The sequence below is a fragment of the Pseudodesulfovibrio sp. S3 genome, assembly GCF_004025585.1.
Classification (GTDB): domain Bacteria; phylum Desulfobacterota; class Desulfovibrionia; order Desulfovibrionales; family Desulfovibrionaceae; genus Pseudodesulfovibrio.
In genome coordinates this window covers 170542-283834 of the sequence record NZ_QTZO01000001.1, presented here as the reverse complement: position 1 = coordinate 283834, position 113293 = coordinate 170542, and the positions used below count along the sequence as shown (strand labels likewise).

Annotated in this window: 113 protein-coding genes and 3 tRNA genes (2 of these 116 running past the window's edge); 60 read left to right on the top strand and 56 right to left on the bottom strand. The window is 56.9% G+C overall.

All coding sequences use genetic code 11. The features are described 5' to 3' along the window. The 3 genes in view from rfbG to DWB63_RS01445 are tightly spaced (each overlapping or abutting the next) and all read left to right on the top strand, a layout consistent with a single transcriptional unit that may run on beyond the window. Nucleotides 1–742 carry the 3' portion of a CDP-glucose 4,6-dehydratase gene (rfbG, locus tag DWB63_RS01455; protein ID WP_128327019.1) on the top strand. 317 nt of this gene lie to the left of the window's left edge, so 742 of the gene's 1059 nt are visible here — the last part of the coding sequence; its start codon lies beyond the left edge, outside the window; it ends in the stop codon at nt 740–742. Then, the gene (rfbC, locus tag DWB63_RS01450) at nt 739–1290 is read left to right on the top strand and encodes a dTDP-4-dehydrorhamnose 3,5-epimerase (RefSeq protein WP_128327018.1); all 552 of its coding nucleotides are present in this window, start codon (nt 739–741) and stop codon (nt 1288–1290) included. The genes rfbG and rfbC overlap by 4 nt, the downstream gene beginning before the upstream one ends. Beyond that, nucleotides 1287–2510 (top strand): class I SAM-dependent methyltransferase, encoded by a 1224-nt coding sequence (locus tag DWB63_RS01445; protein WP_128327017.1) that lies wholly within the window; start codon nt 1287–1289, stop codon nt 2508–2510. The genes rfbC and DWB63_RS01445 overlap by 4 nt, the downstream gene beginning before the upstream one ends. 457 nt (nt 2511–2967) lie before the next feature. Here the strand turns inward: DWB63_RS01445 and DWB63_RS01440 are convergent. Next, nucleotides 2968–3059: transfer RNA gene (locus DWB63_RS01440), tRNA-Ser, on the bottom strand. Nucleotides 3060–3243: 184 nt separating this feature from the next. Here DWB63_RS01440 and DWB63_RS01435 point away from each other — a divergent pair. Further along, complete coding sequence (locus tag DWB63_RS01435) at nt 3244–3672, top strand: Fur family transcriptional regulator (protein ID WP_128327016.1); 429 nt, start codon at nt 3244–3246, stop codon at nt 3670–3672. A 20-nt stretch (nt 3673–3692) separates the two neighbouring features. On the opposite strand, the gene DWB63_RS01430 is transcribed toward DWB63_RS01435, so the two are convergent. The 4 genes from DWB63_RS01430 to cysC form a co-directional block, all read right to left on the bottom strand. Next, entirely contained in the window at nt 3693–4682 is a 990-nt protein-coding gene (locus DWB63_RS01430; protein ID WP_241648529.1) for a hypothetical protein, read from the bottom strand. A 175-nt stretch (nt 4683–4857) separates the two neighbouring features. Continuing rightward, on the bottom strand, nt 4858–5118 hold the full coding sequence (locus DWB63_RS01425; RefSeq protein WP_164879736.1) for a hypothetical protein: 261 nt from the start codon (nt 5116–5118) through the stop codon (nt 4858–4860). A gap of 133 nt (nt 5119–5251) precedes the next feature. Beyond that, nucleotides 5252–5485, bottom strand: a complete 234-nt coding sequence (locus tag DWB63_RS01420; protein WP_128327013.1) for a hypothetical protein — start codon at nt 5483–5485, stop codon at nt 5252–5254. Between the two features lie 182 nt (nt 5486–5667). Continuing rightward, a complete protein-coding gene (gene cysC, locus DWB63_RS01415; RefSeq protein WP_347231956.1) occupies nt 5668–7362 on the bottom strand; it encodes an adenylyl-sulfate kinase in 1695 nt (564 codons plus the stop codon). A 329-nt stretch (nt 7363–7691) separates the two neighbouring features. Between cysC and phnF the strand changes: the two genes are divergently transcribed. Beyond that, the gene (phnF, locus tag DWB63_RS01410; RefSeq protein WP_128327012.1) at nt 7692–8459 is read left to right on the top strand and encodes a phosphonate metabolism transcriptional regulator PhnF; all 768 of its coding nucleotides are present in this window, start codon (nt 7692–7694) and stop codon (nt 8457–8459) included. A gap of 5 nt (nt 8460–8464) precedes the next feature. Here phnF and phnE read toward each other — a convergent pair whose 3' ends face one another. The 3 genes from phnE to DWB63_RS01395 are packed head-to-tail and all read right to left on the bottom strand — an operon-like array spanning nt 8465 to nt 10966. Beyond that, nucleotides 8465–9298, bottom strand: a complete 834-nt coding sequence (phnE, locus tag DWB63_RS01405; protein ID WP_128327011.1) for a phosphonate ABC transporter, permease protein PhnE — start codon at nt 9296–9298, stop codon at nt 8465–8467. Next, nucleotides 9291–10085, bottom strand: coding sequence for a phosphonate ABC transporter ATP-binding protein (locus DWB63_RS01400; RefSeq protein WP_128327010.1), 795 nt, complete (start codon nt 10083–10085; stop codon nt 9291–9293). Before DWB63_RS01400 ends, phnE begins: the two co-directional genes overlap by 8 nt. Then, on the bottom strand, nt 10085–10966 hold the full coding sequence (locus DWB63_RS01395) for a phosphate/phosphite/phosphonate ABC transporter substrate-binding protein (protein WP_128327009.1): 882 nt from the start codon (nt 10964–10966) through the stop codon (nt 10085–10087). The genes DWB63_RS01400 and DWB63_RS01395 overlap by 1 nt, the downstream gene beginning before the upstream one ends. 302 nt (nt 10967–11268) lie before the next feature. Here DWB63_RS01395 and DWB63_RS01390 point away from each other — a divergent pair, with 302 nt between their 5' ends. Then, nucleotides 11269–12417: an alpha-D-ribose 1-methylphosphonate 5-triphosphate diphosphatase gene (locus DWB63_RS01390; RefSeq protein WP_128327008.1), complete on the top strand. Its 1149-nt coding sequence runs from the start codon at nt 11269–11271 to the stop codon at nt 12415–12417. Between the two features lie 133 nt (nt 12418–12550). Here the strand turns inward: DWB63_RS01390 and DWB63_RS01385 are convergent, their stop codons facing one another. The 10 genes from DWB63_RS01385 to DWB63_RS01340 form a co-directional block, all read right to left on the bottom strand. Then, a complete protein-coding gene (locus DWB63_RS01385; RefSeq protein ID WP_128327007.1) occupies nt 12551–12886 on the bottom strand; it encodes a zinc ribbon domain-containing protein YjdM in 336 nt (111 codons plus the stop codon). A gap of 316 nt (nt 12887–13202) precedes the next feature. After that, a tRNA-Ser gene (locus DWB63_RS01380) sits at nt 13203–13296 on the bottom strand. Between the two features lie 86 nt (nt 13297–13382). Continuing rightward, complete coding sequence (der, locus tag DWB63_RS01375; RefSeq protein ID WP_128327006.1) at nt 13383–14969, bottom strand: ribosome biogenesis GTPase Der; 1587 nt, start codon at nt 14967–14969, stop codon at nt 13383–13385. A 131-nt stretch (nt 14970–15100) separates the two neighbouring features. Further along, nucleotides 15101–17422 (bottom strand): methyl-accepting chemotaxis protein, encoded by a 2322-nt coding sequence (locus DWB63_RS01370; protein ID WP_128327005.1) that lies wholly within the window; start codon nt 17420–17422, stop codon nt 15101–15103. Between the two features lie 167 nt (nt 17423–17589). Then, nucleotides 17590–18630, bottom strand: a complete 1041-nt coding sequence (mtnA, locus tag DWB63_RS01365; RefSeq protein WP_128327004.1) for an S-methyl-5-thioribose-1-phosphate isomerase — start codon at nt 18628–18630, stop codon at nt 17590–17592. Nucleotides 18631–18889: 259 nt separating this feature from the next. After that, complete coding sequence (gatB, locus tag DWB63_RS01360) at nt 18890–20323, bottom strand: Asp-tRNA(Asn)/Glu-tRNA(Gln) amidotransferase subunit GatB (RefSeq protein ID WP_128327003.1); 1434 nt, start codon at nt 20321–20323, stop codon at nt 18890–18892. Nucleotides 20324–20332: 9 nt separating this feature from the next. Further along, nucleotides 20333–20977, bottom strand: coding sequence for a DUF4254 domain-containing protein (locus tag DWB63_RS01355; RefSeq protein ID WP_128327002.1), 645 nt, complete (start codon nt 20975–20977; stop codon nt 20333–20335). After that, complete coding sequence (locus tag DWB63_RS01350) at nt 20970–22337, bottom strand: MltA domain-containing protein (protein WP_128327001.1); 1368 nt, start codon at nt 22335–22337, stop codon at nt 20970–20972. Before DWB63_RS01350 ends, DWB63_RS01355 begins: the two co-directional genes overlap by 8 nt. Nucleotides 22338–22363: 26 nt before the next feature. Then, nucleotides 22364–24127, bottom strand: coding sequence for a hypothetical protein (locus tag DWB63_RS01345; RefSeq protein ID WP_128327000.1), 1764 nt, complete (start codon nt 24125–24127; stop codon nt 22364–22366). Between the two features lie 2 nt (nt 24128–24129). Further along, nucleotides 24130–24981, bottom strand: a complete 852-nt coding sequence (locus DWB63_RS01340; protein ID WP_128326999.1) for an NAD(+)/NADH kinase — start codon at nt 24979–24981, stop codon at nt 24130–24132. Between the two features lie 162 nt (nt 24982–25143). Here DWB63_RS01340 and DWB63_RS01335 point away from each other — a divergent pair, with 162 nt between their 5' ends. Together DWB63_RS01335 and flgM are read left to right on the top strand one after the other, a co-directional pair. Then, entirely contained in the window at nt 25144–25554 is a 411-nt protein-coding gene (locus DWB63_RS01335) for a DVU0524 family FlgM-associated protein (RefSeq protein ID WP_206613114.1), read from the top strand. Nucleotides 25555–25581: 27 nt separating this feature from the next. Continuing rightward, entirely contained in the window at nt 25582–25890 is a 309-nt protein-coding gene (gene flgM, locus DWB63_RS01330) for a flagellar biosynthesis anti-sigma factor FlgM (RefSeq protein WP_128326998.1), read from the top strand. Nucleotides 25891–25916: 26 nt separating this feature from the next. Here flgM and fliW read toward each other — a convergent pair whose 3' ends face one another. From fliW to DWB63_RS01275, 11 genes are all read right to left on the bottom strand, one after another. Next, nucleotides 25917–26336: a flagellar assembly protein FliW gene (gene fliW / locus DWB63_RS01325; protein WP_241648528.1), complete on the bottom strand. Its 420-nt coding sequence runs from the start codon at nt 26334–26336 to the stop codon at nt 25917–25919. Beyond that, a complete protein-coding gene (gene csrA, locus DWB63_RS01320; protein WP_128326996.1) occupies nt 26336–26578 on the bottom strand; it encodes a carbon storage regulator CsrA in 243 nt (80 codons plus the stop codon). Before csrA ends, fliW begins: the two co-directional genes overlap by 1 nt. Nucleotides 26579–26669: 91 nt before the next feature. Further along, nucleotides 26670–28337 (bottom strand): flagellar hook-associated protein FlgL, encoded by a 1668-nt coding sequence (gene flgL / locus DWB63_RS01315; RefSeq protein ID WP_128326995.1) that lies wholly within the window; start codon nt 28335–28337, stop codon nt 26670–26672. Nucleotides 28338–28350: 13 nt separating this feature from the next. After that, nucleotides 28351–30486, bottom strand: a complete 2136-nt coding sequence (gene flgK, locus DWB63_RS01310; protein WP_128326994.1) for a flagellar hook-associated protein FlgK — start codon at nt 30484–30486, stop codon at nt 28351–28353. After that, a complete protein-coding gene (locus DWB63_RS01305) occupies nt 30486–30965 on the bottom strand; it encodes a flagellar protein FlgN (RefSeq protein ID WP_128326993.1) in 480 nt (159 codons plus the stop codon). Before DWB63_RS01305 ends, flgK begins: the two co-directional genes overlap by 1 nt. Nucleotides 30966–31041: 76 nt before the next feature. Next, the gene (locus tag DWB63_RS01300) at nt 31042–31803 is read right to left on the bottom strand and encodes a rod-binding protein (RefSeq protein WP_128326992.1); all 762 of its coding nucleotides are present in this window, start codon (nt 31801–31803) and stop codon (nt 31042–31044) included. Nucleotide 31804: 1 nt separating this feature from the next. Next, the gene (locus DWB63_RS01295) at nt 31805–32884 is read right to left on the bottom strand and encodes a flagellar basal body P-ring protein FlgI (protein ID WP_241648539.1); all 1080 of its coding nucleotides are present in this window, start codon (nt 32882–32884) and stop codon (nt 31805–31807) included. A gap of 125 nt (nt 32885–33009) precedes the next feature. Then, on the bottom strand, nt 33010–33705 hold the full coding sequence (locus DWB63_RS01290; protein ID WP_128326990.1) for a flagellar basal body L-ring protein FlgH: 696 nt from the start codon (nt 33703–33705) through the stop codon (nt 33010–33012). Nucleotides 33706–33720: 15 nt separating this feature from the next. Beyond that, nucleotides 33721–34734: a flagellar basal body P-ring formation chaperone FlgA gene (gene flgA, locus DWB63_RS01285; RefSeq protein ID WP_128326989.1), complete on the bottom strand. Its 1014-nt coding sequence runs from the start codon at nt 34732–34734 to the stop codon at nt 33721–33723. Between the two features lie 36 nt (nt 34735–34770). After that, nucleotides 34771–35553 carry a flagellar basal-body rod protein FlgG gene (gene flgG / locus DWB63_RS01280; protein ID WP_128326988.1) on the bottom strand — a complete coding sequence of 261 codons (783 nt, stop codon included), beginning with the start codon at nt 35551–35553 and terminating at the stop codon, nt 34771–34773. A 17-nt stretch (nt 35554–35570) separates the two neighbouring features. Then, nucleotides 35571–36347, bottom strand: coding sequence for a flagellar hook-basal body protein (locus DWB63_RS01275; protein ID WP_128326987.1), 777 nt, complete (start codon nt 36345–36347; stop codon nt 35571–35573). Nucleotides 36348–36482: 135 nt separating this feature from the next. On the opposite strand from DWB63_RS01275, the gene DWB63_RS01270 reads away from it, so the two are divergent. The 12 genes from DWB63_RS01270 (at nt 36483) to DWB63_RS01215 (ending at nt 47551) form a co-directional block, all read left to right on the top strand. Next, nucleotides 36483–36558: transfer RNA gene (locus tag DWB63_RS01270), tRNA-Gly, on the top strand. Nucleotides 36559–36675: 117 nt separating this feature from the next. Continuing rightward, the gene (rimP, locus tag DWB63_RS01265; RefSeq protein ID WP_128326986.1) at nt 36676–37134 is read left to right on the top strand and encodes a ribosome maturation factor RimP; all 459 of its coding nucleotides are present in this window, start codon (nt 36676–36678) and stop codon (nt 37132–37134) included. A 59-nt stretch (nt 37135–37193) separates the two neighbouring features. Continuing rightward, nucleotides 37194–38576: a transcription termination factor NusA gene (gene nusA, locus DWB63_RS01260; RefSeq protein WP_206613113.1), complete on the top strand. Its 1383-nt coding sequence runs from the start codon at nt 37194–37196 to the stop codon at nt 38574–38576. A gap of 20 nt (nt 38577–38596) precedes the next feature. Then, complete coding sequence (locus DWB63_RS01255; RefSeq protein WP_128326985.1) at nt 38597–38839, top strand: DUF448 domain-containing protein; 243 nt, start codon at nt 38597–38599, stop codon at nt 38837–38839. Then, the gene (gene infB, locus DWB63_RS01250) at nt 38840–41701 is read left to right on the top strand and encodes a translation initiation factor IF-2 (RefSeq protein WP_128326984.1); all 2862 of its coding nucleotides are present in this window, start codon (nt 38840–38842) and stop codon (nt 41699–41701) included. 75 nt (nt 41702–41776) lie between these two features. After that, nucleotides 41777–42070 carry a DUF503 domain-containing protein gene (locus DWB63_RS01245; RefSeq protein ID WP_128326983.1) on the top strand — a complete coding sequence of 98 codons (294 nt, stop codon included), beginning with the start codon at nt 41777–41779 and terminating at the stop codon, nt 42068–42070. A gap of 11 nt (nt 42071–42081) precedes the next feature. Then, nucleotides 42082–42423, top strand: a complete 342-nt coding sequence (rbfA, locus tag DWB63_RS01240) for a 30S ribosome-binding factor RbfA (protein WP_128326982.1) — start codon at nt 42082–42084, stop codon at nt 42421–42423. Next, nucleotides 42398–43366: a bifunctional oligoribonuclease/PAP phosphatase NrnA gene (locus tag DWB63_RS01235; protein WP_128326981.1), complete on the top strand. Its 969-nt coding sequence runs from the start codon at nt 42398–42400 to the stop codon at nt 43364–43366. The genes rbfA and DWB63_RS01235 overlap by 26 nt, the downstream gene beginning before the upstream one ends. Further along, nucleotides 43367–44308, top strand: a complete 942-nt coding sequence (gene truB, locus DWB63_RS01230) for a tRNA pseudouridine(55) synthase TruB (protein ID WP_128326980.1) — start codon at nt 43367–43369, stop codon at nt 44306–44308. Between the two features lie 62 nt (nt 44309–44370). Continuing rightward, nucleotides 44371–44640 (top strand): 30S ribosomal protein S15, encoded by a 270-nt coding sequence (rpsO, locus tag DWB63_RS01225; RefSeq protein ID WP_128326979.1) that lies wholly within the window; start codon nt 44371–44373, stop codon nt 44638–44640. A 253-nt stretch (nt 44641–44893) separates the two neighbouring features. Further along, entirely contained in the window at nt 44894–47125 is a 2232-nt protein-coding gene (gene pnp / locus DWB63_RS01220; RefSeq protein WP_128326978.1) for a polyribonucleotide nucleotidyltransferase, read from the top strand. A gap of 222 nt (nt 47126–47347) precedes the next feature. Beyond that, nucleotides 47348–47551: a UXX-star (seleno)protein family 1 gene (locus DWB63_RS01215; protein ID WP_128326977.1), complete on the top strand. Its 204-nt coding sequence runs from the start codon at nt 47348–47350 to the stop codon at nt 47549–47551. A gap of 42 nt (nt 47552–47593) precedes the next feature. Here the strand turns inward: DWB63_RS01215 and DWB63_RS01210 are convergent, their stop codons facing one another. The 10 genes from DWB63_RS01210 to DWB63_RS01165 form a co-directional block, all read right to left on the bottom strand. Next, a complete protein-coding gene (locus DWB63_RS01210) occupies nt 47594–48250 on the bottom strand; it encodes a hypothetical protein (protein WP_128326976.1) in 657 nt (218 codons plus the stop codon). A 10-nt stretch (nt 48251–48260) separates the two neighbouring features. Beyond that, nucleotides 48261–49070 (bottom strand): AmmeMemoRadiSam system protein B, encoded by an 810-nt coding sequence (gene amrB / locus DWB63_RS01205; protein ID WP_128326975.1) that lies wholly within the window; start codon nt 49068–49070, stop codon nt 48261–48263. A 136-nt stretch (nt 49071–49206) separates the two neighbouring features. Continuing rightward, nucleotides 49207–52449 carry a tetratricopeptide repeat protein gene (locus tag DWB63_RS01200; protein WP_128326974.1) on the bottom strand — a complete coding sequence of 1081 codons (3243 nt, stop codon included), beginning with the start codon at nt 52447–52449 and terminating at the stop codon, nt 49207–49209. A gap of 103 nt (nt 52450–52552) precedes the next feature. After that, a complete protein-coding gene (locus DWB63_RS01195; protein ID WP_128326973.1) occupies nt 52553–53569 on the bottom strand; it encodes a sigma-54 dependent transcriptional regulator in 1017 nt (338 codons plus the stop codon). Nucleotides 53570–53791: 222 nt separating this feature from the next. After that, nucleotides 53792–55186 (bottom strand): FAD-dependent oxidoreductase, encoded by a 1395-nt coding sequence (locus DWB63_RS01190; protein WP_128326972.1) that lies wholly within the window; start codon nt 55184–55186, stop codon nt 53792–53794. Between the two features lie 122 nt (nt 55187–55308). After that, entirely contained in the window at nt 55309–55635 is a 327-nt protein-coding gene (locus DWB63_RS01185) for a flagellar basal body protein (RefSeq protein ID WP_128326971.1), read from the bottom strand. A gap of 79 nt (nt 55636–55714) precedes the next feature. Next, entirely contained in the window at nt 55715–56086 is a 372-nt protein-coding gene (locus DWB63_RS01180; RefSeq protein ID WP_128326970.1) for a hypothetical protein, read from the bottom strand. 30 nt (nt 56087–56116) lie between these two features. Then, the gene (gene folE2, locus DWB63_RS01175; protein ID WP_128326969.1) at nt 56117–56890 is read right to left on the bottom strand and encodes a GTP cyclohydrolase FolE2; all 774 of its coding nucleotides are present in this window, start codon (nt 56888–56890) and stop codon (nt 56117–56119) included. Between the two features lie 156 nt (nt 56891–57046). Then, a complete protein-coding gene (gene nikR, locus DWB63_RS01170; protein WP_128326968.1) occupies nt 57047–57466 on the bottom strand; it encodes a nickel-responsive transcriptional regulator NikR in 420 nt (139 codons plus the stop codon). A 15-nt stretch (nt 57467–57481) separates the two neighbouring features. Beyond that, nucleotides 57482–58177: a methyltransferase domain-containing protein gene (locus tag DWB63_RS01165; RefSeq protein ID WP_128326967.1), complete on the bottom strand. Its 696-nt coding sequence runs from the start codon at nt 58175–58177 to the stop codon at nt 57482–57484. 315 nt (nt 58178–58492) lie between these two features. Here DWB63_RS01165 and gcvH point away from each other — a divergent pair, with 315 nt between their 5' ends. The 5 genes from gcvH (at nt 58493) to DWB63_RS01140 (ending at nt 63549) form a co-directional block, all read left to right on the top strand. After that, nucleotides 58493–58873 carry a glycine cleavage system protein GcvH gene (gene gcvH, locus DWB63_RS01160; RefSeq protein WP_206613112.1) on the top strand — a complete coding sequence of 127 codons (381 nt, stop codon included), beginning with the start codon at nt 58493–58495 and terminating at the stop codon, nt 58871–58873. Nucleotides 58874–58978: 105 nt separating this feature from the next. Then, the gene (gene gcvPA / locus DWB63_RS01155; protein WP_128326966.1) at nt 58979–60313 is read left to right on the top strand and encodes an aminomethyl-transferring glycine dehydrogenase subunit GcvPA; all 1335 of its coding nucleotides are present in this window, start codon (nt 58979–58981) and stop codon (nt 60311–60313) included. Beyond that, nucleotides 60310–61752 carry an aminomethyl-transferring glycine dehydrogenase subunit GcvPB gene (gcvPB, locus tag DWB63_RS01150; RefSeq protein WP_128326965.1) on the top strand — a complete coding sequence of 481 codons (1443 nt, stop codon included), beginning with the start codon at nt 60310–60312 and terminating at the stop codon, nt 61750–61752. The genes gcvPA and gcvPB overlap by 4 nt, the downstream gene beginning before the upstream one ends. After that, complete coding sequence (locus DWB63_RS01145; RefSeq protein ID WP_128326964.1) at nt 61742–63103, top strand: FAD-dependent oxidoreductase; 1362 nt, start codon at nt 61742–61744, stop codon at nt 63101–63103. Before gcvPB ends, DWB63_RS01145 begins: the two co-directional genes overlap by 11 nt. Next, nucleotides 63103–63549 carry a YhcH/YjgK/YiaL family protein gene (locus tag DWB63_RS01140; protein ID WP_128326963.1) on the top strand — a complete coding sequence of 149 codons (447 nt, stop codon included), beginning with the start codon at nt 63103–63105 and terminating at the stop codon, nt 63547–63549. Before DWB63_RS01145 ends, DWB63_RS01140 begins: the two co-directional genes overlap by 1 nt. A gap of 12 nt (nt 63550–63561) precedes the next feature. Here DWB63_RS01140 and DWB63_RS01135 read toward each other — a convergent pair whose 3' ends face one another. Continuing rightward, nucleotides 63562–63834, bottom strand: a complete 273-nt coding sequence (locus tag DWB63_RS01135; protein WP_206613111.1) for a YciI family protein — start codon at nt 63832–63834, stop codon at nt 63562–63564. 76 nt (nt 63835–63910) lie between these two features. Beyond that, the gene (locus tag DWB63_RS01130; RefSeq protein ID WP_128326962.1) at nt 63911–64327 is read right to left on the bottom strand and encodes a MarR family transcriptional regulator; all 417 of its coding nucleotides are present in this window, start codon (nt 64325–64327) and stop codon (nt 63911–63913) included. A 238-nt stretch (nt 64328–64565) separates the two neighbouring features. On the opposite strand from DWB63_RS01130, the gene DWB63_RS17510 reads away from it, so the two are divergent. Next, on the top strand, nt 64566–64688 hold the full coding sequence (locus DWB63_RS17510) for a hypothetical protein (RefSeq protein ID WP_277749734.1): 123 nt from the start codon (nt 64566–64568) through the stop codon (nt 64686–64688). Nucleotides 64689–64739: 51 nt separating this feature from the next. Here DWB63_RS17510 and DWB63_RS01125 read toward each other — a convergent pair whose 3' ends face one another. The 3 genes from DWB63_RS01125 to DWB63_RS01115 form a co-directional block, all read right to left on the bottom strand. Beyond that, nucleotides 64740–65288, bottom strand: a complete 549-nt coding sequence (locus DWB63_RS01125; protein WP_128326961.1) for a hypothetical protein — start codon at nt 65286–65288, stop codon at nt 64740–64742. Between the two features lie 290 nt (nt 65289–65578). Then, a complete protein-coding gene (locus tag DWB63_RS01120) occupies nt 65579–66100 on the bottom strand; it encodes a hypothetical protein (RefSeq protein ID WP_128326960.1) in 522 nt (173 codons plus the stop codon). A 111-nt stretch (nt 66101–66211) separates the two neighbouring features. Next, the gene (locus DWB63_RS01115; RefSeq protein ID WP_128326959.1) at nt 66212–67978 is read right to left on the bottom strand and encodes a chloride channel protein; all 1767 of its coding nucleotides are present in this window, start codon (nt 67976–67978) and stop codon (nt 66212–66214) included. A 190-nt stretch (nt 67979–68168) separates the two neighbouring features. Between DWB63_RS01115 and DWB63_RS01110 the strand changes: the two genes are divergently transcribed. Then, the gene (locus DWB63_RS01110) at nt 68169–68696 is read left to right on the top strand and encodes a hypothetical protein (RefSeq protein WP_128326958.1); all 528 of its coding nucleotides are present in this window, start codon (nt 68169–68171) and stop codon (nt 68694–68696) included. Next, complete coding sequence (locus DWB63_RS01105; protein WP_128326957.1) at nt 68693–70009, top strand: L-serine ammonia-lyase, iron-sulfur-dependent, subunit alpha; 1317 nt, start codon at nt 68693–68695, stop codon at nt 70007–70009. Before DWB63_RS01110 ends, DWB63_RS01105 begins: the two co-directional genes overlap by 4 nt. 293 nt (nt 70010–70302) lie before the next feature. Here DWB63_RS01105 and DWB63_RS01100 read toward each other — a convergent pair whose 3' ends face one another. The 5 genes from DWB63_RS01100 to fusA all read right to left on the bottom strand — a co-directional run bounded on the left by DWB63_RS01100 (nt 70303) and on the right by fusA (nt 75942). Beyond that, a complete protein-coding gene (locus DWB63_RS01100) occupies nt 70303–70770 on the bottom strand; it encodes a hypothetical protein (RefSeq protein ID WP_128326956.1) in 468 nt (155 codons plus the stop codon). Between the two features lie 62 nt (nt 70771–70832). Next, the gene (locus tag DWB63_RS01095; protein WP_128326955.1) at nt 70833–71303 is read right to left on the bottom strand and encodes a hypothetical protein; all 471 of its coding nucleotides are present in this window, start codon (nt 71301–71303) and stop codon (nt 70833–70835) included. Between the two features lie 78 nt (nt 71304–71381). Beyond that, the gene (locus DWB63_RS01090; protein ID WP_277749733.1) at nt 71382–73040 is read right to left on the bottom strand and encodes a ribonuclease J; all 1659 of its coding nucleotides are present in this window, start codon (nt 73038–73040) and stop codon (nt 71382–71384) included. Nucleotides 73041–73046: 6 nt separating this feature from the next. Further along, nucleotides 73047–73769, bottom strand: a complete 723-nt coding sequence (locus DWB63_RS01085) for a lysophospholipid acyltransferase family protein (RefSeq protein WP_128326954.1) — start codon at nt 73767–73769, stop codon at nt 73047–73049. Nucleotides 73770–73884: 115 nt separating this feature from the next. Beyond that, nucleotides 73885–75942: an elongation factor G gene (gene fusA, locus DWB63_RS01080; RefSeq protein ID WP_128326953.1), complete on the bottom strand. Its 2058-nt coding sequence runs from the start codon at nt 75940–75942 to the stop codon at nt 73885–73887. 264 nt (nt 75943–76206) lie between these two features. Here fusA and DWB63_RS01075 point away from each other — a divergent pair, with 264 nt between their 5' ends. From DWB63_RS01075 to tsaB, 13 genes are all read left to right on the top strand, one after another. Further along, nucleotides 76207–77169: a hypothetical protein gene (locus DWB63_RS01075; protein ID WP_128326952.1), complete on the top strand. Its 963-nt coding sequence runs from the start codon at nt 76207–76209 to the stop codon at nt 77167–77169. After that, nucleotides 77162–78274: a spore photoproduct lyase family protein gene (locus DWB63_RS01070; RefSeq protein ID WP_128326951.1), complete on the top strand. Its 1113-nt coding sequence runs from the start codon at nt 77162–77164 to the stop codon at nt 78272–78274. The genes DWB63_RS01075 and DWB63_RS01070 overlap by 8 nt, the downstream gene beginning before the upstream one ends. Nucleotides 78275–78384: 110 nt before the next feature. Further along, on the top strand, nt 78385–78747 hold the full coding sequence (locus DWB63_RS01065; protein ID WP_128326950.1) for a hypothetical protein: 363 nt from the start codon (nt 78385–78387) through the stop codon (nt 78745–78747). Nucleotides 78748–78752: 5 nt separating this feature from the next. Continuing rightward, nucleotides 78753–79079 (top strand): hypothetical protein, encoded by a 327-nt coding sequence (locus DWB63_RS01060; RefSeq protein WP_128326949.1) that lies wholly within the window; start codon nt 78753–78755, stop codon nt 79077–79079. Between the two features lie 214 nt (nt 79080–79293). Beyond that, nucleotides 79294–80085 carry a 30S ribosomal protein S2 gene (rpsB, locus tag DWB63_RS01055; RefSeq protein ID WP_128326948.1) on the top strand — a complete coding sequence of 264 codons (792 nt, stop codon included), beginning with the start codon at nt 79294–79296 and terminating at the stop codon, nt 80083–80085. Continuing rightward, a complete protein-coding gene (gene tsf, locus DWB63_RS01050) occupies nt 80085–80894 on the top strand; it encodes a translation elongation factor Ts (RefSeq protein WP_128326947.1) in 810 nt (269 codons plus the stop codon). Before rpsB ends, tsf begins: the two co-directional genes overlap by 1 nt. Before the next feature lie 116 nt (nt 80895–81010). Continuing rightward, a complete protein-coding gene (pyrH, locus tag DWB63_RS01045) occupies nt 81011–81730 on the top strand; it encodes a UMP kinase (RefSeq protein WP_128326946.1) in 720 nt (239 codons plus the stop codon). Between the two features lies 1 nt (nt 81731). Then, nucleotides 81732–82286, top strand: coding sequence for a ribosome recycling factor (frr, locus tag DWB63_RS01040; protein ID WP_128326945.1), 555 nt, complete (start codon nt 81732–81734; stop codon nt 82284–82286). 12 nt (nt 82287–82298) lie between these two features. Continuing rightward, nucleotides 82299–83015, top strand: coding sequence for a polyprenyl diphosphate synthase (gene uppS / locus DWB63_RS01035; RefSeq protein ID WP_128326944.1), 717 nt, complete (start codon nt 82299–82301; stop codon nt 83013–83015). A gap of 118 nt (nt 83016–83133) precedes the next feature. Then, on the top strand, nt 83134–83943 hold the full coding sequence (locus DWB63_RS01030) for a phosphatidate cytidylyltransferase (protein WP_128326943.1): 810 nt from the start codon (nt 83134–83136) through the stop codon (nt 83941–83943). A 19-nt stretch (nt 83944–83962) separates the two neighbouring features. Next, a complete protein-coding gene (gene dxr / locus DWB63_RS01025; RefSeq protein WP_128326942.1) occupies nt 83963–85165 on the top strand; it encodes a 1-deoxy-D-xylulose-5-phosphate reductoisomerase in 1203 nt (400 codons plus the stop codon). Nucleotides 85166–85233: 68 nt separating this feature from the next. Beyond that, entirely contained in the window at nt 85234–86292 is a 1059-nt protein-coding gene (gene rseP, locus DWB63_RS01020; RefSeq protein WP_128326941.1) for an RIP metalloprotease RseP, read from the top strand. Between the two features lie 19 nt (nt 86293–86311). After that, on the top strand, nt 86312–87100 hold the full coding sequence (gene tsaB, locus DWB63_RS01015; protein WP_128326940.1) for a tRNA (adenosine(37)-N6)-threonylcarbamoyltransferase complex dimerization subunit type 1 TsaB: 789 nt from the start codon (nt 86312–86314) through the stop codon (nt 87098–87100). A gap of 368 nt (nt 87101–87468) precedes the next feature. On the opposite strand, the gene dnaA is transcribed toward tsaB, so the two are convergent. The 3 genes from dnaA to DWB63_RS01000 form a co-directional block, all read right to left on the bottom strand. After that, complete coding sequence (gene dnaA / locus DWB63_RS01010; protein WP_128326939.1) at nt 87469–88830, bottom strand: chromosomal replication initiator protein DnaA; 1362 nt, start codon at nt 88828–88830, stop codon at nt 87469–87471. Nucleotides 88831–89440: 610 nt separating this feature from the next. Further along, nucleotides 89441–90175, bottom strand: coding sequence for an FAD-dependent thymidylate synthase (gene thyX, locus DWB63_RS01005; RefSeq protein ID WP_128326938.1), 735 nt, complete (start codon nt 90173–90175; stop codon nt 89441–89443). A gap of 106 nt (nt 90176–90281) precedes the next feature. After that, on the bottom strand, nt 90282–90809 hold the full coding sequence (locus tag DWB63_RS01000) for a hypothetical protein (protein ID WP_128326937.1): 528 nt from the start codon (nt 90807–90809) through the stop codon (nt 90282–90284). Between the two features lie 83 nt (nt 90810–90892). On the opposite strand from DWB63_RS01000, the gene DWB63_RS00995 reads away from it, so the two are divergent. The 16 genes from DWB63_RS00995 to DWB63_RS00920 all read left to right on the top strand — a co-directional run bounded on the left by DWB63_RS00995 (nt 90893) and on the right by DWB63_RS00920 (nt 107950). Then, the gene (locus DWB63_RS00995) at nt 90893–91867 is read left to right on the top strand and encodes a zinc dependent phospholipase C family protein (RefSeq protein ID WP_128326936.1); all 975 of its coding nucleotides are present in this window, start codon (nt 90893–90895) and stop codon (nt 91865–91867) included. A gap of 80 nt (nt 91868–91947) precedes the next feature. After that, the gene (locus DWB63_RS00990) at nt 91948–92727 is read left to right on the top strand and encodes a hypothetical protein (RefSeq protein ID WP_128326935.1); all 780 of its coding nucleotides are present in this window, start codon (nt 91948–91950) and stop codon (nt 92725–92727) included. A gap of 106 nt (nt 92728–92833) precedes the next feature. Further along, entirely contained in the window at nt 92834–94510 is a 1677-nt protein-coding gene (locus DWB63_RS00985) for a DUF3880 domain-containing protein (protein WP_128326934.1), read from the top strand. Nucleotides 94511–94808: 298 nt separating this feature from the next. Then, complete coding sequence (locus DWB63_RS00980) at nt 94809–95696, top strand: flagellin (protein WP_128326933.1); 888 nt, start codon at nt 94809–94811, stop codon at nt 95694–95696. A 165-nt stretch (nt 95697–95861) separates the two neighbouring features. After that, nucleotides 95862–97553, top strand: coding sequence for a flagellar filament capping protein FliD (gene fliD, locus DWB63_RS00975; RefSeq protein ID WP_128326932.1), 1692 nt, complete (start codon nt 95862–95864; stop codon nt 97551–97553). A 10-nt stretch (nt 97554–97563) separates the two neighbouring features. After that, complete coding sequence (gene fliS, locus DWB63_RS00970; RefSeq protein WP_128326931.1) at nt 97564–98172, top strand: flagellar export chaperone FliS; 609 nt, start codon at nt 97564–97566, stop codon at nt 98170–98172. Nucleotides 98173–98256: 84 nt separating this feature from the next. Beyond that, nucleotides 98257–99330, top strand: a complete 1074-nt coding sequence (locus tag DWB63_RS00965; RefSeq protein ID WP_128326930.1) for a glycosyltransferase family 4 protein — start codon at nt 98257–98259, stop codon at nt 99328–99330. After that, the gene (locus DWB63_RS00960; protein ID WP_128326929.1) at nt 99327–100535 is read left to right on the top strand and encodes a glycosyl transferase family 2; all 1209 of its coding nucleotides are present in this window, start codon (nt 99327–99329) and stop codon (nt 100533–100535) included. Before DWB63_RS00965 ends, DWB63_RS00960 begins: the two co-directional genes overlap by 4 nt. A 91-nt stretch (nt 100536–100626) precedes the next feature. Then, on the top strand, nt 100627–101727 hold the full coding sequence (locus tag DWB63_RS00955; RefSeq protein ID WP_164879735.1) for a YIP1 family protein: 1101 nt from the start codon (nt 100627–100629) through the stop codon (nt 101725–101727). A 9-nt stretch (nt 101728–101736) separates the two neighbouring features. Then, nucleotides 101737–102075, top strand: a complete 339-nt coding sequence (locus tag DWB63_RS00950; protein ID WP_128326927.1) for a hypothetical protein — start codon at nt 101737–101739, stop codon at nt 102073–102075. Between the two features lie 104 nt (nt 102076–102179). Then, nucleotides 102180–103271, top strand: coding sequence for an OmpA family protein (locus tag DWB63_RS00945; RefSeq protein ID WP_128326926.1), 1092 nt, complete (start codon nt 102180–102182; stop codon nt 103269–103271). A 152-nt stretch (nt 103272–103423) separates the two neighbouring features. Next, on the top strand, nt 103424–104617 hold the full coding sequence (gene ahbC / locus DWB63_RS00940; protein WP_128326925.1) for a 12,18-didecarboxysiroheme deacetylase: 1194 nt from the start codon (nt 103424–103426) through the stop codon (nt 104615–104617). Nucleotides 104618–104810: 193 nt separating this feature from the next. Further along, nucleotides 104811–105791, top strand: coding sequence for a porphobilinogen synthase (gene hemB, locus DWB63_RS00935; protein ID WP_128326924.1), 981 nt, complete (start codon nt 104811–104813; stop codon nt 105789–105791). Between the two features lies 1 nt (nt 105792). Beyond that, nucleotides 105793–106944: a heme b synthase gene (gene ahbD, locus DWB63_RS00930; protein ID WP_128326923.1), complete on the top strand. Its 1152-nt coding sequence runs from the start codon at nt 105793–105795 to the stop codon at nt 106942–106944. 213 nt (nt 106945–107157) lie between these two features. Further along, a complete protein-coding gene (locus DWB63_RS00925) occupies nt 107158–107607 on the top strand; it encodes an AsnC family transcriptional regulator (RefSeq protein ID WP_128326922.1) in 450 nt (149 codons plus the stop codon). Between the two features lie 16 nt (nt 107608–107623). After that, nucleotides 107624–107950, top strand: coding sequence for a hypothetical protein (locus DWB63_RS00920; RefSeq protein ID WP_128326921.1), 327 nt, complete (start codon nt 107624–107626; stop codon nt 107948–107950). 49 nt (nt 107951–107999) lie between these two features. On the opposite strand, the gene DWB63_RS00915 is transcribed toward DWB63_RS00920, so the two are convergent. After that, nucleotides 108000–108803, bottom strand: a complete 804-nt coding sequence (locus DWB63_RS00915) for a transporter substrate-binding domain-containing protein (RefSeq protein ID WP_164879734.1) — start codon at nt 108801–108803, stop codon at nt 108000–108002. Between the two features lie 139 nt (nt 108804–108942). On the opposite strand from DWB63_RS00915, the gene rpe reads away from it, so the two are divergent. The 3 genes from rpe to DWB63_RS00900 all read left to right on the top strand — a co-directional run bounded on the left by rpe (nt 108943) and on the right by DWB63_RS00900 (nt 112081). Beyond that, nucleotides 108943–109593 (top strand): ribulose-phosphate 3-epimerase, encoded by a 651-nt coding sequence (gene rpe, locus DWB63_RS00910; RefSeq protein ID WP_128326919.1) that lies wholly within the window; start codon nt 108943–108945, stop codon nt 109591–109593. 65 nt (nt 109594–109658) lie between these two features. After that, on the top strand, nt 109659–111587 hold the full coding sequence (locus DWB63_RS00905; RefSeq protein WP_128326918.1) for an ATP-binding cassette domain-containing protein: 1929 nt from the start codon (nt 109659–109661) through the stop codon (nt 111585–111587). Between the two features lie 2 nt (nt 111588–111589). Continuing rightward, a complete protein-coding gene (locus tag DWB63_RS00900) occupies nt 111590–112081 on the top strand; it encodes a GNAT family N-acetyltransferase (RefSeq protein WP_128326917.1) in 492 nt (163 codons plus the stop codon). A gap of 76 nt (nt 112082–112157) precedes the next feature. On the opposite strand, the gene DWB63_RS00895 is transcribed toward DWB63_RS00900, so the two are convergent. The 3 genes in view from DWB63_RS00895 to DWB63_RS00885 are tightly spaced (at most 31 nt apart) and all read right to left on the bottom strand, a layout consistent with a single transcriptional unit that may run on beyond the window. Further along, the gene (locus DWB63_RS00895) at nt 112158–112586 is read right to left on the bottom strand and encodes a response regulator (RefSeq protein WP_128326916.1); all 429 of its coding nucleotides are present in this window, start codon (nt 112584–112586) and stop codon (nt 112158–112160) included. 31 nt (nt 112587–112617) lie between these two features. Further along, on the bottom strand, nt 112618–113268 hold the full coding sequence (locus DWB63_RS00890) for a HAMP domain-containing histidine kinase (RefSeq protein WP_128326915.1): 651 nt from the start codon (nt 113266–113268) through the stop codon (nt 112618–112620). 16 nt (nt 113269–113284) lie between these two features. Further along, nucleotides 113285–113293, bottom strand: the 3' portion of a protein-coding gene (locus tag DWB63_RS00885; protein WP_128326914.1) for a response regulator. The gene runs 342 nt beyond the window's last position; only the last 9 of its 351 coding nucleotides appear in the window; its start codon lies beyond the right edge, outside the window — the gene reads right to left on this strand; its stop codon occupies nt 113285–113287.

Genomic DNA, 113293 nt, shown 5'->3' with positions numbered 1-113293 from the left:
CGTTCTCGGCACTGTCAACGTACTTGAGGCGGTCCGCTCCACCCCCACCGTGCGCGGGGTGATCAACGTGACCAGCGACAAGTGCTACGAAAACCGGGAGCAGGGACACGCCTTCCGGGAGACCGATCCCATGGGTGGCAACGACCCATACTCGGCCAGCAAGGGGTGCGCCGAGCTGGCGGCCCACTCCTGGAATGCATCCTTTTTCGAGGCCAAGGACGTCATCCTGGCCTCAGTCCGGGCGGGCAACGTCATCGGCGGTGGGGACTTCGGCGAGGACCGGCTCCTGCCGGACATGGTCCGGGCTTTCTCCCTCGGGGAACCGGTATCCATCCGCTCCCCCAAGGCAATCCGTCCCTGGCAGCACGTCCTCGAGCCACTTTCCGGATACCTGACCCTGGCCCGGGCGATCCTGAACGGCGACCGGAAGGCCACGGGCGGATGGAATTTCGGTCCGTCAGGGTCCGACACCCTGACTGTAGGCGAAATCGCCGACCGCTTCGCCGGGCTGTGGCCCGGGACGGCTCGGATTCAGGCGGACGCGGACGACCACCCGCACGAGGCCCAGGTTCTGCACCTGGACTGTGCCAAGGTCCGCGAGCGTTTTGACTGGCTTCCCAGGACCGACGTAACCACCGCGCTGAAATGGACCTCTGAATGGTATGCGGCCTGGAGCACCGACCCCACAGTCCTCATGGACCTGACGCGGGCCCAGATCCGCCAATACGAAGGGATACGATGACCATCACCCCTTTACCCATGGACGGCCTGTATCTGGTCACCACCCAACCCATCGAGGATGAACGCGGCTCCTTCGCCCGCGTCTTCTGCTCACAGGAATTTAAGACCATCGGCTTGACCAAGCCGCTCGCACAGATCAACCTCTCCCAAACTGTTGCCCCCGGAAGCATCCGGGGCATGCATTTCCAACACCCACCCCACGCCGAAACCAAGATCGTCCGCTGTTTGCGGGGGAGCGTCTTCGATATTGCCGTAGATCTGCGCCAAGGGTCGCCGACCTTTCTGCAATGGCACGGGCAGAAGCTGACCTCAGAGAATCGGCAAGCCCTATTCATCCCCGAAGGGTTTGCCCACGGGTTCCAGGTCCTCGAGCCGGACTCGGAGTTGCTCTATCTGCATACCGCTCCCTACAGCCCGGACGCCGAGGGCGGGGTCCGCTTCGACGACCCGGCCCTGAGCATCGAGTGGCCGCTGCCCCCTTCCGACCTCTCTGAGCGGGACAGGAACCACCCCCTCATAGACCCCACATTCAAAGGGATACGAATATGAACTGTCGCCACTGCAACACCCCGCTCGAACACCTTTTCATCGACCTCGGCGAGCATCCGCCTTCCAACTCATTCGTGACCGCAAACCGGCTTAGCGAACCCGAGCCCAAGTATCCCCTGAAGGTCTACACCTGCTCCAACTGCTTCTTGGTCCAGGTGGACGAGTACAAGCAATCCACGGAAATATTCAACGAGGAATACGTCTACTATTCCTCTTACAGTTCCTCCTGGCTTGAACACGCCCAGCGCTACGCGGACATGGCAGCGCACCGCTTCAACCTGGACGAAAACTCACTTGTGACAGAGATCGCCTCCAACGATGGCTACCTGCTTCAATTCATGCGTGAAAAAAAAATTCCCTGCTATGGGGTGGAGCCGTCCACGGCCACGGCGGACGTCGCGGCCACAAAAGGTATTGAGTCCGTGCGCGACTTTTTCGGCAGCAAGCTGGCCGAACAGCTCAGACATGAACGCGGTCCGGTGGACCTACTCATCGGCAACAACGTCCTGGCGCACGTGCCGGACATCAACGATTTCGTTCAGGGCATTGGGATAATCCTCAGAGAAGGCGGCACGGCTACCCTTGAATTTCCGCACCTTATGCGACTCGTGGCCGAACGCCAGTTCGACACTATCTACCACGAACACTTCTCTTACCTCTCACTGAACACGGTCGGGCGCATCCTCTCCAGAGCCGGGCTACGCATCTTCGACGTGGAAGAGTTGCCCACTCACGGAGGGTCCCTTCGCGTCTTCATCTGCCACGAAGACGACGCGCGGGAGACCGGCGGGACGGTAACGGAAATCCTCGGGCGTGAATCCGCCGCAGGCATGAATACCCTTCCCTACTACGACACCTTCCAGGCGGGGGCTGACGCCATCCGGGACGATCTTCTCGAGTTCCTGAGAGAGAAAAAGCGCGAGGGCAAGTCCGTCGCCGCCTACGGGGCCGCAGCCAAGGGCAACACCCTGCTTAATTATTGCGGCGTAACTACCGACTTAATCGATTTCTGCGTGGACGCCTCGCCGCATAAACAGGGGCTGTTCATGCCCCAGAGCCATATCCCGATCTTAGCCCCAGAAACACTCAAAGACCGCAGACCGGACTACGTCCTAATCCTACCATGGAATATAAAAAATGAAATTTTACGCCAGCACGGGTATATAGCTGACTGGGGCGGCTCCTTCTTTACAGCAATCCCAGAATTACACACGATCTAATACAAACCTTACTTCGGCTCACAGCGATAGCTGGTCGAGGAAATTAATCTCACTTTGATTTACCAAAGGAATCAACGTCATCTTGTTGATAAAGATACATGTTCTTCATCACGTAAGTCATAGCAATTTCATCAGCTTGATCGTCACACCAGTTCTTGAGAGGAAAAGCGCGTCTAATCGTGTAAAATAATTTATGGAACTTAATCTGTATGGCCATCAGCGGTTGCCGAATGGCGGAAACTTGCCAGATTTTCCTTTCAAAGTGTGCACCTCCAAGCTGGCCCTAAGAGGGGGAACTTTACACCTATCCGCCCCAAAAAACAGGGCAGCATATATAAACATACAATTCCACAACAAAGCCAATGTCATTACCCTATGCGAGGACTAACGTGGAGACCGCCTAACAATAGACTCACAAAAAGGGCTTGCCTCTTACGAGACAAGCCCTTGATATTACTGGCGGAGAGGGAGGGATTCGAACCCCCGGACGAGTTGCCCCGTCTCTGGTTTTCAAGACCAGCGCATTAAACCGAGCTCTGCCACCTCTCCGTTGGGTGCGACAAAGAAAAAATGCCGACTTTCGGGAAAACGGTTGTAGGAACCACGGCAGGGAAAGTCAAGACACAAAACAATTTCGGTCAATTCTGCGTCGGGGCAAGGGTGTTTGACACCGATTCTCATTTCCAGTATGAGATGAACTGATTGAAATTAAAACAAAACGATGGGATATCCTATGAAAGCCCCTCAAATTGTCTTTGCCGAATATCTGGCCGATGAGAACCTCAAAATGACTCCGCAGAGACGGATCATTCTAGACACTCTGCTGCGCCAAAACGAACATCTTTCTTCCGAAGAACTCTATGCCCGAGTAAAGAAGCGAGACGCGTCCATCGGCCAGGCAACGGTCTACCGGACCCTTAAACTGCTCAACGACTCCGGGCTGATCGAAGCACTTGATTTCGCGGATGGCGTGACACGCTACGAGCTGAGCTACGGCAAGGATCACCACGACCACCTTATCTGTGAACGATGCGGCAAAAACATCGAAATCATGGACCCGGTCATCGAACGTCGTCAGGAAGAGCTTGCCCGCGAACACGGCTTCAGGCTGCTGAAACACAAGATGTACCTTTACGGCGTCTGCGCAGACTGCCGCAAATAGCCCTGTCCCAACAGACCGGGCTACTCTTCTATCTGTGATAGGAATTCAGCCAAAGGCTTGATTTCGCCGTGTACGGTGTTCCACGCATATCGAGAGCCAATCTTTTCGCCTTCTGAATTGAACTGGATACCCAGACCAACGGAACCGCCTTTGCCGGAGAAGCGACTTCGAATTGTCCCCAATGCTGTGAAAAAATTATATTTTCTTGTTTTTGGATTCCATATGCTGACACGCAAGACCAACTGATTCCCCTGTTGTAACGGAGGAAGTGTACCCTTGGGATTGATGACGAACATGCGCATCCCCCCCGCAGAGATGTTTTCCACCTCCAAACGAGTTTTGTCCCCATAGCGTGCCGGATTGTTCACAGTCTGCAAATCCGGCCTGATCATCCAAAACGTGTTGGCCTTGCGTCCACTCCACGCCTTGACCCTGACCGCCCCCTCGCGAGCCACCCGCTGTCGGGAGTGACGCCGCCTGATGATGAACTTGTATCGAATCGGCGTCATCATCGACAACTCCTTGAGTACAATACCCTTTTTTCTCACATGGCTGACCATGGTGACAAAGGCGTTCATTCGTTTTCCGGCATAGGCGAACGGCTTGGTGAAACAGATCACCTGCGCATTCTTGAGCTTCAGGATGGTGGGACAGGCGTTGAGCAGTTGCATTTTCATCCTGCCGCCAGTCACGCTCGTCACTCTGGCATCACAAATCTTACGCCCTACCCTCCCGTTTGCGTAATGGCACACCTCAAGGACGACACCTCGTGAGACCAGATAATTTTCCACGATTTTCTGGCTTCGGGAAGTCAAAAAACGAGCTATCATACGAGCTGCGTTGAACCAGATAAGGGTACGATAATGCCAGAGAACGCCCACCACAAGCACGGGAATCGCCACAGACAAAGCCTGGGTGATAAGCCCCATGACATCAAGGTGCCCGGTACCTCCGAAAGTGCGCTGAACCTCGCGCAAATAATTTGATCGGACCAGGTAATCGAACATCATCCCACCGGTTGCAGTTCAAGATATTGACATAAGGAATATGTATGTCCAACCGATTGCAATTTCAATACCTTCCGCCAATCAAGAGCGGAGTTGCAATGCCACCGCCCAGCAACAGGAGAGCCGCACTTATTGTATGGCTGGGGCTAACAACACAGCATATCTAGATATTTCGAAATCAGAGCATAGAAATCCCCGGTCTCGTCGAATTGGACGCCATGGGATAAGCCGCCGCCGGATTTCGTAACGATCCGAACGTGGCAGTCCAGCTCAAGCTCCCCAGTCCGTAGAGGTTCAGAAGAAGTTTGGCGTCTTCCTCGGCATTGATATGCTCGTCCCCCTTGAGACTGGACTGATTGCAACCGCCCGCACTTATGTCATTGATCAAACAATAATAATGGGCATTGTCGTTGTACATTCGTGCCGGATCATTGCACATGAACCGTTTTGCGGAGCGAAATTCAAAAAAACTCCACCTCACCCGGATGCTTGAGGTACATGACCGGAGCCGGTTCGTAATGGAGTTGAAGCCCTCTGAGTAGAAACCGTACACCGTCCCTTCCCTGACCAATTTAACGATGACCGTGGAACCGGGGACATAACGCGCCCTGTGCCCTATGACCAAAGGGGATTTCCAGAATCAGGTACTTGTATTCGGACAGCCCGACAATGCGTCCACTGAGTTTCTTCCGCTCAAAGACCTTGCTGACGTGCACGTTGGCACCGAAATAGATACGATGATCCGCCCAATGGTCCATGGTAACCCTGAACTCACTGGCGCTGCCCGATCCCGGCCTTTTTGACATAGCCCCTCCACCCTCTGCTTCATGAGCCGGATGCCCGAAGACAACCCCGAGTCTTCGACCAAGTAACCCTTAACAAAATCGGGCACATTTCACCATAGGGAAAACCCGCTTTTGAATGGGAACACATATCACTCAATCTGTTGCAGCACCCCGGCCATGTCCCGCTATGATCACTGTGGGCTTCAGATATATTTATTGTCTGACAAGAACCGCATGACCTCTTCAGCGGCTTCGCTTGGGGTAAGCTCCGACGTGTCAATGCGCAGTTCCGGCTTTTCGGGTTCGACATACGGATCATCCACACCGGTCAGGCCTTTGATTATCCCCGCTCTGGCCTTGGCATAAATGCCCTTTCGGTCACGCTGCTCGCAGACATTGAGCGGAGTGCTCACATGAATCTCTATGAACCCGCCGTACTGCTCCACATTCTCCCGGACCAGACGACGCGATTCCGCATACGGGGCGATCGGCGCACATACGGCCACACCCCCATTCTTGACGATCTCACTGGCCACGAAGCCGATGCGGGTGACGTTCAGGTTTCTGTGCTCCCGGCTGAAATCAAGCTCGCTGGAAAGGTTCGTACGCACGATATCTCCATCGAGCAGGGTCACAGGCCGTTCATTGAGTTCCAACAGCTTCACATACAGGATCTTCGCCAGGGTCGATTTGCCCGCGCCGGAGAGACCAGTAAAGAAGAGCGTGAACCCCTGTTTGGAACGCGGCTTGAATTTTCTGCCCAGTTCCTTGAGCACCCCCGGATAGGACATCCAGTCCGGGACAGTCTCCCCTTGCATGAGCAGCCGGACAATGGTGTCGTGATCGTTGGCGCACAGTCCGCCGGTTTCCGAAGAAACATAGCGTCCGCTCTCCGCATCAAGGGCCATGCAACGCTCCTTGACAGGAGTGATGCCCGTGGCTTCCTGCTGCGCGGCGAGCCAATTGATATGGGACTGATAATCTTCGGAAAGTACGTTGAGCCTTGGCTCGGCCTTGCCGGAGTCCCACACAAGCATGTGGGTACAGCCGTAATTCTTGTTCACGATGGCCCGCAGCAAGGCACCCTTGGGGCCCATCTTCCGCTCGAACCACGGCATGAGATTCAGCTTGGCCATGTTCCTCGGAAAGGTATCGGCAAACTGTTGGAGACAGCGGACAATGCTGAAATGGTCCACGCTGGAATAGGTGGAGGGTGATATCAGCGGCGACAGAAGGAGACTGGCTCCCACTTCCAGGGCGATCTCCTCAAGCATGGCCCTATCCGCCTTATGCAGGGGCCGCCCGGCCTGGACGCCGATGATGTTACGCCATCCCTTATCCGCGCAGAAGCGGTGCATTTCGGCAGGCGTCAGCCTGATATCCGTGAAGTCGTACCGCTGGGGAAAGGCAAGCCCTTCCACCCTGCCGCCGACATACCAGACTTTTTTCAGCCCGCAATTGCATGCGCTCACCCGACCGGGCGGGACGGTGTCCCCCCATATGGCTACGGCTTCCTTTTCCAGGTCGGGCTTCCAGATGTCGCTGACGTTAAGAACGGCCAGCATGAAGCCCTCGGCATCCCGCACTGCAAGGCACTCGCCCTCGGTCAGGCTCTGGGCGAACTCTTCATTCACGCCGAGACAGATGGGCAACGGCCACAAGGAGCCGTCCCCAAGCCGCATGTCCGAGAGCACGCTTTCGTAATCCTTGCGGCCCATGTAGCCTTCAAGGGGGTAATACGCCCTGTTGAGAAGCATCTCCAGATCGCTGAGCTGCGGAGGAGAAAGAGATACGGATTTGAATTCGGCGGCACGGGCCTTGAGTTGCTCGGCCCTCCGAAAATGAACAAGCAGGCTTTCCGCATTATAGGCCGGGAGTGAATCGGAATATTGCATCATATTGATATTAATATTTTTTTGTTAAAGGACACCACTGTCTCAGATTCCCATGCAACCAGACCGCACACGAAAACTGGGGGGAGCATATATCACTCACCATTCATTGTTAATGAAAGAATTTCAGCGAAATGACAGCAACAAGGCAACATGCTGTTTTATGGAATATTATTCAACTGATGATTTGCCGTGGCTCAGCCGACAACGCCTCAAGAAATGCATCCGAAAAACCGGAGCATTGCTGGCAGCCTTGATGCCCTGCCCCGCCTCAGGATGCAATCGTCACAGCACCGACACAGACAAATCCCTGCAACAATGCCAATGAACCAAGTATGAATGAGTCAGTATCCTATGCCGACAACTACGACAGGCGTTTCCTGTTGAACAGAAATCACCGTTCACCCCTATGGCAGCAGATTGCTTTGGCCCTGGAAAAAGAAATACGTCAGGGACAGTTCGCACCCGGGGACCAACTGCCATCCGAGGGCACTTTGGCGAAATGGTACAGAGTGAACCGCCACACCGTCCGGCGCGCCCTGTCCGAACTCCAGAGCAGAATGTTGATAAAATCGGAGCGGGGGCGCGGCTCCTTTGTCAACGAAAGCGTTGTCGAATATCACGTATCACGGCGCACCCGATTCAGCGAAATACTGAACCGTCAGAACTGTGCCCCTGACGGGATACTCATGCGCCACAAAGTGATGGAACCTGCCAAATCCGTTTCCGAAGCACTCCAGATACCCGTAACCTCTCCGGTGGCCATGCTCGACATAATGCGCAAGGCCGATGGCCGCCCCCTGTCGTTGACCACGCATTACTTTCCCCTGCCACGATTTGCAGGGATACATGACACGTTCAAGAAAACCCGGTCGATAACGGCTTGTTTCGTCGCCCACGGGGTCGAGGACTACTTTCGGGACGAGACGCGAATCGTCACCCGTCCGCCGACCACGGAGGAAGCCAGACAACTCGGCCTCCCCCGGAACCGCCCGATTCTGGAAACGAGATCCATCAATGTGGACGAACTCGGGCTTCCCGTCGACTTCGGCATCACGCGCTATGTCGGCGACAAGATCCAGTTGGTCATCAAGACATTTTGAGCAGACTAAATAATCATCTTCCGCAGCCGGGAGGAGAACTGCTCCACCACCAGCACCAGCCCGAATATCAGCAGGATTATGGTGGACGCCTCCGAATACATGAACATGTCCATGGACACCTTGAGTTCTATCCCGATGCCGCCCGCGCCGACGAGTCCGAGCACTACGGACGAACGTGTGGCCTTTTCCAGGCTGAACAGGGCGGTATTCACGAATGAAGGCAGGGCGGCCGGAATGACGGCGCAGAAAACCGTCCCGATCCTGCTGGCCCCAAGGGCTTCCAGGGCCTCCTGCGGCCCCTTGTCCACCTCTTCCATCTCCTCGGCAAAGAAGCGGCCGCAAAATCCGATGGTGTCGATCATGATGGCCAGCGTCCCTGCAAACGGCCCCAGCCCCACCATGATGACGAAGAACAACGCCCATATGAGATCGGGCACGGTCCGAAACAACGCGATGACGTTCCGCGACACATAATACAACACCTTGTTCGGGGTCTGGCTCTTGCTTGCCAGGATGCCGAGCACCAGGCTGAAGAGCACGCCGAACACCGTCCCCACCAGCGCCATCTGCAATGTCTCCAACAAGGACAGGGCAACGGCGTCGATCCGCCGCAGGGACGGTGGAAACATCTCGCTGACAAGGTCGACGATGTAAGGAAAACCATCCACGAATCCGGTCAGAGAAAAGTCCGTGTTCCGCATGGATACGACGAAAAAGGCAACGGCAACGGCGTAGAAGACAAAGGCCAATGCGCTTGGCCGGGGGAACCGGATCGGCAGCAACACAGGATCAGCGGCCTGACCGTCAAAGACAAACTCATTTCCCACTCGCTCAGCCATATATCCTCCGCAAGGCATCGGCACTTAAATCACTTGACCGAGAGTCCAGTTCCACCTTGCCCGCCCTCAGGCCCACCACCCGGTCGGAATACTCCAGGGCATGCCGCACGGAATGGGACGTGTACACCAAGGTCAGCCCCCTGCTGCGGATCAAATCCACAAAGAGCCTCATGACCTCTTCCCCGGCGTTGGGGTCGAGGCTGGCCACGGGTTCGTCCGCAAACATGATCCTCGGCCGCTGCATGAGGGCCCGTGCTATGGCCACCCGCTGCGACTGGCCGCCGGAGAGTCGGTCCACGCGCTGTTCCGCGACATGGGACAACCCCACAAGCTGAAGACAGCGCATGGCCTCCTGGCGTTCCCCTGCGGTCGCCAGCATGTGCCACCAGACCCGGGGGCCGCGTTTCCTGCTTTGCGCCCCATGCAGGACATTGGTCAACGCCGACAGACGCGGGACAAGGTTGTGCTTTTGGAAGACGAAACCGACCTCGCTTCTCAGTTTGCGCAAATGAGAGCGGTTCAAGGCCATGACTTCGGCGCCACCCATTTGGACCGAACCTTCCGTAGGCTCGATGAGTCGGAGCAGACAACGCAACAAGGTGGACTTGCCCGCCCCGTTGGACCCGACAAGGGCCACTGCCTCTCCTTTTTTCACAGTCAGGTCCACGCCGTTCAGGACAGCGTTGCGCCCGAACGACTTGGAAAGGCCGCGTACATCAATCTCGCAAGACTCGATGGAGCGGCCCGCCGAGGCATGTTCCCCGGCGGGCATATTGAATTTGAACATCAGTCGCCCACGAATTCCGAATACTGCGGATACCCGATGGTGGCATACATGGCGCGGACATAGTTGTAGTCCGAGTCCTTGACCTCGGGCAAAAAGACCATGCCCTTGTACTTCTGGTTGTCTTCACCCGTCAGGATGGCAGCGATCATTTCATCGCCATGGTCACGGAATGCGGCACGCACCTTTTCGATTACGTCCTTGTCCACGTGAGGGCCCACAAGCAGCACGTCATTGGGAAGATCAGGGCCGCGGGCGATGACCTTGAAGGCGCCGGGAGACAACTGCTTGTCCTTGGCGCGCATCTTCATGAACTTGTCGTTGGTCGTTCCCAGAGCCTTGACGTCACCGCGCTTGAGGGACTCGAAACCGACCTTGTAGTCCACATGCACGGTCTTGATGTCCTTGAGCGGATTCAAACCGTTGTCCTGCAATATCTGCATGGGAGCAAGGTGCTTCGAAGTGGAGCCGACATCGCCCATGGCCACTTTTTCACCAATGAGATCCTTCACCGAATTGATGCCGCCCGCAGAGAGAACAATGATGGAACCGAAATAGTCGGGCCTGGAAAAACCGACCACAGGGGTGGCCTGCACCCGCTTCTTGAACACCACGTACTCGGCTGGTCCGGTGAGCACGAAATCCACGCGCTTGGACTTGAGGGCCTCGACGGCCGCCGTGCGGTTGTTGACCGGCGAAAACTCGAATTCATACCCCGTCAGGCTGCCCAGCTTGTCCCGGAAGATACCGAACTCGCGCTGAAGTTCTTCCATGCCTTCCAGGTCGGTTACAGCCAAACGGACCTTCTGGGCGGCCATGGCCCCCGTGCCCATGACCATCGTCATGAGCATCACCATAATCACCATTGCAAACGTGCGTTTCATTTCATCTCTCCAGTATTACCGGTTTTGTTAACAGAAAGCCGTCACTCATTCCGACCGCAGAGTATTGAATTTCGGTTACGCGCGAATGACGTTTGAACGAACATAAGACGAACTTGCCCTAGACAACTCCTGCACATGTCTACTGCTTTACTTTTTAGGCTCGCGTAAACGAACATGCCGCACAAAGGTAATGTTTTTGATAATGAAATCGGATTCATACACACTTCCTGAAACGACACGGCCTTGTCACAGGACAACCATGCATTCTTCATGAACTCCTTCCCGACACAAGAGAGAATCAAATGACTATGAATATTCGAAATGGGCATGTGCTGCTGCCAAGCGGCGAGATACGGGGTGTGGATCTGAGACTGGCCGAGGGGCTCATTCAGGAGATCGGCACGACAGGCACGGGCGGCAAGACCATCGACGCCAAGGGCAAGCTGGTCTTGCCGGGCATCGTCGACCTGCATGGGGACGGGTTCGAGCGCCACATCATGCCGCGAGCCGGGGTCTCCTTCAAGCGCTCGCTGGGCCTGCTCGACACAGACAGGACCATGACGGCGAACGGGATCACCACGGCCTTCCATGGCCTGACCTGCTCATGGGAACCCGGACTGCGAAGCCGTGACGCCGCTCAGGCGTTCATGAAAGACTTCGCCTCACTCCGGGACAGGTTGGGATGCGACACCCGCCTGCACCTGCGGTTCGAAACCTACAACCTCCCGGCAATGGAGGAGGTTCATACATGGATGCGCCAGGGGCTGGTGGACATGCTCGCCTTCAACGACCACATCGATGCCATGTTCACCAACCTGGACCGGTACTCCAAGATGTCGGGCTATCTCGATCGGACCGGCTTGAACCGTGAAGAATTCATTGAACTGATCACCGAGATAAAGGGGCGTGCCGGGGCTGTGCCGAAGGCCATCTCCAGGTTGGCGGGCACCGCCCGCGAACAGGGCATCCCCATGGCATCCCACGACGACCCCGACCAGGAAACACGGGCCTGGTACAACTCGATGGGCTGCGCCATCTCCGAATTCCCACTCGACGAGAACACTGCCCGCGCAGCACGAGACATGGGCAACGCCGTCATCCTGGGCGCACCCAATGCCCTGCGGGGCAAAAGCCACATAAACAGGCTCATGGCCCGCGACGCCATTCAAATGGGCCTGTGCGACGCCCTGACCTCGGATTACTATTACCCTTCACTGCTTCAGGCTGCCTTCACCCTGGCGGCAGAAAACGTCTGCACTTTCCCTGAAGCATGGAACCTGGTCTCCGCCGGACCGGCCAAGGCCGTCGGCCTGCAAGATCGGGCCGCCATAGAACCGGGCAAACGGGCCGACCTGATCATCGTGGACCACAGCGACCCGGACCTGCCCTTCACGGTCCTGACCCTCAGACAAGGCGCCCCCGTCTTCAGCTCCAACGGCCTAGCAGGCTAACAGGGACGCATGCACAGAATCCAGTCTTTCTGCGCACTGCCAAGCCGATGTACCTTCGATCAATCCGACAAAGAAAAGGCCCTTGCACTTCACTGCAGGGGCCTTTTCATCAATGACGGAACCGCCAGGATTCTCAACCTTTCTTGACTACCGATGTCTTGAGCATCATTGAACCGAATCCGGGGATTTTGCAGGAAATGTCATGAACGCCGTCCTCTGGTTCTACCAACCTGATGTTCTTGACCTTTGTCCCCTTCTTGATATCAGAGGAAGCCCCTTTGACCTGTAAATTCTGAATGACTATGACCGTGTCCCCATCAACCAGGACATTGCCGTTGGCGTCTTTATACACTCTTCCTGCAGCGTCTTCAGCTTGAAACTCAAAACTGCAATCCGGGCAAACAAGGATACTGCCATCAAAATACACATACTCACAATTGCACTTCGGACAATTTGGTAAATTTTCCATGATCTCTCAACTATTTATTTTTGTTGTACTTTACTAAAAAAGTGTAATTCCATTCACAGACGCGCTCATCAAATCACATAACAGGCCGGTAATCCACCTATTATTGGGATGTCCATTTTTTCAAGAAGTTGAACCGACAAAACACTCATGGCCGCTAATTAGACAGACCACTCAATGACAACCTTGACGATGTACTAGAGTCAATTTCAGTTGGGCATGATGACAAAAATGAACGCAAGGATGCGAAACAGGGATGTACACTAATCAAGATAGCAACAGAAAAGGCTTACGATGTACATCGTAAGCCCTTGAAATCTGGCGGAGAAGGAGAGATTTGAACTCTCGTATGGGGTTTACGCCCATAACACGCTTAGCAGGCGTGCGCCTTCAGCCAACTCGGCCACTTCTCCTGGGCTCGTCACGAAAAGGGATACTCTTCGCATCGAGGAAAAACCGTCTACACTTTTAGGACACCGATTGTCAATAAAGATAGCCCTTATTTGCCTTTTTTCCCGGAGCCGCCCTTGCCACCCCTGTCACTCCTGGTGCCCTTGTCGCTCCTTACGCCCTTGCTCTTGCCTTTACCGGCTTTCGCGTCCTTTTCGTCCTTCTCCTCTCGATGCCGACGGCTCTTGAGGGCCTTGTACTTGTCCTCATGACGACGAGTCTTGGCGCCGCCGATGCGTTCACGACCGGGACCGCGCTTGCCCATAGCCGAGATGCCCCGGTTCTTTTCCCACTCTTTCTTGTCGTGGCTGGAACGAAAGACGATATTCACGGGCGCGGACTTGATGCCGAGCAGTTTGCGAAACTGATTCTCCAGATAGCGGACGTAGGAGTCCTTGACAATGGTGTGGTCGTTGCAGAAAAACACGAACGTCGGAATGGGTTCGTCCGCCTGGGTGACGTAATAAAATTTGGGCCGTCTGCGCTTGACCACCGGGGGCTGAACCTTCTCGACCACCTTGGCCAGGGCACGGTTCAACTCGCCGGTACCAACCCTGATCTCGCACTCGCGGCGCAGGGTTTCGGCCATGGGCAAAAGCTTGCCGATGCCCACGCCCTTGTGCGCGCTGGTCATGACGATGGGCACATGCGGGATGATTCTCAGTTCTTCCCTGAATGCTTCCAAGGCCTGGTTGGTCTCGTTGCGGGGGACAAGATCCGCCTTGTTCACCACCACGATGAACGGGGTCTTCTCCTTGGCCAGAAATTCGATAAGCCGCTTGTCCTGTCGGCCCACGCCCAGGGTGATGTCGATAATCAGGACGGTCACATCGGAACGCTTGGAATTCCTGAGCGCACGGATAACGCTGATTTTCTCAAGATGCTCCTGAATATTGGCCCGCTTGCGCACGCCTGCCGTGTCCACGAAGGTATACCGCTTGCCCTGCTTCTCGAAAGTGACGTCAATGGAATCACGGGTGGTCCCGGCCACATCGGACACAATGAGCCGATCCTTGCCGATAAGCGCGTTGATAATGGAGGACTTGCCCGCATTGGGCCGTCCCAGCATGGTTATCCGCAGCCCCTTTTCAATGCCGTCGTCTTCTTCCTCAGGGAAGTCCAGATCAATAACCAATCTGCGCACCTGAGCGCGCACGTCATTCAGGTTGTAACCGTGGGACGCTGACACAGGCAGGAACTCTATGCCCAGGGAATGGAACTCCGCCGTCATCTGGGGCGCGAACTCGCTGCCGTCCACCTTGTTCACCAGCATGAAGACGGTCTTGCCGGACCGGCGCACGTACTCGGCAGCCTGTTCGTCCAGCGGGGTCAACCCCTCTTTGCCGTCCACAACGAAGAGGATAATGTTGGCCTCTTCTATGGCCTCTTGGGCCTGGTCGAATATCTCGTCTTCAAAATCCTTGGAAAGTTCGGGCGTGGCTTCGGATTCCAGGACCATGCCGCCGGTATCGACGAGGTCAAACCGAACGTCGCCCATGACGCACTCGCCGTAGATACGATCGCGCGTCACCCCCGGAAGGTCGTGAGTGATGGACCGCGACTTTCTTAACAATCGGTTGAATAGAGTGGACTTACCCACATTGGGGCGTCCCACAAGGGCAACGACAGGCAGCATGTTTGGCTCCGATAATGTAAGTGACACGGGATAATGATAATCCCGCACTTCCGTGAAGAGGGAAGCGCGGGATTAGCTTATCTTTATTTAATTGTCGAGTCCAATGTTCTCCACAATCCTTTTCGGCGTGATTATTCTGCCACCATTTCCTCTATGACAGAATTGAGACGACTGGCCATTTCAGCAATTTCCCTGATGGCCTGCGTGGCCTCAACCATGACCTGCGAAGTCTCCTGTGAGATGGCGTTCACTTCGTCCGTGGCACGATTGATCTCTTCACTGGTGGCCGACTGCTGCTCGGAAGCAGCGGCAATGGCCCGCACCTGATCAAAGGCATTCTCCACGTTTCCAACAATTTCCCGAAGCGCATTGCCGGAATCCTGGGCAAGACCGGTACTGCGGGAAACGGAAGTGACAGCGACTTCAGTGGCCCGGATATTATCCTTGGTCATGGACTGAATCCTGCCGATGGCTTCGCCCACTTCACTGGTTGCGGCCATGGTCTTTTCAGCCAGCTTTCGGACTTCGTCTGCGACCACGGCAAACCCGCGTCCGGCTTCACCGGCGCGGGCCGCTTCAATGGCGGCATTCAGAGCCAGCAGGTTGGTCTGATCTGCGATGTCGGTGATGACCTCGAGAACCTTGCCGATGTCGGCAGCCCGATGCCCAAGGTCTTCCATGGAGGTCTTGAGGTTGTCGGCCTGGACCTGAACATCACTGACGGCCTCAACCACCTGCCCGACAATATCCTCGCCAATCTGAGCATTCTGCCTGGCCGTGTCCGCATCCTCGGCAGCCTGGCTGGCGTTGCGTGCAACCTCCAGCACCGTGGCGTTCATCTCCTCCATGGCTGCGGCGGTCTCAGTGGCGCGGTCACGCTGCTGTTCCGCCCCATGGGATGCCTGTTCAATCTGCGCGGACAATTCCTCTGCGGCAGAAGAAAGGCTCTGAGAAATATCCTCCGCCATGCTGGCAGTCTGGGAGATACGCCTGTTCTGCTCCTCGATCTTTTGCTGCTGGGACCGAATCTCGGTCATATCGAACCAGATGGACAGGGAGCCGAGCAGCTTGCCGTCCATGTCGTAAAATGGCGTGACCGTCCGGCTAATGACAAGTTCAGCTCCACTGGGGGTCACATAGGTAATCTCGTCGCTCAGGGACTGCTTTTCGCTGATAGCCCTGTGCGTGAAGGTTTCCCTGTTGGGATCACGATAGAAGAACTCTCCGGCGGACATGCCCACACACTCTTGCATCGTCTTTGTTTGCCCCGTCAAATCAAGCATATACTGATTAACCCAGAGCATGTTGGAATCCGGACCGGTCAACCCGCAAGGCAGGGTTACCCCCTTGAGAACACCGTCCGAAAAACCGAGCTTGGCTTTCAACTCGCTGACCATGACCTTGATCTGTTCAGCCAGGCCCTGGAATTCAAACTGGTATTTTCCCTCAAGACCGGCATTGAGGTTCCCCTCGGCCACTTCCGAGGCAAAGTTCAAGATATTTCTGACCGGCGTTGTCACGGTTCTGCGGATGATGAAAATCATGACCCCGATGAGCAGAAGACACACCAGGGCCCCGCCGATTGCCAGTTCATTTCTCTGTAAAGTTGCAGCGGCAGCCATGTCTTCCTCATAGGCGCTCATGACCATGATCCACCCCGTACTGGGCAGGGAGTCGAAAACCATATACTTCTCGCGCCCTTCCCATTCATACAGGGTATTCCCTTTCTTTTCATTCAGGACCGTCTGGACAAAATCGTGGGCACTCAAATCCTTGAGGTAAAGATCCTTGTTGACTGCATGGGCAATGACCCTCCCCTTGCGATCGAGCATGAATCCGTAACCAGCCCCGGCCACACGGAACGGATCGATGAATCTGGACGTAAAAGCCTCCCATTTCGGGAAGAGGCCGACACCGCCGATGATTTCACCGGTGTGATCACGAACCACGCTGGCCGCAGCGAATATGAGAATACCGCCACCACTCTTTGATATGAGGATATCATCCGAGAGAAAATTGTCTGCCTTGCCGGACAGGACGGCCTTGACATAGGCTCGGTCGCTGCGGTCGGCCCCGGCCATGTTCGCACCTTTGGCATTGTACCCCGCGACCACCTTGCCATTCTTGTCAAAGGCAAAGGCAGCCCAGTAGTCGTCGGAGGTCGCGAGCAAATCCTTGAACAACCAATCCGCAGGCAGGGCGTCCCGCCCGTCGAGCGCATCGACAATGGCCTGCTGGGAGGCAAGCATGCGGGTCATGCCGCCGGTTTGAGTGATATAGCTTTCCAAGGCGGCCATGGATTGTTCCACCATGTTTTCCATGGAAATCTGGGCTTCCTCGAACACTGTATTGCGAGTGTTGTTGCTGACCCACGCGACGCCAGCTGCGATGGTCACGGCCAGGATCAATGATATTAACAGGGTGATGGCAGTATTGACGCTTTTCATCTTCATAATGAACAACCTATTCTCCTCATTGAATATTTATATGACCACAACTAAGCATTCATATGTTCACAGGTCTTCTTCTGTCAACTTTAAGCAACAGGACCAACAAATACGTTACAAACAAAGGCGGCACCGTAACACGGTGCCGCCTTCATCAACTCAATCTGTTTGGCCTATTTTTCGAACAATTTTTTAATGGCTTCGGTATAGGGCGGATACAAAACACCCTTCTCTGTAATGATACCCGTGATCAATTCATTGGGAGTCGGGTCAAAGGCGAGATTATACACCTCCACTCCCTCCGGCGGGATACGGTGATCCCCGATGTGGGTCACCTCCCTGGGGTCACGGTCCTCAATGGGGACATCGTCGCCCGTGGGGGTCTCGATATCGATCGTATAGACCGGGGCGGCCACGTAGAAAGGAATATTGAAACGGTCGGCCAGCACAGCCACCCCGAATGTCCCGATCTTGTTCACGGCATCGCCGTTGGCAGTGACTCTATCGGCTCCGACCACAACCTTGTCCACCAGCCCGCGCTTCATGAGCAGGGCACAGGCGTTGTCGCAAGCCACCTTGACCGGGATGCCATCCTTGTGCAGCTCATACGCGGTCAACCGCGCACCCTGCAAAAACGGGCGTGTCTCATTGGCAATGACCGATACCTTCTTGCCCTGATCAATGGCGCCGCGGACCACGCCCAGCGCCGTGCCGTATCCGGCCGTAGCCAGGGCTCCGGCATTGCAGTGGGTCATGATGGTGTCGCCGTCGTCCATCAATTCTCCGCCGAACTTGCCGATGAGTTCGCACATCTCGATATCGCCCTTATGGATTTCCCTGGCCCGCTCAAGCCAGATGCCGAGCAGCTTTTCCAAGGAAACATCGCCGGCCTCCTTCCAGATGGAGCGCATCTCGCGCACGGCCCAGCGCAGGTTGACCGCTGTTGGCCTGGCGTCGTGAATCTGGTCGAGCTTGGCGTCCAGGTTGACCTTCCAGTCGCCGTCCATGCCCTGGACCTCGCGTCCGGCCAGATAACAGCCATAGGCCGCGGTCACGCCGATGGCGGGCGCACCGCGCACCACCATGACCACCAGGGCGAAACAGATGTCGTCCGTGGTCCTGCACTCGAACCAGTCCTCACGGTTGGGCAGATAACGCTGGTCCAACAGGATCAGGGCGTCCTTTTCAGGCGAATACTGAATATGATCGGTCATTTTTTTTGCCTCCGGCGGCCAGAGGGGAAACTTTTGGAAAAGTTTCCCCTCCGGACTCCCCTTCAAAACTTTTTGTCGCGGCACTGGATGGATAAGGGTCACCCCCAAATCCGTATGCGCCGATTGGGCCAATACCAAAAATCCTTCAATAACGAAAAAGACGCCACGCGCACCATGCCGCCAACCGTCAGGACGTTCCCCAAATCATCCCCGACGCCGTGTCGCAAGAAACCGAAGGACTCTCCTCTCCCGGTTCACATTACGATAGCTTTTCCTGGATCAGCTTAGTGACCACGCCGGGATTGGCCTGCCCTTTGGAGAGGCGCATGACCTGCCCCATGAAGAAGCTCATGAGCTTGGTCTTGCCGCCTTTAAAGGCCTCAACCTCGGAGGGATTCTCCTTGATGACCTGGTCCACCATGGCTTCCAACTCGCCGGAATCGGACACCTGCGCCAATCCCTTGGCCGCGACAAACGCGGCCGGGTCGTCACCGGACACACACAGGTCGCGGAAGATATCCTTGCCGATCTTGACGGAAATGGTGCCGTCGTCCACAAGCCCGAGCAGCAGGGCCAACCTCTCCGGCGAAAGTTTGACATCGCAGGCCTGCGCCGCCGTATCGTTGCAAAACGGCAGCAACTCGCCCACCATCCAGTTGGTCACCTTCTTGGCCTCACCGCCATAGGCCCTGACAGCGGCCTCGTAATAATCGGCCACGGCCAGTTCGCCGGTTATCAAAGCAGCGTCGTAGTCCGCCAACGCATATTCGGCCATGAACCGCTCTCGCTTGGCGCTGGGCAGTTCGGGCAGTTCGGATTTCCACTTCGATACCCAGGCCTCCTCCAGTACCAGGGGCACCAGGTCCGGGTCCGGAAAATACCGGTAATCATGGGCCTCTTCCTTGCCGCGCATGGAATGGGTGGTGCCCTTTTCCACGTTGTAGAGCCGTGTTTCCTGCACCACCTGCTCGCCGTCTTCGACCAGGTCGATCTGGCGTTCCACTTCGTATTCGATGGCCTTCTGGATGTGCTTGAAAGAGTTGAGATTCTTGAGTTCCGCCCGGGTTCCGAACTCCTCCTGCCCATAGGGCCGGACAGAAACGTTGGCGTCACAGCGAAAACTGCCTTCTTCCATGTTGCCGTCGCAGATATCGAGGTACAGCAACACGCTGCGCAACTCCTTGAGATAGGCAACGGCCTCTTCGGCGGAACGCATGTCCGGTTCGGACACGATCTCGATCAACGGTACGCCGGTCCGGTTCAGGTCCACGTAGCTGACGTTGTCAGCGGAGGAGTGGATGCTCTTGCCCGCGTCCTCTTCCATATGGATACGGGTCAGGCCCACGCGCTTGCCCTGTCCGTCCACTTCGATATCCACATAGCCGTGCTCACAGATGGGCAGTTCGAACTGGGATATCTGATACCCCTTGGGCAGATCGGGATAAAAGTAATTCTTGCGCGCAAAAACGGACTTGAGGTTGATTTCACAGTTGGTGGCCAACCCCATTTTGGTGGCGTACTCGGCCACCTTCTCGTTGAGCACGGGCAAAACCCCAGGCATGCCGGAGCAGACCGCACACACGTTCTCATTGGGTTCATTGCCGAACTTGGTGGAACAGGAACAGAAAATCTTGGTCTGCGTCTTGAGCTGGGCGTGAACTTCCAGACCAATGACGGTTTCATACCGGGACATGGGCTTCCCCTATTTCTTGTTTGCGTAAAGTTCCGGGTTCAATCGCGGATCATTGTACATCTTGAACTGGAAATAAACCTTGGGTTTCTTGCTCCCGGCGAAATACTCGTCCAGGAGTTCGAGAATGGCCTGCGCCAGATCATCGTGCTGACGCTGCAGGACGGAAACCTTGTCGTTGCACTCGTTGACATGATCCTGGTCCACGTCCCTACGGGAGCACTGCTCCTTCATGTGGTAAATCTTGAGCGCCTGGATGGACAACCGGTCAAGGGCCGCCCCGATGGTCTCGGTATTGTATTTTTCCGGCGCATCGGGGGGCAGCAACGATTCCATCAAATTGATGAGACACTCGTCCACACGCTCAATGAGATCGTTGCGCTTCTGGTTCAGCTTGTCGATGGCGTACTTGCAATCTGCAATCACTTTGGCGTCCACATCCTTGCGGCGGGCGCGGTCCTCGACGTGCCAGAGTTGAAAATTGGCCCAATGCTGGCGGCCGATCAACTCGCGAAGACCGGACACGCCGCTCAAATCTCCAGCGGGATCGACATCGTACACCGGCTCACCAAAATGCCAATCTGTGACGGAACGGATTTGATGCGCGATGGCGTCCTTGATGGCACCCTTAACAGTATCTATTTTTATCTCAGCCATTTATCAGAGCTTCTTTGCTTATGAGGAGGTAAACGGTAGCCTCGGTCATGATGTTGTTGGCAATGGGTTCCACCGCGTTCCCTTCTCCAATGTAATAATCAACCCGGGAGCCTCGAATGGCTGTGCCGGTGTCCTGCGCCAGACCGATACCCATGACTTTGCGTTTGCCGACCGGGCGTCCGTTTCGCGCCTCGGGGATTTCAGCCTCGAAGGCGAGGAGACTGCCGAGCGGCAGGAGCTTCCGGTCTGTAGCCAGTGAAACCATCGGCGTCAACGGCTTTCCGATGGTTCCCTCGGGCGGGGAGTTCTCCAACCGAAAGAAAACATAACTGCGGTTTTCCGCCATGAGCTGAAACATCTGTTCGGAATGTTTCGCAAAATATTGTCGCACATGTTCCTTGGAAAGCTGACCCTTGGGCAACAATCCCTTGGAATGAAGGATACGCCCCAAGCTCCTGAAGCCATGGCCGTTCTTGGCTCCATAGAGCACGTTCCGAGTAGTGCCGTCAGGAAGCCGCAGCCGCCCGCACCCTTCCACCTGCATGTAGAAGACATCTATGGGGTCCTTGGCCCATGCGATCTCCAGCCCCCTGCCGTCCAGCACCTTGCGCACGTCCACGTCGCCACGCCGGTAATACGGCAGCACCCTGCCCTTTTCCACCCGATAGAACTGCTCGCTGCCGCGCACCCGGCCGAAGCGCAGGTCGTCGGGAACACCGTAAATGGGATACTCGTATCCGGGTTGGCGGACCAGGCTTGCTTCGATTTCAGGCGTATAATAGCCTGTCATCAATGGTTTTTTCCGCATACCATACCAGACGAACCGTTCGGGAAGCAGATCGGGCTCCTTATCCAGATACGGCAGGAGATCAAGAAATTCCTCCAAAGACCGGACCACCTGACCCCAGGTGAGGGCCATGCCGGGGCGGGCCAGTGCAGGCTGATCCTGCGGCATGTTCAGGGCATACTCCAAACTGCGTTGCACAGGGTCTTCCAGGGCCGTCCAGGAGGTCAGCCCCTGGCTGGCAATGTCCACCCGGGCCATGCTCTGTGCTCCTTCCAGATTGGACAGGGGAAAGAACATGTCGCACATGGGAATGGAAAGGGGTTCGCGAACCGGCCGCAGGGTCAGCCGCGTCAGCACCCGAGAGCGATACAGGCTGGCGGAATCGGCAGAAACCTCGACCGGGGCGTCTTCCGGGGTGCCCACTTCGGCCAAAGGCGGAGCCGTTTCCACCTCAGCCCTGTAGACCGACCCATCCTTGACGCAGGAAAACAGCACGGCCAGACAGGCTCCTGCGACCAAAAGCCGGGCTGCACGCCAGGCGTCTTTATGCATATCAGTTTTTATTTCACGCATGAAAACCAATGTTGTTTCCGGTTCATCTATCCGCAAGAATCAATAGCCACATCACAAAATTTACCCACACCGTACTCCCGCCTGCGGAAGAATTTCTCAGGATTGGGACCGATGATCTGCAACTCAGGATGCAGCTTCTGCACGTCCAGGGCGATGTGCATTTCCTTGGTGCATCCCGTCGAGTAGGTAGCGTCCTTCCCGGTCCAGACCGGGGGCACCCTCTTGCCCATCAACTCGAAGCTCTTTTCAATATCGAAATACGTCTGGAAACGCCAGACATTGATATACCCGCTGCGCTGAACCTTCTCCCACATGAACATCAGATCGTCGGCGTCCATTCCCTCTTCGAAATGCTCTCCGGGATTGATTATATAGGCATCGTCCAGTTGTTTGCGCAGGTGTTCCACAAAGGTGGTGATCACCCCTATGGCAGCCTGGGTCTGGCCGGGCACGGACCCGATTATACCCGAATAAAACATGACCGTCTTGCCCTGTGAACGGGCCTGACGCATCTCGTTGATGATCTCCTCGGCCTTGGAGGTAATGTACTGCTCCGAAAAGGTACGCACCCGGTCCGGTTTGGGTCGAAAATGCAGATGGAACTCGCCACCATGATCCCGATAGAAATTGACGATATCCCTGGTGAATTCGTGGGAATTGAGGATGAGCCGGTCATGCATGGCCTCGCCTTTGGCCAGAATCAAGTCGCACTCCTTCCATGCCCGTGCAAAAGAGACCGAAGTTCGATAGGGATTGAATTTCTCACGGGTTCCGTCGGAAATGACCACAAACGGATGATGTGCCATGATGGACAGCAGCTCGTTCTTGGACAACTTGTCCTCGCTGACAAAATATGCTCCATTGAATGCCTTGGCCAGCACAGGGTCATTGTCGCGGTCCCAGAATGTGGGGTGATCGAAGAAGAACCCCTCCTTGAGGGCCATGACCACGCGGTGGCCCAGCCGGAGCAGCATCTTCACCACCTGCAAATCAAACATGATGCCGCCCGCCCGGTTGGGCAGGTAGAGAATGCGCCGCGGCTTCTCCCCGTTCTTGCCCAGCCGCTCGAACAACTCGGTAAACAACTCTGACCCTTCCCTGACCTCGTCAGCCAATCCAGAAGCACGGACTCCTTCCACCGAAAAGGTCTCCGGAGTCCAGGAATCGGTGAGGCAGGAAATGCGCATGAGCCGCTCGATCTCAAGCATGTCGATCTTGAAACGCAGATCGTCGATCCGGTCGGATGTATCAGCGTGTATGGATCTGCCATGGACCATCTCATCAAAATACTCGCTTTCGACGATTTCCGAAGCAATCCGGTTCATGCCCTTGCGCACATCCCTGTAAGGATCGTCTATGCCGCTCTGGGTCATGAAGATGGTGATGAACCGCTTCATCAACCTCGAAGGCATGACGATGGGTGAAGCCAGGGTCATGCGGAACTTGTGACGGGCAAGCAGAATGAACCGCTTGGCCTGTTGCCGATCAGAGCAGAAATTCCGGGACAGGCGGATGAACCGTTTCCATTGCTGAAGGTATTTCTTGAGCAGCCGATCGGGTAATCCGTCCTCCAAAAGCATCTGAAACATCCAGTCCGAGCATGGGCCGTAAAATTCACCGTCTTCCAAAGCCATCATGAAACGCATCTGCTCGCCGGAAGCGTTTTTATGAGGATCGATGCTGTATTCCAGATGATTTTCCGTCATGAAATGAAGCAACAGCGCATCCAGGGCAGCATCCTGCCCGTATTTGATATCAAGCACCGAATCGAACTTCTTCGCCAAACCCATGATCACCTCTCGCTCAGGAAACCGTGTTTCTTCAATTTCTCAAAATAGGCCCTCGGCCCAAGATCCACCACCAACAGATCAATTTCGGCCTTTTCAAGTACGACTTCATCCCCAAAAAGCAAGCTGACGATCGACTGGCCGTCCTCGGTCAGATTGACCTCGCCCCCCTTTTCCTCCACCCTTATCCGAACAACGCCCTCGGCCGGAAAAACCATGGGCTTGAAACTGTTCAGAAAAGGACAGACCGGCGTCACGCAATACGCCTGCAACTCTGCGTGCATGAGCGGCCCGCCGGCGGACACGCCATAGGCCGATGATCCCGTAGGGGTGGACACGATCAACCCATCCGCCCGCAGGGACGATATCTCCATCCCATCAAAGGAAACACCCAGGCGGATAAGCCTCGCCAACTCCCCCCGGCTGACCACGAGGTCATTGATGATCACCCCCGTGTGCACGACCTTCCCTTCACGCTCAAGGGCATAGGTCAGAACCAGCCGTCGGGCGACCTTGAAGCCATCCTTGAGAATGACCTCCAGCCACTGACGCCAATGGTCGCGATTGAGTTGGGTCAGGAACCCCACCCGCCCGAGGTTGACGCCCATGAGCGGCAATCCGAAAGGGAGCAAACGGCGGGCCACGCCGATAAAGGTTCCATCTCCACCCAGCACGATGACCAAATCGAAATCACCGGCCGTCTCTTCCGCCTCCGTGCAATCGTTCGGACGGTGCTCGCAGGTCTGGACTTCAACCCCCCTTCCAACAAGAAATTGCGTCATTGCGACCCGGATAACCTGGGCGTTCCGGTCTTCCGTTTTCACAACGATCAGTATTTTTTTTACAGGGCGGTTCATGCTTCAAATTTGTAGTTAAAATTTGAAAAACATTCAACCTTTATCCCTTTTTCACGGCTTTAGAAAAATCAGAAAAAGAACTTTTCTAGATTTTTTTTGGTATTCACCCTAAAGTTAATTTTCAGAGCGACGATTGTAACAATCAAGGAAGGGAGAAATACCGTGAATGCACCATCGGCCAATGTTCGCACCATGCTGCGCACTTACGGTAAGCAGCTTACAAGCGCCAAGCGTCTTGCACGCTTCAGACAGGCGCTGGGCGACATTGAACCAATGGACGATATCGCCAAGCAGGCAAAGCGTCGCGAATTGGTGCAGCGAATATCACACGAGGTCATTGAAAACCTGATAGTCAACTCCTCCCACTCGCCCGTGGTCAAGGCTGTCCTTGCCCAATTGGAGCAGGAATTCGGACACAGGTACGTCTTTGAGTACCCACTTGACGGAGGCGACGTTCAGATCATCAAGGAAACACAACAGGGACCGCTTGACGTTGAAGGAACCGAACGGAACAAGGTCATGCGGCGGTTGTGGGAAATAACATTGTCAAAGGTGGATGGCACCATGCTTTGATAACCCTGCACAAAGGGGAGGCACAACATGGTTATTAGAAACATTGTAGGGGATCAAAATCCTTACGCAAACAAGAAGATCGACAGGCCGGAATCCAAGGAAGCCCTGAAGACGCAGGAAAGCGTCAAGAGCTCCGGGGAATCCGCAGACCGGGTTGTACTCTCATCGGAAGCCCGCCTAAGAGGGGCTGCCCTGCAATCGGCCAAGGAAGCGCCCGATGTCCGCCGCGAAAAGGTGGATGAACTCAAGCGCAAGGTGAAGGACGGGACCTATGAGCCCGACCTGAAAAGGGCCGCCGCGAACTTGGTTCGTGACGACCTCGATCTTCTCGTTTAGCCTGAAAAAAGGTATTGATCGACTGATTAGGAACCAATCGGATAGAAGTGCGTGGGATACCCCGCTTCCGTCTGTGGAATCTGAAGACCTATCTTCGTCTCGGTGTTGATGACAATCGGCCCCTGGAGATTGAGAGTAGTGTCTTCAGGCTTGTCCTGTGGTATGGTCACGGTCACCAGGATAGCCAACTGGCGAATATTTTCCACCTTCAGGGCCTTGCGGTCCACATTCTCGATCTTCACATCATAATCGTCGATGAAGCTGTAGGGGTCTGCCACAAGAAGCCCAAGCCCCGGATCCGTCAGGCACTGCAACAGCAGAAACGGCGAGTCGCCTTCCTTGACGCTGAGCAGGGTGAACTCGCGCTTGTCCTCAAGACCCACAAGACCTCTGGGGAAATAGATGATACCGTCCGAGCTGATTTCTCGCTCGCCCAGCCTCGTCATTATTTTTTGCGTTCTTTCTTTTGCCATAGCGCTGCCGCCGCGAGCAGGTCCTGCTGGCTTATTTCCAGCGCCTGCCTGTTCTGTTCCTTGATCTTCAAATAGACCTCTTCCCGATAGACGGTCATGTCTTCGGGTACATCCAGGCCGATCTTTATCTGCTTCCCCTGAACACTCAGGATTTTCAGTTTGATGGTATCGCCCAGGTAGAGGCTTTCTCCCGGTCTCCGGGTCAAAATCAACATGTCATTACCAAGTCTTTCCTTCGGCTTGTCCGCTTCAGGCGGAATGTACAATGCCGATTACATGACGTTCACACGCAAGTAAAGCGGATGATTAAATAAACTTGCCCAAGTTGAGTTGCATGATCATGGATGTGGAACGCAACACCGACTCATAGACGATCTGCTGTTGAGCCAGTTCGGTCATCAACTCAGATACGTCGGCGTCCTCGATGGAGCTGAGCATGGTCTTTTCGTTGAGCTTGAGGCCTTCCAGGATGTTCTCTCCGATACTCAGCCGGTTCTCACGGCCGCCGATTTCGGCAACGGAGTTCATGATGTGCTCCTGAGCCCTCACCAGATTGGCCAGGGACTGCTGTACACCGGTCTGGTTGTTGGTCTCGGCGAATGCGATCAAATTGCCCATGACCTCGAACAGGTTCTTGGACAACTCGTCGTCACCCTGGATGGTCAGAGACATATTGGGCGCGCCGCCTGAGTGAAACACCCGACTGGCATTCATGCTGCCCAATGTCAGAATGGAACCATTGGATGACAAAATGACATCCGGGTCCATATATATGCCGCCGAAGATATCCTTGCCCACATCATTGAGCTGAACCTGCTCACTGGAAGAAACATCAAGATTGATGGCGGCAGTCCGAGGTCTGATGATATACTGCTGTCCCGGCCGGAGCACGTTGGAGCCGTTGGACGCCAGGGTCAGGATGCCGCCGTTGGCAACGCTGAACACGGCGGCGTTGCTTGTGGTGTCGGCCTGGGCCACGTTGCCCGTCACCCAGTTTATGCCGCCGTCCATGCTGTAGGAATATTCGATATCCTCATTCATGGCCACGTTTGACGAATTATCGATACGAATGGTCACGTTGGAATCCAGAAACGATCCTGATGCCGTGGCCGATATCTGTTTGGTTCCGGGCCCAAGGGAGTCCACATGCGGCGGTGCATCATCGTCGTCGCCGATATACTGGGCCGACGGCCTGATCCACATCCACGTACCGTCAGCCTTGGACTTGTCCGTGGGATCATTGACCTTGACGGTCGCGTCCCCATGGAAGGTGACGCTGGTGCCGCTCTGGGGAAGATTCAATGTCCCCTGCCCTGCGGCAAAGGTCATGCTTCCGTCTGTCTGCCAGGTACGGCCTCCGTCGATGGAATACCGCACGCCCAGATTGGCGTCGGACAGGTTCATGTTACCACCCACCGGAGTTGCGCCGGTCGAATCGAGATACTGCACAAGCACCGTGGACTTCGAGGAACCGTTGACCGTAAATTCCGCAGTGGAACCAAAATCCTCGTCATTGGTGGTCAGCCACATGATTTCCTTGAATGCCGGTGAATCCACCTTGTGACCGGCAAATATGGAATTGCCCTCGAAGTCCGAATTTGCCAGCCCTATCAATTGTTCGAACAGGGAACGCAACTCGTAACTGATCTGCTCACGGTTGTTTTCATCCACCGTGCCGGTAGCCGCCTGCGTGGCCAACTCCTTGGCACGGGTCAGGATGGTGGACACCTGCATCAGCGACTCGTCCGCGCTGCCGAGCCAGCCCTTGGCCGTGGATATGTTCTCCGAATATTGGTCCAGAGACCGCAGGGTGTCGCGATGGTCCAAAATCCGAGTCATGCCGGTCGGATCGTCACTGGGCTTGTTGATGGCCTTCTGGGTCTGAGCCTTGACGTTCAAATCCATGAGACTGGTCAATGACGAGTTCAAATTGTTTACGTACCTGCTGAAAAGCATCTGCTGTGTAACGCGCATATCCCTTCTCCCGTTACGGCTTGAGCGACAGGATCGTCTGTAACATCTGATCCGCCGTAGTGATGAGCTTGGCCGCCGCCGTGTAAGATGCCTGATACTTAATGAGATCGCTCATTTCTTCATCCAGATTCACACCGGAAACCTGCTGCTGCCGCTCGTTCAGATCCTTGGACAGGGTGCCGAAGAAATTCTTATTGAAATTTGCCCGATTGGTGTCCGTGCCCACATTGCCGACGATGCCGTTGTAGTAATCCAGAATGGTCTGCGACGTGGTTCCTTCAGCGGCCGTTCTGGTGGTGACATTGACCTCGCGAAGTTCATACATGGACAGTGCGGTGGTATTGTCGCCCGTATTCATTTCGCCCGCCCCGTTCACATGCCCCGTGGCCAGGTAATCGAGGTCGCTTGTTATTTTCTCGTTGACGGCCATGGTTCCGGCACTATCACCTTTGAGGAAGGTATTGATTCCGAGCGCCGCGTACAGTCCCGCCGAATCGGTCCCGAAGGCGAACGTATACCCGGGCTCGGCCTCCAACCTGAGCTGGTTGTTCACGATACTGGCATTGATGGTCCCGGCATAGGTGGAGTTGAAGGCATCCCGGACATCTTCCAGGGTGTGAATGGCAGGATTGAACGTGCCGCCTGTGCCGTCGAAATCAAGGGCGGCACTCGACGTCAGCAGGCCTGTCGACTTGTTGTACACATAAACGAATGAACTGCCCGATTGGATTCTGTCACCAAAGGCCAGGCCGGTGGAATCGCTTCCGAGCGCCTTGTTGACGTAGTCCACCTTGTAGGTTCCCTCGACAGAGGTAAACGCCTGCAACCCCGCGCCCTGGCTGTGTCTGCGGTTGGTTTCCCAAACCACGGACTCGGCCAGTTCGTCGAGCTTGGACCGGTACTTGCCGACATACGTGTCGCGGAAGGTCAGCAGGGCCGCGATGCTCCCGCCGGTCAACCGCTGGGTGTTGACCTCGCCATTGAAATGCTGCTGCGGAGTGATTTCCTCTGCGTGGGAGGTGTTCTGAACCCAGTACAAGCCCTGGTGCGGACTGATTATGAACCGGTCACCGTCAACGAACGTCCCTGAAGGCGTCCCCTGCGAGTCAGTGGTTGAACCGAACCATATCTGCAACCCTTCGACATTGACACGGCTGTCATACTCACGGGCGGAAAAGTGCTTTTCACTGCCATCCTCATTGGTGAGCCAGCTCACCCCGCCGTCCAGAGAAACCTTGAACTGAGCGGCCCCGGCGCCCGAACCGACCTGTCCGGACGGATCACCGGCATTGGAAGCCACGAATTCAATGGTGTATTCGTAATCGTCGTTCCCGTCGAAATACACATTGCCTTCGAAGGTTGAGGAAGGACGCAGGTCAACCGTGTTACGGGCGGAATTGAACTCCAGGGAAAAGAAGCTCTCCCCGTCCACGAGGTTTTGTCCGGACTCCGTCAAAATGGTAAAATTGCCGCCCCCGTTGTCGATGGTCTTGATATCCACCAGCAGTGCCAACGCACGAGTCTTCCGCGCCCGCTCATCGAACAGGGCATTGGTATTGTTCTGCCCTTCAACGTTATTGACCTGGATCTCCCGATTCAGATCGGCGATCTCCTGCATGAGGGTGTTGGCTTCAGAGACCTGGGCCGCAACTTCCTTGTTGATCCGCTCCTGCATGAGCGACAGGTCGGTATCCACCTGCTTCAGGGTGGAGATAAGCGTAGCGGCATCGTTGACTACCGTCTGACGGGCACCATAGTTGTCCGGCCGCTGCGCCACTTCGTTCCAGGAATTGAAATATGAGGAAAGGGCGTCGCTGACACCGCTGTTGCTGGACTCATTGAGCAGGTTCTCAACGCCCTTGAGCTGCTCCCACAGGTTGCCCCACATGTTGGTCAGGGAAGACTGCCCGAGATACATGGCCTCCACCATATCGTCGAAATGCCGGACGACTTCCTTGGCGACCACACCCGTGCCGAGTTGGCCGGGGGAATAGTTTATGGATGGTCCCTCTTCCAGGATCACGGAACGGCGGGAATACCCATCGGTGTTGACATTGGCAATGTTTTCACCGGTGACCTGCAACTGCACCTGCGAGGCGAACAGGGCCCACCGGCCCATATCCAACAACGAGTTGGCGCCGAAGGACATTACAACCTCCCGCTCAACAGACGAGCTGAGTTGGCACCCTTGGCAAACCGACCGGACCGGCCGTATGCCGTTGTGCTCTTGGGCTTGATCTGATCATGCATGAAGTTGAGCAACCCCTTGCTCTGGTCGAACAAGGCCATGGCCATCTGCTGATTCTTGGCTGCCTGGACACCGCACTTCTGTTCAGTGTCATCGAGCATTTTCAACAGCGCCTGAAGACTCTCCCCCTCGGCATCGCCTAAGCCGGGCAGCAGCTCCTTGACGCGTTTGGCCACAGGATCGACCTTGGCCACCAGATTGCGCAGAGAAATCCGTTCCGCTGCTATCTGACGCATAAGCTCTTGAATGGAGAGTTCTATCTGGGAAACCGATTGAGGCTTAAGATTGGTGAGGCGGGAAAATTCTTCCTCAAGCAGATAGGACATGAGCATCATCGCCTTGTTCTGCCTGACCAAATTTTCCTCTATCAGACGAATCATTCTGCCACCTCATTTAGTCTAATCGTTTATATTTTCTTAATAAATCTTAATTTTAGCAGCACCTCGCCCAGCGTGCTCAACCGATTTCTGCAAGTTTCCGGCCAATGATCCCATTCCCGCCGTTGCTGCTGCCGGTCTTGTAACCCTTGACCTGTTTTTCAACGGAAGCACCGCTCAACAACCCATCGCGAATTCTCTGAGCCTCAAGCCGACGAGTCAACTCATCAAGCCGTGACTGAACTTCCATATCGTTCAGACGTTGGGGTGCGGACATGCGGACCTCGGCCCCGGAGGATACGGATGCTTCCGTTGCCTTCTCAATCCGATTGCCGCCTGAGATGCTTACAGTTTCCGAGCCGCCCCAATCCTCCAGAGTCATTCCCTCTTCCTTGCCGGAAAGCGGAATGGCTTCACTCTTCGGGTTCAAGGCGATAGGCTTGGGGACAAGAGGCTTGATTTCGACTCCGCCGGACAGGGTCGTGTCACTGGTTTGCTTGAGTCTCTGGCTCAACTGGGCATAGATCATGTCGGCCAGACCAATGCCTCCGGCGTCAGCCATCTTCTCTGAAAATTCCTTGTCGAACATGGACATGTAGCTGTCTTCCTGCTTGGAATGCAGGTAGCCCTCCTTGGGCACGGAATCCTTCATCTGCTGCCACAGCTTGCCGATGAACACGGCCTCAAAGCTCTTGCAGGCTTCCTTGAGCTGCTCCTGCTCGTCCTTGCCGCCGCCGGAAAGATTCCGCTTGAGCCCGTCCATTTGGGTCTTGAATCTGGCGAGATCCTGAGTATCGGCTACACTGGCCGCCATTTTGGGATCAATATTACTGCTGATCATGCTAGATAACCTCCAGTTCGGCATGCAGGGAACCTGCCACCTTCAACGCTCTGATGATGGAAATGAGGTCGCGGGGGGTTGCCCCGATGGAGTTGAGGCCGTCGACCAGCTCCTGGAGGGTCGCACCTTCCATGAGCATCAACTGGTTGTTCTGCTCCTGGACCTGGATGTCCGTCTGGGGAGTGACCACGGTCTCGCCGTCGGAGAACGGTCCGGGCTGACTGACCTGTTGGCTTTCGGAAACAACGATCTGCAGATTCCCGTGGGCCACGGCAACCTTGTTCAAACGCACGTCCTGCCCGAGAACCACGGTGCCGGTTTTCTCATCCACCACCACACGGGCCTTGCCGTCGGGCGAAATCTCGAGATTTTCCAAAGAGGCCATCAGGGGAACCATGTTGCCACGGAATTGATCCGGCAACTGCAGCTCAATGGTGGATATATCCCTGGCTGCGGCAAAACTGCCGCCCATGCTGGAGTTGATCTTGTTGACAACCTGCATGGTGGTGCCGAAATCCCGCACGGTCAGGTTCAAGGTCATACGCTCCTGATTGTTGAATTTGAAGGGAACGCCCCGTTCCACCAATGCGCCATTCGGGATAAGCCCCACCGTGGGAATATTCTTCTGGGCATCGGCCGCCTCACCGCCTACGGAAAAACCGCCGATGGTCAAGGACCCCTGCGCCACGGCATAGACCTGCCCATCCAGCCCCTTGAGAGGGGTGACCAGCAGGACACCGCCGTACAGGCTCTTGGCATCGCCCAGAGAGGAGACGGTCACGTTGATGGCAGAACCGGGCTGAGTGGAAACAGGCATCTTGGCCGTAACCATGACCGCAGCCACGTTCTTGGGTTTGAGATTGTCGGGATCCGTCTCAACGCCCATCTTCTCCAACATGTTGGACATGGAACGCATGGTGAACGTGCTTGAGGTACCGTCACCTGTACCTGCCAGGCCGACCACCAGACCATACCCGACCAATTCGTTGGTTCGCACCCCGCTGAAACTGGCAATGTCCTTCAAGCGGGCCGCCCGTGCTTCAGAAGACATCAGGACGGTCGCCCAGGGAACAATCAGCATGACAAAAAACAATGCCAGACTCAAAGAACGGATCGTCCTGCCGGTATCGATTCGGTTTGCGCGCTGATTCAGGATCATGATATTCACTCCTCAACCTCTTGATATACTGTGTTTACCCATGCTCATTAGAAGGGGTATATGTTGTCCAGAATCCTTGACAGCCAACCGGGACGCTGCTTGTCCGCCAGCACACCCTGACCGTAGATTTCGATCTGGGCCTCTGCCAGGCTGGTGGAGGGAATTGTATTGTTGGACGAAATGTCCCGCTGACGGATCAGGCCGCGCACCACCAGGAATTGCGTTTCGTGGTTGACCCTGATGCGGCGTGCCCCTTCCACCTGAAGGATGTTGCCGGGCAGTCTGCGCACGATCCGGGTGGCCACCGTGGCGTCAAACTCAGATTCCTGCTTGGTTTCACCGTTGCCGCTGAACTCGGAGGACTGATTGGCCCTGATGCCCATGCCGGCTTTGGCGCCCAGGGTTTCCGCAAGCGGAATGGCCCCGATCAGGCCGGTCGTGGGCATGGCGGTAACCGACGTATTGATGTCGTTCGACTTGTCAGCCGTGGTTTCGGACTTGATCTTGGTGGTGGCGGACTCCGCCACCTGCACCATGACGATGTCGCCCACACGGCTGGCACGGTTGTCGTCATAAAGAAATTCAGACCTGCCCGAGTCGAAAAGCGAACCGGGATTCAAGGCCGGATCCTGTTCCTCGAAAACGGGCTGAGTCAATTCGGGCATGGGCTGCTCCTCGTACTTGGGGGCACAACCGGCCGCCAACAATATGGATGCCATGGCTATGATGAAATACCGCCTCATGACGTGTCTCCTTGGCTACCTGACAACCACGGTGTCGTCACCGGTCACGGTTGCCATTATGATCTTGTTGCTCTGCATGTTCCGTACAGACACCTGCTGCCCCATACCGGCCTCACCCAAGGCTTCGACCTTGATGGCGAGCTGCACCCGATTTCCCTGGTACATCAGCGTGACCCGCTCCCCCTTTTCGATGAGAGGAACCGGTTCCAGATGGGACAAGGTAAAGGCCTGTCCCGTTCCAAGGGTGCGGGCCATGCGCCACGGTCCGCCGGTGCCGTCCCACACATTTGTTTTGTAAGCCAGATTCACCCGGCGAAATGATATCTTGTCCTTGGTCAAACGCTCATTCCTGTTCAACGGCCTTGCAGCCACCGGCACCGCCTTCCAGACGTTGACGAAAACCACGGCGGACTTACGGGAAATGACCTTCCCGTCAGGCGTGACGCCATGCAATTTGATCTGATTGCGTCCCGGCTTCAAGTCCGAGTCCATGCTGATGATCAACTCGTCATACATGTTGGGGAAAAACATATTCCGTGGCATTTGGACATCGGTGAATTCCACATCCCCGCCCAGGTCTGCAGCCCGTGGCGTCAAAAATGCGACAATACGGGACTTCAGTTCCGGTTCGTCGATCACCCGGCCCGAAGTCTGCACGCTCAACTGGCTGGGAAGGACAAGGTTGTTCACCATGTCGCCGATGTAGTATTTCAGTGCGCCTTTCAGCTTTTCCCTGGTCACGATCACGGGATGTCCCGGCTTGGTGGAGGCTCTCCAAAGCTTGATGGACGCCAGGGTCTTCCATTGGTTCCGGGCGATGTCGTTGACCGGGTCCGCGATCTCTCCGAGAAGGACGTCAGGACCCTTTACGCAGGCAGCGCTTCTCACAAGGGCCTGCCAGGCTTTCCCCTTGTCCGCCCCGGTCAGGGCCGGCAAGGACAGCACGGCAGCGGCCAGGCACGCCGCAACGATGTAACGGATGATCCTTGACCTTGATGTGTTCGAATTCTGCTTGCTCGACATATGCATGAACCTACCTTGCAACGGACTGAAACCGACTACCCGTTACCGCTTGATGTTGATGGCGGTCTGCAACATGGCGTCAGAAGTGGTGATGGCCTTGGAATTGATTTCAAAAGCCCTCTGTCCCACAATGAGACCAACCATTTCATCCACCATTTCCACGTTGGACCCCTCCAGGTATCCCTGGGCGATGGTACCGAAATTCTCGTCACCGGGCGTTCCGGCCACGGCCGTGCCCGACGCTTCGCTTTGCCGATAGATGTTCCTGCCTGCGGCAATGAGACCCGCGGGGTTCTGGAACCGGTAGAGATCGATATCCGTCTCGGCCAAGACAGTGCCGTCCTTGTCCAGGGCGGCCATGTTGCCGGTTTCGGAAATGGTGAGGCTGACCGTCTCGGCCGGAACGCTGAATTCCGGCTGAAGAGCATGTCCACCGGCGGTGACCACCTTGCCCTCATCGTCCAGCTTGAAGGAACCATCGCGGGTATAGACTTCATCGCCATTCATCATGATCTTGAAGAACCCTTCACCCTCGATGGCCATGTCCAGCGGGTTGCCCGTGTTCTGAAAATCGCCCTGGGTAAAGAATTTATGGACCGACACAGGGCGGACACCCATGCCTATCTGCATACCCACAGGGGTCCGGTTTCCATCCGCATTCTGGCCGCCTGCAATTTTGAGGGTCTGGTACATGAGATCCTCGAACTCCACCCGGCTTTTCTTGAAACCAGTGGTGCTCACGTTGGCCAGGTTGTTGGACAAGGTGTCAATTTGGGTCTGCATGGCGACCATGCCTGTTGCAGAGGTCCAGAGAGAACGCATCATAGTCAAAGCCTCCGAAATTATAAGGTTGGACGACCGACCTGAGTGATCAGCTTCGTATCCATTTCGCTGTCAGACTGAATCATCTTTGTATACATGGTAAACGCCCGCTGAACCTCAATCATGGCAACCATTTCGGTAACCACGTCCACATTGCCTTTTTCCAGGAAACCCTGAGACACGGTGAGATCTTCAGGAGGGATTTCCGCCACGCCGACAGGCGCAAGGTAGTTGTTTCCACCCGCCCTTTCCACCAGAGTCAGATCATTGAAGGAGACCAGATCAAAGGAACCGGCCGGTTCACCGTTGATGGACAAATTGCCCAGAGCGTCCGCCTCGAGGTGTGCGCCGGGGGGAACGGTCAGCGGACCGCCCTCCACCATGACCGGGAAACCGTCCTGGCTTCTGAGTGTGCCGGCTGCATCGACTATGAAATTGCCGGCCCGCGTATAGAGCATCTCACCATCGCCCTGGAGACGAAAGAAGCCCTCGCCGGACAGGGCGAAATCAAGCTGGTTGCCTGTTTGCTCCATCCCGCCCTGGGTGAAATCAATCTGTTGCGCAGAAAGACGGGCCTTGGCCATGACATTGGCCTTGGGAAACAAATCTTTTCCACGAATGTGCGTTTTTGCGTCCACAAGGTTGTCATGCGCGAAACGAACAAAGGTATCATGGAACGCCAGCTTGTCTTTCTTGTAAGCCGACGAGTTCACGTTCGCCAAATTATTGGCGATGGATGACATCCTCATTTCATTGGATAAAGCGCCAAATATCGCGCTGTAAGTACTGTCTCGCATAGAGCGATCCTCCTGTTCGAGAGGAGATTTGCACTATGCATGCCAACCCGAAGACAAAACCCGAATCCACCCCGAACAGCTTCAGGATGCTTGTTGACAACCCGTACATATATGTATAAATAGGCTCGTTTCCAAGCGGGTGTAACTCAATTGGTAGAGTGTCAGCTTCCCAAGCTGAAAGTAGCGGGTTCGACCCCCGTCACCCGCTCCAAAGCCTTTCGCAAAGTTCAATAAAAGAACATTGCGGGGTTCGCGTAGGTGAGCTCGGGCTCACCTTTTTTATTTGTCCAAGCCGGATACAAACCGGCTGTCGGGGAGAATTGAGACGATGCGCCAGACATTCGAAGAAATGTTATCGGAAATGATCCAGCCGGAGGTTGAAAACCTCGGCTATATCTTTTGGGGCCTGACCTCCCCTGCGTCCGGTACGAAGCGTGTTGTTCGCATATACATCGACGGTCCCGACGGCGTGCACATCGACCAATGCGCCGAGGTCAGCCGTCAGGTGGGACTCATGCTCGAAGTAGAAGAACTCATCCCCGGAGCATTCACTCTGGAAGTGTCCTCTCCGGGATTGGAACGGCTTTTTTTCAAGCCGGACCAAATGCGCGGGTATATGGGCCGGACAATCCAGGTCCTGCTCTTCGAGCCGCAGGACGGCTGCCGCAAGTTCAAGGGGGAACTGACCGGTGTTCAAGACAACACCATTACCCTGAACGTAGATGATGCAACTTTGGAATTCGATTGGCTGACCATCAAAAAAGCCAATCTGGTCCACGAATTTTAGGTGATAATGTTTGCCGGATCGGGCAGAGTCCCTTTCCAGGCACAAGCGGAGGTTTGATCATGTCGGAGCTGAAAAAAGCCATCGACCAGATAAGCAAAGACAGGGGCATTGACCGTGACCTGTTGATTGATACCCTTGAAGAGGCTGTCCGTTCGGCCGTGGCTCGCAAATACGGCGAAACCATGGATATCGAAGTGGCATTCAACGAGGAACTCGGTGAAATCGAGGTCTTTGAATTCAAGGTAGTCGTATCAGAAGTGCACGATCCCATCAGCGAAATTTCGCTGGAGGACGCCACCGCTCACGATCCCAACGCCCAGTTGGACGACGAAATGGGCTTCCCGCTCAAAATCGAGGATCTTGGCCGCATTGCCGCTCAGAGCGCCAAGCAGGTCATCATCCAACGTATGCGCGATGCAGAACAGGAAATCATTTACGAAGAATACAAGGACCGTGTGTCCGAGATTGCCAGCGGCATCATCCAGCGTCGCGACCGCACCGGCTGGATCATCAACCTCGGTCGTACCGAGGCCCTGCTGCCCAAGGACGAACAGATCCCCAGAGAGCGTTACAAACGCGGTGATCGTGTCCAGGCTTATATAATAGATGTATTGAAGGAATCCCGTGGTCCGCAGGTCGTGGTTTCCAGGTCCCACCCGGAATACATGATCGAACTGTTCAAACGCGAGGTTCCCGAGGTCGCCGACGGCACGGTCAAGATCATGGGAGTTTCCCGCGATCCCGGCCTGCGCGCCAAGGTGGCCGTCATGTCTCGCGACCGTGACGTCGATCCGGTCGGAGCCTGCGTCGGCATCCGTGGCTCCCGCATCCAGAACGTGGTTCAGGAGCTCAAGGGCGAACGCATCGATATCGTTGTCTGGAGTCCTGACATCGCCATGTATGCCCAACACGCCCTGTCCCCGGCCCTGATCACCCGAATCACGGTGGACGACGATGAAGAATCCTTGGAAGTGGTCTGTCCCGACGATCAGCTCACCCTGGCCATCGGCCGCAAGGGGCAGAACGTCAAGCTGGCAGCAAAACTCCTGGGCTGGAAGATAGACATCTTCACCGAATCCCGTTACGGCGAACTCAACGCCGCACGCAAGGGCATGGATCAGATCGCAAGCGTCGCAGAAGTTCCCATGGAAAACTTCTTCAATGCTGGCTTTGAATCCATTGAATCCATTGTACTGGCCGATGACGAGGCCCTCCTCGCCATCAAGGATATGACCGAAAGGAAAATTGCGGACATCCGAGTAGCCATCAACATGCTCGCCCCAGACCTTCTCCAGAGTGCGGAAGAAGACACGGTCAAGGACCAAGAGTCCGACACCGTCGACACGACTGAAGAGGTTGCCGAGGAAGCGGAAGTTGTTGAAACTACGGAAGAAGCACCTGTTGAAGAAGAAACTCCCGCCGAAGGCGAGGAGTCGAAATAATACCGGACAAAGGGCAGCGCATGAGCCAGGCAGACATTCACGAGCCTGTTCGTATGTGCGTTGTCTGCCGCGAAAGATTCCCCAAGGGGGAACTGGCGCGGTATGTTCGTCCGGAAGATGCAATCAAATCGGATGAAAGTCCGATTTACGACCCGGAGAAAGACAAACCGGGACGCGGATATTATGTATGCGGCCAGGCCCGATGCCGGGAACGATTCCCGAAAATGGTCATGGGCCTGATGAAGAAACGGAGAGGTGATTAGATGACGGCAAAGGTTCGGGTAGAAGACTTGGCTGCTGAGCTGAATCTCAGCAACAAGGAGATCATTCAGCAGCTTCGCGAGATCGGCGTTCAGGCGAAAAGCCAGAAGACCGTTGTGGAAGACGAAGATGTGGACCGCCTCAAGGCGGAATTGAAAAATGGCGGCCCAAGCACAAAAGAAGTCCGTCGTGTTGGCGACTCAGGCGTCATCATCCGACGCAGGGGCAAAAAGACACGGACGTCCTCGAAAGAGGAAGAGAGTGCTTTGGTTGAAGAAACGGTCGAGGAAACGGTAGAGGTTGCCCAAGAGCCTGAGGTCGCGGTTGAAACCGCAGCCCCCGAAGAAAAGACCGAAGAAATCAAGCCCGCCAAGAAAAAAGCCCCCAAGCAGGCCAAACCCCAGGTCAAGGTTATCAGACCTGCCGTGGTGGAAGAACCTGTGGTGGAGCCTGTTGTCGAAGAAACCGTGGCCGTAGAAGCTTCGGTCAAGGACGCAGTGGTTGAAGAGGCCGCCCCCGAACCCGTGCCTGCAGAACCCGTAGTCGCTCCTGAAGCTGAAGACAAAGCCGAATCTGCGTCCGCCACTCCGACCGTCAAGGCCGAAAAAGAAGCAGCTTCGGAAGGGCCTGTCACTGAAGAGACAGCCACAGCCGAACCCAAGAAGAAGAAAAAGAAAAAGAAAGAGCCCGAAGCTCCCAAAGTCAAGATCATTTCCATGCCCACTGAGGCAGAGGTTCAGGCCCGCGAGGCTGCCAAACTGGCAACCCCCGAGCGTCGTCCGAGCCCCAGGCCCGCAGGCCGTCCCGGTCCTGGCCGCCCAGGTCCCGGCCGTCCCGCACCCGGACGTCCGGCCCCAGGTCACGTCCGCCCCGGCCCAGGCCAAACCGCTGATCCCGTTCCCGACCCCAACGCTTCCGATGGCCGCAGCAAGAAGAAAAAGGGCAAGAAGGATCGCCGCGTGGTTGAATTTGCCACGGGTGGAAACAAGGATCATACCAACAAGATTTACAACGACAACTTCTCTCAGGGCAAAGGCCGGAAGAAGAAGGGTCGCAAGGGACAGATGATGCAGGCCGATCAGGCCCAGGCACAGCCCATGAAGGCGGCAAAGCGCAAGATCAAGTTCGACGAAACCATTCGTTTGGCTGACATGGCTCATCAGATGGGTATCAAGGCTCAGGACCTGATCAAGGCATTGTTCGGCATGGGCGTATTGGCGACCATCAACCAATCCCTCGACCTCGACACCGCCAGCCTGCTCGCAAGCGAGTTCGGCTATGAGGTGGAGAACGTCTCCTTCGATGAGCAGGAATTCCTGACTCCCATTGAATCGGACAAGGCAGAAGACCTCAAGCCGCGCCCCCCGGTCGTGACCATCATGGGCCACGTCGACCACGGCAAGACCTCCCTGCTCGACGCCATCCGGCTCTCCAACGTCACTGACGGCGAAGCCGGCGGCATCACCCAGCACATCGGTGCCTACCACGTCCAAACGGACCGTGGCGAAGTCGTGTTCCTGGATACTCCGGGCCACGAAGCCTTTACCACCATGCGTATGCGTGGTGCACAGGTGACGGACATCGTCATTCTGGTCGTGGCAGCCGATGACGGCGTCATGGACCAGACCCGTGAGGCCATCAGCCACTCAAAGGCGGCCGGCGTTCCCATCGTTGTTGCCGTCAACAAGATGGACAAGGAAGGTGCCAACCCCGACAACGTCAAACGCGAACTGGCCGAACTGGGGCTTTCCGCCGAAGACTGGGGTGGCGAAACCATCTTTGCCTACGTTTCCGCAAAGCAGAAGACCGGCCTGGATGAGCTGCTCGAAATGGTCCTGCTCCAGGCCGAAGTCCTGGAACTCAAGGCCAACCCGGACAAGCACGCCCGAGGCCATATTGTCGAAGCACGCCTGGACAAGGGCCGTGGCCCGGTGGGCACCATGCTCATTTCCGAAGGTACCCTCAACCAGGGAGACAGCTTCGTATCCGGTGTGCACTTCGGCAAGGTTCGCGCCATGTTCAACGACCAGGGCAAGAAGATCAAATCTGCCGGACCGGCCATGCCGGTGGAAATCCAGGGCTTTGACGGCCTGCCCGAGGCTGGTGACGAACTGTTCGTGGTGGATGACGAAAAAGTCGCCCGCCGCATCGCCCAGTCGCGTGCCATGAAAAAACGTGAGAAGATTCTCTCCTCCAAGACCAAGGTCACCCTGGAGTCCTTCCTGGCTTCCAAGCCGAACGACGAGGCCCAGAGCTTGAACCTGGTGCTCAAGGCGGACGTGCAGGGTTCTCTCGAGGCCGTGACCGAGGCGCTGAACAAACTCTCCACCGACGAGGTTCGGATCAACGTTGTCCACGGCGGTGCCGGTGCCATCACCGAATCCGACATCCTGCTGGCCGGTGCATCCGAAGCCATCATTCTCGGCTTCAACGTGCGCCCGAACCTGAAGGTCAAGCAGATTGCCGAACAGGAAGGCGTGGAAGTCCGCTTCTACGACATCATCTACAAGCTGGTGCAGGAAGTGAAGGACGCCATGAGCGGCATGCTCACGCCGGACATCGAGGAAGTCTACCTCGGTCAGACGGATGTCCGCGCCACGTTCAGCGTACCCAAAATCGGCCTGGTTGCCGGCTGCTTCGTGGTGGACGGCAAGATCACCCGCGGAGCCAAGGCTCGCCTGCTCCGCGACGGCGTGGTCATCTATACAGGCCACATCGCATCCCTGCGCCGCGAAAAGGACGACGTCCGTGAAGTTGCCAAGGGCTACGAATGCGGCATCGGCCTGGAGAAGTTCAACGACGTCAAGGTGGGTGACTCCATCGAGGCCTTTGAGACCAAGGAAGTCGCCCGCACCATCGACTAAAAGACTGGACAAGATACCGCGGGCGGCTCATTCAATAATGAGTCGCCCGCATTTGCTTTTTTACACCGGACTACCATGATAATAGGCATCCTCCATCTTGAATTCCGGCTGCACGGAAACCGCTCCCTCAAGGGAAAACGCAAGGTGGCCCTGAGTCTGAAACAGAAACTGCGCAACAAGTTCAATGTATCCGTTGCCGAAGTGGACGCCCTGGACGTCCATGACAAACTGGTTTTGGGCGTGGTGACCACGGCCAACGCCACCGAACGGGTCGAAAGCCGTCTGGCCAAAGCACTGGCCATGGTCGAGGCCATCTCTCCGGCAGAGTTGACCCGATGCAATACTGAAATTTTTTCCGATTCCGATTAAAGGACATACTCATGAAAGCATCCAGTTCAAGACGCGCTGTCCGCATGGGCGACCAGATCATGCGCGAAGTCGCTACCCTGCTGGTGGAAGAAGCGGCTGACCCGCGCCTGCAACTCGTCACTCTTTCCGGGGTGCGCATGAATGCAAACCTCCGCATCGCCGAGATATTCTACACGGTTTCCGGTGACGCGGAACACCGCAAAGAGGTCCAATCCGGCCTGGAAAAAGCCACGGGCTTCCTGCGCTCCAGACTGGGCCGCATTCTCAAGCTGCAGTTCACCCCGGAGCTCCGGTTCCAATTCGACGAATTTCTTGAGGACGTGGTTTATGGAAAATCCAATACAACGGATTAGCGAGATTTTGAGGGATCAGGACGATTTCCTGGTTGCCTCACACTTCAATCCCGACGGCGACGCCATAGGCTCCACCTGCGCCATGGGGCACATCCTTGCCAGCCTGGACAAGCAGTTCACCCTGTACAATCCCAGCGGAATCCCGGATCGGTACAACTATGTAAACACGGTCGCCCCCATTGCCACAGTTCTGCCCAATCCCCTCCCGGCCTGGACCATAGTCATGGATTGCGGGGCCGACGACCGCATGGGAGAAGCCCTGTTGGGCCGTGCGGACGAAACCAGCATCATCAACATCGACCATCACCTGGGAAACAAGAATTACGGTGCCGTGAACTGGGTGGACCCGACACAACCCGCTGTGGGCAGTATGCTCGCAACCCTGGCTACCGAACTCGGCATAGCCCTGAACGGCGACCTGGCCGAATGCATCTACCTTGCCGTATCCACGGACACCGGATTCTTCACCTATGGGAACACTACCCCGGAATCCCTGGAAATGGCGGCGACCATGCTTCGCAACGGCCTGGACATTGCGCGCATGAACATGCTCATCACCAAGCAATGGTCCGAAAACCGCATGGACCTCTGGACCGAAGCCCTGAGCGGCAAGGAACTCTTTCTGGACCGACAGGTGGCCGTCACCGTGGTGACCAAAGAGATGTTCGCCCGCACCGGCACGACCAGCGAAGACACGGAGAACATCATCAATTTCCTGCGCCGCCTCAAATCCGTGCGCGTGGCCGTGATCTTCCGTGAAGAGGGACCGGATCTCTACAAGTTCAGTCTGCGGTCCTATGGCAACGACAACGTTCAGGAAATAGCCAGCCGATTCGGCGGCGGCGGACACAGGAACGCTTCGGGCGGCACCATTGCCGCTCCCATTGACGAAGCCAAATCCATGCTTATTTCTACCATAGCCGATGTCTTGGAGCTCAGATAGATGGGCCGTAAACGCAACAAGAGAAGCCCGCAGCAGCTCGACGGCCTGCTGATCCTGAACAAACCGAGCGGTCCCACCTCAGCCGCCTGCCTGAATGACATCAAACATCGCCTCAAGCAGTACAAGATCGGCCACGGCGGGACGCTGGACCCCATGGCCCAAGGCGTGTTATTGGTCTTGCTCGGACACGGCACCAAACTTGCGCCGTACCTGACTGGCGGCACCAAGACCTATTCCGGTACATTTCGACTCGGAATATCAACGGATACCCTTGATATTCAAGGTGAAATAGTCCAAGAAAGCCCGGTCGACGCCACTGTCGAAGATGTCGAACGTGAAATTATGTATTGGAAAGAGTTGACAGAGCAGGAAGTTCCTGCCTATTCGGCTGCCAAACATGAGGGCAAACCGTTGTATGCCCTGGCCCGCGAGGGCAAGGAAACACCGGTCAAGATAAAGCCCATTGTTATTTCTCATGTGGAAATGCTGGACGTGCAAATGCCTGAAGCGGCATTCAGGGTCAGTTGCTCCGCCGGTACCTACATACGTTCCCTGGTCCACAGCTTGGGGACACGAATCGGGTGCGGCGCGACACTGACCAGCCTGATCCGGGAGTCGAGCGAGCCTTTCGGGCTTGATCAGGCCCTTGATCTCGAAGACGTTCTGGAGAATCCGGAAACCTTTCCGGAACGGGTGATCCCCTTGAAGGACACCCTGCCCCACTGGCCAAAGTATCAGTTGACCGAACCGCTGGCAAAACTCGTGATGAACGGGGCTTGGCTACCGGTCGCTGAGCAACCCGGCGAGCTTTTGGCGGGCAGTCTCGGCGATTATGCCCTGCTGCTTGATACCCAAGGTGAACCGCTGGCTCTGGTGGAGGCAAAACTTCAGGACGACATGCCCAAATGGGCCATTCTCCGAGGTCTTTGGAATCAGGACTGAACCGCTTAAGGTTGCACAAAGGCAAAACATAAAAGCAACATCCAACTTAGGAGGATATCGCTGTGGTTATGACTGCTGAAGATAAGAAAAGAATTGTTGAAGAGTACAAAACCTGTGAAGGTGATACCGGATCTCCCGAAGTGCAGGTCGCACTGCTGACCGCACGCATTTTGTACCTGTCCGATCACTTCAAGGCCCATTCCAAGGACCACCACTCCCGCACCGGCCTGCTGAAAATGGTCGGCCAGCGCAGGAAGCTCCTCAAATACCTGCAAAACAAAGATGTTCAGCGCTATCGTGACCTCATTGGTCGCCTTGGTCTGCGCAAGTAGTTCTTTGAAAAACTGAGTTTACGGGGGAGGCTTGACCTCCCCCGTCCATTTGTCACTTTCTGCGGCGGAGCCGTCTTTTCGGCAAGCGCGCAAGTCCTCACGCGAAGTTTAGTTGGCTGCGGAAGGCGCTTTTGGGACCAACATGGTTCCAATTGCCCCAAAAGCCCCTCCCCAAGCCGGCTAACCCTATCAGAGGGATTTTCGCAGGAAGTGATCCACCTATTACCTTAAATCATAAGGTAGGAGAATCTCTATGACGATGATTCCTTTTGATGCCACCAGCCTGACCACTACGGTCGGCGGTATAGACATCACCATCGAAACCGGCAAATACGCCCGCCAGGCATCTGGTGCGGTGACTATTTCGTCCGGTAACACCACCGTTCTGGTCACGGCCGTGACCCAGCCTCTGGAAATTGACCGGGGCTTTTTCCCGCTGACCTGCAACTATCAGGAAATGGCGTATGCCGCCGGTCGCGTACCGGGCAACTACTTCCGCCGCGAAGGCCGTCCGTCCGAGCGTGAGACCCTGGTCTCCCGTCTCATCGACCGCCCTATCCGTCCCCTGTTCGCCAAAGGCTTTTCCGACGAAGTGCAGATCATTGCCACGGTCCTGTCCGCTGACAAGCGCGTCAACCCGGACGTCCTGGCTCTGACCGGCGCGTCCGCAGCCTGCCACATCTCCAAAATGCCTTTCCTCGGCCCCATCGTTGGCGCCCGAGTGGGTTACGTTGACGGCGAGTTCGTCCTCTACCCCACCTACAAGGGCATTGAAGAGCGTTCCTCCCTGAACCTGATCTTTGCGGCCACCCGCGATGCCATGGTCATGGTTGAAGGCGGCGGTAATTTCGTGTCCGAAGACATGGTTGCCGATGCTCTGGCCTGGGGCCACGAACAAGTCGCCCCGCTCTTCGATCTTCAGGACGCCCTGCGTGAAAAGGTCGGCGTTGCCAAGCTTGAAGTAACCGCCCCCGAGCGCGACGAAGAAGTGGCTGCATTTCTGGGCGACTTCATCTCCGCAGACCTGGAAAAGGCCCTGACCACTCCCGAAAAGATGGTCCGCTACGCCGCCAAGGACGCTGCAAAGCAAAAAGCCAAGGAAGCTGTAGCCGCAAAGTTCCCCGAGGACGAGACCAAGCTCAAGGCTGTCGGCGACATCATCGGCGACATGACCAAGAAGATCGTGCGTGAACGCATCGTCAAGGAAGGACTGCGCATCGACGGTCGCGACACCACCACCGTCCGCCCCCTTTCCATCGAAGTCGGCATGTTGCAGCAGACCCACGGATCGGTCCTGTTCCGCCGCGGCGAGACCTCTGCCCTGGCCGTTGCCACCCTGGGTTCCACCCGTGACGAACAACGTTACGACTCCCTGCTCGGCGATGCCACCAAGCGTTTCATGCTGCACTACAACTTCCCGCCCTACTGCGTCGGTGAAGCCCGCATGCTGCGCGGCACCTCCCGCCGCGAAGTGGGCCACGGCGCACTTGCCGAACGTGCCCTGACCCCGGTTCTGCCCAGCCCGGACGATTTCCCGTTCACCATCCGCGTGGTCTCCGAGATCATGGAATCCAACGGTTCCTCCTCCATGGCCAGCGTTTGCGGTGCCACCATGTCCCTCATGGACGCAGGTGTACCCATTTCCGCTCCGGTTGCCGGTATCGCCATGGGTTTGTGCAAGGAAGGCGACCAGTACTTCGTCCTGACCGACATCCTCGGCGACGAGGACGCGCTGGGTGACATGGACTTCAAGGTCGCAGGCACCAAAGACGGCATCACCGCCATCCAGATGGACATCAAGATCGCCGGAATTCCGCCTGAAGTGCTGAAAAAGGCCCTGTACCAAGCCAAGGAAGCCCGCACCCACATCCTCGACCACATGGCCGAAGTGCTGGAAAATCCGCGTCCCGAGCTGTCCACCCTGGCTCCGCAGATGGCCGTCGTGCATATCGACCCCGAAAAAATCCGTTCGGTCATCGGACCCGGCGGCAAGAATATCAAGGCCATTACCGCCGAAACCGAAGCCGACATCGACATCGAGGATTCCGGCAAGATCTCCATTTTCGCCCCGACCCTGGCGTCCATGGAAAAGGCCAAGGAAATGGTCCTCTACTACGACCAGAAGCCCGAACCGGGCAAGAACTACCTCGGCACGGTCCGCAAGGTTCTGGAAGTCGGCGCACTCGTCGAAATCCTGCCCGGTCTGGAAGGTATGCTGCACATTTCCCAGCTCGACTTCGAGCGCGTGGAACGCGTGGAAGACGTGGTTCAGCTCGGCCAGGAAGTCTGGGTCAAGTGCATCTCGCTTGAGCCGGGCGGACGCATCCGTCTGTCCCGCAAGGCATGGCTCATGGAAGAAGCAGGCCAGGAAGTGAACCTGGAAGAATTCAAGCGCCCCGCACCGCGCGACGGCGACCGTGGCCCGCGCCGTGACAGCCGTGGTCCGCGCCGTGACAGCCGTGGCGGTGGCCGCGACCGTCGCTAATCCGCGATCGACACAATGAATACCCGCCCTGCCTGGTTCACGCCAGGCAGGGCTTTTTTTTGCCTCCGGCGGCCAGAGGGGGAACCTTTCGGGAAAGGTTCCCCCTCTGACTCCCCTTCCAAAACTTTTGTGTCGCTTTGCGAAGGTTGAGAGAGGTCAAGGGTGATGGACAGGGGACAAGGGGGGATGATATTTGTTATAGAGAAAGCAAGGAAAGGCAGCATGGGAACAATAATCATCTATGGAAAAACCACCTGCCCGCACACCAAGCGGGCGCTGGCCGCATATCCCGAAGCACGCTTTGTGGATGTGCTAGCCTCGTCAGCCAACCTTGATGAAATGCTGCAATACTCCGGCGGGAAAAAAAAGATACCGGTCATCGTCCTGAACGGACAGGCGACCATCGGCTACAATCGCGGCTCCTGACACGTCTGATGCACCGGCAGGCTGCCGGAAAAGACCAAGACCTTACCTGTTGCCCCCGGCCTGGGCAATATCCGACTCCAGCCCCTCAAGCTCGGATGGCTGAAAGACCTTGCGTTCTTTTCCCCGATCGAACCAGAACCGCATCTGCTCCAGGTCATTCTTCCTGAAACAGGCCCTTATCAGGCAGATGTATCCGTCCCGGATATCCGGGTTCATTGCCAACCCCTTCTTCACGAAATCAACGGCCTTGTCCAAACTTCCCGCATCATTCTCTTCAAGAAACCGCCCGTACTCGACATAGAACTCGCCCTGATCCGGCCGAAGGGAAAGCGCCTTCTCAAACATCGCTGAACCGTTGGGGATGTCATGATCCCGAAGCACATACACGAGGGCAAATCCCCAGTAAGTTTCGTATAGATCCCTGTCGAGCAGCCAGGACTGGTTGAACCGCTTGACGGCGGTGGAAAGGTCTCCGCCCGAAAATGCCTGCCAGCCCCGCATGGAGAAATGACGCGCCCCTGTCTCCTTGCTGTAGCCTTGTTCGAGAACTTTCCCGATGAAAGCCTCATCGGCCTTGAGCATGGCGTCGCTCTTTTCGACCCCACCATACATGGGCAACTCATTGATCGGATACTGCGCCGCCAGTACAGATACCGAAAACAGACACGCTGCAAGAGCAACGAAAAAACACCTGATCATCACAGCCCCCTCAGCTGACCAGCACGCCCGCATACCCGACCACCTGATCATAATCGCCCGACACCTCGCCCGAAGTGGCGTAGGCAACCAGTTCGCCCCTGGTTGCTCCCAGTTCCAACGCGGCAAACAACCCTACCGTCATGGGCAGCACGCCGCACATGGAGATGTTCCTGGCCCGGACAGTGGAGTACAGAGTTGCCGGGTCCAGGCTCACGGCTGCTTCCAGGGCCATGGAATCCATCTTCTTGGCATCGTCGTGGGATATGTAGTGGCTCATGTCCGAGCTGACCACGATGGACACGGGCCGGGAAAAGGCCTTGAGCGCCTGCCCGACGGCCTGGCCAACCTGTTTCAGGGAGTCCAGAGAGGGTGAGGATATGGACACAGGCACGATGGCTGTGGCCGGATTGAGGCGATGGAGGAACGGCAGGATCACCTCAAGGGAGTGTTCGCCCAGGTGCGCGGCAGTGTCGGCGACAACATTGGAATCGGAGGCCAGCAAGGCATCTGCCAACTCCGTATCGATGGGCAGGGAACCGCCCGGAATATTCCACGCCCCTTCGTTCCACAGGGCAAAGCGTTCGCCGCGTCCGGTATGGTTTGGACCGAGCAGAAGAACAGTCTGCGCGAGATTGGCCATGCCCAACGTCTTCCCGCAGACCGCCCCGGAAAAGACGTATCCGGCATGAGGCACCATGGCCAGGAGGGTCCGCTCCGTCCGTTTCCCGCCACCCAGGCCGAGAAACCCATCGACCACGGCATTCAACTGGTCAGGGTGCGCATCATAAAACCGACCGGCGACAACAGGCTGTCTGTCCATAATTCTTCACCTCGTCAAACTTTCAATTCATAGCATTCGGGGAATGAATACCACAGATTCGCTCGCAGCCAAACCCGTGATGCGCAGCATATCTTGAGGGAAAAAGGGGATGACTCCGGCAAGGCCGCTCCGAAGCCTAACCGGGATTGGGTGCGTATTCCAGGGCCTTCTGCTCGAGCTCATAGGTCTCAAGCGCGGATTTGGCGAGTTGCGCCTGCAGGGAATCGGGCTTTTTCTCGATGATGTCGCTCAAAAGCTGCTTCCATTCGCCCATGGCCCCGGCCTTGCGATAGATGCGGGCCAGCTTGAAGCGGGTGGAAGCCCACTCCGGGTTCTCCACTTCAATATACTTGTCATACTCCTTGGCCCACTTGAGGGCTTCCTCGTACCGACCGGAACGTTCGGTGGCATAGATGGACATCAACACGGTGTCCTTGATCTTTTCCGGGTCGCCGTTTGTCTGGAGCAGGAGCGCCAGTGCTTCCTGGGCGTAAACAAACACCCGGCGCAGATCCTGGCGCTGCATGGCGTCCTTGGCCATGTAATACATGGCATAAGCGCGAAAAGCCGGGTCCACGGCCACATCCTTGGCCAGTTCCGCCCACATGGGCATAGCCTGACTGGCATTGCCGAGGTTCTGCAAGGACATGGCCCGAGCATAGTCGAGCTGCCTCTTCTGCTCCGGCTTGAGCGTCCAGTTCTTGCTGGCCATGGCCACCAGATCAGCGATTTCCTTCCAGGCCAATTGATCCAGATATATGTTTACAGCCAGTCCAAGGGCCTCGTCGGAAACACCCGGTTTCTGCTCTTTCTGCAAGTACGGCTCTATCAAGGCCAGGGCCTTTTCGGGCTGACCTATCTTCCAATAACTGGTGGCGATGGCGATCTTGGTCTTGTCGTCGACCTTTGACCCTTCCTTGCCGATAAAATCATACGTCTCCCAGTAGCGGACCACACGGGCATACCGTTCTTCGCCCATCATGCCAGGCACGGCCTGCACAAAGACCGAATCCCCCAAGCTCTTGGCCTTGTCCACAAGAGGGCTGTCAGGATACTTCTCTATGAGATCCTGAGCGGCTGTCAACGCCTCCGGATACTTCTTGTGGAAGGCGTACCACATGGCCAGCTTGAGCTGGGCAATGGGCGCAAGTTCACTGTCCGGGTACTTGGACACGATCTCCGTATACACATTCTGTGGATTGAGATTATAGGGACGATCAAAAACATCGACCATCTCATGCATGGCCGGATCGTCATAAATACCTTCTTCGGCCAAACGCATCTTGGCGATCAGGCCGCCTTCCCGGTCGGGATAGTTGGTAACGGCCTTTTCGTATATCTGTTTGGCCGGTTCCGTTTGCCCCTGGCGAATGTAGATATCCCCGATACGGGCCAGAACAACGTCGGCCCCCTCGGCTTCGGGGTTGAGGTTGTAATAGGTGAAGTAATGATCCTTGGCTAGAGCCCACTTCTTGAGCTGCATTTCAACACCGCCGGCCAGTCTCAGGAATTCCATGTTTTCCATATAGAAATCAGGCCACCGCTTGTCTATGTAATCGACGATCTGAAACGCCTGCTCAAGAAAGCCGGTTCGGTTCAGGGAATCGGCCAGATAAAAGGCCGCCTGCTTGACGAGCTGATGCTCGGGATAGGTCTGAATGAGATATTGGAACTGATCGGCGGCCTTCTTGTAGTCGCCCTTGCGATAGAAATATTCGCCCCAATAGTAACTGATGGACGGGATGTTGTCGTCGTCCGGGTACTTCTCCTGAAGAATATTAAAGTATGCGCGAGCCTCCGGGAAGTTCCCCACCTGCAAATTGAGCAATCCGAGATTGAGGAGCGCCCGCGGCACCTTGTTGGACCGCAGATTGGCATTCATGGCCTCTATATACGCCTGGGCCACTTCGTCGAACTTGCCCGAAAGGTCGTCGGAGTTGAGCTGCTTCTTGATGTCGGCCACTGCGTAGAGGGTTTCCTCTCGCACTTCATCCGGAACCTTCGGCTGTTTCAAAATATCTTCAAAAATAGACAGCGCTTCCGCCAGGGCTCCGTTGAACATCAGGGACTGCGCCTCGTAAAGCTGATTCCTGATCTCCTCTTCCTGAGCCTTGGCCTTTTCCTCGGCCGTCAACTCCTTGGGCGCTTCACCCCCGGTACCGGGCTGGACCTTCTGCTCACCTTCGACAGACGGATCGGCTGCAGCAACATCAGCAGCGTCAACGGCTTCCGCAGGTTGTGCTTCGGGCGGTTGCACTTCCTGAACATTCTCAGTCACCCGAACCATTTCCTCGGGCACGGATTCCGGCGGCGGTGCGGCGTCCACCACGACAGGCGGAGGGGCTACGCTGCCCACAACCTGCCCCTGGCCGGAAACCTCCGGCGGGGAAGGCGGGACCGGTGCCGAAGCAGCACCGGGAGGCGGGGACACGGTGCCGCCGACCTGTCCCTGCCCGGAAATTTCTGCCGGGGCCGGCGGAGCCACGGCACCCACGGCCTGACTCGGCTCCGGCATCCCGGAATCGGTCGGGGAACCGGCCTCGGGGATGGATACGGGGGCAACCGGACGAGGCTGGACAACGGTAGCCCTCCCGCCTCCTGCTCCGGCCAACTCGGCAAATTTCACTTCCTCAGCCATCTTGTTCACGGCCTTGAAGCGCAATTCGCTGGCAGGCGGATAGTCACCGGTCTCCACCTCGGCAGGCTCTGCGGAAACACCCTGCCCAGGGGATCCGGCAGGAGCGGCGACTTCATCACGCACCGAATACGGCACCGCAAAAAACGGCTTGCGATCACTGGCGGGTACCTCAGGCGGCAGATCCTCTCCAGCCCTGGCCGGAGCCGGCTCCGCAGGATTGGCTGCGGGCGGCTGGATAGCTGCCAGATTTTGCGCCACCTCAGCTGCCCGAGAAACCTCGGCCTTTGGGGCCGGGACAACTTCAGGGGCTGTCTCAGGGGCCGGTTGCGCGGCAGGCTGAGGAGCTGGAGTCGGGGCAGGCTTTACCGACGGTTTCCAACGCGCACCGATGGGGTCGCGGAACAACTGAAGGACAAACACCGGTTTGCCCGGTGAAGGCACACGAATATAACCGAACGCATCGGTTTTGGTGACGATCTCAATGGAGTTTTCCCGGACCGTAATGGACTTGACCAGCTTGCCGGGAAAATCCTTGGTAGTGGGCTTGGCTTCCCTGTCCCAGATACCGACCGGAAGCAGAACCTTCAGTTCGGTCTTTCCGATACGCGCCACAGATGACTGCGGCAACTTGTCGGAATCAAAAGAAAATGTCATCTTATCTGAATCGCCCTGGGAAGCGAAATTGACGCGCAGGGCGTGTGCCGGACCGACAAGAATCAGTCCAGCCAGGAGGGCCGCCATCAGGGGCCAAGGTATTATTTTGACACTTTTCACAATCACGGCAAGCAGTTATGCAATAGTCGTGCAACCATGAGAACGGACAGCCGCCTCACCTCATTGCCAGTTATAACAAATCCCTCTTTTTCAGCTTTTCGATAAGGGTGGTCCGCTTGATGCCGACCAGCTCCGCGGCCTTGTTCTTGACGCCATCCGCCTCCTCCAACGCCTCGGCCAGGAGCCGTCCTTCTATGGCCTCCATGAAATCCTTGAGCTGAAGATCCTTGTCGCGCATATCCTTGAGGGAGGGCCAGGAAAAACCTGCCTGGTACACGACCTGGAGTGCCTCCACCTTCTTGAGGGGGCGCTCTCCGATATCGTTGAATATCTTTTCCGGCAGATCCTCGGGCTGGACTTCGCTGTTCTCGCACAGGATGGAAAGCCGCTCCATGAAGTTTTCCAACTCGCGCACGTTGCCGGGCCAGGAATAGGTCAGGAGCATATCCTTCGCCCTCGGAGACAGCGTGAGACCCTTGTGCGTCTTGCAGCCGCAATGATTCTTCAGGAAGTGCTCGGCCAACAACAGGATATCGCCCCCCCGGTTGCGCAGCGGAGGCAGTTCCAAAGGGATGACATTGAGACGGTAGAACAAATCCTCGCGGAACCGCCCCGCCGCGACCTCGGTTTCCAGCTCCCGGTTGGTGGCCGCCACCACGCGCACATCCACCTTCTTGATGCAGGTGCCGCCAACACGCTCGATCTCCTTCTCCTGAAGGGCCCGCAGAATCTTGACTTGGAGCGACAAATCCATCTCGCCTATCTCGTCCAGGAAGATGGTGCCGCCATCGGCCATTTCGAACCGGCCGGGCCTGGAACGAATGGCATGGGTGAAGGCGCCCTTTTCATGGCCGAAGAGTTCGGATTCGAGCAGCTCTCTGGGGATGGCCCCGCAATTGATAGGAACAAATGGCATGTTTCGGCGCGAACTGTTGCGATGCAACGCTCTGACAAGCAGCTCTTTACCGGTGCCGGACTCGCCGGTCACCAACACGGTGCTATCCGTGGGTGCGACTTTTCCCAGGACTTTGAATACTTCGGCAAGGGCGGGACTGTTCCCGATCATGCCGTCCAGGTTGAGCGCCATTTCTCCTCCAAAGTCACGGGGATATGCAAAATGCGAAAATAAGGATTCCGCGACTATATCTCTAACATACATCCTCTCTGTCAATTTACTGACAGCATGTCAACGACTATAATACATTTCTTTAAAAAAAATCTAGATAATACGCGGCCTGAAGGCCTGTCCGCACCAAGAAAAAAAGCCCGACATCACTGTCGGGCTTTTTGAGAACAAACTTGCCATCCGTCAACTGCGCCTCAGGATTTCCTTGGCCGGAATAAGCGCAGTGGCGGCGGCTCCCACGATGTTGCCCGCCACACCGGGACCGTCACCGGCCACGAACAGACCGTCAATGCTGGTCTCCAGGTGTTTTCTGGTGTCCACCTGGGTGGCAAAGAACTTGATTTCCGGGGCATAGAGCAGAGTCTCGTCGTTGGACACGCCCGGCACCACGTTGTTCAACTGCTCCAAGCCGTCCATGAGGTTGGTCAGGATGCGCTCTGGCAAGGCCATGGCAATATCGCCCGGTACCACGTTCTTCATGGTCGGCTCGATATAGCCGTTGCCGATACGGTCCCAGGTGGAACGGCGGCCGCGCCTGAGATCGCCGAACCGTTGCAGGATGGGCTTGCCGCCTCCAATCAGGGTGGCCAGCCGTCCGATGGATTCGCCGTAGGCCTGATTGTCTTCCACCGGATCGGTAAGCACCACCTTGGACAGAAAGGCGAAGTTGGTGTTGTCGGACTTGGTGTTCATGAGCGCATGGCCGTTGACGCAGACGAAATCCTGATAGTTTTCCAGGGCAACGAACCCGCCGTAGTTCGTGCAGAATGTGCGGGCCTGGTCGTCGTACTTGTTGGTGCGCACGAAAAAGGTCGGATCATAAATGACCGAGCAGAGATCCTGCATGATCTCATTATGCACCTCAACTCGAACACCCACCTCGATACCGCGCTGGGAAACCTGGATGCCGTGCTTCCGGACCACCTGACTGACCCACTCTGCCCCCACTCTGCCCGGCGCCAGAATGACGTTCTTTGCGGTGTATTCGTGCCGATTGGAGACCACGCCCGTGACCTTGCCGCCCTTGACCACCACGTCCACGACGGTCTCAGAGGTGTGAAAGAACACGCCCTTGTCGCGGATATAGTCGGCCATGCCTGCAATATGACCCGGCAGATTGTCGCTGCCCAGATGCTTCTGCTTGATGACCAGCAGATCTATGCCATGCTTGCGGGCGGCCTTGCGGATCTGCTTGGCCTCCTCCATATCGGTGGGAAAGACCTTCCCGTCCATGCCGAATTTATTGAAAATATCTTCAGTTTCATCAATGAGGGCAAGTGCTTCGGACATGCCCACAAACTGGGTCAGGTCGGTCTTGCCGAGCTTGTGGATGAAATTGAGTTTGCCGTCGGAGAACAGTCCTGCCCCACCCACACCGCACAGGATGTTGCAGGGACGGCACTTGATGCATTCCTGGTCACCGGACAATGGGCAGTTCCGTTTCAGGGAACGCTTGCCCTTGTCTATGAGCAGCACGTCCAGGTCTGAATACTCACCCAGATAATATGCGGCAAACAACCCGGCCGGGCCGCCACCCACTATAATGACATCATAATCGGTCTTCACGGTCTTGTTCATGGTATCCTCTCAATTAAGCGCAAGTATGGCCCGCTCAGGGCATCCCCGCAAAAATGGGAACGCGCGCAGACGGGCCATGGTAGACCGTAAGACATGAATGATTAAGGTGTCAAGCAGCAGGGTTAGGCTATCATGTTGAGCAGATGGCCGGTCATCTCCTCGGAGGCGCGAATGAACACGGTGTTGGCGGAAAAGGCATGTCCGGTCTTGATCATGTCCACCATTTCGTGCCCGATATCGGTGTTGGAGGTCTCCACTCCGTTGAGCATGGCACCGGGCGTGGTAGACTGATTGATGGCGGCCACGTCCACCCCCTGCCCTTCTGGACCGGACTCGAGCACAACCGAACTGGCCTTGAAGCCGTCGGTATTCACATTGGCGATATTGTTGGCCGAGACTTCCTGAACGGTGCTCAGGGCGGTCAGAGCCGAAAAATTGGTGTCGGACATGGATATTCACCCCCTTTCGGGGTTAGGGAAGCAACCTGGAGACAATATACGTCCTTTGGCCGAACAAGGCAAATCCAGCCTAGTACGTCACGGTTCCGGGCCAGGCCATGATGAACGCGCCGGGGCCGCCAAAGAACTTCCTGGTCAGTTCGTGCAACTCCTTGCTGATCTCGCGGTCCGCACCAATCATGAAGGAAATATTCGTCTGGTATTCAACAGCCCCGTTCACCAGTTCACCGCCGCGCGTCGAACCGATCTCGGTAAAGCCGCCTGCCAGTTTGAGGACTTCCTTCTCGAATTCCTCCACCACATCCTCGGCACTGTTGCCGTCAGGCAACGTATCGGAAACGACCACGAAATGGATATGGAAGGGAACCGGTTCCGCGGCACCGGCAACGGCAACGGACAGAATCAGCGCCAGAATCATGAAGGCAGGAATGAAACGTGTCATGACAGACTCCTTCAAGGCCCTTGACCTTGATCAATCGGGATGACTTTCGATGATGGCAAAAGCCGAATGGTTATGAATGGACTCGAAACTCTCCACTTCGACCTTGTACCAGTTGATCTTGGGATGCTCACTCAACCCCTTGGCGGCCTCGCGGACCACGTCCTCCACAAAGGTCGGGTTGGCGAACGAGGTCTCGGTGACGAACTTTTCGTCCTCGCGTTTAAGCAGGGAATAGACCTGGCTGGAACCGGATCGTTCGCCGATCTCTATCAGATCCTCCAGCCAGACAAAGCCGTCGAACCGAGTGCGGATGCGGACCTCGGCCCGCTGCGAATGCGCGCCCTCTTCGGAAATGGCCTTGGAGCACGGGCAGACCGTCATCACCGGCACATCCGCGCCCAGGGTGAAGGTCAGCCTGCCGTTCTTCAGGTACCCGTCCACCCGGCAGGTATAGTCCATGAGGCCGTTCGCCTTGGACACAGGCGACCTGCGGCGCAGGAAATAGGGAAACACGAACCGGACGTGCGCGCTTCTGGCCTGGAGCCGAACCACCACGTCGTCGAGCAGGGTCCGGAAGGAGGCATAGTCCAAATCACCGGACCAGTGTTCCAGCGCCTCCACGAAACGGCTCATGTGCGTGCCCTTGAACTCGGCGGGCAAATCCACCGACAGCGAAACCTGGGCCACGGTGTGCTGCACCCCTGACTCGCGGTCCCGGACAATGATCGGCAGCCGCAGCCCCTTCACGCCCACCCTGTCAATGGGCATGGCTATGGCCGCCTGATGCTTCTGTACGTCTTCCATGTATTTATTTGCCTCCGGCGACCGGAAAAAATGAAGCGGAACACCCTGCGAAAAGGGTTCTCACGTCCCTTTGTCCGGTCCCCCGTCCCATCCCTTTCCTGAGCTTTTCTGACCGCCACGCGGGCTTCAGGAAAAAACGGGAGAAGAATTGAAGGATTAGATCAGATCTTTTCCCGTGGTCGTCAAAGCCAGATTGCCGTGTTTGACACCCTTGGTGGAGATAAGCCTCTGGCCCAGTTCCTTGATGGTTTCGGCATCACCCTTGAGGATGATGACCTCAAGGCAGTTGTAGTGATCCAGGTGCACGTGCAGCGAGGACTGGATGACGTGGTGGGCATCGTGCTGGATTTCGGTCAGTCGCTGGGACAGACCGGATTTGTGATGGTCGTAAACCAGAGTCAGGGTTCCGGCCAGGTCGCCTTCAGCCTGCTCCCATTCGCGCTGAACCAGGGTATTGCGTATGAGATCGCGGATGGCCTCGCTCCGGGTCTGGTAGCTGCGCTCCTCGCAATGTTGGTCGAACTTTTCCAGCAATTCTGAATCCAGTGACACACCGAAACGGATAGTCTTGCCCATAGATACTCCTCCAGGTCAGGGAATGGTTATTTCCCACAGGTTTACCGTCGCATTCTGGCCGCACAGGGCCACTTTCTCCACTGTCAGCTTTTCCGGGGAAAAACCCCGGATACGCAGTTCATCCCAGACGGGACGGGATACCGTGCGCACGGGTTCGCCGATCCAAATCCTTCCGCCGGGCGCAAGGGCATGGCGAAACAACTCGATCAGAGGCTCGAAAAATCGTTTTTCATAGAGCACATCCCCACCCCAGATGAAGTCGAAAGAGTGTGCCCGCACTGCGGGTTGACGCCAGTCCATGAGCAGCCAGAGCGGCTGGGAGACCTTGTTCAGACCGGCGTTGTGCCGGGCGAACCTGACCGCTGGCCACTCGTAGTCAAAGGCGATCACCTGCGCCCCGACAGATGCGGCGATCATGCCGGTCAGTCCCAACCCGCACCCGAGATCAAGACAGGGCCGGTTGCGGACCCGGTCCGCATTGCGCAGAATGTGCCGCCCGAGAAGCACGCTGGCAGGCCAGACTTCGGCCCAATACGGCAACCGTTCGTCCTCGTCCAGATCCCCGTCGTCCATCTGGTCCCAGAGAGCTTCCATGTCCGCGGCCCGATCAAGGTGCCAGACACGCCCCTCCACCTCCACTTCCACACGGGAACCGGGGGCGGATGAAGGGCATATCACTTCGGAGTCGGTCTGTATCAAAAATTTATCCATACGCACCGCAAACCTACCGCCTGTTCGTGTTATCGTCAACACACTTCGTAGTACAATTTACACCAACAACATACTAATAGTATGAAACGTCCGAACAACACAATTTCTTCAACAAGCTTGAATTCCCTGCTATTTTCGGCAACACGCCGACAGCGCACGTCATCTTTTTGGCGAATCCGACCCTTCCCGTGGCAGGCTCAATAAATAATGGCAAAAGTGTCATTTTTTTTACTATTTTCAACGTATAAAACCCATGCTAAAGACAGCCGATCATAGACTTGAAAAAGCCGCTTTTCCAAAGCAAGGAGTAATAATATGATTCCCGATGATCTTCTCTACGCCAAATCCCATGAATGGGTTCTGATTGAAGGCGATATTGCCACAGTCGGCATCACTGATTTCGCCCAGGAACAGTTGGGCGACCTGACTTTCGTTGAACTGCCCGAAGTGGGCGACACCTTTGAAGCCGGTTCGGAAATGGGTTCCGTCGAATCGGTCAAGGCCGCAAGCGAAATCTACTCCCCGGTCTCCGGTGAGGTGATTGAGGTCAACGAATCCCTTGAGGACAACCCGGAAAAAGTCAACGAAGAACCGTACGGTGACGGCTGGCTTCTGAAATTCAAGATCAAGGGCACCCCCGAGGGACTCCTGGACGCCGACGAATACGCCACAGTCGTCGAATCCGAAGCCCACTAGTTCGAGTTTCAGGGCCGGGGCGAAAGCCTCGGCCTTTTTCTATACAACAAACTGAACAAGGCTGCTCCAACCGACTTGGGAACACGCAGCCGCCAAGGATTCATCATGCCTTACGTTCCACATACCGAGGACGAGGTCAGGGAAATGCTCGCCGTCATCGGCGTCGACTCCGTGGAAGACCTCTTTGCCGAGATCACGGAGGATATGCGCCCCCAAAGTTTCGATCTTCCCGAGGGGTTGAGCGAAATGGAGGTTCTCTCCAAACTCGAAGCCATGGCAGCCAAAAACACCATCAACAGCGTGAGCTTCCTGGGTGCGGGTTTTTACGACCACTACATCCCAGCCGCCGTCGATGCGCTGACCATGCGCGGCGAATTCTACACGGCCTATACCCCGTACCAGCCCGAGGCCTCCCAGGGCACACTCCAGGCGATCTTCGAATACCAGACCGGCGTCACCCGCCTGCTCGGCATGGAGTACGCCAACGCCTCCGTATATGACGGCGGAACCGCCCTGTACGAGGCGCTGATGATGGCCGTCCGCAAGACCAAACGGCGCAAGGTCATTGTTTCCGAAGCATTGAACCCCATTTACCGGGTCATGCTCGACTCCTATACGTCCAATCTGGACATCGAATTCGTGACCGTGCCTCACAAGGACGGCCTGACAGACATTCCAGGCCTGAAGGCGGCCCTGGACACCGACACCGCCGCCCTGCTGGTTCAGAATCCGAACTTCTTCGGGTCCATCAATGATTTCACCGAACTGTTCGCGGCCGCCAAGGCAGTCAAGGCCGTGTCCATCATATCCTCCTACCCGGTCTTGCAGACGCTCCTCAAGACGCCGGGCGCCATGGGCGCGGATATTGCCGTGGCCGAAGGCCAATCCCTGGGACTGCCACTCTCCTTCGGAGGCCCCTACCTGGGCATCATGACCTGCAACAAGGAAATGATCCGTCAGATGCCCGGCCGCATCGTGGGCCGCACCGAAGATTCCGAGGGCCGCACCGGTTACGTGCTCACCCTCCAGGCGCGGGAACAGCACATCCGTCGCCAGAAGGCCACTTCCAACATCTGCTCCAACCAGTCCCTGTGCGCCCTGCGCGCCTTGGTCCACATGTGCGCCCTTGGCGAACTGGGCCTCAAGCGGGCAGCCAGGATTTCGGTCGAGCGCGCCCATATCTGCGCCGAACGACTGACCGCCATCCCCGGGGTGAAGATGCTCACCAAGGGAGCCTTCGGCAACGAGTTCGCGGTCATCCTGCCGGTAAACGCCTATGAGGTGATTGCCAAGCTGACCGAGCGCGGATTTGTGCCCGGCTTCCCCTTGGGACGCTATTTCGATGGACTGGAAAACGGTCTGCTGGTGGCCTGCACGGAAAAGACCAGCGAAGAACAGATCGGCATCTTTGCCGAGATGCTGCGAGGTGCGCTCAAATGAAGACCATATACGAAACTTCCGTAGCCGGACGCGAGGGCTGCTGGCCCTGCGAAGGCATGGCTGAAGAAGCCTATATCCCCAAGGAACTGCTGCGCGACGGCGACATCGGCCTGCCTTCGGCCTCCGAGTTGGATGTGGTCCGCCACTTCACCAGACTCTCCCAGCGCAACTATGGCGTGGACGGCAATTTCTATCCCTTGGGTTCGTGCACGATGAAGTACAACCCCAAGTTCACCGAAGTGGTGGCTGCCATGCCCGGCTTCACCCGGCTTCATCCGGTATTACCCCAGCTCCAGGGCGCGGGCGGATTGTGCCAGGGCGCACTGGAAGTCATGTTCGAAACCGAGAATCTGCTCTCGGAAATCACCGGCATGGCCGCCTACACCCTGCATCCCATGGCAGGAGCGCACGGCGAACTGACCGGCGTCATGCTCATGGCCGCCTACCACAAGGATCGCGGCAACAAAAAGACCAAGATCATCGTGCCCGATTCGGCCCACGGCACCAACCCCGCCTCGGCTGCCATCGCGGGCTATGACGTGATCACCGTGGAATCCGTGGACGGCATCGTCAGCCCGGATGCCCTGGCCGAAGTCCTGGACGACGACGTGGCCGGCATGATGATGACCTGCCCCAACACCCTGGGATTGTTCGAGCGCAACCTGCCCACCATCGTCAAGATGCTGCGCAAGGTGGACGCCCTGCTCTACTACGACGGCGCAAACCTGAACGCCATCATGGGCAAGATGCGCGTGGGAGACGTGGGCTTCGACATCGTCCACTGGAACCTGCACAAAACCATGGCCACCCCTCACGGCGGCGGCGGACCCGGCTCCGGCCCGGTGGGCGTCAGCGAAAAGCTGGTCCCCTTCCTGCCCATCTCACGCGTGGCCAAACAGGAGGACGGGCGGTTCTTCCTTGATTACAACTACCCGAAATCCATCGGATACGTAGCCCCGTTTTACGGCAACTTCGGTGTCTACCTGAAAGCATACGCCTACATGCTGCGCCTGGGTGGCCTTGGCCTGACAAGGGCCTCGGAGAACGCCGTACTGGCGGCCAACTACATGCGCAAACGTTTGTCCACCCACTTCGAAATACCCTTCAACCGCATCTGCATGCATGAATTCGTGGCCTCGGCCTCGGCCCAAGCCAAAAAAGGCGTACGCGCCCTGGATTTCGCCAAGGGACTGCTGGACAAGGGACATCATGCGCCCACCATCTACTTCCCGCTCATCGTTCCCGAAGCGCTTATGATTGAACCCACCGAGACCGAGAACAAGGAAACTCTGGACCAGTTCATCGACGACCTGATCGAACTGGCCGAGCTGGTGGACACCAACCCCGCAGCCCTGACCTCGGCCCCGGTCACACTGCCCGTGACCCGGCTGGACGAGACCAAGGCAGCGCGTTCCATGGAGCTGACCGATGACCTTTGATCTCGTGGTCATCGGCGCAGGTCCCGGCGGATTTGACGCCGCTGCGGAAGCCGCCGGTTACGGCCTTTCGGTCGCACTGGTGGAAAAGGACTTCCTGGGCGGCACCTGCCTCAACCGGGGGTGCATCCCGACCAAGCTCTGGCTCGGCGCGACCTCGGCCATCGAGGAACTGCACAACCAGGCCAGGATGAAAGTCGCTTCCGGCGAGGTGGTCGTGGATTTCGCCGCCTTGCAGGGCCGGGTGCAAAAACACCTGGCAGGCACCCGCAAGGCCATGGCCATGCAGTTGAAAAAACTCGGCATCGAACTCGTTGAAGGGATCGGCAGGCTGTCCGGCGGGCACACCGTCACCGTGGCAACCGCCGAAGGCGAGCAGACCCTGGAATACAAAAAACTGGTCATTGCCACCGGTTCCAAGCCCATCTTCTTCCCCGGCCTGGAACCCGACAATGACTGTGTGCTCGATTCGGACATGTTCCTGTCCATGGAGACCATGCCCACCTCGCTCATCGTGGTGGGTGCGGGCTTCATCGGCCTGGAAATGGCCCAGGTGGCCCATCGTTTCGGTGCAAAAATCACCGTGGTGGACGCCATGGACCGCGTGGCCCCGCTGGAAGACCTTGAGGTTTCCAAGGCGCTCCAGTCCACCTTCAAGCGGTGGAAATGGGATGTCCTGCTCGAAAAACGCGTGGCAGGCGTGAGAACGGTCAACGGCCAGGCCGAACTGACCCTGGAATCAGGCGACAAGATCACGGCGGACAAGGCCTTGGTAGCCGTGGGCCGTGGGCCCGTCACCCAGGGCATCGGCCTTGAAGAGGCGGGCATCGAACTCATGTTCAACCAGATTCAGGTAAACGAGCACATGGAGGCAGCACCGGACATCTACGCCATCGGCGATGCCAACGGCCATATCCAACTGGCGCATGCGGCTTCGCATCAGGCCCATTACGTGGCCGCGCATGCCGCAGGCAAGACAGGGGCGCCCTACGAGTCCGGCCCGGTGCCGAGCGTGCTCTACGGCGCCCCCGAAGCCATGCGCGTGGGACTCATGGAGAACGAGGCATTCCTTGTCGACTTCGACACTGCGGAAACCTCCACCGCACAGTTGGCGGCCAACCCCATGGCCCAGGCCCATGCAGCCACCCAGGGATTCGTCAAGGTGATCTGGTCCGGCGGAAAGGTGGTGGGCGTCACCGGCGTGGGACACGATGTCTCCCGTCTGGTCACCCCGGCCACGCTGATAGTGCAGCAGGGTTGGACCATCGATGACGTGCACAAAACCATCTTCCCGCACCCGTCCCTGGACGAGGCGTTGCTCATGGCCCTCAAGGCAGAGAGAAAGCAGGTCTGATGATACTGGCTCCACTTGAAAACGCCGATCTCTACGCGAATCTGCATCCGCGCTTTGCTGCGGCCTTCGCCTTCCTGCGAAGGGAGGATCTGGCCGATCTGCCGGAAGGACGCGTGGAGGTGGACGGCGACAGGCTGTATGCGGTGGTAGCCAAAGGACCGGGCCGCAAGGTTGAAGACGCGCGAATCGAGACCCACGATCAGTACATCGACATCCAGTTCGTCCTCAAGGGCACGGACTCCATGGGCTGGAAACCGCGCCGGGACCTCGGCCCGAAAACAGACGCCTCGGACCCGCGCTCGGACGTGGCCTTCTACGCGGATGCGCCCACGGTTTGGACCGAGGTGACGCCCGGCATGTTTGCCGTCTACTTCCCCGAGGACGCGCACATGCCCATGATTTCGGACGGGGAGTTGCACAAGGTGATCATGAAGGTGGCCGTGTAACAACGGTCGCCTTTATTCCGCCCGCCACGCCTTGAGCCACGACTCACCGACCACCCCCCGCTCCACAAAGGGATCGCCGGCCACTATCCGCTTTGCCTGATCCTCGTCAACGGCGGTAAACACGATCATTCCGCCGGAACGATCGGCGAACGGACCGCCCCGATACCCCTCAAGACGCAGGTCTTCCCAATACCGGATGTGCCCGGGCACCGCTTCACCTATCTCCTCGGGATTTCCTGACATGAAATAGACATAGGCAAACTCCTGGTCTTCATGAACTTCCATATCTCCTCCAGTGGCCGCTGCCGAGCAGCACAACAACACCAAAAACACTCCAACAACCTTCCGCATACGCTCCCCCTCAGGCCATTGGCCCAAGCCCATGCAGCACGGCCCAGGCCGCAGCGAGTTCTTTTGGCGGGACACCCCGCAACCACTTCTCATTCCACTGCCGCATGACCTTCATGCAGGCAGCCACGGTCTGTCGGCCCGATTCCGTCACCGCGCATTCCACCATACGGCCGTCCGCATGGCTGCGCCGGGTGAGCACGTAGCCCATCTTTTCAAGACGGGCAATGGACTTGGACACATTCGACTTCTCATACAGGAGATAGGACACAATCTCCTTCTGGGTGACAGATCCCTGCTCGCTCACGGCCACGAGAACCACGAACTGCTGCTGCGTCAGCCCGTATTCCCGGGCCATGCGCGCGCCCTCGCGTTGCAAATACACTCCGAGCCTCAACATCTCTTTGACAAACATATTGGGATCAACCATGCGTCCGCTTCCTTTTAGTTTCCTTGTCAACCATAACCCTCCGGATAAGACGATTTAGTTTCCTTGTCAACCATTTACTCCGGCAAGACCGCTGCCACACGATCGACAGCCTGACGGCGGTGGATTTCAGGGATCGACGCCCTTGTCTCCCCTCCCCGGATGTTCCGACCGCCAGTGAGCTCTGCGCCACCTGCCCACGCGCATCGGCTGCAACGGTGCCGCCAAAGGAGCGCGCAACATGACCCGCCCGGTCTTTGCCGCAAAGGAAATCGACTGCGGACCGGACCGGTGCAAACTGGACGGCTGCCCACGGACAAGGGCACGGCACAACCCGGCCCAGGCAGCGGTTGCAGGCGCATGAACAAACAACCGGGAAGCCATGCGTACAGGGCTTCCCGGTTGTTCCGTCCAATCATCCGACCGTGGTCACTGCCGTGGGGTCATAGCCCCCTATGGCCTCCAGCCGCACGGCGGCCAACCGCCGCTTCTCCAACAACTGCACCACCGAATCGGGATCGGCTCCGAGCATGAAGCCGGGAATGGTGACCTTGTTGGAAAAATTCAGGCGGACAACGGCGTTCAGCAGCCGTCCAAAGCCGGAAGGGTACCTGGGACGTGCCGACCGGTTGATCTCGATACGCATCGTATTGAAGAACGGCATCCTGCCCTTGCGAAAGATCAGAACTTCGCCGAATCGAATCAGGACATACCCGAACGGGGTGTATACCGAAAACCGATCGTCCAGGATCTTGATCATGGGCTGACGCCTCATGACCGCAATGATATTGATCATGGACACGGCAAACCCCGCCATGCAGATGGAGTAGACCGCAACCCTCAGGTTGGGATGACTGATCAGATGAAATCCGGCCGTAGCCAGCCCCAGGCAAAGGATTGCCATGCTCATGCATCCCTTGAGACTCTGCTGATTCGGATAAACCTTGAGTGGTACGTACAACATAGGTGCCCCTTGTCTTCGGCAAGAATTTCAGCGAATCCCGGATTCGCCTCCGAAACAGGCACTCCTCCCGCAGGCACAAAAGCCCGAGCCCTGAACATGATCAATCTCCGGAAAGACAAAGCTATCCCACGACAAAAGGCAGCGCATGCAACAAGTGGGCGCGATAGAAACGATTTGGATCTGGATTGAAAACGGACATGTCTGCTCCTCCGGCTGGATCAAGGTCCACAGGAAAAGCAACCTGAGCAGGCAGGAAAACCATAGGCCAGTTCACCCCGCAAGGCAAACGGTTAATGCAACGCGCGCCCCTCGGGTTCGACGGCAAAGAAATCCCCATCCAGCGGCGGGGCCTCAAGCGCCATGAGGCTTTCGATGGTCAGGGCCGGGCCGACCCAAAGCTGGCCGGAAAGAGTAATCCCCTTGGCCAGTCGCTTGGCGTGGTCCAGGGCCATGGCCACCTGTTGCAGGTAGTGATTCTTCGGGAAGATGAATTCAGCGTCATGCTCCCACGGCGGTCTGGCTTCGTCCGAGGGCCAGGAAATGGGATTCCTGAGCCGCCAGGTCACCGCATCCTTGGAATGCGAAACCATGACCCCTTCATCTATCCCCTGACAGGCGGGGTTGCCGCAATCGCAGGTATAGATGAAGAATTCTCCGGACATGGTGGCGGAAGTGACCAGATCAACCGGATCGACATAGACGCCGACGTCGTGCAGGTACTGCCCGTCAACCGACAGGTTGAAATCTATGTACCCGTCCTCGGGGTGCTTCTCGTCCAGGGACAGGGTCACGGATATGCGAATTTCATTCATGGGGCCAGTTCCTCGAAGTAGAAAGTCCGGCCAACAGGGCCTGTTCCGAAGGAGGTAACACAAAGCCCGGCACGCCTCAACGGCAATCAACCGCCTGGACCCGTTCGGTCCTCATCTCATGGGCGGCTTGTGATCCTCGGCAATCTCCGCCCTGACAATGGCCGAGTTGTAGGCCGCGTTGATGGCCAACTCGGTCAGGGTGCCGACCAGTTTGCGCTCCCTGCCGGTGCTGAGCACCGGCAGCTGCGAAACACCCCTATCGGTGATCTTGTCCAGGGCGTCCTGCAAGGTGTCGTCAGTGGTCACGGTGACCGGATCAAGAGTGGCCAGATCGTCGGCGATGAGCAACTCGTTCAATCCCTCCTCATGGAGCACGGTACGGATATCGCGAAAGGAAACAATACCGGTAAGCCTCCCTTGGTCGTCCACCACGTGCAGGTAGGGCGCATTCTCGACCTTGAAGGTCCAGATGATGCGGGAGAGCGACATGGACTTCGGAATGGTGACTATGTCACGATCCATAACCTCTTTGACCAGCATGTGGTTGAGCAGATGCCGATCGCGGCCGGCCTCGATGTCGATGCCGCGCCGAAGCAGCTTGGTGGTGTAAATCGAGGCGCGCTGAATGGTGGAATTCATGACTGTGGCCGTGATGCAGGTCAGCATGAGCGGCAGAATGATGGAATAATCGGAGGTCATCTCGAAGATGATCAGAATGGCGGTGATGGGCGCGTAGGTTGTCCCGGCCACAACCCCGCCCATGGCCACCAATGCATAGGCGCCCGGCAAGGCCGTGTGCGCCGGAAGCAGCGCATGCAGAATGAATCCAAAGGCCCCGCCGGTCATGCAGCCGAGAAACAGACTCGGCGCAAAGATGCCGCCCGAGCCACCCGACCCCAGGGTGATGGAGGAGGCCAGAATCTTGACCACAATAAGCACGGCCAGGAGCTGAAATCCCATCTTGTTGACCAGGGCCAGATTCATGGCCCCATACCCCACACCAAAGACCTGCGGGAAGATAGCGAAGATGACGCCCAGCAGTGCGCCTCCGATGGCGGGCTTGATCCATTCCGGGATACGCACGGCATCAAATGCATCCTCAAATTTATAGAGGGTCTTGGTAAAAGCCAGGGCCACGAAACCCGTAATCACGCCGAGCAACGGATAAAAAAGATATTCCCAGAGGGAGACAATGGTATATTCGGGAAGGTCGAAATGCGGAAAATCACCGAAATAATAACGCGAAATGGCCGTGGCCGTGACCGAGGACAAAACCACGGGAGAAAATTGCATGACCCCGAAATCGCCGATGATGATCTCAAGGGCAAAAAGCGCCCCGGCGATGGGGGCATTGAAAGTGGCAGCGATGCCTGCCGCAGCGCCACATCCGACCATGGTCTTCATGTGTACGCTGGGAGTTTGGAAGAGCTGCCCCACCGAGGAGCCGATGGATGCCCCGATCTGGACCATGGGCCCTTCACGCCCCACGGAACCGCCCGAGCCGATGGTCACGGCCGAGGCAAATATCTTGGCGGCAGCCACCCTCTTGCGGATACGCCCGCCCCTGAGCGCAATGGCCTGCATGACTTCGGGGACACCGTGTCCCTTGGCCTCGGAGGCGAAGTAACTGACCACGACACCCACCACTAATCCGCCCGCCGCAGGCATGACAATTTTCATCCACAGCGGAATGGTCTCTGAAAAGGTCAGGAAATCGCTGGAGTTCTGATAGAACACCCATTGCATGTATTTGAGGCCGTATTTGAACAGAACGGCACCGTACCCGGCAAGCACTCCGATGAGTATGGCCAGGAAAAGGTACCTGACATTAGGTCTTTTCAACTTTTGAAAGAGCGGCTCACCTCGATCAGCAGGCATTGAATCTCCAGTGTTCACGTTGTCCTGAGGTGTTGACAATGAAAGCTTCGGATATATTACCAATTTGCGCAATCATAACCCGACTTGCCCACAGAGCGCAACGCATTGCCCGGAGAACTTGAGTGAAATCGAGAAAAAGGGTAATCAGGGCCTCCCCAACATAACGACATTCCTTTTACGGAGAAGATACATGGCAAAACTCGAAATTTCCCCCCTGGTTCCGAAACCTGAATTCGACATGATGTACTACATGGATATCGCAGGCGAAACCCGTATTGACGGCGATGTCATGGAGGATTTCGAAGAATTCTGGGACAAGTGGGCGCACAACTGTCTCAATGCCTATGAACTGAAAAATCCTGAAGGAAGCGGAAATTTCGTACTCATCTTCCTCGACAAGGAAGTGGAAGACACCATCGAGGGTGTATGGCAGGACTCCCCGACCCACGGACTGCTCTTCCATGCCCTGGCCATCACCATGGTCATGAGCACCGCCCAGGGGTTCGTGCCGGAACTGGCCGACGGCAAGTGCGCTCCCCTGCCCCGTCCGGGCCAGGGCGTCCTTGATGCGTTCAAGGACCTGGGCCTGACCTGGAACGCGGAAGGCACCGTCAACCGCAAATACGCCGTCCTTACCCCCTACCCTTACACCGGTGGTTGCGAGGTCTGCTACATGAGCGCGGACTGCCCCAAGAGTACCGTCAGGAAGCAATCATGACATTCACGGTCAAAGACGTTCTCTCCATCCAGGTGGCTCCGGCCCTGGGCTGCACCGAGCCGGTAGCCATTGCCCTGGGCGCGGCGTCAGCCATGTCACTGCTCCCCACAGATGATTTCGACACTCTTGAGGTCGCGGTGGACCCCAACGTGTACAAAAACGGCCTGGCCGTCTCCATTCCCGGCGCAAACGGCTTATGCGGCCTGGATACGGCTGCGGCCCTCGGCGCCGTGGGCGGCGATCCAGCCCTGCGCCTGGAAGTGTTGCAGACCGTCACCGATGCGCATGTGACCGCTGCCAAGGCCGCCCTGGCCGCCAAAAAGGTAACCGTCACCCTGCTCACTGACCACCGAGGGCTGCTCATCCGCACCCGGGCCATCTCAGGCTCGAACACGGCCGAGTCCGTCATCGAAGGCCTGCACGACAACATCGTCTCCCTGACGCTCAACGGCAAGCCCGTGGACAGTCCCCTCATAAAGGGCAGGACCGAAGGCGGTCCCTCTCCGGTGGCCGCCATGGAGGCCTGGCTCAAGACCCTGACCCTGAACGAACTTGTCGGCCTGACCGATGAACTGGATGACGATGATTTCGCCTTTATCAGGGAGGGCGTGGATGTCAACATGCGCCTTGCGGAACAGGGCCTCAAATACGGCCTGGGCCTGGGGGTGGGCAAGACCCTGGAACGGCTCTCACGTCAGGGGCTGATCAAGAAGGACATGATGCTGGCCGCCCGCATCCTGGCATCGGCCGCAGCCGACGCCCGCATGTCCGGCGCATCCCTTCCGGCCATGAGCTCCGCCGGGTCCGGCAACCACGGCCTGACCGCCATCCTGCCCATCTGGGCCGTGAAGGATTACGTGGAAGGCATCGAGCCGAAGGCCGTACTCGAAGCCATTGCCCTGTCACACATCGTGACTGCCTTCGTCAAAGCGCATACCGGACGGCTTTCCGCCATCTGCGGCTGTTCCGTGGCCGCCGGTGCGGGCGCGACCGCCGGAATAACCTTCCTGCTCGGCGGTGACGCCAAACACATTGCCGGAGCCATCAAGAATCTCCTCGAAGACCTGGCCGGAATCATCTGCGACGGGGCCAAGACCGGCTGCGCACTCAAGCTGGCCACAGCCGCGGGCACCGCTGTTCAGGCCGCCCTGTTCTCACTCCAGGGCGTCAATGTGCACCACACGGACGGCATCATAGGTCTTTCGTCCGAAGACACCATGCGCAACGTGGGCACCCTGGCCGTGGACGGCATGATCCAAACCGACCAGACCATCCTGCAAATCATGCTGAAGAAGCGCTTCAACGACGTTTAGGAAGAATGCCTCCGGCGGCCAGAGGGGGAAACTTTTGAAAAAGGTTTCCCCCTCTGGACTCCCCCTTCAAAACTTTTTGTGTGCCTGCGGCAAGGGCGCACGACAGCAAAAGGCCCCCCCACGTCTCGTTGAGACGCGGGGGTTTTTGTCGCCCACCACCGCGAAGCGGCACCAAAAAGTTTGGGAGAGTCCAGAGAACCTTTTTCAAAAGGTTCTCTGGCCGTCGGAGACGCCTCTCCGGCGAGGAGCCGCCGGAGGCCACCCCAAAAAGGGCCTTTCAAAGATACATTGCGCTAATAATACGCCAACGCCTGGGGCGGGGTCTTGTCCTCGAAGAAGGCCTCGATCCGCTCGCGGTCATCGCTGCTGATCTTGAGGTCCGAGACATTCAGGACAGCGGCGAGGCCGCCATAGGTCTTCACGGCTCGGTCGATGAAGTCGGCGTCTACAAAAGCGCCGTTGACGGTCACTCCCCGGCCTCCCCAACTGACGGTCAGGGATATCACCGGATCGCGCTCCGGGGCCTTTGTGATGAAGTTGCCCGTCCTGACCAAAGCCTCCCGGACCTGATCCGGGAACATGCCGCCCATGCGCCCCAGGGTCTCAATGAAAGCGGGCATGACCGCCAAATAATAGTACTGGTCGATCTTGCAGGCAATGGAACGGCCCGGCATGTTGAGAACCCACGGCTCGGCGGCGAATCCCCTGCCCAACGTCTGCTGCAACCGCTCAACGCTTCCGGTATAATCTGCCAACGCCATGCCTTGCTCCCCGGTTACGGAGTCCCAACAAAAACGCCCCGAGGGCGGGGCGTCAGTCAATGTTATTCCAAGCGCTTCTCGAATCGCTGCATATACATGTCGGTCATTATTCCGTTCACCTTGGCTTCTATGCGCTCGACAGCGGCGGCATCGCCCACCTTGGGAGCCAGGTTTTCGAGCATCTCGGGAATGATCCTCTCGCAGTACTCGCTCCGGGCGTAGGTATTCAGGTTGACCTCGGTATCATGACTGACCACATAGCAGGCCAGAAGCTTGGCGGCATAGTAATTCTCGTATGCGGATGCATAATCTCCGCTCTTCTCGGCGCATTTCCCCTTGAGAAAATAGGCGAGCCCCAACTCCGAGGCAGTCTGGGGCTGGGCAATGGTGACGTCCAGGTACTCTTCGGCCCCGGCGCAATCGCCTTCCCGGACCAGTTCCTGGCCGATGGCAAGCTGGGTCTTCTGCGCACCGCAAGCCGTCAACAGGCCGGCCATCACCATCATCATTACAGCAAACATGATCTTTTTCATTTCGAGTATCCTTTTCAATAACTTTCTCTTTTGACCAGTTCCAGTATTTAGCCCAACACGGAAACGAAGTCCAGACGCCTAAATGGTTATAACCAGAGGGACCACCACGGGATCGCGGCCCAGCACCTTGCGGAAAAAACGACGCAGGGCCGAACGGATGCGCTCCTTGAGCTTGGTGGTATCGCCGGGCGCAATGTTTTCGTGCACGTCCAGGACAATGCACTTGGCATCGTCCAGAAGATGCCGGTACTGCTGTTCGAACACGAACCCCTTGCTCATGATGTCCGGGCCCATGGATATCTCGCCAGTAGCTTCGTCCACCACAAGAACCACGATGACCATGCCTTCGCCTGCCAGGAGGTGACGTTCCTTGAGCACACTCTGGCCCACGTCGCCCACACCCTTGCCGTCCACCAGTATCTTGTCGGCCGGAATCTTGGGCTGAAACGCGAAAGCGCCGTCCTCGAAGAAGGTCACGGGCTGACCGTTTTCCACCACCAATGATTTTTCTTCCGCCACCCCGCAGTCCACGGCCAGCCGTCGGTGCTTGACCAGATGCCGGTATTCGCCGTGCACAGGGATAAAATATTCGGGCCGCACGGTCTCGAGCATGAGGATCAACTCGCCCGCATGGGCATGTCCCGACGCATGAATACCGTGTATCTTCTCATACAGAACCTCGGCACCAAGGCGATACAGGTTGTTGATGACCCGATTGATGGCCTTGACGTTGCCCGGAATGAACCTGGAAGACAAAATGACCAGATCGTCCGGCTTGACCACCAGTTGGCGGTGCTCGCCCAAGGCCATGCGCGACAATGCAGCCAGGGGTTCGCCCTGGGATCCGGTAACGAGCAGGACCAATTCGGAATCGCCATAGACGTCCAGTCCGTCCAATTCTATGAACGTGCCCTTGGGAATCTTCAGGTACCCCAAATCCCGAGCCAATTCGATGTTGCGGTGCAGGGACTTGCCGGATACGGCCACCTTGCGGCCCTCGGCATCGGCCAAATCGAAAATCTCCTGTATCCGCTGGATATGACTCGCAAACAGCGAAACGAGGATGCGCCCCTTGGCCTTGCTGAAAATCTCGCGCAGGGAAACCTTGATCTCGCGCTCGGTCAGGGCAAAGCCCTCGCTCCCGACATTGGTCGAGTCGGACAGCATGACGCGCACGCCCGGCTCGGAAAATTTGCGGAAAGCCCCCAGGTCCGTGGCATGTCCGCCCATGGGATTGCGGTCGATCTTGAAGTCTCCGGTATGCACCACCCGGCCCGCAGGAGTTTCAATGCCCAGTCCGAAGCCCTCGATGATGGAGTGACAGACCGGAAAGAAGTTGAAGCGGAAATCACCGAGCAGAACCCTGTCGTAGGGCCGGACGGAACGCAGGTCGGCCCAGCGTTCCAGATCGTGCTCTCGCAGCTTGTTCTCCACCAGCCCGAGGGTGAACTCCGAACCGTACACAGGCACATCCACGTGCTGCAGGAGCCAGGGCAGCGCGCCTATGTGGTCCTCGTGACCATGGGTGAGCACGATACCATTGAGCATGGCCTTGTTCTTGATGACAAAATCAAAGCAGGGAATGACCACATCCACGCCGAAATGGTAGTCCTCCGGAAACATCAATCCACAATCAACCATGACCATGGATTTCTCGGTCTTGTAGAGCATGCAGTTCATGCCGATCTCGCCGAGACCGCCGAGGGGGTAAAGACTGAAGGACTTTTCGGCTTCCACTTGCACTTACCCCTTGGCCAGCAATTCCCTGTATGCCTTGCTCATCATTGCATACAGGTCATCCTTGAATTTTTCACGATCCTTGAGCGCATACTGCAACGGATCGATGACAGGCAGCGCCTTGAATCGAACCACCGGACGGTTGTCGATGACGATATCGCCTTTGCCCATGATGCGTCCCGTGTTGGTCATGACGAACGGCACCACCGGCAGGCCGCATTTGAGGGCAATGATCATGGCCCCGATCTTGAACTCCATGAGGTCGTCAAGTTCGGTGTTGCGCGTGCCTTCCGGGAACACCAGCGGAGAAATGCCGCTCTTGGAGGCCTCCACGGCATCGTTCAGGGACTGCATGGCCGCCCGCCTGTTTTCGCGGTCTATGCAGATATGTCCGGCATGGGCAAGGGCCTTGCCGTAGATGGGAATATCAAACAGGGATTTCTTTGCCACGAACCGGATGCGGTTGTTCTTTAGCACCGTGAACAGCACCGGGATGTCGAGATTGGACTGATGATTGCCGATAAAGACATAGTGGCCGCCGGGCTTGATTTCGCCCATGTCCGCATCGATCGTGACGCCGGACAGCCGGACAGCGGCTCGGCCCCAGGCAAGGCCCCATCGGTCATATTCCTCGGGAGTGGCCGTATCAGGGTCCACCTTCAACATCTTGATACTGTACCATATGGTCACGGGAACGAGCAGTATGGTGAAAAATAATCGTCGAAACATCATCCGTCCTTATATGTAAGCTCCCGTTTGAATAAACCAAAAGACAGCATGAAACAAGAAAAACAAAAGGGCGACGGAATAAACCGCCGCCCCTGTAGTTAGCGTTGCAGACAACCTACTCTTCTTCAGTCTTCTTGTGAGCGGCAATGACCTTCTCTGTTTCCTGGGGCGGGCATTCCTCATAGGAAGCGAATTCCATGAAGAAGGTACCCTGACCAGCAGTCATGGAGTTCAGGTCGGGTGCGTATTTGAGCATTTCGGCCATGGGCACATGTGCCTTGACCTCGGTCAGGCCGGCCTGGGAATCGGACCCCAAAACCTTGCCGCGGCGGGACGAAAGGTCGCCGATAACGTCTCCCATGAAGGAGTCGGGCACGGCCACCGTGACCAGCATGATGGGTTCAAGCAGAACCATCTTGGCCTTTTCGCACGCTTTCTTGAAGGCCAGGGAACCGGCCACCTTGAAGGCCATTTCCGAGGAATCGACGTTGTGGTAGCTGCCATCGTAGAGCGTCACCTGAAAGTCGATGATCGGGTACCCGGCGAGCACGCCGCGAGCAGCGGTCTCCTGAACCCCCTTGTCCACGGCGGGGATGAACTGCCGGGGGATGGAACCGCCCACGATGGAATCGATGAACTCATACCCGGCGCCGGAAGGCCTGGGGGCGACGTGAATATAACAATCACCGAACTGGCCGCGGCCGCCGGACTGTTTCTTGTGACGGCCCTGAACTTCACGGGCACCCGTCTTGAAGGTTTCGCGGTACGGAACCTTGGGCGTCTTCAGGACGATAGCGGTCTTGTAACGGCGCTTGGCCTTTTCAACGGATATTTCGATGTGGTTCTGCCCCATGCCGGAAAGCAGGATGTCCCCGGACTCCTCGTCTCGGGCCAGGGTCAAGGTGATGTCTTCGTCCAAAAGCTTGGCAACGGCGACGTACACCTTGTCTTCGTCTCCCTTTTCGGCCGGGGCCAGGGCAAAGGTAATCAACTGCGGAGCGATCTCCGGCTTGGCGAACTTGAACTCGGCCTTTTCGACCAGGGTGTCGCCGGTGCGTGTATTCTTGAGCTTGGCCAGGGTGACGATGGAGCCGGGCCCCATGGGAGTCTTGACCGGAGTCTGCTCCTTGCCGTTCATGACCAGAAGCTGCCCCACACGCTCCTTCTCACCATTGGAGGCGTTGAAAAGCTGGGAATCGGGCTTGAGTTCACCGGACAGGACGCGGACCACGGTGAGCTGACCGGCAAAGGGGTCGGCCTGGGTCTTGAAGACGAAGCAGGCCATGGGCTCGTCCGGGGAACTTGCGCGTTCGCCCTCCTCGCCCTGCCAGGCCGCATGGTCCAGCGGACCGGGCAGCAGATTCTGGATGGTGTCCAGAATCATCTGACCGCCCTGATTGTTCAGGGCGGCGGAAACGACCACGGGAACCAGCTCGCCGGAAGCCACACCGAGCTGAAGCCCCTTGGTGATGTCCTCGGGAGAAAGCTCGCCCTCCTCCAAATACTTTTCCATGAGCTCTTCGTCGGATTCTGCGATGTTCTCAATCATGGTCTCGCGAAGGGCCTCGACTTCATCAGCGATGTCGCCGGGGATTTCACCTTCGGAAACCGCGCCGTCTTCACCGAAGAACAGGGCCTTGCCGGACATCATGTCCACCACGCCCTTGAAATTTTCCCGTGTCCCGATGGGGTAGAACAACAGGGCCGGTCGGGCGCCAAGGGCCTCGGAAATGCCGTTGAAGGCCATGTCGAATTCCGCCCGGTCGCGGTCCATTTTGTTGATAACGATCATGGAGGGCAGATTCATTCCCTGAACCAGGGCCCACACCTTGCGGGTCAGCGGCTTGACGCCGTCCACAGCGTCTATGACCATGACCACGCCGTCGGCAGCGGTCAGGGAATAGGACAGGTCACCCGCAAAATTGGAGTCACCGGGAGTATCTATGAGAAAATGGTCGTTCTTTTTCCACTTGAAGCTGGCAAAACCAGGCTGAACCGAACCGCGACGCTTGATTTCCTCGGGCTCATAGTCAAGTACGGTGTTACCGTCTTCGACCTTGCCGAGGCGGTTTACAACTCCGGCATTGAAAAGCAACATCTCGGCGACGGTGGTTTTACCGGAACCGCCGTGACCGACGAGTGCATAAGTTCTTTGGGTTTTCAGGTCAGGCATACTTCACTCCACATCGTTTTCAGGTTGTCCTTATCGAATTCGCGGAGCAAAAAACCCCGCGATAAGTACAGCACTTGGTTTTTAACGGGTTTAGTCCTATAGGAAGAGCAACGCGAGAATGTCAAGCGGTGTTGATCAGTAGAACTTTATTTTATCCCATTGAAATAACAGACTCTTTATAAAAGCCTCGTTGCCATTTTACATTATTCACCCACAATTTCAATCTGTTAAAACGATAATCAGAGAAATAATCAGGAGCCAGACTTGCTGCTTACAAGTGAAATATTCACGGCCTCTGCCCCGGCCATACATGCGGATGGCGCCCACCTGTTTTGGACTGCCGACAACCATGAGTCACTCACGGTTTCCATAACGGAATTCGGACAATCCGCGCCCGTGCTGGTTCGCGACATAGGCACTGGCCTGGAACTGATCGCCGGGGCTTCCCGGCTGTCCATCCTGGCGGCCCTGGGCAGGCCGGTCCTGGCCCGCATGGTCCAGGATGCCAACGACATCGACCTGGGCCTCCTCTACCTGGCCGACAACGTGCAGCGGCCCCTTCATGACGCCATGCGCCTGCAGGCCCTGAAGTACTTTGCCCCGCGTATGAACGAAGCGGCCCTTGCAAAGGATATCCTGCCCCGGCTGGGCATCAAGCCCCAATCCAAGGACGGCAGGCTGTTCCTGGCCTGGCTGAACCTGCCTGAAGCCTGGCAGGGTCTGCTTGAGCGCGGCAATGTCCCCCTGGCCGCGGCCACGGTGTTGAGCCGCATGAGCGAAGCGGACCAAGAGGACGCTGCCCCCCTCTTCACCGGTTTTTCCTGGTCCCGCTCCAATGCGGTCAATGTCCTGACCTGGCTGTTCGAGGCGGCAAAGATGACCGGCACGTCCGTGGCAGAGGTCATGAAACAGGCTGGCGCGGCAGCCATCTTCGCCCAGGGACTCTCCCCAAAGGACGCCATCGCCCGGCTCTCAACCGCAATTCGTCAGGTGCGCTACCCGGAACTGACCCGGTTGCAGGACCGCTTCAGCGCGGCATCCGGCGAAATCACCGCATCCACGCGGTGGCGCGTGACCCAGCCCGACAATTTCGAGACCGACGGAGCCGAACTGACCATCCGAATCAAGGACGCGGCCCAACTCGAAAAGGCCGTGGAGGACCTCAAGACCATGTCCGCTTCCCCTGCCTGGACGAAAATATGGAATCTGGGCGGCACCGATGACTAGACACCTTCCTGCACACCTGCGCAAGATCGGCCATGTTTTCGTGGACGAATCCATGCAGGACTCCCCCATTGCCAACCGGGTTCGCGAGACATTGGCCGGGACCAGCCAGGCAGACATTCCCTGGACCGTGGTTTCGCCCGACCAGGACCGGGTGGAATTCTCGGAGGGCGACACCCAGGCGCTCTATCTCAAGGAATACAAGGGGAAATTTCTCCGATTCTGCCCCGGCACCCGCGCCTACCACTGCTGCGGCTACCGCATCATTCATATCGGCGAAAACTGCCCCATGGCCTGCTCTTATTGCATCCTCCAGGCCTACTTTCAGGACCGGGTGCTCAAGATATGGGCCAATCAGGACGACCTTTTCACCGAACTGGACAACGCGTTCAGCGCGGACAGAAACACCCGTTACCGCGTGGGCACCGGAGAATTCACCGACTCCCTCGCCCTGGAGCACCTGACCGGATACAGCCACAATCTCATCCAATTTCTCGAAGGGCATGACAACGTGGTTCTGGAGCTGAAATCCAAGGTGGTGGACCTCTCCTGGATGAACGCCACCACCCGCGCGGACCGCGTCCTGCCCGCCTGGTCCCTGAACGCGCCCTTCATCAACGAACATGAGGAATTCAACGTCTCCACCCTGACCGAACGGCTGGAGGCGGCCCGCACCTGCGCCGAGGCCGGATTCAGGGTCTGCCTGCACTTCGACCCGGTCATCCATTATCCCGGCTGGAAGCAAGGCTACACCGAGATCATTGACCGTATCTTCGACTATGTCAGGCCGGAACAGATCGCTTACATGTCCATCGGTTCCTTTCGCTGCATGCCTCAGCTCACCCCGATCATCGCGGACAATTTCCCGGACACCACATATATTTATAATGAATTCGTCCCCGGCCTGGACGGCAAGGCCCGACTGCTCCGCCCCCTGCGCGTCGAGCAGTTCATGTTCATGGTGGACCGACTGCGCTCCCACGGCATGGACGAACAGCTCTACTTCTGCATGGAATCCACCGAAGTATGGAAGGAAGTCTTCGGCTACGCGCCAAAGGACTTCGGAGGATTGAACAACCGGCTCATGACCAAGGCTTTCGGGGAATAACGTTCCCCACAATATTGACTTGACCATTACACCCTATATGGTGAATATACGGTAGTTGATTTTCCTGTTTTCGCAACAACCGAAATAACCTGGCCGTTGAGGTCGTTCTGATGAATCCAGATTACGACTCGATACAAGAAATCATTTCCAGAGTGGCGTCCGAAGTCTGCGAAGAAGAAGACATCGGAGGGTACGCGCCGGAGATCCCCGCAGCCTTGGCCGAAACAGCCGTCCAAAACATCAAAGAGAACGAAGAACGCCTGAAAGCGCTGTTGGGGAAGCACGCGCGGTTCAAAAAATCCCGCGGAGGCCAATTGCAATCACAAGCAACGGAAAAGTCGGCCTCAAAGATCATGCGCGCAGCCGCCCGAATCGCGAGCAATGCCGGACGGCGCCATATCATCCCGGAAGATGTCACTGCTTCCATTAAAGAATTATGGTGCACCATCTGGCCATTTTGCATGCCGGAGTAAGAACCATGTCCCACGAAAAAGACGCCTGCCAGTATTCAATAGATATCTGCAAACTGTTCATCACCCTTGCTTCGGCATCCATTGCTTTCATCGTCCAGATTATAATAAATAATGAGGCAATTCTCCCGTTATGGATCAAATATCCAACGATAATTCTCATGGCCACAAGTGTCATCGCCGGGGTATTCTCTCTGATGCACGTCACCTTTAAAGTCAGCCAAGGGAAGTACGACATCCACACCAATTCGTATCGCCACTGCGCAACAATTCAAATTTATGCCTTTGTCTTGGGCATTTGCTTTCTCGGCGGCTGGGCATTGAGTTTAGGATAGAAAAAAACACCCTCATAGCCGCCCGGATTCACCCCGATTACTTCGGTCAACAGGAAATCAGCGAAATAATCCGCTCACCACTTGCCAACCCTGTTATTTTTGGTTAAGTACCCTGACTTCAAATTCACACATCCCGCCCATAACTCCGGGTGGTCCGCGTTGTTGCGGACTCCTTTTGGGACTGCGGGATGGACGAAAAACCCAGGAGATTAGTATGGCTTACGTTACCATGAAGGAGATGCTGGAGACCGGCGTCCACTTCGGCCACCAGACCCGCCGTTGGAATCCCAAAATGCGCCCCTACATCTTCGGCGCCCGCAACGGCATCCACATCATGGACCTGCAGCAGACCGTCAAGATGTTTGCCACCGCCCATGATTTCATCGTCAATACCGTTGCCAAGGGCGGCAAGGTACTGTTCATCGGTACCAAGCGCCAGGCTCAGGAATCCGTCAAGTCGGAAGCCGAGCGCGCCGGTATGTACTTCGTCACCCATCGCTGGATGGGCGGCACGCTGACCAACTTCCAGACCATCAAGAAATCCATTGACCGCCTCAAGAACCTCGAACAGATGTTCGAGGACGGTTCCATCTCCCGCTACACCAAGAAGGAAGCAGTGGGCATGAACCGCGAGGTCAAGAAGCTGAACCTGGCGCTGGGCGGCATCAAGGATCTGAACGAAGCCCCCCGGGCCGCTTTCGTGATCGATCCCAAGCGCGAGCAGATCGCCATCCAGGAATGCCGCAAGCTCGGCATCCCGGTCGTGGCCGTGGTTGACTCCAACTGCGATCCCGATATGGTGGACTACATCATTCCCGGCAACGATGACGCCATCCGCGCCATCAAGCTGTTCGCCACCCACATGGCCGATGCCTGCCTTGAAGGCGCTGCCATGCAGAAAGACTACAAGGCCGAAGCCGAAAAGGCTGCCGAGAAACCGGCTGAGCCCAAAACCGAAGAGAAGGCCGAAGCTCCCGCTGAAGCCCCTGCCGAGGAGAAGGAATAATGTCGATTACCGCTGCACAAGTTAAGGACCTGCGCGAAAAGACCGGCGCAGGCATGATGGACTGCAAGAAAGCCCTGGTGGAATCCGGAGGCGACGAAGAAAAAGCCGTCATGTACCTCCGTGAAAAGGGTCTGTCCAAAGCCGCCAAAAAGGCCGGTCGCGACACCTCCGAAGGCTTGGTCACGCCGTTCGTCTCCGAAGACGGCAAGACCGCCGTTATCGCCGAACTGCTCTGCGAAACCGATTTCGTCGCCAAGGGTGACGACTTCCAGGGCTTTGCAGCTGCTCTCTCCGAGAAGATCGCCGGTCTGGATGTGACCTCCGGCACCGCCGAAGATCTGCCTGCCGACGTTGCCGACGTCACCGACCTCATCGCCAAGCTCGGCGAGAACATGGGTGTCGGACGCTTTGCCAAAGTCACCACCGACGGTGTGCTCGGCGTATACGTCCACTCGAACAACAAGCTCGCCACCATCGTCGAGCTGACCGGCACCGATGACGCTGATACAGCCAAGGACGTTGCCATGCATGTGGCCGCCATGAACCCGACCTGCATCACTCCTGACGAGCTGTCCGCAGACGTTCTGGAGAAGGAAAAGGCCCTGTACATCAAGCAGGCCATGGACGAAGGCAAGCCCCAGGAAATCGCCGAGAAAATCGTCGTTGGCCGCATGAACAAGTTCTACAAGGAAGTCTGTCTCGTTGAGCAGGCCTTCATCAAGGACGACAAGCAGACCATCAAGCAGATCCTCAAAGGTGCTTCCGTCGCCAGCTTCCACCGTCTGGCGCTTGGCGAAAAAGCCGAATAGACCTATTGCCAAAAAAAACGAAAACGGGCCCCACGGCCCGTTTTTTTTGTCCGGAAAACGTGCTATCGCCTTTGGGCGAGATTACTTCGTAACAATTCATACACGCAGGGGTACCCATGCAGACAACGCGATACTCGCGAATTTTATTAAAACTCAGCGGCGAAGCCCTTGCCGGGGACCAGAAATTCGGCATTGAACCCGAAGCCATCGGCCAGTTCGCCAAGGAAATTGCCGAAGTGGCCGCCTCCGGCCTGCAGATTGCGCTCGTCATCGGCGGCGGCAACATATTCAGAGGCATGGCCGCCTCCGCCAAGGGAATGGATCGCGCCCAAGGTGATTACATGGGTATGCTGGCCACCGTCATGAACGCCCTGGCAGTCCAGGATGCCCTGGAAAAGAACGGCTGTGACACCCGCGTCATGACCGCGCTGCAAATGGCCGACGTGGCCGAACCCTACATCCGCAGACGCGCCCTTCGGCACATGGACAAAGGCCGTGTGGTCATCTGTGCCGCCGGCACCGGAAACCCCTACTTCACCACAGACTCGGCCGCTGCCCTGCGCGCGCTGGAACTCAAGTGCGACGCCATTTTCAAGGCCACCAAAGTGGATGGCGTGTATGACAAGGACCCCGTCAAATTCGACGACGCGATCAAATATGAAACGGTCTCATACATGGAAACCCTGGAAAAACGGCTTGGCGTCATGGACTCCACGGCCATTTCCATGGCCCGTGACAACGACCTGCCGATCATCGTCTTCAATCTGTACAAGGAAGGCAATATCCGCAGGGCTGCCAATGGCGAAACCATAGGAACGACTGTTCAAGGAGAGTAAGATGCAATCCGTACTTGATGATGGAAAGAAAAGAATGGTCGGGGCCGTCAGCGCCCTTGACAAGGAATTCAGCAAACTGCGCACAGGCCGCGCCACAACAGCCCTGGTGGACGGAATCATCGTGGACTATTACGGCACTCCCACGCCCATCGGGCAGCTTTCCTCAGTGTCCGTCCCCGATTCCAAGACCATTACCATCCAACCTTGGGACAAAGGGGCCTTCGGTGCAGTGGAAAAGGCCATCCAGTCCTCGGACCTCGGTCTCAACCCGGTCAATGACGGCAAGATTATCCGCATAGCCATCCCGCCCCTGACCGAGGAACGCCGCAAGGATCTGGTCAAGATCGCCAAGAAGTACACTGAAGACGCCAAGATCGCCATCCGCAACGTGCGCCGCGACATGAACGACGTGCTCAAGAAGATGGAAAAGGACAAGGACATCTCCGAAGACGAAAAGAAACACGGTGAGACCGACGTCCAGAAGATGACCGACGATTTCGTCAAGAAAGCAGATGAAGCCATGGCCGCCAAAGAAAAAGAGATTCTCGAAATCTAACAGGACACTTCTTTGAGCAAGACAAATATACCCGCCCATATAGCCATCATCATGGATGGCAATGGCAGGTGGGCGACACAGCGCGGGCTGCAACGGGCCGACGGCCATCGTGCCGGGACCGAAGCAGCCCGCGCCATTGTCGCCCGCTGTCGCGAACTGGGCGTGCGCCACCTCACCCTCTACACCTTTTCCAAAGAGAACTGGGCACGCCCCAAGGACGAGATCAAGACCCTGTTCGAATTGCTGACCTCCTTTCTCAAACGGGAAGAGAAAAGCCTGAGGGAACAAGGCATCCGATTCAACGTCCTGGGCGAACTCGAAGCCATGCCCATGGGTGTCCGCCAGATTCTCAAGCATGTCATGCGCCAGACAAAGGACTGCAAGGACATGACCCTCAACCTGGCCCTGAACTATTCGGGCCGGGACGAAATACTTCGTGCCGCCAAGGCCATGATAACAAAAGGAATCCCTGCGGAAGCAGTCACCGAAGAAGCCTTTGCCGCCGAACTCTGGACCGCTGGGCAGCCCGACCCGGATCTGATCATCCGAACCAGCGGTGAACTCCGGTTGTCCAACTATCTCCTGTTCCAATGCGCCTATGCCGAATTCTATTTCACCGACGTATACTGGCCCGATTTCTCTCCGGATGAGCTGGACAAAGCCGTCGCCGACCTGAACGAAAGACAGCGCCGGTTCGGGAAAACCGGCGAGCAGCTCGACGAACAGTGACCGGATTTCATCAAACCCTTTATTGTTTTCCAGGACTTATTGCCCCCGACCTTCAAATAGCGTAGATAAATCAGACTCGCATCAAGCGCGAACGCACCCATAACCGCTGAAATACCCTATGGATATCTCCCCTCACAAACAACGAATCGCCACCAGCATAGGTTTGGCCGTACTGCCAGCCCTGGCCTTACTCTTCCAAGGATGGGTCCTGTTCGCGGTTCTCGCTCTTTTCAGCGTCCTGACCCTGTGGGAATTCTATTCCATGTTCCGCCCGGTGCAGTCCATGACCGCCTTCAAATTCCTGGGCGCGCTTTTCACCCTCATGCTCCTGGGAGCGTTCACCGCCCATGACGCACGCTATCCGGCCGCAGTCCTGCTCCTCGCCTTCTGGGCCTCGGGCTTCATGTTCCTGCTCCGCTACAACAATGATGTTGCGGCATCCTACCGGCATTCCGCCGTTTTCCTGGCCGGTCTCTTCTATATTCCGCTGAATTTCCATTTTGTCATCGGCATGGACAGGCTGGAAATCCTCCTCGTCATCGGCGCAGCCGCCGTGTCGGACACCGCAGCCTTCTATGCAGGCTCCCTATGGGGCAAGAAGAAAATATGGCCCCGCATCAGCCCAAAAAAATCCTGGGCCGGCTCCCTGGGCGGCCTGACTGTCTGCGCCTGCTCCACCCTGGCCTACGGGATGACCTTTGGCATGCCCGAAACGGGCTGGTGGAAATGGCTCCTGCTCGGCGCAATTCTGAATGTCGCCGCCCAATTAGGCGACTTCTTCGAGTCGGCCCTGAAACGCTCCCTGGACATCAAGGATTCCGGCGTCATCCTGCCGGGCCATGGCGGGTTGCTCGACCGGGTGGACAGCTTGCTGCTGGTCATTCCAACCTACGGATTGATTTCCATGTTCCATCCTTTCTTCAAATAGAGAGCGGGCGGAATCACACGTGAAATCCTATATCTCCATCTGGCCCGAAAGCGCCGAAATTCCTGATTTTCCCCGATCCCTGACCATCCTCGGGGCCACCGGCTCCATCGGCGATTCCGCCTTCAAGGTCATTGCCAAACACCCGGATCGTTTTAGGGTCACGGCTCTGGCCGGAGGCTGCAACGGCCAAAAGCTGGCAGAACTGTGCGCCGCCTTCCGGCCCATGTACGCTGCAGTGCTGAACGATGCTGCCGCAAAGGTCTTTCTCGACAACCTGCCTGCGGATTGTCCCACCAAACTGCTGGTCGGCCCTGAAGCCTATGTCCGGCTGGCGACCCTGGATGAAGTCGATCTGGTTTTGTCCGCCATCGTGGGGGCCGCCGGTTTCAAACCGACCCTGGCCGCTGCCCGGGCAGGCAAGATGATCGGTCTGGCCAACAAGGAATCCCTCGTGTTGGGCGGCCACATCATCCGCGAGGCCTGCACCCGGTCCGGCGCCATCATCCTGCCCGTGGATTCCGAGCACAACGCCCTGTTCCAGGGACTGGCCGGACACGGAAAGGCAGAGGAGCTGAAGCGGCTCATCCTGACGGCTTCGGGTGGCCCATTCCGGGGGAAAGACAAGCGGTTTCTGGAAACCGTCACCCGCGAACAGGCCCTGGCCCATCCCAACTGGAGCATGGGCGCCAAGATTTCCATCGACTCGGCCACGCTCATGAACAAGGGGCTGGAACTTATCGAGGCGTGCCACCTCTACGGCCTGCCGCCGGAACAGGTGGATGTGGTGGTCCATCCGCAGTCCATCATCCACTCCCTGGTGGAGTATGTGGACGGCTCCCAACTGGCCCACCTCGGCAACCCGGACATGCAGGTTCCCATCGCCCACTGCCTCTGCTACCCTGACAGGGTCACCGTGGACGTCCCGCAACTTGATCTGGCCACAGTGGGGACCCTGACCTTCGAACAGCCTGATCTGGCCGCCTTCCCCTGCCTGCGACTGGCCCGGGAAGCGTTCGACGCCGGACCGAGCTACCCTATCGTGCTCAACGCCGTCAATGAAGTGGCTGTGGCCGCCTTCCTGAAAAAGCATATCCGCTTCCAGGACATCCCGACCATGATCGAAGCCGGGCTTGACCGGCATAGCCCTGTGGACGTATCCACGCCCGAGGCGATACTGGCTCTGGACCATTCAGTCCGGACGGAAACCAAGACCTGCCTCTAGCCATTCTGCCAGGAATGATTATAGTTATGGATCGCCAGCCACAATAACAACGTCCATAAGAGGAATATATGCTCACAACAGTCATCGCCATAGTTCTTGTCCTCGGCGGACTCATCTTTTTTCATGAACTCGGCCATTTCGCCGTCGCCCGTTTGTTCGGCATGGGCGTCAAGGCCTTCTCCCTGGGCTTCGGGCCCAAGCTGGCTGGCTTCACCTCCGGCAAGACCGATTACAAACTCTCCCTCATCCCCCTGGGCGGCTACGTGGCCCTGGCCGGGGAGCAAGGTGAAGACGAACCGAATTTCCCTGACGACCAGCTCTTTGCCAACCGCCCTGCCTGGCAACGGCTGTGCGTCGTGGCCGCCGGTCCCTTCTTCAATTTTCTGCTTGCCTTCCTGCTCTACTGGTTCCTGGTCCTGGCCCAAGGCCAGGCCGTGGTATTGCCCGTGGTGGGCGGTGTTCTGCCCGAAAGCCCTGCTGCTTCCGCAGGTTTCGTCAAAAACGACCTGATCACGGCCATCGACGGTGCGCCCATCGATTCCTGGTCCCAGATGGTAGAAACCATCCGGGCCGCAGAGGGCAACCCCCTGACCGTGGAAGTGGATCGTGACGGCCAGATATTCACCCTCTCCGTCACGCCCGAAGTCAGCACCTTCAAGAACCTGTTCGGCGAAACCGTGACCGTACCCATGGTGGGCATCAACCAGGGAGGCGAACTCCGCTTCGAAAAAGTGGCCGGGACAGGCATCCAGGCCGCATTTGAAACCACCTGGAACATGTCGCAGGTGGTGATCAAGGGCTTTGTCTCGATCCTGGAACGGCTCATCCCCGTGGAGAGCGTGGGCGGCCCCATCATGCTCGCCCAGATGGTCCATCAGAGTGCCCAATCCGGCCTTTACGCACTGCTCGGCATGATGGCGGTGATCTCCATCAACCTCGCCATAATCAACCTGCTGCCCATTCCGGTGCTGGACGGTGGGCATATCCTGTTCTTCGCATTGGAAATGGTGTTCAGACGGCCGCTCAATGAAAAATGGAAAGCCATGTCCATGCGCATCGGCCTGCTTGTCCTGCTCCTGCTCATGAGCCTGGCCATCTTCAACGATGTCCGCAGGCTGTTGTCCTAGGGCGGAATCAGGAAGAATCATGGCCAGTCCCAAGATCACGAATCCGCACAACCTGATCCTCGCCATGGGCGGCGCCGAGGAACGGCTCCAGCTCGTCCTGGGCCAACCCGGACCGAACGGATACGGCGTACTCGCATCCCGGCAGTGGAACGTCCCCGGACAATCGGTCAGATTTCTGGTGCCCGGCCTCAAGGCCACCCTGGATGAATTCGGGGTGGGCACGGAAGCCCTTGATAAAATCGCCTGTGTGCGCGGCCCCGGCAGTTTCACCGGACTGCGTCTTGTCCTGGCCGCAGCCGAAGGTATCAGCGCCGGTCACGGCCTGCCTCTGGCTGGACTGGATTATCTGCCCCTGCTGGCCAGCGGCCCAGGCCCGCTTCTCAGCGGCACGCTCCATGTGCTGACCTATGCCCGTCGTGGACTTGTCTACCTGCAATCCTTTGACTGCCCCGCCTGCACCGAGTTGGCCCCCCTGGCCTCCCTGACATTGGAGGAGGCCGCCACCCGCATGGCCGCACTCGGCCCCCAGGCCCATCTCATGGGAAGCGGACTACGCAAGACGCCAGAGTTCTTTGAAAAAATGACCAAGACCAATCCCGAATACACCTTGATGAGCGCTGCCTGGGACAATCCTTCGCCCGAAGTGCTGTTGGCCGCCGCGGCCAAGGCCGACTTTGCCCACACCTCCATAGAACCTGCCTATGTCCGTCCCACGGACGCCGAGGACAATCTGGACCAGATCGCCGCCAAACGGGGCTTGGACCCCGAGGCTGCCAAACAGCGCCTGGAAGAGCTCAGGAACTCCTGAGCCGCCCTTGCCCGGCGCGTGAGCGCCATTCGAGCACGCCTGGCACGGGACAGGCAACCCGATTCTTCTTGAAATCTGCACAGACCACTTTTCCGTTACCAGGGAAGAAGCGCTCATACGCACAGCAGTCCGCCTGCCGGGCCATCTCCGCCCCTGCCACAGCGACCAGCCCCAACGACAAAGACAGACCCGGCCCGATCCCTCCGAGACACCCTCTTGATCACCCGTTTCCGGGCAAGCTTTCCCAAACGATCTTGCAAAACGAAAAGGCCGACATGCTGTCGGCCTATCAAATTTCTCCCGGAACCGCTCAAGCCTCACGTGACTGATGCCACAGGCGGTTCCGGGAGAACATGTGGGGGGCGTTTCTAGGGAGTAAGCCGCTGGGCCGTGCTTTCGATCTGGCGCCCAAGCGGCGTTTGCTTGGAAATTTCTCGCTCCACCTTGGTGATCCCCTTGAGAACCGTCGAGTGTTTACGGCCCAGTCTGTCGCCGATGCTCTTCAGGGAGAGATCCGTATGCTTGCGAGCCAGGTAAAACGCGGTATTCCGGGCCAGAACCACCTGCCGTTTGCGACTTTTGGCCCGCAGTTCTTCCTTGGACAGGCTGTAACTCTTGCAGATGAAATCGATTATCTGATCGAAATCCGGCGCCGAATTCTGTACGGCGTAGTTATCCAGCACTTCCCAGGCCAGACTCATGGTCACGGCCCTATTGAGCAACCGCGCCTTGAGCACAAGATTGTTCAGGCAGCTTTCCAACTGACGGATATCGGAAGTAATGCGTTCGGCCAGCAGTTCCGACACCTCCACAGGCACGTCGACCTGCATCCTGCGGGCCTTTTCCAGAATGATGCGACGACGCGTCTCCATATCGGGTTTGTTGATGTGGGCCAGGAAACCGGAACAGAATCTGGAAACCAGCCGATCATCGACCTTCATGAATTCCTTGGGCATGAAGGAGCTGGTCAGCACCACCTTGCAACCGCGTTCGCGCAGGGCCGTAAGGGTGCAGAGAAGCTCTTCCTGCATCTTTTCCTTACCCTGAAAAAAATGGACGTCCTCCATGAGCAGGACGTCGATGCCTTCACGGAACAAGCTCTTGAACTGATCCACCTGCCCGGACTTGAAAGACATAACCCAACGGGTTGCGAACTCCTCCGAGGAAAGGCAGGCGACCTTCAGATTCTTGCGGTTGGCCGAACGGCAAAGCTGGTTGCCCACGGACTGAAGCAGGTGCGTCTTGCCGAGTCCTGCCCCGGAACTGAGAAAAAGATGGTCCGAATTGAATATACTGCTGCTCATGGATTTGCTGGCAGCACAGGCGAGTTCGTTGGAAGGTCCCACCACAAAGTCATCGAAGGAAAAACGCCAATTGGACACGATGACCGGTTTAATGGAATGCCCAAGAGGCAACCCCAAATGCCGGGGAGCCTTTTCAGCTTCCGGTTTTTTCTTCCGCTCCGGCTTGGCCGCAAGACTGCCCGCTTCCCGAGCGCGGACATTGATTGTGATACGCGGTTCACCCCCAAGGACCTCGGCAGCGGATTCGCGGATAACCTGGAGCAGGCGGTCGCGCACCCAGTTGGCTACAAATTCGTTTGGAGCGGACAGGGTAAGCTTGCTACCCTCCACGCGGCCGATAAGAGGTTTTATCCATACAGTGAAGAGCCCCGGGTTGAGGCTCTTTTCAAGTGAGTGCAGAATTTGCTTCCAGGCAGTGTCGATCATGTTGACGGAGATAATTTAAGGTTAAGAAAGACACAATTCGCATTATTCAACGTAAACACAAAGATCGAATGAGATTATCGACAGCGCACACAAGATGTAACATGCTTGAATAAAAGGAATTACAATAAAACCCAAGGCGGGCCCTCATTTTTACTGCAGTCTCATTGAAACAAACGCGTCACAAGGGTTTTTAGACTCTCAAATTTCTCTAGAGGTTGGTTTTTTAAACAACTGTTGATAACTTTTTAAACAATAGCTTCTCTTCTTTTCGACACATTGCTCAAACTTACACTCTTTTTCTTGTCCACTGACTTTTTTTTGTGACAATTCCTATTGTTACCCAAGATGACATTTACTTCCGCTTTTTACTTAAGCCATTGATATAAAAGATCATACCCAATGAGCAACCATTCCTACTCCTGTTAACCGTCATTTCCTCTCATCAGCTGTCCTCTCAAAACCATTGAGCCACAAGGGCTGACTGGAATCACCCGTTTTTGAACAGTGACAACATCCTGAAAAAAAAAGTAAAATAAAAGCTGTCACACAATCGTCAAGAAGGACAAGGCTCCAAGGGGATGGGATAAAATCCCGGACTATGGAAAAATTTTTAGGCGTTTTCAATGCGTGTCGGATACTTTCCGCACGCAAATCTCGGGGATTCGGGACAATAGCCCAACTGTTCGCAGCGAGCGCCCCCATTTGCAAAGATGGCCGGGAGCTTCTCCTTGCATATGTCCAGCATGAGATCGGCCATGGCGCGGACCTCCCACTGGGCGCGGTTGCAGCAACGCAGATTAAAGAAATGATGCAGACTGCGGCAGTTCATGGTCATGACGATCTTGGTTTCGGCCGCCTGGGGCAGCACGAACCGGGCATCCTCGTTGGCTTTGGACTTTCGTCCGTGGGCCACAAGTATTTCCCGCAGGTCAGAATAGGCGCTCTGCACCTCGGCCATGAATGACTCGAACCGCTCCTTGGCTTCGGGAATCCTGGCAATGGCCGGAGGCAGGATGTAATCCATGTCGTTCTCTGCCACGTACCGCTGGCTCTGCTGGGAATAGGAAGCGATCCGGTGACGGACTATCTGGTGGGAGCAGGCTCGGGATATACCCTCCACGGCAAAAGTCATGGACACATGCTCGATAGGACTGTCGTGGCCCGACTCCATGGTCTTGGACACGAAGTCGGCCTGTACTTCAGGATCGATCTCGCCGGAAAGGAGCCTGGGCCACATGTCGGCAACAAAACCGGCATGGTAACACTGGCGGAACGCAGCGTATATGAGGGGCAAGGCATCGGGGGTCATGGTCATGAATTCAACCCTGAGTTTCTTTTCCGGCATGTATATTACTCCATATTATGTATGTGTCGCAGATCGGTTTTTCTGCTTACCCCAAATGGTCTGGGCTGTCACCAATCCGCAATATCCCGGCCCGACAACAGGTTGCCTAGTAGCCCAGCTTCACCATGGCATCATCCACCAGTTCTTCCGGCGAACGCACGCCTTGCATAATGAAATGGAGTACGGAATAAAAGGTCGGCTCAATGTCTGCCAACCGGGCGGACATCGCCCGCCAGAGCTCGTCCATATCTTCGCCCCCGCCCCTCTCGGCCACCCTTGCAGAAAGCAGCCTGGTGTCGGCCATGAGATAAAAGACCTTGCCCGCACCGTGGATGAGGGGAGTGACCAGGGGATGTTCAACCAAGGCATCGTCGAGCACGATGATCACCCCCTCCCCCTTGAGGGCTTCGACAGCTTCTTCGGGGTCGGCCGGCTGCAGCACCTTCTGTCCGGTGCGCTTACCGAGCAACCGGGCCAGGTCGGCTTTGCCTGAACCGGGCAACCCCACCAGCACCGCATTGCCCGTTGCCCGCCATGCATCGGCGTAATCCTCGCGCCGTTCTCCCTTGCCAAAGGCTTTGGTGGCCCCGGCTTCATCCACATCGTATTGCTCTTTGATGAAATGCTTGGTCATATCGTCCCCATATATCAAGTTTGCTTTGCCATGTGGACGTTATCAAGTAGGATGACCAAAAGGCAAACCCAAAACAAACACCCATGCCCAAAGAACTGATCCATTTCAAAGTCGCCGAAATGACGGCCACAAACCTGACCGGAACCCGGTTCGCTCTCGGCCTGAAAGCCTACCCGCAAGGCCTTTTGCTGGGAGCGATCTTTCACGATGTCCCCTATTACGGGATCACGGCCTCGGCGCGCCCCATGGAGAAAGTGGCCCACGAACTGCACGGGGCCGACGGCCAGGATACCTACTCACTGCTGCGGCTCCAGGCCCGGTACGCCGCCCTTGCCCCCGATCGGAATCTGGCAGCCGCCCTGCTGGTCGGCATGGTTTCCCATCTCTGCGCCGATACGGTCATGCACCCGATGGTCTGGCACCTGTCAGGCGACTATCATGCTCCTATCCCCACGGAACAATCCCGAGCCAGACAGCGTCACCGCGCTCTTGAATCCCTCATGGACATGACCGCCTGCCCCGAGATGTTGGGCCAACCCCGCTACAAGGTGAAACACCTGCTTGAAGCCATCGGCGATCCCTTGTTCAAGGCGCTGCCAATGAAGGACCTGGCCGACCTGGCCAACATCTCCCCTGAACAGGCCGTCACCGGTCTCTGTTCGGCCTTCACCGTTTTCGCCCGGCTCCAGCTTTTCTTCCCCTTCCGGCCCCTGGCGCGTATCCTTTACGCCCTCTACCCATGGCTGCCGAACCCGGCCCGGGAAGTGGTTGCCCTCTTCTATGCGCCTCAGCTCCTGGACCAGGCAGATCGCATCAAGGGTCAAATCCTGTATCACGATCCCGTATCAGGAACACAATCCGCCGCGGCCCTGACTGATCTCATGGTCACAGCCGCCGACAAGGCAGGAGAACTCTGCCGCCTGCTCGAACCCACTGTCTTTGACAATACCCCGCTCGCATTACTCGAAACCGGCCCCTCGCTGGATTCCGGCAAACCCGACACAAGCTCTAGGAAAATGCACCACTGGGCCAACCCACCTTTTCCTAGGCTTTCGTGATTTTTTGTTCCAACCTGTTGCCCATGCTCCCCAAATATCTTAGTCTTGACGCATTGTACCAATCTGCAACAGGAGCCCTCATGAAAAAATACATCCTCATCGGCGCCGGAGCCCTTGTCGTGGCCCTCGTCTCCGTGGTCATTCTCATCATCCTCAATCTCGGCGATCTGATCAAAACAGCCGTGGAAGAATTCGGCCCGCCCATAACCCAGACCGAAGTCAAGCTCGGTTCGGCTGACATTTCCATCCTGACCGGTTCCGGTTCATTGTCCCAGTTCTACCTGGGCAATCCCAAGGGATTCTCCATGCCCAGCGCAGTGGAATGCGAAACCATCCGGGTCAAGGTCGTGACCGACTCCCTGACCAGCGACAAAATCATCATTGAAGAAATCTTCGTGGACAGCCCGGTCATAAGCTACGAGCAGCAAGGCAAAACCGACAACTTCAAGACCATCGTCAACAACATCAACAAGGCCGTTGCCGGTGAAAAGAAGGCAGAACAACCGGCTGCGGAAGAAAAAACCTCGGAAACAGGGGCTGAAAAGAAAATCCAGATCAACAACTTCATCATCAGGAACGGCAAGATCAACCTCGGAGGCTCCTTGCTCAACGTCTTCGGCGACAACGCCGTGGGCATCGACCTGCCGGACATCCATCTCAAGGACATCGGCAAGGACAAGGAAACCTCGCCGGCCGAAGCCTTTTCCATGATCCTGGGCGAAATGACCGGCAACGTGTCGGGCACGGTCACCCAGTTGGGCAAGCAACTGAAAGAACAGCTCGGCAAGGCATTGGATGGCGTCACCAAGTCCACCGATTCCGTGGGAGGCACCATCAAGAGCATCTTCGGTTCCGATTAGCCCATGCATTCAGGCATCAAGGGCCGCGCCGTGCATCGGCGCGGCCCTTTCTTTTTCCTCCGCCCGCCTTGCCTGCAACACCGCATATGCAGTACAGGATGTACCCATGACCCGCAGTACATACACAGCTGAACCCGTCCTTGAGGGCGAGACCCTGTCGGACCTGCGCATCCACATCCAAGGGAAGACCTGGCACTTGTGGGGCCGCAACGGACTGAAACGGGAACACGCCCTTGCGGACGCAGTGCCGGACAATGTCCTGCCCGTGCTCACTGGCTCCGGCCTGGGATACTGTCTGAATGCGCTGCTGAAACGGGGGCTGCCCGTAGCCGTGGTGGATCGGGAAACACCTTTGCTCGCCCTGTCCAAAGTTGCCGAGAACAGGTCGAACGATGCGCTTCTCTGGCTGAACGACACAGACCCACACCAGGTCATGACCAAACTGACGGCCTGGCGCGAAGTACACGGTGGCCGCACCCTGACCCCGGTCATCCTGCCCACGTATCTGCGACTGGACAGGGAATACTACGGCACACTGGCCGAATTGCTCAAGACGGGCGACACGACTGAGTTCTGGAGTCAGGCGCGCTACCCCAAGTTCAGATCCGTGAACCCGCGCGTGCTTTTCTTCGACTCGGACTACTTCCTGTGCCGGGAAATCCGTTCGGCTCTGGACCGACTCTCTGTCGACTATCAGACCATCCCACTGCCCAACCGGGAAAAGGGAAGCCAGACGTTCATTGAATCCCTGCTCAAGGCTGTCATCGATTTCAGGCCTGATTTCGCCCTGACCGTCAACCACTTCGGCCTGGACCGGGAGGGCAAACTGGCCGGATTGCTCGACGACCTCGGCCTGCCGCTGGCCTCCTGGTTCGTGGACAACCCCCGCCTCATCCTCTACGACTACGACCATCCCGGCGCGGACAACACCGTCATTTTCTCCTTTGACGCGGGCAACCTTGACGAAATGCGGGACAAGGGATTCCGCCATGTCCATTACCTGCCCCTGGCCACGGACCCGACACGGTTCCGGCCCGGCCTGAAAACAGCTCCGCCACACTGGAGCAGCGACATTTCCTTTGTGGGCAATTCAATGACCAAACCAGTGGCCAAAAGCCTGGCCTTGTCCGGGCTTCCCGACACGCTGGTCCGGGAATACGAAGCCGTGGCCCGCGACTTCGGGCGATCAGGGGAAACGAGTGTCGCCCGTTTCCTTGAAAACAACCACCCCATTTGGGTACAGACACTGCAATCCCTGCCCTCCAGCGAACACCGGCTGGCCTGCGAATCCCTGCTCACCTGGGAGGCGACCCGCCAGTACCGACTGGCCTGCGTGCAATCCACCCTGCCCTTCGGCCCGCTCATCGTCGGCGACGGCGGCTGGGCCGAGATCCTGCCGAAGAGCAATGGCGTACGATTCCACCCCGCTTTGGACTATTACGAAGATCTGCCACGCTTTTACCCGATGTCGACCATCAACTTCAATTGCACCAGTCGCCAAATGAAAGGGGCGGTCAATCAAAGGGTTTTCGATGTCCCGGCCTGCGGCGGTTTCCTGCTCACCGATTACCGGGAGCAAATGGAAGACCTGTTCGACCTGGAAACCGAGGCGGCAGTGTACCGGCAGGCAGAAGAGATACCTTCCCTTGTCGAAAAATTTCTGAACAATCAAAAGCAACGCGTTGCCATCCGCACTGCAGCCAGAAACCGCATCCTGGCCGGACACACCTACGAAATCCGCATGGCACGGCTGATCGACATCATGCGGAACACCTTTGCATAGACACATCAGCACTCTGATTTAACATATTATTTCAATCAAGCTCTCATCCTCAGAGCGCCCTTTTCCGCCCCATTTCCGACTCCTGGTGCGTTATCGCCCCATGCCTCACCACCCCGCGACCATATTAGCATCCCTTAGCTGCGCATAAAGAAAACGAAAATACGTTCATCAAACCTAAAGTTTTGTCTGTTCAAGCCGATGAAGTGGTCAACACAAGAAAGGTTTGTCCGGCAAATACAGTAATCCGTCGGACTGGAAACCTAGGCATGGAAGCCACAACTATTTCAAGGAGGAAATTATGTCTCTGGTTATCAACCACAACTTGATGGCAATGAACGCGTCTCGCAACTTGGGTGTCTCTTACGGCAACCTGGAAACGTCCACTCGTCGCCTGTCTTCAGGCTTGCGCATCACCCAGGCTTCGGACGACGCAGCAGGTCTGGCCGTTCGAGAACTTATGCGCTCGGACATCAGCTCACTTCAGCAGGGTATCCGTAACGCAAGCGACGCCATCTCCCTCATCCAAACGGCTGACGGTGCGCTCGGCGTTATCGATGAAAAGCTGATCCGTATGAAGGAACTGGCCATGCAGGCCTCCACGGGTACCTACAACTCCGACCAGCGTCTGATCATCGACTCCGAATATCAGGCCATGGCTTCGGAAATCACCCGTATCGCCAACTCCACGGACTTCAACGGCATCTACCTGCTCAACGGCGCTCTGTCCTCAGCAACCCACGATGGTTCCGGACTCAAGGCCACCGGCAAGCTGAAGGTCCACTTCGGTACCGGTAACGACAGCTCGGAAGACTACTACTACGTCCAGATCGGCTCTGCCACCGCCTCCGCCCTCGGCGTCGGCCTGGCAGCCGGAACCGGTGCCGGTGCGTCCATTTCAACCCAGGCACTGGCCCAGCAGTCCCTGGATGTCCTGAACAACGCGATCATTTCCAAGGATAAGATCCGCGCCAATCTCGGTTCCCTGCAAAACCGCCTGGAAAACACCGTTACCGTTCTGGAAATCCAGGCCGAGAACGTCCAGGCCGCTGAATCCCGCATCTCCGATGTCGATGTCGCCACCGAGATGACCGAATTCGTGCGCAACCAGATCCTGACTCAGTCCGCAGTCTCCATGCTGGCCCAGGCCAACAGCATGCCGAGAATGGCCCTGTCCCTGATCGGCTAGCCGTAAACGTACAGCTTAACGGCACACATCCGGGCCGGGCTCCTCTTTGGGGGGTCCGGCCCACTATGTTCAACAACCTGTGAACCAAAGGAGTCGTGGCATCAGGATTGCAGACAAACCAGCATCTAATGAATTGGGAAAAATCTTCCGATTAAGGATGGAGTCATGGCAGAGTATACATCGGGTGCAATCAATTTTACCGGCCTGGGCAACGGGACCGACTTCAATACGCTTATCGAAGGTCTCGTCAAGGTAGAGCAGACCCGTGTCACGCGGCTGGAAAACTGGAAGGCCACCTGGGAGACCAAGAACGAACAGTTCAAGGCCCTCAACACGGCCATGCTCGGCCTCAAGACCACGCTGGAAGGATTCAACACACTCAACGAATTCATGACCAAGGCCGTTTCCAGTTCCAAAACCGACTTGCTCACTGCCACCGGCAATGCCGATGCGCTCGAATCAACCCATACGGTCGAGATCAATCAGCTGGCCACCAACGACATCCTGATCACCACATCCGGTGCAAGTTCCCTGACGTCATCCATCACTTCGTCCACCACCTCTTTTACATTTTCCTATGGCGGCAAAAGCTATACCATCAACGACATCTCAGCAGGGACCACCCTGGAGGGATTCGTCAATATCATCAACAATCATACGGATTCCCGCAACCGCATCCAGGCATCGACGGTCTTTGACGGCACCTCCTACCATCTTCAGCTCTCGGGCAAGGATCTGGGCGCCGACCATCAACTGGTCATCTCCAATGCCGGTTCCCTCATCTTCGGCGCAGGCGACTTCACCCAAACCCAGGATGCCCAGAATTCACAGATCCGCGTTGATGGTTTCCCGGCTTCGAATGCAGGATGGATAGAACGTAACTCCAACAAAGTGGACGATGTCATCTCGGGCATCACGCTCAACCTGAAGGAAGCCGACCCTGGTTCCTTGATAAGCCTGACCGTGACCACAGACACCCAGGGCATCGAGGACAACGTCACGAAATTCGTCTCCTCGATCAATGAAATCCGCGCCAGGATCATCGCCCTGACCAAAGTTGACGACGAGGGAGAAGGTTCCATCCTGACCGGCAACTATGGTGTCGACATGGTGTCCCAGAACCTGAAAAACATCACGGCCGAATTAGGCCTCGGCTTCTCGGTCTGGGACGATGACACCTTGAGCGGAGACAGGTATTCCGCCTTGTCACAATTGGGTATCATGACCGATGCCGAACAGGGGTCTGAAACATACGGACTGCTGATCCTCGATTACGAGAAGCTCGAAGAAGCCCTGGACGACGACCCTTTGGGCGTGGCCAAACTTTTTGCGGCCGAAGCCTCCGGCGAAAGCAAATCACCCGATTTCAAATTCAACTCTCTCATCGACGGAACCACCAAGGGTGGAATCTACGATGTCGAAGTGGTCAGCGACGGCACCAAACTCATCAGCGCCACCATCAACGGAGAGGACGCCAAGGTCTCCGGCTGGTCAATTACCGGGCTGACCGGTGACGCAACCGGTATGGCCCTGGAGCTGAACACCACTGCCGCCGGAACCTATACGGGAGAAATTGCGGTCAAGGTCGGTAAAACCGGCGAGATGATCCAGGAATTAAAGGAATTGACCAAGCCTTTCAATGAATTTACCTATGAAGGCGGTCCCTTAGCGGTCTTGCAAAACAATTACAAAGAGATCATGGACTCCATTGATGACAAGATCGCATACGAAGAAAAGCGAATCAGCAAATTGGAAACAAACCTACGACTGAAATACTCTCGCCTGGATACACTGCTTGGCCAGTACCAACTCAAGCAGGGACAACTCGAATCAGCGTTAGCGCAGCTTTCAACTTAAGGAGAGATTGATGGCCAATCCAGCAAAGGCATACCTTGCGACCCAGGTTGAAACCACAACTCAGGGGGAACTCCTCCTCATGCTCTATGAGGCTGCAATCAAATTCCTCAAGCAAGCCAAGGTCGAAATCGACAACAAGGATTTCGCCAAAAAAGGTATTTATATATCCAAGGCAATGGCGATCATCCATGAGTTGTCCGAAAGCCTGAACAAGGAAAAGGGCGGCGACATTACTCCCAGACTCGGCCAATTGTACCTGTTCTGCACTACCCAACTGGTCAAGGCGAACATCAGACTGGACAACAAGATGATCGACGACGTCATCAGGATTCTGGATGGACTGCGTTCCGCCTACGCCCAGGTCGTGCCCACGCACGACGGCAAGGCAGCACCTGCCGCCAGTCCGAAAAGCGTTACTCCCCCGACCGTGCCGGCCCCAATCCCCCTACAGACACAATACAAGGCCAATGTTCCGACAAGCGGAGGCCCCAATCAGGCAGACAAGCCCGATCCCCGGCAGGTCCCGCCGACAGTCCAAAACCCGCCGATCCAGCCCAAGTCTGCGGCCAACGCCGCCAAGTTCCGGGCCGCCAACGCGTATACCAACGCCAACAGGTGATGACCGGCCCGAAGGGGCCGGTTTTCTTTCCAATGCTCTGCTCCGGTCATTTACAACGACTCCGGCTTATGTCACCTTTCGCTCATGGTCGATTCCCCTGTCCGCGTACTTCACGTGACCAATGCACTCAGCCTCGGCGGCACGGAAAAGGTGATGCAACTCTTCGTCGCCAATCTCGACCGAACCCGATTCACCCCCGCAGTCTACAGCCCCAAGGACGGCATTCGCGCACGACATATCCGGGCACTGGGCATTTCCACCTTTATTGAACCGTACCTCCAACTTGCCCTCGAACAATTCCGACCGCACATCGTGCATCTGCACCGGGCCGGATGGCCAGATCCGGACATGCTCATCCCCCTGAAGCGGACCGGAGTGCCCATCGTTGTGGAGACCAACGTGTTCGGCAGGCATGACCCCAGCCATGCGGCCTCGATCATCGATCACACGCTTTTCGTCTCCCATTTCTGTATGGAACGATTCGCCAAGACTACAGGCATCACTCCACACCCTGCCCGCCATTCGGTCCTCTACAATCCTGTGGACACGGATTTTTTCATGGCGGCAGCGTGCTCCGAACGGGACTTTAGCCGCCCTGTGGCAGGGCGCATCTCGCGAGCGGACACGGGCAAATGGTCCCGCATGGCCCTGGATTTCCTTCCCGGAGTCGTCCGCGACATCCCGGATTTCAAATACCACATCATCGGAGCCATTCCCGAAGCTCTGGATTATGTCCGAAACAACAATCTTTCCGCTAACGTTATTTTTCACGATCCGGTAGAAACAGACCGGGAAATCGCCACCTTTCTGGACAACGTCTCTGTCCTGGCACATGCCAACGACACGGGAGAATCCTTCGGACTGGTCATTGCCGAGGCCATGGCCTGCGGGTTACCTGTGATAACCCACCCCTGCGAGGGGCTCCGGGACAACGCCCAGTTGGAACTGGTGGACCATGACGCCACAGGGCTGGTGGCAAAGACCGCCGAAGAATACGGCCAAGCTCTGAAATATCTTTTTTCCCATCCGAAAGAGGCCCGCCGAATGGGACTGGCCGGACAGGAAAAGGCCCGCAGACTCTACCGGGCCCAGACCGTCGCCCGTCAACTCGAAGCCGTATACCAGGAACTTCTCGACCGCAAAGGAATCGCCACATGAATACCCGATTGATCCGGGAGTACACCGCTGCCGTCCTCGATTTCGACTTCAAAGACAGCACGGTTTCCCCACCCCCTCCCGAAAGCACGGATGACATAGCCGCCTTCACGGACCGAACCCTGCGCATCATGGAAAAAAGCCATACGCAAACCCTGGTCCTGTTCGGTTTGGGCAATGGCGATCACGCCTTGGCCCTTAAAGCGGGATTACCGGAATCGGCCCGCCTCCTGGTGTGTGAAACCGAACCGGCTGACGCAAGAAACTTTCGGGCAAAACATCCCTCCTGGAACGACGCGTCATCAAGGGCCGCCATCATCACCGACTCCTCCCTGTGGGCACAACTCTACCTGCTCTCTATAACCGGGGTCAGCCAGGAGATGACCACCATGGTGCTCAACCCGTCGATCCCCGAGCACAAGCGAAAACAATACCAGGCGCTGCAACGGCTTTTCGTGAACGCCAAACCACACCAGGCCATCAACAGCTCTTACCTGAGCCACGTGGGCGTTCAGGCCCCGGACCTTTCCGTAGGCGTCATCCTCAGCCCGGACGAACCAAACCTCGACCAATTCTTCGCCCAGTTTCCGGACTGGGTAAAAGAGGTCGTGGTGGTCTGGGACTCCGAGACCGTGCCTGACCAGGAATATACCTGTGCCGTCCCGGTCCTCAACTTTGCACACCCCCTGGAGGACTTCGCTTCCCAGCGCAACAGGATGCTTGATGAATGTTCCGGCCAATGGGTGCTCTATCTGGACGGCGACGAGATGTTCAGCGAGGACATCTGGGGACTGCTCACCGCCTGTATGCTCGTGAAACGGCTTGAAGCATGCTACTTCCCGCGCATGACCTTCTATCCCGACGAGTCCCGGTGCAAGGTGGGGTACGGTTTGTGGCCCGACCTCCAACTCCGGCTTTTCCGCAACCGGGAATCCGTTCGCTTCACCCGGCCGGTCCATGAACGGCTGACCGGCATCGAAGGGCGTACGGCCCTGATCCTGGACGCACCTATCCTGCACTACAGCAGGCTGCGCAAAAGCCCGGAAACCCTGGCCGCCAAACTCAAACGTTTCGATGCCGCCGGGAGCGACGCCGTCAGCCACGTTCTCAGCGCCGATTATCCCAATATCGAACGCACCCTGATGCCTGAAGCGTCTTTCCTCATGGGCTCCCTGCAAATGCTCCTGCTGGAAGAAAACCCGGCATAAATGTGCAGGTGTTTACAGACAGCTTGATTCTACCGTACAAAATGGATACGACCGTTCATCGATTAACACACATGTCTTTCAAGGAATGACAATGCAGATACTATGTCCTGAGTGCAAATTCGCCCGTGAAGTGGACGAGAACAAGATTCCCGCCCGTTCGCAGGTGGCGACCTGCCCGAAATGCCAGACCAAATTCAAATTCCGGGACCTGCCGGAGCAGGAATTCCTCATCGAAGAACCGGCTGACCCGGCTCCGGCTCCCAAAGTCACGGCCGAGCCCAAACCGGCGCCCCCTGTTGTTCGAAAAGAACCCAAGCAGACCTTTCCCGACCTGACCGACCCCGGCGAAGATTCCGGAGACGCACTCTGGCAGCGGCTTCATACAATGACGCCCCCACAGAACGGACACTCCTCCCCATCTGAACCGCAAAGAAACGAGCACACTCCTTCGTATGAAGAAGAGCAGGCTCCGATCGAAGGCTGGACAGGTGAATTCAACTCGGATTTCCCCGACCCCATGCAGGCCGGAACCTTCGAGGAGGAGGAAGCTTCCGAAATCCCCATGCAGGTGCCGCCGCCCTTTGAACAGCTGGATCGCTACGGTTTCTTCAACGGCCTGTTCATGACCATGAAGCTGGTGTTGCTCTCACCCCGCCTTTTCTTCTCGGTCATGCCCGTGGGCAACGGATTGTCCAAGCCGCTGACCTTCGCCATCCTGGTAGCCATGCTCCAATCCCTGGGTCAATACGCCTGGACTGCTGCGGGCATCTCGCCCGGCATCGACATCACCAACCCGGACCTGGTGGCCACTGCCGCAACCTCTGCCGACGACATTTTCATGCTCCTTTTGCGGCCCGCTGCCGTGGCCTTTGAAATGTTCTTCTTTGCAGGCCTGTTCCATCTCCTGCTGCTGCCCCTGCAATCGGCCAGCAAGGGCTTTGAGGGTACTTTCAGGGTCGTGGCTTACTCCTATACCCCCATCATCATCGGCATCCTGCCCATGCCCCTGGTGGAACTCGTCATCGGAGGACTTGGAGTCGGCGTGGTCTGGTTCCTCATCCTGTGCGCCATAGGACTCAAGTACATTCACGGATCATCCTATCTGAAGACCGCAGGCGTGGTTCTGCTGACCGTCCTGCTCATGGTGGCCGCCACGGCCTCCATGTTCTCGCCCCAACTACCGACAATGTAGAAAACATCCATGTTATTCCGTTGGTTCAAGGATAAAATCGAAGCGTTCCGGGCGCAACGCAAGCTGGCCAGACAGACAGACCCCCGGAATTTCAAGAAGATGGCCGAGGAAATCCGCGACCTGGCTCTGCTCGCTTCTCAACTCAACCCCAGGGAAAAAGACATCCACAAATTGATCCGCAACGTCATGGTGGAGATGGAGAGGCTGTCCGAACTGGCCGACAGGCCGGAGTTCCGCAGACTCTCCACCGGCAAGAAGCTGTTGCTCAGGCAAGGGCTCAAGGAGTCTCGCGAACAGCTTTTGGAATCCATCGAATCCGCTCCATCTCCCACCCATACCCTTCAGTGATTTCTCCGGCATACTAATTGCTTTTACCCCGTAAATACTCCCGGCCCCGTCATGGACTTGGCGGGCAATGCCTGGAGGGGTGCAACCATTAGCCGGTGAACGTCATGAAAAAAGTATTATTCTTCGCGCTCTTACTGACAATATCCGCATGTTCTCATGTGGATCTCTCACTGAACAACCAGACAAAGGTATACTCGGATGCGCCTGTCAGGAAATCGCCACTTCAGGTGTCGGTGTACCCCAAAGGCAAACAGTATCGTCCCCTGACCGCCTATTTCCATCCCTTCGTCATCCAGCAGGAGAGCAGCGACTACGCCTCCCTATCCCAGTCCTTTGCGCAGATTTTCTTCAACGCCTGGACTGAGGAGCAGCTCTTCACGACCATGGAACTGCAACCCGGTGTCCGATACCAGGGGCTTTCCAACGCCCTGGGAACAGCCCGCAGGCGCGGAGCCGATCTGCTCATCCTGGGAAAAATCCCTTATTTCTATGCCGGGCATACCCTGGACGACACGGCCATCACCATCCAGATGGATATCTATGCCGCGGACAGCGGCACCCTTGTCTGGACCATGATGCAGTCCGGCCGCATTGAGAGCAGGGAACCTGACGACTACTTCTATTTCACCCATGAAACCCGCTTGCCCCAAGGCGGGTTCAACAAGATTATCCACGACATTGCCAAGGACATGGCCATCCCGCTCAAGGGTTGGCTGCCCGACCCTAACGCCAAGTTCAACTACGCCATGACACCGGAAGCGGTGAAAAGCACCCTTGCACCCACCGAAGGACAAGACCTTGCACCGGAACCTCCCCCCGCCGTGGAGGGAGAAGCGGTTCGGCCCCTGGTCAAGGGAGTGGACCTGAACATTCTCTTCGACTTTGACAAGGCCACCATCAAGGCGGAGTCCTATCCCATACTGGACGCCCTGGGCGAATCCATGAACTCCGTCGGGCTCAAGGGCAAGAGCATCATCATCGGCGGACACACCGACTCCACCGGTGACGCGCAGTACAACCTCGGCCTTTCCAAGAAACGGGCCGAGTCGGTCAAAACCTATCTGGTCCAAAAATGGAGCATCGATCCGGCCATGATAGAAGCCGTGGGCTACGGCAACTCCCGGCCCGTGAGCAATGGGTCCACGCCGCAGGACATGCAGCGAAACCGCCGGGTTGAGATCAGGCTGGCAAACTAAGACCTGCAATGATTTCTTGACTTTTTGACAACAATTCTTATCTTCCCCAACGGGAGCGCAACAAGGGGCCTTTCCAGGCTCCTTTTTTCGTCTTTTACACTGTGCTCTTTGTATGCTACCTGAGAGCTTCATTTCACCTGAGAGGTATATTAATGATAGGCATTTCCAAACTGTACTGCGGCGCTGTGGAAGCTTCCGACGCCCTGCGTTATAATCGTGAATCCGGACAACTGCCGTCCCACCTGCTCCAATTCTCCAAGGACAAGAAGCCCGTAGTGGTATGGAACATGACCCAACGGTGCAACCTGAAATGTGTCCACTGCTACGCCCACGCCGTTGACCCGAGCGACCACAAGGACCCCATCTCCAATGAGAAGGCCAAGGAGATGATCGACGATCTCGCCCAGTTCGGCGCACCGGTCATGCTCTTTTCCGGCGGTGAACCCCTGGTCCGTGAAGATCTGGTCGATCTGGCCAAACACGCCACCAATAAGGGTATGCGTGCGGTCATTTCCACCAACGGCACGCTCATCACCAAATCCAAGGCAAGGGAGCTGAAAGAAGTCGGCCTCTCCTACGTCGGTATTTCCATCGACGGCAACGAAGAGATCCACGACAAGTTCCGCGGCGTGAAGGGCTCGTACAAACAGGCCCTCAAGGGCGTGGAAAACTGTCAGGCCGAAGGGCTCAAGGTCGGCCTGCGCTTCACCATCAACAAGCGCAACGCCGTGGAGGTGCCCCATCTCTTCGATCTCATCGAAGACCTGGAAGTACCCCGCATCTGTTTCTACCACCTGGTTTACTCCGGACGTGGTTCCGAAATGATCAAGGAAGACCTGAATCATCAGGAAACCCGCGATGTCGTGGATCTGATCATGGACCGCACCCGGGCCCTGTTCGACAAGGGACTTCCCAAGGAAGTCCTGACCGTGGACAACCACGCCGACGGTCCCCATGTCTACTACCGCCTGCTCAAGGAAGACCCGGAACGCGCCAAAGAAGTACTCGAACTGCTCAAGATGAACGAGGGCAACTCCACCGGACGCGGCATCGGCTGTATCTCCTGGGACGGCCAGGTCCACGCGGACCAGTTCATGCGCCACCACACCTTCGGCAACGTGCTGGAACGCCCGTTCTCCGAAATCTGGACCGACCCGAACATCGAATTGCTCCATAAGTTCAAGGACAAGCGTCCGCATGTGGGCGGCCGCTGCGCCAAATGCCGGTTTCTGAACATCTGCGGCGGCAACTTCCGCGCCCGTGCAGAAGCCTACTACGACGATATATGGGCTCAGGACCCGGCCTGCTACCTCACCGACGAAGAAATCACCGGCGAGAAGCTGTAAGAAGAATGCCTCCGGTGGCCGGGGGAAAACCTCTTTCAAGAGGCTTTCCCCCGGACCCCCTTTCCAGAACCTTTTTGCCGCTCGCTTCGCTCGAAGTCGTGCGGCAACGGTTTTTTGCACTTGTTTGCGGGACCTTTGAAAAAGCGTATAGAAGTATTCAAATTCGATTTGAAATTTCTTTCTTGGAGTAAATATGATCCCTGCTGATTTCTATCGTGGCCGTCGTCTCAGATCATCCCTGTCCATGCGTGAACTGGTTCGAGAAAACACGGTCACCGCCAATGATCTGATCATGCCCTATTTCGTGGTCGAAACGGACGATGATTCCTTCAAGAAGGAAATCTCCTCCATGCCCGGCCAGTATCAACTCTCGCTCAAGCAATTGGAAATCAAGGTAGCCGAAGCCATGGACGACGGCCTCAAGGCGTGCATTCTGTTCGGCATTCCCGCCGAAAAGGACGAACGCGGCTCCGGTGCCTATGCCGAAACGGGCATTGTTCAGAAAGCCATCCGGCTGCTCAAGGACAAATGGCCGAACCTCGTCGTCATCGCTGACACCTGTCTGTGCGAATACACCTCACACGGCCACTGCGGAGTCGTCAAGAATGACTACGTGCAGAATGACCCCACCCTGAATCTCCTGGCAAAGGCCGCCGTGGCCCAGGCCAAGGCCGGTGCCGACATGGTCGCCCCGTCCGACATGATGGACGGCCGCGTGGCCGCCATCCGTGCTGCATTGGACAACGCCGGGTTCATCAACACCCCGATCATGTCCTATGCGATCAAGTTCGCGTCCGCCTTCTACGGGCCCTTCCGCGAGGCAGCCGAATCCGCACCGCAGTTCGGCGACCGCAAAACCTATCAGATGGACCCGCCCAACGGGCGCGAAGCCATGCGCGAAGCCGTGGCCGACCTGGAGGAAGGCGCGGACATCCTCATGGTCAAGCCGGGCATGCCCTACCTCGACCTCGTCCGGCAGGTGCGCGACAATTTCGACACACCCGTGGCCGTCTACCAGGTCAGCGGCGAATATTCGATGATCAAGGCCGCCGCCCACAACGGCTGGATCGATGAACAGAATATTGTCATGGAATCTCTGGTCGCCTTCAAGCGCGCCGGGGCTGATCTCATTCTTACATACTTCACCGAAGACGTACTCAAGGTATTGAAATAACATGAATGGACATCCCAAAGGCCATCCCGGCGGACACCCCCACGGCAAGGGCCATCCCGGTGCGGAAAACGCACCCAAGAAGTTTCTCGACGACGGTGTCACTCCCATCTGCCGACTCATCGCATGGGAAGTGACCCGGTCCTGCAACCTGGCCTGCAAGCACTGCCGGGCCGAGGCGCACCCCGAACCCTACGAGGGCGAACTTTCCACGGATGAGGCAAAGGCGCTCATCGACACCTTCCCGAACGTGGGCAGCCCGATCATCATTTTCACCGGCGGCGAGCCCATGATGCGGCACGACGTGTACGAGTTGATCGCCTATGCAAAGGCCAAAGGACTGCGCTGCGTCATGGCCCCCAACGGCACATTGATCACGCCCGAGACCGCACAGATGATGAAGGATGCGGGCATCGAGCGGTGTTCCATCTCCATCGACGCGCCCGAATCAGTCCAACACGACGAGTTCCGGGGCGAGGTCGGCGCGTTCGACGCCTCCATGCGCGGCATCCAGTACCTGAAGGATGTGGGCATCGAATTCCAGATCAACACCACGGTCACCAAGAACAACCTCCACCTGTTCAAGGACATCTTCAACCTGTGCGAGAACATCGGTGCTTCCGCCTGGCACATCTTCCTGCTCGTGCCCACGGGCCGCGCAGTGGAGCTGGGCACCGAGGTCATCACGGCCCAGGAATACGAAGATGTGCTCAACTGGTTCTACGATTTCCGCAAGACCACGGACATGCAGCTCAAGGCCACCTGTGCCCCGCATTATCACCGCATCCTCCGCCAACGCGCCAAGGAAGACGGCACGCCCGTGGACTTCGCCAATTTCGGCCTGGACGCGGTCAGCCGCGGCTGCCTGGGCGGCGTCGGATTCTGTTTCATCTCCCACCGGGGCCAGGTCCAGCCCTGCGGCTATCTGGAACTCGACTGTGGCAACGTCCGCGACATTCCGTTCCCGGATATCTGGAAAAAATCCCCACAATTCCTCAACCTGCGCAACCCCGAAGTATATGACGGCAAGTGCGGGTACTGCGAATACGAAAAGGTCTGCGGCGGCTGTAGAGCCCGCGCCCAGACCATGAATGGCCACTATCTGAAAGAAGAGCCATTGTGCTCGTACACGCCGAAAAAAAAGGCGAAGAAGTAGCCCCTCCGGCCCCCATCCCCAGCTTTTCCCAACTTTTTGGGTCGCTTCGCGGTGAATGGGGAAATGGGTGAGATGAACGTGACTAACGATCGATGATTGAAAAAACATCGCGCTCGTGAACCTTCATTAAAGGCGCGACAAAAAAGTTTTGAAAAGGAGTCCAGAGGGAGAACGGTTTCAAAAGTTTCCCCTCTGGCCACCGGAGGCACTCCAATGGACTCATACGACAAGCAGATCCTCGACATCATCCAATCGCACTTCCCGCTGGCCTCCCGTCCCTATGAAGAGGTCGGCAAGCAGGTGGGCTTGAGCGAGGCCGAAGTGCTGGAACGCGTGCGCGACATGAAGCGGTCCGGCCTGATCAGGCGCATGGGAGCCAACTTCAACTCCAGCACACTGGGCTGGCAGTCCACCTTGTGCGCGGCTTCCGTACCAGAGGACAAGCTTGACAAGTTCGTGGCAGAAGTGAACAAATTTGACGGCGTCACGCACAACTATCTGCGCGAAAACGAATTCAACGTCTGGTTCGCGCTCATCGCCCCGGACATGGACACTGTGGAAGCCATTCTCGCTTCCGTCACCAAATCCACAGGCATCAAGGTGCTGAACCTTCCGGCGGACAAGCTGTTCAAGATCAAGGTCGATTTCAAGATGGATAAATAGGCGACCGGAGGCGATCATGCACCAGATTTTCAAAATCCTTCTGCTCGGATTGGCCGCAGGCATTCTGGACGTCATCCCCATGGCCTTCCAGAGCCTGGACTGGCAGTCCATCGTGGCCGTCCTGGTCCACTGGCTGGGACTGAGCATCATCATTGCCTACGCTCGCATCCCCCTCAGCAACTGGGCTTCGGGAATGCTCATCTCCGGGCTGACCGCCCTGCCCATAGGCATCCTGGTCCACTCCACCAACCCCGGCGGCATTCTCCAGGTCCTGGTCTTCTCCCTGATCCTCGGCGGCCTGCTCGGTTATATGGCAGAACGACTGGTCACCGACCAGCCCTGACACGCTGTCATCGGCAACGGATTCGCTCATAGGGTTGGATAGTCAGACCTCAATTTTCAGAATCCCGGGAAGGAAAATACAGCGCCCTGAGCCGTTCGTACCGACTGGTTCCATTAGCGTCCCGGACTTTCAGCCGGTCCAACCCCGCCTGCAACCGGGCGATATAGTCGTCATCGGTCGCCTTATTAAAACCGAAATACAGACTCATCGACTCAAAAGCATACACCATCGGATACTCGTCCGAGGCCATCCCCTGCTCCCGCATCAACTGTCTGATCGCCAACGGGGCCTGGACAACAAGGTCCACTCTTCCCTCCTCCAACATCCTGAGCTGGGTGACAATACTGCTGAGCAGGACCATGCTTTTGTCGATCCCAGGATACTTGCCGAGCAGAATTTTTACAGGGGCTGTGTTGCGAACCATACCGATCCTGTATTTCTTCAACTCCGCACCATCGACAATGGAAATGCCCCTCATTTTCGGCGCGAACACTCCCATAGCCATCACGTCAATGGGACCAACCCACTTGAATTTATCACGTCTTTCCGGAAACAAGGCGAGGCAAAGAAGCGCCTTACCCGGCAAGGTCTCGACTTCAGTGACGGCCCGGGCCCAGTTGGTCACCTCGATGTTGTCGGGATAAAATGATTCTCCCGCCGCCTGCAAAACATCCCGCAACAAATCCACGGCAAATCCGGTGGGCGGACCATCAGGCCTGAGGATGATGAATGGAGGCAAATTCCCGGCGTAAAAATGTATTCCGTGTGCCTGGACCGGGAAAGGAAAGCCCAGCAAAACAACGCACAGGAATACGAATAGTTTTTGTTTAATTTTTACCCCATATTTTTCCATCGACGTAAAATAGCACATTTTTCATAAAACAAAAACACTCAAGAAGCATGCCCCCGATCAAGAGCACCCGAAACACTTGCGGTCGCCCCCGCTACCGGGTACACCACTCCTAACCAAACCAACCAAGCGGAGTGATTCAATGATCCTTTCCCCCTCCATGCTCTCATCGGATTTCGCCAACATGGAAACCGAGCTGAAAGCCCTGGAAGCAGCAGGCCTTGAATGGGTCCACCTCGATGTCATGGACGGAATGTTCGTTCCCAACATCACCTTTGGCCCGCCCATCATCAAAGCCATGCGCACGAAGTCGAACCTCTTCTTCGACTGCCACCTGATGATCAACGATCCGGGACGGTACATCGAGGATTTCGCCGATGCCGGAGCGGACCTCATCTGTGTTCACGCCGAGGCATGCACGCATCTGGAGCGGGTCTGCGCCCAGATCGTCGAAGCAGGGGCCAAACCCGCAGTGGCCCTCAACCCGCACACCCCGCTGGAATCCATCAAGTATCTCATCCCGCAGCTGCACATGGTCCTGATCATGTCCGTGAACCCCGGTTTCGGAGGCCAGAAATTCATCCCGTTCTGCCTGGACAAGGTCAAGGAACTCAAGGCCATGATCGAAAGCGCCGGGGCCGAGACCCTGATCCAGATCGACGGCGGCGTGACCCTGGAGAACGCCCGGACCCTGACGGATGCAGGCGTGGACGTGCTCGTGTCAGGTTCCGCCTTTTTCAAGTTCCCGCCCTACGGAGAACGACTCCGGGCCTTTCAGGACGCTTGCAAGTAGCACCCCTTTCATCAAACAATCCACGGGGACTGTAGATGCAGTCCCCGTTCTTATTGAGAGCATACATGGCAGTAGTCAGCTTACGCGATATCTCCATCAACTTCACCGGCACGGTCCTTCTGGACGGCATATCCATGCAGATCGAACCGGGCGAGCGTGTCTGCCTGCTGGGGCGCAACGGCGAGGGCAAATCCACCCTGCTCTCCATCATCGAAGGCATCACCCAGCCGGATTCCGGTTCCGTGGATTACGCCCGCGGCTCACGCGTGGCCATGCTTCCCCAGGAGGTGCCGCAGGATCTCGCAGGCACGATCTATGACATCGCCGCCCAGGGGCTTGGAGCCGTGGGCAGGCACCTGTCCGCATATCACGCCGCAGCCCATGCCCTGGCCGAATCCCTGGAGCCGGACGACACCCTGGTCAGCCAGATGGAACATGCCCAACACGCCTTGGAAGAGGCCGGAGGCTGGCCGCATCACCAAACGATCGAGACCGTGCTCTCGCACCTCAAACTCGACGGAGACGAACTGTTCGCGTCCCTGTCAGGCGGCACCAAGCGCCGCGCCCTGCTTGCCCGGGCCCTGGTTTCCGGGCCTGACCTGCTCATACTGGACGAGCCCACCAACCACCTGGACATCGACTCCATTTCCTGGCTGGAGGATTTTCTGCTTCGGCAGAATGCGGCCGTGCTTTTCGTCACCCATGACCGGGCCTTCCTGCGCAGGTTGGCCACGCGCATCGTGGAATTGGACCGGGGCAAACTCTTCAGCTGGGATTGCAATTACGACACCTACCTGGAACGCAAGGACGCGGTCCTGAGCGCCGAAGCCAAGCAAAACCACAATTTCGACCGCAAGCTGGCCGAAGAGGAAACCTGGATACGGCAGGGCATCAAGGCCCGGCGCACGCGAAACATGGGCCGGGTGCGGGATCTTCGCAAGATGCGCGAGGAGCGAAATGCCCGTCGCGACCGGACCGGCTCCGTCAGGATGGTTATCCAGGAGGCCGAGCGCACGGGAAAACTCGTGGTGGAAGCCACCGATATCTGTTTCGGATACAGCGATACCCCGCTGATCACGAATTTCTCGACGGCCATCATGCGCGGTGACAAGATCGGCCTCATAGGCCCCAACGGCGCGGGCAAGACTACCCTGCTAAAGATACTGCTGGGAGATATCAAACCACAGTCAGGGTCCGTCCGACGCGGCGTCAACCTCCAGGTCAGCTATTTCGACCAGCTCCGAGAGCAGCTCGACGAAACCGAATCCGCCCGGTACAACGTTGCCGACGGCAATGATTTCGTGACCATCAACGGCCACCAGCGCCATGTCATGTCCCACCTCAAGGATTTTCTTTTCACCCCGGACCGTTCCAGGGTGCCCGTCAGCGTACTCTCGGGCGGCGAGCGCAACCGACTGCTCCTGGCCCGGCTCTTCACTCGCCCGGCCAACGTCCTGGTCATGGACGAACCGACCAACGACCTCGACGCCGAGACCCTCGACCTGCTTGAAGAGTTGCTCATGGACTATCCCGGCACCCTGCTGCTGGTCAGCCATGACCGAGACTTTCTCAACAACGTGGTCACCTCCTCCATCGCCTTTGAAGATGACGGCGTGGTCGCTGAATACGTGGGCGGCTATGACGACTGGGTTCGCCAACGTCCGGATAAAACGGCCGGCCCCGTCAAGACATGCAAACAAAAAATCGCTTCCAAACCGGAAAGTCCTGCCAGGCGCAAGTTGAGCTACAAGGAAAAATTCGAACTGGAAAAAAAGCGGGAGGCACTTGCGACCATGCCCGCCCTGATCGAACGACTGGAAACAGAACTTGAAGCCCTGCAAGCCAAAATGTCTGCACCGGATTATTTCAAGAATTCCGGCGAGGTAATGAATGACGACCAAAGGCGCATGGAAACCCTTGAGTCTGAATTGGAAATCGCCTATGAGAGCTGGGAACAACTCGAAACCGCCCTTGAAGGCGTAGAACTGGACTGACCATGAAAGCGCTGAACATCCGCAACGTCGACCCCGACGACTTGACCGCCTGCCATACCATAGAAGCCAATTGTTTTCCCCCTGCCGAGGCGGCCTGGACCACAAGCTTACGCAACCGCATCGAGCACTTCCCCGAAGGGTTTTTCGTGGCCGAATGGGAAGGCCGTGTGGTCGGTCAGATCAACTCCGGCTCCACGAACAAGGACGACATCACCGACGAGGAATTCAAGCAACTCATCGGGCATGATCCCGATGGCTGCCACATCGTCATATTCTCCCTGTCCGTGCATCCAGACTTCCAGCGGCGCGGCATTGCCGACAAGCTCATGTCAAATTTCATCGAACAGGCCCGTGAAATGGGCAAGTCCACGGTCAAGCTGCTGTGCAAGCATGATCTCATCCCCTACTACGCCCGCCATGGTTTCCTCGACGAGGGCCTGTCCGCCTCCAGCCACGGCGGAGTACCGTGGCACGCCATGACCCTCCACCTGTAGGCCTGCTCCAGACATCGCCAAAAAAAGGCTGACGGGAATGAACCCGTCAGCCTTTTTCGTCTGAACTGTGGACGGCCTACCATCCCTTGGTCTTGAGGATGTCGTTGACCTTCTTTTCGGTCTTCTTTTCCACGATGACCATTTTCTTGGCCTGCGCTTTCTTGATCTTGTCGGTCAAGGCTTCTATGTCGGCAGGTTTTTCCATGAAGTCCATGGCGCCAAGCTTCATGGCCTGAATGCCCGCCTCGAGAGTAGCCTGGCCGGTGAGCAGAATGACCTGCATATCCGGGTGGCTCTTCTTGATGAGCTTGAGCATGTCGATGCCGTTCATGTCGGGCATCTGCAGGTCGAGCACGATGGCGTCGTAATCACCGGCGCTCAATGCGCTGACGGCGTTAGTCGCGGTTTCCGCAGTGCTCACGTCCATTCCACGGATTGTCATCCTTTCGGACAGGGCTTCCAGGAATTCCTTTTCATCATCGATAAGCAGTACTTTTTCTGCCATTGTCTTTCTCCAATTCGGTATGAATGTGATGTTACTTGGACCCGGTTGCCGCCAAAACGCGCAACTCGCTGGTTCCAGTGTCCTCATCCACGGTCACGCTGGCGTTCATGGCCTGCGCAAGGGGTGAAAACGATTCGTCATTCTTCAGCGGAGCATCCTTTCCTGGAGCGGAAAGGGAGAACGATGCGCCGCCGGACACGGATTTCAGGCCGATGACCAGGGTGTCGCCCGCCTGCATGCAATCCAGGGCTGCCACTATGGAGGAGTGCAGCAGCCGTGTCAGATCAAAGGGGTTGGTGACCAGGGAAACTGCTTGGCAATCCCCCGAGGTCAACCTGATCTGTTTCATGTCGGCAATACGTGTGGTCAGGGCCACTGTCAGATCGAGGGCTTCCACAAGATCCAATTCGCGGACAGCCTCATCGGTCGAATGCGCAAAGGCATTCATGTTCTTGATGATGGTATCACCCCGCCGAACCTGGCCCTGAATGGAATTGGCCGCGCTTTTCAGCCGATCGGGCTGGATGGGCATGCCCCGATCTGCCATGAGCGTGAAATCCTCGATCAGTCCCGCCGATTCATTGATAACGGCAAAGACGTTCTTTATCTCATGGGACACGGACGCGCTGATGCGCCCGAAAAACTGTAACCCTTCGCGGGAGTTCGATGTTGTTTGGGTCATTAATTCTTCCTCCCGATCAACCTGC

What these genes read in the sequence shown, in the direction of transcription:
- DWB63_RS00900 (WP_128326917.1), top strand. Translation starts at nt 111,590, where the DNA reads ATGAAAGCGCTGAACATCCGCAACGTCGACCCCGACGACTTGACCGCC.
- ahbD (WP_128326923.1), top strand. Translation starts at nt 105,793, where the DNA reads ATGAATGGACATCCCAAAGGCCATCCCGGCGGACACCCCCACGGCAAG.
- DWB63_RS01190 (WP_128326972.1), bottom strand. Translation starts at nt 55,186, where the DNA reads ATGAACAAGACCGTGAAGACCGATTATGATGTCATTATAGTGGGTGGC.
- csrA (WP_128326996.1), bottom strand. Translation starts at nt 26,578, where the DNA reads ATGTTGATTTTGACCCGGAGACCGGGAGAAAGCCTCTACCTGGGCGAT.
- DWB63_RS01290 (WP_128326990.1), bottom strand. Translation starts at nt 33,705, where the DNA reads ATGAGGCGGTATTTCATCATAGCCATGGCATCCATATTGTTGGCGGCC.
- DWB63_RS01340 (WP_128326999.1), bottom strand. Translation starts at nt 24,981, where the DNA reads ATGAACCGCCCTGTAAAAAAAATACTGATCGTTGTGAAAACGGAAGAC.
- fliD (WP_128326932.1), top strand. Translation starts at nt 95,862, where the DNA reads ATGGCAGAGTATACATCGGGTGCAATCAATTTTACCGGCCTGGGCAAC.
- DWB63_RS00960 (WP_128326929.1), top strand. Translation starts at nt 99,327, where the DNA reads ATGAATACCCGATTGATCCGGGAGTACACCGCTGCCGTCCTCGATTTC.
- folE2 (WP_128326969.1), bottom strand. Translation starts at nt 56,890, where the DNA reads ATGGAAGACGTACAGAAGCATCAGGCGGCCATAGCCATGCCCATTGAC.
- DWB63_RS01145 (WP_128326964.1), top strand. Translation starts at nt 61,742, where the DNA reads ATGACCTTTGATCTCGTGGTCATCGGCGCAGGTCCCGGCGGATTTGAC.
- DWB63_RS17510 (WP_277749734.1), top strand. Translation starts at nt 64,566, where the DNA reads ATGACCCGCCCGGTCTTTGCCGCAAAGGAAATCGACTGCGGACCGGAC.
- DWB63_RS00945 (WP_128326926.1), top strand. Translation starts at nt 102,180, where the DNA reads ATGAAAAAAGTATTATTCTTCGCGCTCTTACTGACAATATCCGCATGT.
- pyrH (WP_128326946.1), top strand. Translation starts at nt 81,011, where the DNA reads ATGCAGACAACGCGATACTCGCGAATTTTATTAAAACTCAGCGGCGAA.
- DWB63_RS01070 (WP_128326951.1), top strand. Translation starts at nt 77,162, where the DNA reads ATGACTAGACACCTTCCTGCACACCTGCGCAAGATCGGCCATGTTTTC.
- gcvH (WP_206613112.1), top strand. Translation starts at nt 58,493, where the DNA reads ATGATTCCCGATGATCTTCTCTACGCCAAATCCCATGAATGGGTTCTG.
- DWB63_RS01400 (WP_128327010.1), bottom strand. Translation starts at nt 10,085, where the DNA reads ATGTTCAAATTCAATATGCCCGCCGGGGAACATGCCTCGGCGGGCCGC.
- DWB63_RS00955 (WP_164879735.1), top strand. Translation starts at nt 100,627, where the DNA reads ATGCAGATACTATGTCCTGAGTGCAAATTCGCCCGTGAAGTGGACGAG.
- DWB63_RS00990 (WP_128326935.1), top strand. Translation starts at nt 91,948, where the DNA reads ATGAAAAAATACATCCTCATCGGCGCCGGAGCCCTTGTCGTGGCCCTC.
- DWB63_RS00925 (WP_128326922.1), top strand. Translation starts at nt 107,158, where the DNA reads ATGGACTCATACGACAAGCAGATCCTCGACATCATCCAATCGCACTTC.
- DWB63_RS01445 (WP_128327017.1), top strand. Translation starts at nt 1,287, where the DNA reads ATGAACTGTCGCCACTGCAACACCCCGCTCGAACACCTTTTCATCGAC.
- DWB63_RS01065 (WP_128326950.1), top strand. Translation starts at nt 78,385, where the DNA reads ATGAATCCAGATTACGACTCGATACAAGAAATCATTTCCAGAGTGGCG.
- thyX (WP_128326938.1), bottom strand. Translation starts at nt 90,175, where the DNA reads ATGCCGGAAAAGAAACTCAGGGTTGAATTCATGACCATGACCCCCGAT.
- DWB63_RS01355 (WP_128327002.1), bottom strand. Translation starts at nt 20,977, where the DNA reads ATGGCTGAGATAAAAATAGATACTGTTAAGGGTGCCATCAAGGACGCC.
- DWB63_RS01430 (WP_241648529.1), bottom strand. Translation starts at nt 4,682, where the DNA reads ATGATGTTCGATTACCTGGTCCGATCAAATTATTTGCGCGAGGTTCAG.
- DWB63_RS01300 (WP_128326992.1), bottom strand. Translation starts at nt 31,803, where the DNA reads ATGATCAGCAGTAATATTGATCCCAAAATGGCGGCCAGTGTAGCCGAT.
- DWB63_RS00895 (WP_128326916.1), bottom strand. Translation starts at nt 112,586, where the DNA reads ATGGCAGAAAAAGTACTGCTTATCGATGATGAAAAGGAATTCCTGGAA.
- phnE (WP_128327011.1), bottom strand. Translation starts at nt 9,298, where the DNA reads ATGGCTGAGCGAGTGGGAAATGAGTTTGTCTTTGACGGTCAGGCCGCT.
- tsaB (WP_128326940.1), top strand. Translation starts at nt 86,312, where the DNA reads ATGGCCAGTCCCAAGATCACGAATCCGCACAACCTGATCCTCGCCATG.
- truB (WP_128326980.1), top strand. Translation starts at nt 43,367, where the DNA reads ATGGGCCGTAAACGCAACAAGAGAAGCCCGCAGCAGCTCGACGGCCTG.
- DWB63_RS01435 (WP_128327016.1), top strand. Translation starts at nt 3,244, where the DNA reads ATGAAAGCCCCTCAAATTGTCTTTGCCGAATATCTGGCCGATGAGAAC.
- DWB63_RS00965 (WP_128326930.1), top strand. Translation starts at nt 98,257, where the DNA reads ATGGTCGATTCCCCTGTCCGCGTACTTCACGTGACCAATGCACTCAGC.
- DWB63_RS01370 (WP_128327005.1), bottom strand. Translation starts at nt 17,422, where the DNA reads ATGAAGATGAAAAGCGTCAATACTGCCATCACCCTGTTAATATCATTG.
- DWB63_RS01195 (WP_128326973.1), bottom strand. Translation starts at nt 53,569, where the DNA reads ATGGCGCTCAACCTGGACGGCATGATCGGGAACAGTCCCGCCCTTGCC.
- rimP (WP_128326986.1), top strand. Translation starts at nt 36,676, where the DNA reads ATGCGCCAGACATTCGAAGAAATGTTATCGGAAATGATCCAGCCGGAG.
- gatB (WP_128327003.1), bottom strand. Translation starts at nt 20,323, where the DNA reads ATGTCCCGGTATGAAACCGTCATTGGTCTGGAAGTTCACGCCCAGCTC.
- DWB63_RS01000 (WP_128326937.1), bottom strand. Translation starts at nt 90,809, where the DNA reads ATGACCAAGCATTTCATCAAAGAGCAATACGATGTGGATGAAGCCGGG.
- DWB63_RS01295 (WP_241648539.1), bottom strand. Translation starts at nt 32,884, where the DNA reads ATGCTGATTGTTCCCTGGGCGACCGTCCTGATGTCTTCTGAAGCACGG.
- DWB63_RS01425 (WP_164879736.1), bottom strand. Translation starts at nt 5,118, where the DNA reads ATGTGCAATGATCCGGCACGAATGTACAACGACAATGCCCATTATTAT.
- rfbC (WP_128327018.1), top strand. Translation starts at nt 739, where the DNA reads ATGACCATCACCCCTTTACCCATGGACGGCCTGTATCTGGTCACCACC.
- DWB63_RS01185 (WP_128326971.1), bottom strand. Translation starts at nt 55,635, where the DNA reads ATGTCCGACACCAATTTTTCGGCTCTGACCGCCCTGAGCACCGTTCAG.
- DWB63_RS01390 (WP_128327008.1), top strand. Translation starts at nt 11,269, where the DNA reads ATGACTATGAATATTCGAAATGGGCATGTGCTGCTGCCAAGCGGCGAG.
- DWB63_RS01215 (WP_128326977.1), top strand. Translation starts at nt 47,348, where the DNA reads ATGGGAACAATAATCATCTATGGAAAAACCACCTGCCCGCACACCAAG.
- DWB63_RS00920 (WP_128326921.1), top strand. Translation starts at nt 107,624, where the DNA reads ATGCACCAGATTTTCAAAATCCTTCTGCTCGGATTGGCCGCAGGCATT.
- DWB63_RS00950 (WP_128326927.1), top strand. Translation starts at nt 101,737, where the DNA reads ATGTTATTCCGTTGGTTCAAGGATAAAATCGAAGCGTTCCGGGCGCAA.
- frr (WP_128326945.1), top strand. Translation starts at nt 81,732, where the DNA reads ATGCAATCCGTACTTGATGATGGAAAGAAAAGAATGGTCGGGGCCGTC.
- infB (WP_128326984.1), top strand. Translation starts at nt 38,840, where the DNA reads ATGACGGCAAAGGTTCGGGTAGAAGACTTGGCTGCTGAGCTGAATCTC.
- DWB63_RS01180 (WP_128326970.1), bottom strand. Translation starts at nt 56,086, where the DNA reads ATGACACGTTTCATTCCTGCCTTCATGATTCTGGCGCTGATTCTGTCC.
- DWB63_RS01245 (WP_128326983.1), top strand. Translation starts at nt 41,777, where the DNA reads ATGATAATAGGCATCCTCCATCTTGAATTCCGGCTGCACGGAAACCGC.
- fliW (WP_241648528.1), bottom strand. Translation starts at nt 26,336, where the DNA reads ATGACGAGGCTGGGCGAGCGAGAAATCAGCTCGGACGGTATCATCTAT.
- DWB63_RS01130 (WP_128326962.1), bottom strand. Translation starts at nt 64,327, where the DNA reads ATGGTTGATCCCAATATGTTTGTCAAAGAGATGTTGAGGCTCGGAGTG.
- DWB63_RS01060 (WP_128326949.1), top strand. Translation starts at nt 78,753, where the DNA reads ATGTCCCACGAAAAAGACGCCTGCCAGTATTCAATAGATATCTGCAAA.
- DWB63_RS01420 (WP_128327013.1), bottom strand. Translation starts at nt 5,485, where the DNA reads ATGTCAAAAAGGCCGGGATCGGGCAGCGCCAGTGAGTTCAGGGTTACC.
- flgM (WP_128326998.1), top strand. Translation starts at nt 25,582, where the DNA reads ATGGTTATTAGAAACATTGTAGGGGATCAAAATCCTTACGCAAACAAG.
- cysC (WP_347231956.1), bottom strand. Translation starts at nt 7,362, where the DNA reads ATGATGCAATATTCCGATTCACTCCCGGCCTATAATGCGGAAAGCCTG.
- DWB63_RS00980 (WP_128326933.1), top strand. Translation starts at nt 94,809, where the DNA reads ATGTCTCTGGTTATCAACCACAACTTGATGGCAATGAACGCGTCTCGC.
- flgK (WP_128326994.1), bottom strand. Translation starts at nt 30,486, where the DNA reads ATGTCCTTCGGCGCCAACTCGTTGTTGGATATGGGCCGGTGGGCCCTG.
- DWB63_RS01255 (WP_128326985.1), top strand. Translation starts at nt 38,597, where the DNA reads ATGAGCCAGGCAGACATTCACGAGCCTGTTCGTATGTGCGTTGTCTGC.
- DWB63_RS01140 (WP_128326963.1), top strand. Translation starts at nt 63,103, where the DNA reads ATGATACTGGCTCCACTTGAAAACGCCGATCTCTACGCGAATCTGCAT.
- der (WP_128327006.1), bottom strand. Translation starts at nt 14,969, where the DNA reads ATGCTGCCTGTCGTTGCCCTTGTGGGACGCCCCAATGTGGGTAAGTCC.
- DWB63_RS01110 (WP_128326958.1), top strand. Translation starts at nt 68,169, where the DNA reads ATGGCAAAACTCGAAATTTCCCCCCTGGTTCCGAAACCTGAATTCGAC.
- DWB63_RS01135 (WP_206613111.1), bottom strand. Translation starts at nt 63,834, where the DNA reads ATGGAAGTTCATGAAGACCAGGAGTTTGCCTATGTCTATTTCATGTCA.
- DWB63_RS01105 (WP_128326957.1), top strand. Translation starts at nt 68,693, where the DNA reads ATGACATTCACGGTCAAAGACGTTCTCTCCATCCAGGTGGCTCCGGCC.
- DWB63_RS01345 (WP_128327000.1), bottom strand. Translation starts at nt 24,127, where the DNA reads ATGGGTTTGGCGAAGAAGTTCGATTCGGTGCTTGATATCAAATACGGG.
- rbfA (WP_128326982.1), top strand. Translation starts at nt 42,082, where the DNA reads ATGAAAGCATCCAGTTCAAGACGCGCTGTCCGCATGGGCGACCAGATC.
- DWB63_RS01235 (WP_128326981.1), top strand. Translation starts at nt 42,398, where the DNA reads ATGGAAAATCCAATACAACGGATTAGCGAGATTTTGAGGGATCAGGAC.
- DWB63_RS01385 (WP_128327007.1), bottom strand. Translation starts at nt 12,886, where the DNA reads ATGGAAAATTTACCAAATTGTCCGAAGTGCAATTGTGAGTATGTGTAT.
- DWB63_RS01350 (WP_128327001.1), bottom strand. Translation starts at nt 22,337, where the DNA reads ATGCGTGAAATAAAAACTGATATGCATAAAGACGCCTGGCGTGCAGCC.
- tsf (WP_128326947.1), top strand. Translation starts at nt 80,085, where the DNA reads ATGTCGATTACCGCTGCACAAGTTAAGGACCTGCGCGAAAAGACCGGC.
- DWB63_RS01200 (WP_128326974.1), bottom strand. Translation starts at nt 52,449, where the DNA reads ATGGCGGCCCTCCTGGCTGGACTGATTCTTGTCGGTCCGGCACACGCC.
- phnF (WP_128327012.1), top strand. Translation starts at nt 7,692, where the DNA reads ATGAATGAGTCAGTATCCTATGCCGACAACTACGACAGGCGTTTCCTG.
- DWB63_RS01395 (WP_128327009.1), bottom strand. Translation starts at nt 10,966, where the DNA reads ATGAAACGCACGTTTGCAATGGTGATTATGGTGATGCTCATGACGATG.
- fusA (WP_128326953.1), bottom strand. Translation starts at nt 75,942, where the DNA reads ATGCCTGACCTGAAAACCCAAAGAACTTATGCACTCGTCGGTCACGGC.
- fliS (WP_128326931.1), top strand. Translation starts at nt 97,564, where the DNA reads ATGGCCAATCCAGCAAAGGCATACCTTGCGACCCAGGTTGAAACCACA.
- flgG (WP_128326988.1), bottom strand. Translation starts at nt 35,553, where the DNA reads ATGATGCGTTCTCTCTGGACCTCTGCAACAGGCATGGTCGCCATGCAG.
- hemB (WP_128326924.1), top strand. Translation starts at nt 104,811, where the DNA reads ATGATCCCTGCTGATTTCTATCGTGGCCGTCGTCTCAGATCATCCCTG.
- DWB63_RS01275 (WP_128326987.1), bottom strand. Translation starts at nt 36,347, where the DNA reads ATGCGAGACAGTACTTACAGCGCGATATTTGGCGCTTTATCCAATGAA.
- flgA (WP_128326989.1), bottom strand. Translation starts at nt 34,734, where the DNA reads ATGCATATGTCGAGCAAGCAGAATTCGAACACATCAAGGTCAAGGATC.
- gcvPA (WP_128326966.1), top strand. Translation starts at nt 58,979, where the DNA reads ATGCCTTACGTTCCACATACCGAGGACGAGGTCAGGGAAATGCTCGCC.
- DWB63_RS01085 (WP_128326954.1), bottom strand. Translation starts at nt 73,769, where the DNA reads ATGTTTCGACGATTATTTTTCACCATACTGCTCGTTCCCGTGACCATA.
- DWB63_RS00890 (WP_128326915.1), bottom strand. Translation starts at nt 113,268, where the DNA reads ATGACCCAAACAACATCGAACTCCCGCGAAGGGTTACAGTTTTTCGGG.
- DWB63_RS00915 (WP_164879734.1), bottom strand. Translation starts at nt 108,803, where the DNA reads ATGGAAAAATATGGGGTAAAAATTAAACAAAAACTATTCGTATTCCTG.
- DWB63_RS01120 (WP_128326960.1), bottom strand. Translation starts at nt 66,100, where the DNA reads ATGAATGAAATTCGCATATCCGTGACCCTGTCCCTGGACGAGAAGCAC.
- DWB63_RS01095 (WP_128326955.1), bottom strand. Translation starts at nt 71,303, where the DNA reads ATGAAAAAGATCATGTTTGCTGTAATGATGATGGTGATGGCCGGCCTG.
- DWB63_RS01115 (WP_128326959.1), bottom strand. Translation starts at nt 67,978, where the DNA reads ATGCCTGCTGATCGAGGTGAGCCGCTCTTTCAAAAGTTGAAAAGACCT.
- nusA (WP_206613113.1), top strand. Translation starts at nt 37,194, where the DNA reads ATGTCGGAGCTGAAAAAAGCCATCGACCAGATAAGCAAAGACAGGGGC.
- DWB63_RS00995 (WP_128326936.1), top strand. Translation starts at nt 90,893, where the DNA reads ATGCCCAAAGAACTGATCCATTTCAAAGTCGCCGAAATGACGGCCACA.
- DWB63_RS01305 (WP_128326993.1), bottom strand. Translation starts at nt 30,965, where the DNA reads ATGATTCGTCTGATAGAGGAAAATTTGGTCAGGCAGAACAAGGCGATG.
- DWB63_RS01165 (WP_128326967.1), bottom strand. Translation starts at nt 58,177, where the DNA reads ATGGATAAATTTTTGATACAGACCGACTCCGAAGTGATATGCCCTTCA.
- pnp (WP_128326978.1), top strand. Translation starts at nt 44,894, where the DNA reads ATGACGATGATTCCTTTTGATGCCACCAGCCTGACCACTACGGTCGGC.
- ahbC (WP_128326925.1), top strand. Translation starts at nt 103,424, where the DNA reads ATGATAGGCATTTCCAAACTGTACTGCGGCGCTGTGGAAGCTTCCGAC.
- rpsB (WP_128326948.1), top strand. Translation starts at nt 79,294, where the DNA reads ATGGCTTACGTTACCATGAAGGAGATGCTGGAGACCGGCGTCCACTTC.
- DWB63_RS01210 (WP_128326976.1), bottom strand. Translation starts at nt 48,250, where the DNA reads ATGATCAGGTGTTTTTTCGTTGCTCTTGCAGCGTGTCTGTTTTCGGTA.
- amrB (WP_128326975.1), bottom strand. Translation starts at nt 49,070, where the DNA reads ATGGACAGACAGCCTGTTGTCGCCGGTCGGTTTTATGATGCGCACCCT.
- rpe (WP_128326919.1), top strand. Translation starts at nt 108,943, where the DNA reads ATGATCCTTTCCCCCTCCATGCTCTCATCGGATTTCGCCAACATGGAA.
- flgL (WP_128326995.1), bottom strand. Translation starts at nt 28,337, where the DNA reads ATGCGCGTTACACAGCAGATGCTTTTCAGCAGGTACGTAAACAATTTG.
- dnaA (WP_128326939.1), bottom strand. Translation starts at nt 88,830, where the DNA reads ATGATCGACACTGCCTGGAAGCAAATTCTGCACTCACTTGAAAAGAGC.
- rseP (WP_128326941.1), top strand. Translation starts at nt 85,234, where the DNA reads ATGCTCACAACAGTCATCGCCATAGTTCTTGTCCTCGGCGGACTCATC.
- DWB63_RS01100 (WP_128326956.1), bottom strand. Translation starts at nt 70,770, where the DNA reads ATGGCGTTGGCAGATTATACCGGAAGCGTTGAGCGGTTGCAGCAGACG.
- gcvPB (WP_128326965.1), top strand. Translation starts at nt 60,310, where the DNA reads ATGAAGACCATATACGAAACTTCCGTAGCCGGACGCGAGGGCTGCTGG.
- DWB63_RS00905 (WP_128326918.1), top strand. Translation starts at nt 109,659, where the DNA reads ATGGCAGTAGTCAGCTTACGCGATATCTCCATCAACTTCACCGGCACG.
- nikR (WP_128326968.1), bottom strand. Translation starts at nt 57,466, where the DNA reads ATGGGCAAGACTATCCGTTTCGGTGTGTCACTGGATTCAGAATTGCTG.
- mtnA (WP_128327004.1), bottom strand. Translation starts at nt 18,630, where the DNA reads ATGACCGATCATATTCAGTATTCGCCTGAAAAGGACGCCCTGATCCTG.
- DWB63_RS00985 (WP_128326934.1), top strand. Translation starts at nt 92,834, where the DNA reads ATGACCCGCAGTACATACACAGCTGAACCCGTCCTTGAGGGCGAGACC.
- DWB63_RS01125 (WP_128326961.1), bottom strand. Translation starts at nt 65,288, where the DNA reads ATGTTGTACGTACCACTCAAGGTTTATCCGAATCAGCAGAGTCTCAAG.
- DWB63_RS01030 (WP_128326943.1), top strand. Translation starts at nt 83,134, where the DNA reads ATGGATATCTCCCCTCACAAACAACGAATCGCCACCAGCATAGGTTTG.